The following is a 107,735-nucleotide window of genomic DNA, read 5'->3' as shown; positions in this document are numbered from 1 at the left end:
TTGTCGGATGGCTCCCAAGCCGACACATAGGCATCCGTCGTGACGATCCTGCGGTTTTCGATCACTTCCAAATAAACGCCCGCGTTGGGATATTCCTTTCCGTCGGGGTCGGCCATGACGATAAGGCTCGCGCCACCAGGGCGCACGTCCAGTTCAGCCCTCGGGGTCGACCATGGGATCGGTGCAAACCACCGGGGAAGAATCTCGGGGTCCGTCCAGGCGCGAAAAACATTATTGCGTGGAGCGTCCAATATGCGGGCGAGGACGAGTTCGCGGTCAGAACCGGGTTTCAAATCGATCGGAGTGGCCATGGCATTTCTCCACCCGCTTCGGCTGTTGCCGTTTGCAGGCCGTACATGCCCCACCGACCGAAGTGCCATACTATTCCCTGGCGCCCGGATGTAGATAATCATTTTTGCGTACAGGTCGAAATCGCCGGAGAGGCCGGCGCCGGCATTATCGCTTGCGGCGCCGGTTCTCATTTCTGTCGGTTAAAGGGCGGCCATGCGTGGCGTGGTGCATCATCGCATCGAATTCGATGACGAAGTCACGCAGGGCCGTCCAGACAGGCTCAAGCCTGATGGGTTTGGGCCTGATGGGTTTGGGCCTGCCGGATTTGAACCAGATAGATTTCAGAAGCTCTGTCATCCGTATCTCCTGCTCCGAATTTCAGAAGCGGGAAATGCCGCGATGCTCCTGTCCGTCCACGCGGGAGGCATAATGGTTGGCACCGAACTGACTCGGCCAGCCGATGTCCTTCAAGATTTCGGGGGGCAGGGTGCCGATCACACGCTGGGTGCGGCGGCGGCTCATGGCATTGCGATAGTTGCGGACATATTCATTGAAACGGCTCAACACAGTCATTTTGACCTCCTGTGCGTTATCTCAGCCTCGTTCGGTATTGAATGCCCTTGACTATGAGAAAGATCTGTTATTCAATCAAACTAAATAAAATCATCGTTCCGATCAGAAAAACTGAATTTACCAGATATGAACGCTCCGCTCAACCACCCCTTACCCCTGCTGGAACTCGATGTTTTGCGCACCTTTGTGGCCATTGCCGAAACTGGCAGTTTTACTGCCGCGGCGAATGCCGTCTTCCGCACGCCTTCTGCTGTTTCCATGCAGATCAAGAAGCTGGAGGAGCTCCTGGGCTGTTCGGTGTTCGAGCGCGATGCGCGCTCGGTTTCGTTGACGGCCGACGGAGAGTTATTGCTCGATTATGCGCGGCGGCTTCTGGCGCTTAACCGGGAGGCCGTTTCGAAGTTCGTGATGCCGGATATCAGCGGCGTTGTGCGATTAGGATCGCCTGACGATTTCGGAGAACGCATTCTTCCAGCAGTCTTACGACGCTTTGCCCAGACCCATCCTTCCATCGCGGTCGACGTGGTCATCGACCAGAGTTCCAATCTGCGCAAGCGCATGGCCAACCGGCAGCTCGATCTCACCCTTCTCACCTGCACCGACGGTATGGACGAGACCAATGTGCAGGTCATCTTTACAGAACCGATCGTGTGGGCGGGTGCAAAGGGCGGTGGCGCCCATCTGCGCGAGCCCTTGCCACTTTCCATCTGGGAAGAGGGATGCGCCTGGCGCGCCGGCGCGCTCAAGGCCATGGAGCGGGATGGGCGTGATTATCGTATAGCTTATATGAGCGCACATGCGACAGGACAGCGATCCGCCATCCTTTCCGATCTCGCCATCGCGCCGCTGCCGAAATCCTTTTTGCGCGACGATCTGGTGGAACTCGGTGTTGAAGATGGTCTGCCGGAAATGGGGAACTACCATATCGGTATGATTGTTGCGCCTGAGGCGTCGGCACCTGTGCAAGCGGCGGCAGAGCATATTCGTGCCGCGTTCGAGATGTTGTGCAAATCTGGTCGGCCTTAGGGAACCGTGTTCTTTTGGAGGCGCGCCCGACGCTCGATCATTCTGCTTGAACACCCTAGGGGCGAAGCTGGAGAAGGCTTTTGAGCAAGGACGAGCACATCGAGATCGCCGGTATTGCACTTTCCAGCCCGCAAAAGCCGATGTTTGCTGAGGCCGGGCTGACGAAGCTCGATGTAGCGCGGCATTTTCAACGTGTCTCAGACCGTATGTTGCCCTTCGTAAAAAAGCGTCTGATCAGTCTGTTGCGCTGTCCCGACGGTGTTGAAGGGCAGTGCTTTTTCCAGCGTCATGGCGCGAAGGGATTTCCCGGAGCGATCAAACGCATGGAAATCGAGGAGAAGGATGGCGGGCGGGAGGATTATCTTCATATCGAAGACCTGGCTGGCCTGATTGCCGCCGTGCAGATGGGGTCGCTCGAATTCCACATATGGGGATCACGGATAGACAAGCTTGAGAAGCCGGATCGGCTCGTCTTCGACCTGGATCCCGACGAAGAGCTCGATTTCGCCGATGTGCGCGCTGCCGCATTTGACGTGCGTGACAGGCTTGAAGCGGCTGGTTTGAAGTCCTTGCCGTTGCTGACCGGTGGAAAGGGGATGCATGTCGTCGTGACTATGGAGGCGCGCACGGAGTGGCCCGCCGTGAAAACCTTTGCCAAGGGGTTCGCAGACGCGTTGGCAAAGGCCGAGCCGAAGCGTTTCGTCGCGGAAGCCTCCAAGGCCAAGCGGACGGGGCGCATCTTCATCGACTGGCTGCGCAATGAGCGATCCGCCACGGCGATTGCGCCTTATTCGATACGTGCGCGGGCAGGCGGACCTGTCGCGACGCCTGTTTCGTGGGAGGAGTTGCCGCAAATCGAGGCTGCCAACGCTTTCCACATGGAGGATATGGAGCAGAGGCTGGCGGCGCGCGATCCCTGGATCGAGGCCGGGCGCTGGCGTCAATCGGTGCGGCCGAACATGCTGAGCGCGGTCAGTGGATGAGAAAACCCGCGAGGGCTCCGGCCGCGCCGACCACCGCAGCAATCACCAGAAGCGACAGGGTGCCGCAGAATATCCCGAAGCTCAGAAGGATGCCGTCACGCTCTGATAGTGCAAGGCCGATCAAGACACATGAGAATGCCGGAAACCAGTTGCCGAGCGGAATCGGCAAGGTGACAGCGATGGCCAGCACCAGTTCTATTACGCCGATGATACGGTCGGCCTGACTACGGCCGAAAGGCCAATAGCGGGGCTTGATGAACTGTTCCAGCCAGACAAGGCGCGGGATGACCTTCTGGCTCATGTGCCGGAACTTGTCCGCACCGATGGACTTGCTGAGAATGAAGCGGGGAAGCCAGACCGTCTTGTTGCCCAGCACCATCTGCATGGCGATGATGACGATCGGGGGGCCAAGGACGATTGTGCTGCCGGGAGGAAAGGGAAGCAGGTTCAGCGACGCGAAAAAGACGAGAAGTGCGGCAAAGCTCCGGTCGCCGAGCGCCTGTCTGATTTCGGCAACCGTGACCTTTTCACCGGCGCGGTCAGCAAGTTCCTGAAAGATGCAGGACAGACGGCGGGGAGGGTGTTCAGCAGGCGAGGCGCCTGACACCGTGTCCAATTCCATCCCCTCCACTTTCACTGCGCCACCCCCGCTGCCGGACGAATCTCAACCGATCCGGACGGGAGTTTTCCAAAAAAGCGATTAAGCCTTGATGACAGAAGCCGCAAGCGGGTTGTCTTGCACGAAACGTGTTGCCTGCCGATGGGAAGGGATAGGCCCTTGAGCGGTTTCATCGAAATTTCATTGTGGGATGATGGGTCGTGGTCCGAGCCGTTTTGGAACGTCGGTATCGTTTCCGGGTGCGCTTGCGTAAAAAACAGATATGCGTGAGAACTTTTTTTCCCGTCGCGCGTTCTGAATGTTGTTGCCCCGGTTTCTATCGGCTGTTTGGGGCTTTTGTGAGGGAGATTGAAATGAAGGTTTCCGTTCTTTCGCGCCTTGCCGCGGTGATTGTCGTCGGGGCTCTGATCGCCGGCTGTGCCAATACGATCCGTGGTGTCGGGCGGGACACGGCTAATGCCGTGGATGCCACGCAGAACGCCGGCCGCAACATTTCGCGCGCTGCCGAATAATTTAGTAATGCGATTGATCCTGTAGGGATCGCATCAGGCCCTGTTCTGTTTCTTGAGCAGGGCCATAAATGTTGTATTGCTGACTTTTGAATTCATTAACCATACGATTGGTATTTTACAACCTTAAGTTATATTTTTCTACTCAAGATACTGCTTTGTGGTAGTGTGATGTCACGGGGCGATCATCGCATCGAGTAGGAGTAGTCCATGCGTAAGCCCCTTATGATCGGCGCCATCCTGGCGTTGGTTCCTTCCTTTGCATATTCGGCAAGCGGCATCGTCCCCTTTCGCGGAGAAGTGATGTCGACCTGTGCGATCACCGTCGATAGGGCGGGAACGCTGGCCATCAGTCCCGATTACACCATCCTGAGCTCGACCCAATCTGGTGGAATGGCGGGGCAGGTTTCAATCCTGGCCTCCGGTGTTGGCTATTCCGTTTCCACGTCGGCCCCGGCTTCCTTCTCTTCTGCGCCTCCCACTGGAAACAGCCACGTGACGTTTGCCTCGATCTATAGCGCTAGCGGCGCGACGACGGCGCTCAATGTGCCTGGTACCACCATGACGCCGCTGGTGTCGGGGTTGACCGATCTCAGTGTCGACTTGACTGCAACCAAGTCGAGCGGCGTCTTTCAGTCCGGCACCTATGCGGCCGACGTGATTGTGACCTGCGAATAGGTGATCCCATGACGGCGAAACTCATTCCAGCGATCCTTTGCGCGGTCTTCGCATCTCCGGCCTTTGCCCAATCGATGACTCCGATGCGTGGAGAAATCACAAGCTTTTCGGAGGATTTCGCCGTCAGGGTCTATCCGCACAATCCTTACCGGCATCGGATCGAGGTGTCGGTGAGGGTCTATGACGAGAATTTCAAACCGGTTGCGGCACGAGTGACGCCGCAGACCATGGTGCTCGGGAGCAATGCTTCACGATCGGTGATCGTCTCCGTCGGTTTTGGCGACAGCAAGATGCGGCGCGTTCGCGTGTGTACGGAGAGCATCCCATTCCCGGATCAGAAAACGAGGATAATGGCACAGATATGCGGACGATTTATCGCGCGCCGTGCACGTTAAGCGCGGCCTTATTCATAACGGTGTTTGCGGTTTCGGCGACATTCGCCGGAGAAACTCAATACATCATCAATCAGAACCAATCCGGGATGACCTTACCCGGCGTGGTGATGCCCAACGGTTTCGATGAAGTGCGGGCAGCGGATGGTACGACGTGTCGTTCCTCCATGGCAGGATCGGGAGCCTATCTTGATTCCGGATTGATCGGAGGGGGATTGGATAGCGGCTCAAGCTCGGTTTCTGCCTATGGGCGCCTTGTTGTCCCCCTTGGTGAAAAGCCCGCCAGGCTCAATTGTGACCGATTGTATCAGCTTGAGTTGGAACGCCTCGAACTGGAGGTCCGGCTTTTGAAGCAAGGGCTTGATCCGCGCGCAACGAACAACCGCGGCGGTGCATGGGCTAATGACGCGAGCTGGAAGACTACGAGCCGGCGATAAGAAGTATTTTTACGTAATTACATTATTATAAAGCTGTCAATTTTACATTGGCGGCTTTTTTCATTTGTATTTTGCAGGATTCATGTGTACATGGATTTTTTTATATACATGAGGTTTTGTATGTTTTTTTCTAGATTTATTTTATTTGTTATTTTTATTTTTCCTAGTTTTGCTTTCTCTGAAGTGTTGGTTCCCTTCGATTCTGATGTGGAGTCCTCATGCACTATAAATATGCGCAGTCCCGGTCTTATGGTTTTGAATGGATTTTCTCTTTTGAGCTCCGGTGCCAATGGTGGGCGGTCTGCCGAAGTGGATATTTTCACGACAGGCACGGATTTTCGTGTCTTTTTGAATGCACCTGAGCGTTTTCGAGTGTCTCCGGCAGGGGTTGGATCTGTGATGTTTAACGCTTCATACAGTTCTTCGGGGGCAACGCATGCCAGTGGGGTGGCTGGCAATGATGCCCTGAAGTTGGGACTTGGTGTTAGCAATATCTCGATCGATCTCAATGCAGAGGCTTCTGGGTTCGTGTTTCCGAACGGCCATTACTCAGCCGATGTAACGGTTATCTGTGAATAAAAAAGTAATTTTATCAGGTTGTATTATGAATTTTAAGATTTTTTATTGTTTTTTAATATTCTTTTCGGCGTGTTTTTCAGCAAATTCATCGTCTAATATTCTACCGTTTGAGGCAAGTATTGGATATTATTGCTCTATTGTTATCAATTCCCCGGGTGTCATGGTTGCGGATGTTTCGGGAAAACGCCTCGATTCCAAGTTGAGCGGCGGCAGCCCGGGACGCGCGACGGTCTCGACCAATGCGGGTGAATTTTATCTGCTGGTCAAGGCTCCTAAAGCATTTGACAAGGCGCCGTCCGGGGTTGGACGCGCCGAGTTCGCAACCGAGTACAACGCTTCTGGCTCGACCAATCTTCGCGGCATTCCTGGAACAGCAAAATCCCGATTGAAGCCTGGCGAAAGCAATGTGACGGTCGACCTCAAGGCTGTCTTGCAAGATGGCGCCTTTCCGCACGGTGCTTACCGAGCCGAGACGATTATCGTCTGCGAGTAATTTTCAAAGCCATGAATATGTATCGCTTCTTATCGCGAAGGAGGCTTGTCATGAAGCCTGCGTTCCTTGTTTCCGGCCTGCTGGTGTGCCTGGCACCATGTGCGCATGCTCAATCCATGAGCCCTATGCGTGGGGAAGTCACCAGCTACTCCGACGAATTTGCTGTCCGGGTCTATCCGCGCAATCCATATACGCACCGCATCAAGGCGACGGTGCGTGTCTACGATCAGGATTTCAACCCCATTCCTGCGCGCATCACGCCGTCAGATTTCTGGCTTGGAGCGGGTAGCGCCAGGTCTGTGGTGGTGGTGATCAGTTTTGAGGGAAAGCGTGAACGGCGGGTTCGTATCTGCACAGAGAGCGTTCCTTTCGAAGACAAAGAGATGAATGTAAGGGCGAAGGTATGCGGTCGTTTTATCGCTCGTCGATTATCCTAACCCTTGCGTCTGCTTCCGCATTCCTGCCGCAACACAGTTTTGCGGGCAGTCGCGGGCAGGGGATCGGTCGTTACGACCAGAAGAGCTTTACGCTTCCGGGTGTCAGCATGCCGGGAGGTTTTGATGAGGTCCGCGCGGCGGACGGTACCACTTGCCGCGCGGCCATGGGGGGATCGGGAGCCTATCTCGATTCCGGCGTTATCGGTGGGGGGCTCAACGAAGATACGCGTTCTGTCTCGGCCTATGGGCGCATTGTCGTTCCTCTGGGGAGATCGCCGACGCGTCTCAACTGCGATCGCCTCTATCAACTCGAACTGCGTCGTCTCGAGCTGGAGGTGAAGATGCTCGAACGCGGGCTTGATCCGCGTGGTGGCGGGGGCTCGTCCTCCTCGGGCGGGTGGGCCGATGGTCCTGAATGGACCCACAAGGGCCAATGACGAGGCCGGAGCGCTCATTCTGGCTTCATTGTGGATGAGCGCTCCTTCTTCCTGTTTCTTACCCTGCACGGGGCAGTTTAGCCGGATGGACCAATGATCTCCGGCTGCTCATTCGATTTGCTGCACTTGCCAGTTTCGTTCCCGGGCATATGATGCTGGAAGCGGTCGTTCGACCGCGCTTTCAGCATCCGGAGAATCCCATGAAAATGCGCCGCCTTGGACGCAGCGACCTCGTCGTTTCGCAAATCTGCCTTGGAACCATGACGTTTGGCGAGCAGAACACGCAGGAAGAAGGGCATGCCCAGATGGACATGGCTTTCGAGCGGGGTGTCAATTTTCTCGATATGGCCGAGCTTTACCCCATACCGCCCAAGGCCGAGACGCAGGGGTGCACTGAAAAGATCGTGGGAAGCTGGGTCAAGGCGCGAGGTAATCGCGACAAGGTGATCATCGCTTCGAAGGTTGTGGGACGCTCGGCGAATGAATGGTTCCGGGGTGGGCGGCCCTCGAAACTGGTGCGTGCCGATATCATGGATGCCATCGACAAGTCGTTGGCAAGGCTCGGCATGGAGCATATCGATCTCTACCAAATCCACTGGCCGGACAGGAACGTGCCTTTCGGCTCCAATCCCACCCGGGTTCCGGAAAATGTCGAGCCTCTGCCTGATGAAACGCCGATTGCGGAAACGCTCGCCGTTTTCGACGAGTTGGTGAAAGCGGGCAAGATTCGCTATCTTGGCCTGTCCAATGAAAGCTCGTGGGGGGTGATGCGCTATATCGCGGAGTCCGACCGCGAAACCGGACCGCGACCGGTCTCGCTGCAGAACGCCTATAATCTGCTCAACCGCACGTTTGAAGTGAACCTCGCCGAGACCTGCCGGCGCGAGGATGTGGGGCTTCTGGCATATTCGCCGCTGGCGCAGGGGTATCTCAGCGGAAAATATGACGGCGGTGCGCTTCCCGAAGGCTCGCGCAAGGCGCTCTTCAACCGGCTTCAGCGTTATGAAAAGCCGGGTGCATCGGAGGCTATCGCTGCCTACAACGCCATGGCGCGCGATTTCGGCCTGACGCCTGCCTGTTTTGCAAATGCCTTCGTCAATTCTAGGCCTTTCGTGACGTCCAATATCGTGGGCGCCACCAGCACCGAGCAGCTTGGCGAAGCTCTGGATGCGCTCGATGTGGTCTGGTCCTCTGCCATGCAGGAGGCCGTGGATGGGCTGCATCAGAAAGTGGGCAATCCGGCTTTCTGACCCCAAAGAGATACCAGGGACGTAAAGAAAAAAGCTGCGCGGTCGCCCGCGCAGCTTTTTGCACCATCCGCTGTCCTATCTTTAGACGGCAGGGCGAGCATCATTTGGGCCGAGCACCACGACGCGCGAGCCGGTCGGCACCCGATTGTAAAGATCCATGATGTCCTGATTGAGCATGCGGATGCAGCCCGAGGAGACCGACTTGCCGATGGACCATTGTTCATTGGTGCCGTGCAGGCGGTAGAGCGTGTCTTCGCCGTTGCGGTAAAGATAGAGGGCGCGCGAACCAAGCGGGTTGGTGAGGCCGCCTTCCATGCCGTCGGCGAGCTTTCCGTAGCGGTCTGGCTCACGTGCAATCATTGCAGGGGTCGGCCGCCAATAGGGCCAGCGGGCCTTGCGGCCGATGGTGGCGTCACCCTCATATTCAAGACCGGCCTTCGCCACGCCAACACCGTAGCGCATCGCCTGTCCGCCTTCCATGACCAGATAGAGGAAGCGGTTGTAGGGGTCTACGATGATCGTGCCCACCCGTTCATTTGTCGGATAATCGACAACCTGACGCAGATATTTCCTGTCGAATTTGGCGACGTCCACGGCCGGGATGATGGTACCGTTGTCGTCAATCTCGCTGTAGAGGTCCGAATAATAGGCCAGTTGAGGCGACATGGGCTCGGGCTGCTCGGCCATCTGCATGGAGCCTGTGGTGGTGCAGGCGGCTGCGAATGCCGGTAGAAGGCCGACGACCAAGAGGCGCCGCAGGGGCAGGGGGCGGTCGGCGCCGGGCATATCTTTCGGGGAGGGGGCTGGGCGGTTCATTCCTACAAAACTCTCTTCACGACGCTTCCGTTCCGTGGGAAAACAGAGCGGAATAGGCAGTGTTGCCAATGGATTTGGCCAACTCGTGCGTGACGCTTCGGGGTTAAATGTGGCGCAGAGGTGGCTCTGCAAGCCAGTATGCGCCTGAAAAGATAAGACTGTATTTCAAAAGACACAGTGAATGGATCTGCGGCGGTGCGAAGGGGTTGCGGCGCTTTCTTCAGGCGGGATCGCCCTTGCTGGGCCAGTTTCTTGAAATGCTTGTCCTATTGCTTCGGCTGGCGAAAGGGCGTGGAAGCCCGGGCCGCGCAAACCGCTTTTGAGAGGAATTTTCATGGCTTTCCTGCCTGTTGTGGGCGTCATCGCCTGTACGCGTCCGGTGGAGGGCGAAGCCGCCCAGATCGTCAAGGAACGCTATCTGCGTGCGGTGCGGCAACATGCCGAGGCCTTGCCGGTGATTCTGCCGAGCAATCTGCAGCCCGGCGATGTGGGCGGCATTCTGCCGCGGATCGATGCCGTGCTTCTGACCGGCAGCAACTCGAATATTGAGCCGTCCCGTTATGGATCGCCGCTTGCCCGGCGGGGCCTGGCCGACGGTGCGCGCGACGACACGAGCGCAGGATTGATCGAAGCGGCGGTGAAGGGTGGCAAGCCGCTATTTGGAATTTGCCGCGGCCTTCAGGAAATCAACGTGGCGTTTGGCGGAACCATCGAGGATGAACGCGAGAACGGCCAGCCCGGGATTTCGCACCATGCTCCCGAAGATGCCGACCTTGAGGCAATGTTCGGTTACGGGCATGCTGCGCAGGTTGTCGATGGCGGGGCCTATGCGAAGGCAATCGGCACCAGCGGTCGGATTGACGTCAATAGCGTGCATTTCCAGCGTATCGGCAAGCTTGGCCAAGGCCTCTCGGCAACGGTAAAATCCCTGGATGGCGTTGTTGAAGGTGTGGCGGCCACCGGTTCGAAGGCTCCGGTCTTTGCCGTTCAATGGCATCCCGAATGGCGCCCGGAGGAACGTCCGCACGACCTCGCGTTCTGGCACTATCTCGGACGCGTTGCGCGCGGAGAAGCTGGCTAAAAAAAGCATGAGCGCGAACCAGTAAGGCATATAAAATAATTTTATCGGATCAATTCTGCATTGCGATTGGACAGAGGCCCAAGCTTGCCTTGAAATTGCCGCATCTTAAACAGGTGTAGGTCCATGACTGAGAAGAAACTGTATCTGAAATTTGTCGAGGCAGACGTTACGGGCATTATTTCTCTTTATTGGGAAACGGCTCCGGAGACCTGCAAGGCCATCTGGGGTGCGCTCGAAAAGCCAATCCAGATTCCCGCCAGCCATGCGATCTTCTCCGGCCCCGAGATCATGATGGGCCTGCCCGAGGAAGCGCGCAATTTCGATCCGCTGGCGCTGCCGCCGGAAAACCAGACCGTGCTGCCTCAGCCGGGCGAAATGCTCTGGTTCTATCAGCCGAAGAACTTCTTCAAGATCGACCCGGACGAGTTCTGGGAAGTTGGCATGTTCTACGGCGAGGGCGGCCGCACTTTCGGCCCAACGGGCTGGATTTCCTGCACCTATTTCGCACGGATGACGGAAGGCCTGGACGCCGTCGCCAACCAGTGCCGCCTGATCCGCAAGGAAGGCATCAAGACGGTCGAGCTTGGCCGTCTCGCCTGACGAATTTCGGCCCGTCCGGCATCCGGGCGGGCCGCTTGTTTGTGGCAACGATAAAGATAGCAAGGGAACGCACATGAAGACTTCAGCAAAATTTTACATTGCAGGCCTTTCGGCGCTGATGGTCAGCACCGCGCTTGCGCAGGCCGAGACCATCACCATCAACTCTTTCGGCGGCGCCTATGAAGAAGCGCATCGCGAATGCATCATCACCCCCTTCGAGAAGAAGACCGGGGCCAGCGTGCAGGTCGTGACCGCCTATTCGGCCGATGCCTTCGCGCAGCTTCGCGCCCAGAAGGAAGCGCCGCAGTTCGATGTCATCCATTTCTCCGGCGGTCAGGAGATCGTCGCCGCGCAGGAAGGGCTGTTGTCGCCCATCGACGCATCGAAGCTTTCCAATGCGGGCGATGTCTATGATTTTGCCAAGGCCAATCTGGCCAAGGGCGAAGGTCCGGCTTATTCGATCGCGGCCATCGGCCTTGTCTACAATTCGCAGACGGCCGATCCCAAGCCGACGAGCTGGAAGGACCTTCTGAGCGAAGCCTATTCCGATCATATCGTCCTGACGGACATTTCGAACGGTTATGGCATGCTCGGTTTCCTGATGCTCAACCAGGTGAGTGGCGGTGATCTGGACAATATCCAGCCCGGTCTCGATGCGATCAAGACACTGCTCGACAACGGGGCCATCGTGGTTTCGACCTCGCCGGAAATTCAGCAGGAATTTGCCCAGAACGATGCCTGGATCGCTGCCTACGCTTCCGATTATGCCTATACGCTGCGCAAGGCCGGCCTGCCGGTCGCTTTTGTGCAGGGGCAGGAAGGCACGCCGGCAAGCTTTATCACGACCAATCTGGTCGCCGGTCGTCCGAACCAGGATCTGGCGCTCCAGTTCATCGACATGTCGATCTCTCCGGAGGCGCAGGCCTGCTTTGCCGAGAAGCTGCGCTACTCGCCGACCAATTCCAAGGTCGAGCTTTCCGATGAAGTCGCAGCCGACGTTGCCTATGGCGAGGAAGGCGTGAAGGGGCTTATCCGCTTCGATCCGGTCAAGATCGAGGCCAATCGCGCGGCCTGGGTCGACGCCTGGAACCGGACTATCGCCCGCTAGGCCTTTTGAAACCTGGCGTGCGCCGCACAACTTAACCTCTCCCCGCTGAAGGGGAGAGGGAGGCTTGATGCAGGCGCTGGCATTGCGGCCGTCCTCCTTCTCCCCGTAAACGGGGAGAAGGTCCCGGCAGGGGGATGAGGGGCGGGCGTCGTCCCCGGACAGGAAATTGGACAATATGACGATGACAGACCGCGCGGAAAATACGCTGCTGATCCTGCCGGGCCTCGTGCTTCTGGTGCTGGCGTTCTTCGTGCCTATCGCGCAGATGCTGGTATTGTCGGTTGCCGGCGAGAACGGCCCGACATTGGCGCATTTCCAGCGCTTCCTGAGCGATCCCTATTATCTGAACGTTCTGTGGCGCACGGTGCGGCTTTCAGCGATCATCACGCTGATCTGCGCGCTGATCGGCTTCCCGCTTGCCTATATCATGGCGCATGTGAGCGCGCGGGCCAGACTCTGGCTCGTGATCATGGTGATCCTGCCTCTGATGACGAGCGTTGTGGTGCGCACATTCGGCTGGATGGTGCTTCTGAGCCGCAGCGGGCTCATCCCCGAGGTCCTGCGCGACATGGGGCTGGTGGGGCGGAATTTCAGCCTGATGCAAACCGAGACGGCCATCGTCGTCGGCATGGTGCAGGTGCTTTTGCCTTTCATGACCCTTTCAATCCTCGGCGTGGTGACGCGCATCGACCGGCGGCTCGAAGAAGCGGCGCGCACCATGGGCTGTGGCTTTCTCCAGACTTTGCGGACCGTGGTCCTGCCGCTTTCTGCGCCGGGCATTGTCGCGGGTTCTCTCCTCGTCTTCACGCTGTCGGCCAGTTCCTTCGTGACGCCGAACCTGCTTGGCGGTTCGCGCATCCAGGTGCTTGCCGCCTCGATCTACCGTTCTGTCACACAGACGCTCGACTGGCCCTTCGCAGCAGCGCAGGCCGTCATTCTCTTCGTGGGCATTCTGGTTCTCCTGATGCCCTATGCCAGATTGTCGGGGCGCACCAATGGTTAAAGCCGTTCCCACGCCGATCCGGGTTGCCGCGATCCTGTTTGTGATCCTGACCGGGGTTTTCCTCCTGGCGCCACTTGTGGTCATTGCCGGTGTGTCCGTTTCGGAGAGCCAGTTCATCGCCTTTCCGCCGACCGGGTTTTCGCTGCGCTGGTATGAGGCGGTGTTTTCATCGGATGCCTATCTTTCCGCCGCATGGATCAGCTTGCGCGTGGCGCTTCTCGTCACGGTCACATCCTGCCTGATCGGCGGGGCGGCGGCGATTGCGCTGCATCGGCGCAAGCTGCCGTTCTCGGGCGCATTGTCCACGCTGTTCCTGTCGCCGCTGGTGCTGCCCACCATCATTTATGCCATCGGCATGCTTATGCTATGGAGTGCGCTGTTCGGGCCTGTTTCGATCCTCACATTGTGGGTCAGCCACACCATCGTGACGACGCCTTATGTGATCCGCACGACACTGGCCGTGCTTTCGGAATCCAACCCGTTTCTGGAAGAGGCGGCCCAGACCATGGGTGCCAACCGCTTTCAGCGGCTGAGGCTCGTGGTATTGCCGCAGTGCCTGCCGGGCCTGGCAGCGGGCACGTTCTTCGCCTTCAACATTTCCTTCGACGAGGCGGTTCTGGCGCTCTTCCTGCGCAAGCCGGGGATGACGACGCTTCCTGTCCAGATCTATGGACAGCTCGAGTTCAGTCCCGACCCGACCGTCGCCGCTGTTTCCACCATCATGATCGGCCTTACCGTCCTCCTGATCTTCCTGATCGACCGGATGCTTGGCCTGCAACGTTTCGCGAGCACCTGATCCATGGCCGAAGTCCGCCTCAACGCCATCAAGAAAGCCTTTGGCCCCGTCGAAGTCCTGCACGGCATCTCACTTGATATCGCTTCAGGCGAATTCGTGAGCCTGCTGGGTGCCTCGGGCTGCGGCAAGACCACGCTCCTGCGCATTGTTGCAGGGCTGGAAAGCGTCACTTCGGGCTCCGTCGAGATCGGCGGTCGTGATGTGACGGCGCTGCCGCCCGAAAAGCGCGACATTGCCATGATGTTCCAGTCCTATGCCTTGCTGCCGCATCTGAGCGTTGCGGAGAATGTGCGGTTTCCCCTGCGTATGCGGCGCATCGGCACGCTTGAAGAGCAACGTGAGAAAGTGCGGGATGCTCTGGAGACGGTGCAGCTCGGCCATCTCGCTGAGCGCCGGCCGAACCAGCTTTCCGGCGGCCAGCAGCAGCGCGTGGCGCTGGCGCGCGCCATCGTTTCGCGACCCGAAATCCTGCTTCTCGACGAGCCCTTGTCCAATCTCGACGCACGGTTGCGCGAGGATATGCAGGTGGAGCTTATCGAGATCCACAAGCGGCTTGGCCTGACCACATTGTTCGTCACCCACGATCAGGAAGAGGCGCTCAGCCTTTCGGATCGTATCGTGCTTCTGAACAAGGGTGCAGTCGAGCAGGAGGGAGGACCACGCGAAATCTATACGCATCCGGCCACCGGTTACGCCTCTGGCTTCCTTGGGGCGGCCAATCTTGTCGCCGCCGAGATTTTCGATGGAGCGGAAGGGCCCGTCGCGCGCCTTGAAGACGGGCAGGAGCTCAACCTGCCCGTGGAGGAAAAGCTGCGCGGACCCGTAACGCTTGCTCTTCGCCAGGAAGATCTGGCGCTTTCGGGTGGCGAGGGTGCGGGCCTCAAGGGGAGCGTGCGCACGCGCGTCTATCTCGGCGCACGCAATCGCTATGTGATCCGGCTCGGCGGTGGCGAGGTACGTATTCTGGCTCCGCACGATCTTGAATTCGAGCGGGGCGATGCCGTTCGGGTCACTATCGATCCCGCCCGGATCCGCGTCCTTTCGCGCGATGAGCGGCCCTGATTCCTTTTCTTCAATACAATCGCCCTTGTGCGAACGGAGACACGCCATGAGCAGTCTTGAAACACGTCTTTTCATCAATGGTGCATTCGTGGCGGGTGAGGGCGCGGAAGAAGCAGCATTCGACCCGGCGCGCGGCGCGGAGCTTGCCCGTGTGGCTTCCGCCAGTGCAGCGCAGGTCGATGGCGCGATCAATGCCGCGCATACGGCATTCCAGCGCTGGCGGCGCACCACGCCCAAGGAGCGCAGCCGTATGCTCTGGGCCATTGCCGACAAGGTTGAGGAAAACGCGGCTGCGCTTGCCCAGGTGGAATCGGTCAATGCCGGCAAGCCGCGCCGCTTCGTCGAGGCGGGCGAGCTTGCCAATGTGGCCGATGTCTTCCGCTTCTTCGCCACCGCCGTGCGCAACATGCCGGGGATTGCGGCCGACGGATACCGCGCCCACAACATGACCAGCATGGTGCGCCGCGATCCCATCGGCGTGGTCGCTTCCATCGCTCCGTGGAACTATCCGCTTCTCATGGCGGCATGGAAGATCGCGCCGGCGCTGGCTGCCGGAAACACGGTCGTGATCAAGCCGTCCGAGAATACGCCTCTCAGCCTTCTGCGCCTTGCCCCGATCCTGAACGAGGTGCTGCCGGAGGGGGTGATCAACATCATTTGTGGAAACGGGCCGGATGTCGGCCAGGCGCTGATCTCGCACCCATTGGTACGCATGATCTCGCTGACGGGCGATGTGCGCACGGGGCGCGCCATCCTTAAGGCGGCAGCCGGCGAGCATATCAAGCGCACGCATCTGGAATTGGGCGGCAAGGCGCCGGTCATCGTGCTGAAGGATGCCGACCTTGACGCGGTCGTGAACACACTGCGCGAGGCCAGCTTTTACAATGCCGGGCAGGATTGCACGGCCGCATGCCGTGTCTTCGCCGATGCGGCAATCGCCGACGAACTCACTGACAAGCTTGGCGCCATGGTCGACAGTCTGGTTTATGGCGCGCCTGAGCGCGACGATGTGGAGTTCGGGCCGCTGATCAGCGCGCGCCAGCAGGAGCGTGTTGCGGGTTTCGTCGAGCGCGCACGAGCGGAGGGAGCTGACATCGTGAGCGGTGGCAAGACGCCGGAGGGTCCGGGCTTCTTTCATACGCCGACGCTGGTGCGGGCGCCGGTCCGGGCTGAGATCGTGCAGAAAGAGGTCTTCGGACCGGTGGTGACGGTGACGGATTTCGACAGGCCTGAAACCGCGCTTGCCTGGGCCAATGCCTCGGAATACGGGCTTGCTTCGTCCGTCTGGTCGCGCGATGCGGGTGCTGCGTTGCGGCTTGCCAACGATCTCGAATATGGCGTGACCTGGGTCAATACCCACGGGGTCTTCGCTACAGAAATGCCCCATGGCGGCATGAAGAATTCCGGATACGGATCCGACCTCTCCATGCAGTCGCTGCTCGACTACACCCAGGTGCGGCACGTGATGATGGCTTAGATCGGTTCACCGTTTCGCGGAAACCCTGAACCGATCAATCTCTTTGTTTTTCCGCATTTATGCAGACGTCAGGTGATTTCACCTGACTGCAAAATGCTCTCGTGAATTTTGCCGTGTGCGGCGTTCCCGCCGTCAGTCCATCCAGGCCATTTCCGGTTCGACGCTGGCGCAGAAGCGGGCAGCGCTGATGCGGGCCTGGTTGATGACCTTGCGGATGAAATCCTGATGCGTGGAGGCCTGGTAGGTCGCCACGATGTGCATTGGCGGAAAGCGCTTGGCCACGCGCACCTGATGCAACAGCCCCATCTTCAACTCCCGCCGGATCGTTACCGCAGGAATGGCGCCGACGCCGAAGCCGTCGATCAGAAGATTGATGATGGCATAAAGCGAGTTGCAACTCGTGAGCTTCGAGGCGAGCGCCTGCTCGTCATGGAAATAGGGCGCGATCATCTGATAGGGCGGTGAGTTGCGCGGGAAACTGATGATCGGCAGGTCGGCCAGCTCGGCCACACTGTAGGTCTTGTGCGGATCGATCAGTTTCGGGGAACCGGCCCAGACCATCTGCAGGATGCAGGAGGTGAAGGAGCGGAAACCGTCGTCAAGGACAGGATGCAGCGAGAAGATGACATCGAACTCGCCCTTGCCCATGCCCTGTACCAGATGCTTGGTCCCGTCCACCGTCAGCTCGATCTTCAGGTTTGGGAAGGTCTGGTGGAGGGAATCGATCAGGTGCGGCATCCAGGTCGAGGAAATCGAGTCGATGGCGCCGATGCGCAACGGCTCCAACGCCGGCGCGGCCTCTCCCTGAAGCGATCCCTTGAGCCTGTCTATATCGGCCAGAATGGCCTCGAAGCGGTGCAGCACTTCCTCGCCGTCGGCGGTGAGGGAGAAGCTGCCGTCGCCCCGGTTTATGAGCCGGCTTTTCAGCTCGGATTCAAGCGCGGCCAGGCGGCTGGAAATGGCCGGCTGTGTGGTGTTCAGCTCCTCGGCGGTGCGCCCGAAATGGCGGTTCCGCGCGAGCGCGACAAAGGTTTTCATGTCCAGGGTGCGCATGAAACCACCATATAAACGCGCTTTCGAGGATGTATAGGGGATTTGCCGGCCCCTGCGCCTTCCAGGGGGAAAAGGCCAGGAGCGACTCATCGCGCTGTCCAACTGGTTTACGGTTTGGTTAACACGATGATTCAAACTTTATTGTCGACTCTCGGATAGATGTTGCGGCTTGTCGTGTTTCGTTGGGGCGCTCACGGCGTCCTCGTCCTGTCCTTGTGTCGCCGAAGGTCGCCATGCGTTCTCTCGCGTTAACCCTTGTCGGTCTCGTCAGCCTTGGCATTGCCGGCTGCACGGGAACGTCCAACCTCGAAACGGCCCTCCAGATCTCCAAGCCCTCCATGGAGACGACGGCCTCCGTGGTGCGGCCGAATGTGGCGGTCCCCGATGTTCCGGTGGGAGAGAGCGCTTCGGAGTATGCGACGGATGCGGGCATGACGGCGATTGCCGAGCCGGATCGCCTGCCGGCGCCCGCCTTCGAAAAAGTCGCTATGGTGACGCCGCCAAAACCCACACTGCGGCCTTCCGCGCCGCGTCGAGGGCAGGTCTACCGCAGCCGCTTCAGCGATGCCAAGCCGGTGAGCTTCGGCAAGGTCACGCCCAAGCATCACGCCGTGCACGGCGTGGATGTTTCGCGCTGGCAGGGTGAAATCAACTGGTCGAAGCTGCGCGAGCACGGCGCGAACTTCGCCTATATCAAGGCTACCGACGGCATCGATCACATGGATCCGATGTTCCGCAAGAACTGGGACGGCGCCCATCGGGCGGGTATCCGGCGCGGGGCCTATCACTTCTTCTTCTGGTGCCGCCGGGCCTCGGACCAGGCGGAATGGTTCATCCGCAACGTGCCGAAGGTGAAGGGTGCCCTGCCGCCGGTTCTCGATGTGGAGTGGAACCATCAGTCGAGCTGTAAGTGGCGTCCCTCCCGCGCGGAGATCATCGAGAAGATGCAGGTCTTCCTCGACCGTTTGGAGCGCCATTACGGCCAGCGGCCAATCATCTATACCGCGCCCGATTTCTACGCCGACAATCTGAAGGGCGCATTCCCGAACCATCCCTTCTGGCTGCGCTCGGTGGCGGCCCACCCCTCCAAGGTCTATCCGGGCCGCAACTGGGTGTTCTGGCAATATTCGGGGTCGGGTCTTTCCAAGGGCGTGGACGGGCGCATCGATCTCAACGTATTCGCCGGCGACGAGCAGGAATGGTGGCATTGGCTCGGCAAGACGGGTGGGTGAGGGGCGAGACAAAACGCCTTCATCTACAGGAACCCAGGGCTTGTAGTGGATATCAATGCTGCGCCTTGGACCGGTGTGCCCTGGTTCCAGCGGGTTGGTAGGCGGAACCTGCTTAGAAATCGATTGGATGTTGAGTATGATGGGCGGACATCGCATGCGCACCCCGTTTTTTGCAGCGATGCTCACCATGTTCACTATGGGAGCGCCTGCGCAGGAGTGCTGTGATCCGGCAGGGCCATTTCGCAAGGGCGAAGCCTATGCGGACCAGCCGGCCACCTGCAAAACCATTGCTGACTGGATAGAGCGCGCGCCGGCCTATGATGGGCGCATAACCATGACGACCCAAGGACCGCTGTCAGCGGTCGAGACGGACGGTACGCTCGCCTATCTCGTGATGTGCGAGGCGCCCGGCGTGCAGGTGTTGTGCGTGACCTATTCCACCAACGGCATGCAGCCCGGCGATGTCGTCCTTTTTGCGGGTGGCTATTCGCGTGTGGATGAAACCAGAGTGATGCTCGATCCCTGCCTTGCTCGCGCGGAGTAGGAGAAGGCCCCAATTACTGCATCTTCTTACGCGGCCTCGCATGAATGCCGGGCGAGAAGGTTGTTACTCCTGGTGTTGATCAACTCTCCGGGCTTGGGATTTCTTCCGCCGGTTCGTAGGCGCGATCCACCAGGCTCAGAAGGCTGCCGTTTCCAAACCAGTGCTCAGCCCGCCAGCCGGCTTGAACCGCTGCCTCGACATTCGCTTTCGTATCGTCCACCAGCAGAATGTTTGCTGGCGCAAAGCCGCTCAGCCTGGAAGCGGCTTCGAAAAACGCCGGCTGGGGTTTGCGGGCACCGATCTTTGCCGAGTAGATGATGCCGTCGACATGCTTCTCAAGCGCAAGCCGTTCCATCAGGTGTTCGGCACGCATGTGTTCCTGATTGGTGGCGAGGAAGATGTGTGTGTCGCGCCGGCGAAGCTCGTCGCATTCCTGAAGCAGGGATTCGTCTATGCGGGAATCCCTTGAAAACCAATAATCAATGAGCTCTATGGCCGTCAGGCCTGGTGCGAGAAGCGGCAGGCAGGCTTCGACTGTGTCGAGAAGATTTTTCCTGCCCGACACGATGTCTTCCCAATGTGGGGCAAAGAAGACGGAGCTTAGTTTCTCAAGTGGTATGCCGAGATCACGCTCAATATCCGTCGCCCATGAACGGCCGTCTTCCGGTCGGCCATTGATCAGGACGCCATCGACATCCAGCATCAGGCAGCGCTTCATTTCGGGTTGCTCCAAACAGGATCAAAATCGACATGTTGCCCTGGGTGGGGCATCTCCAGACAGACAAAACGTGCCGGGAGGTCTTTTGCAAGAGCCGGAGCCGGCATCACCGGCGAGAGTTCAGGATGATGGTGGCTGTCTGAATTAGAGCATTTTGCAGTCAGGTGGAATCACCTGACGTCTGCGTAAATGCGGAAAAACAAAGAGATAGATCGGTTCAGGGTTTCCGTGAAACGGTGAACCCATCTAGAAAGCCCGGGCCTTTCGACCCGGGCTTTATCGTCTCTTATCCGTTCAAGGGATGAGCTTCGACAAAAGCCTCAGCTGCACCCGCTTGTGGCGCCGCAGGTGTCGCACTTTTCGCAGGTGCCGTTGCGCACCATCGTGAAGTTCTGGCACTCCGAGCACATGTTGCCGGTGTAGCCCTGCATGATCGCCTGCTGGCGGCGGTGGCTCTCGACCTTCTTGGCGTCGGCTGCCTCCTGGGCGGCCTCATCCGTGAAGAGCGCCTCGGTCACGTCTTCCTGCGCCACTTCCTCAGCAAGCTCGCGGGCGCGCTCCTCATAGTCGCGGCGGAAGGCCGTCGCTTCTTCCTGGAGGCCGGCCACAGCCGGCTTCAGCGCATGGACGGTCGCGCCGGAGGAAACCGCACGCACGGCAGGCGCGCTGCCTTCGCCCTTCGGCTCGCTGGTCTTGCCGGAGACCACCTTGAAGGGGGTGGCGCCGCGCGTCAGGCCCTTGGAGAAGGGAAGGGCCTTGCCTTCGTTGATGCCGCGACCGAGTGCGGTGTTGGTGAAGTCGGAGGTGTCCACATGGGCGAGGTCCGAACGGCCCAGATAGGAAACGGCGAGCTCGCGGAACACATAGTCGAGGATCGACGTGGCATTCTTGATGGCGTCATTGCCCTGGACCATGCCGGCCGGCTCGAACTTGGTGAAGGTGAAGGCCTCCACATATTCCTCGAGCGGCACGCCATATTGCAGGCCGAGCGAGATGGCGATGGCGAAATTGTTCATCATGGCGCGGAAGGCAGCGCCTTCCTTGTGCATGTCGATGAAAATCTCGCCGAGGCGACCATCGTCGAATTCGCCGGTGCGAAGATAGACCTTGTGCCCGCCTACGACCGCCTTCTGGGTGTAGCCCTTGCGGCGGTTGGGCAGTTTCTCGCGCTCGCGCACCACCTTTTCGATGACACGTTCGACAATCTTCTCGGTGACGATTGCCGCCTGCGCTGCCGTGGGAGCTGCGACCAGTTCCTCGACCAGATCGTCGGCTTCTTCCTCGTCGTCCGACAGGAGGGACGCGTTCAGCGGCTGCGAGAGCTTGGAGCCGTCGCGGTAGAGGGCGTTGGCCTTCAGCGCGAGCTTCCAGGACAGCATATAGGCTTCCTTGCAGTCCTCCACTGTCGCGTCATTGGGCATGTTGATCGTCTTGGAGATGGCGCCCGAGATGAAAGGCTGGGCCGCCGCCATCATACGGATATGGCTCTCCACCGACAGGTAGCGCTTGCCGATCTTGCCGCACGGATTGGCGCAATCAAAGACGGGCAGGTGCTCTTCCTTGAGATGCGGCGCCTCCTCGAGCGTCATCGCGCCGCAGATGTGGATGTTCGCGGCCTCGATCTCCTTCTTCGTGAAGCCGAGGGCCGGCAGCATCTCGAAGGAGAAATCGTCGAGCTGTTCCTGCGTGAAGCCGAGCGCGGTCTTGCAGAATTCCTCGCCGAGCGTCCACTTGTTGAAGGCGAACTTGATATCGAAAGCCGATTTCAGAGCGGTATTGAGGGCGGCAACCTTCTCGTCGTCGAAGCCCTTGGCCTTCAGCGTCGAGGGATTGATGCCGGGCGCCTGGTCGAGATTGCCATGGCCAACCGCATAGGCCTCGATCTCGGCGATCTGGGCCTCGGAATAGCCGAGCGTGCGCAGGGCTTCCGGCACGGCGCGGTTGATGATCTTGAAGTAGCCGCCGCCGGCCAGCTTCTTGAACTTCACCAGAGCGAAGTCGGGCTCGATGCCTGTGGTGTCGCAATCCATGACGAGGCCGATCGTGCCGGTGGGCGCGATGACGGTCGACTGGGCATTGCGATAGCCGTTCTTCTCGCCGAGTTCGAGCGCCCGGTCCCAGGCGCGCTTGGCGTGCTCGATGAGGGCGGGCTGCGGACAGTCTTCCGCCTTCAGCGGCACGGGATCGACGGAAAGGCCCTCATAGCCCTCGCTCAAGCCATGGGCGGCGCGGCGATGATTGCGGATGACGCGCAGCATGTGCCCGGCATTGCGCTCGTAATCCTGGAATGCGCCGAGCTCACCCGCCATCTCCGCGGAGGTGGCATAGGAAACGCCGGTCATGATGGCCGTCAGTGCGCCGCAGATGGCGCGGCCTTCGGCTGAATCGTAGGGAATGCCCGAGGTCATCAGCAGGCCGCCAATATTGGCATAGCCGAGGCCGAGCGTGCGGTATTCGTAGGAAAGACGCGCGATTTCCTTGGACGGGAACTGCGCCATCATCACTGAAATTTCCAGAACCACCGTCCACAGGCGCACCGTGTGCTCATAGGCGGCAATGTCGATGGAGCCGTCCTTGTTGCGGTACTGGAGAAGGTTCATGGAGGCCAGGTTGCAGGCCGTATCGTCCAGGAACATGTATTCCGAGCACGGATTGGAGGCGCGAATCGGACCGGCGGCCGGCGAAGTGTGCCAGTCGTTCATCGTGCTGTTGAAATGGAGGCCGGGATCGGCGGAGGCCCAGGCGGCATAGCCGATCTTCTCCCAAAGGTCGCGCGCCTTCAGCGTGCGGGCAACCTTGCCGTCGATGCGATTGATCAGGCTCCAGTCGCCATCGGTCTCCACAGCGCGCAGGAAGTCGTCCTTCAAGGAGACGGAATTGTTCGAGTTCTGGCCGGACACCGTCAGATAGGCTTCCGAATCCCAGTCCGTGTCATAGGTCTTGAACTCGATATCGGTGTAGCCCTGGCGCGCGAACTGGATCACACGCTTGACGTAGTTCTCGGGAACCGCATTGCGCTTGGCCGCGCGGACCTCGCGCTTGAGGGCAGGGTTCTTGGCCGGGTCGAAGCAGTCGCCATTGTCGCCTTCGCAATTGACGCAGGCCTTCATGATGGCTTCGAGGTGCTTCTTGACGATCTTGGAGCCGGTGACGAGAGCGGCAACCTTCTGCTCTTCCTTCACCTTCCAGTCGATATAGGCCTCGATATCGGGATGGTCGATGTCGACGACGACCATCTTGGCCGCGCGGCGCGTCGTGCCGCCGGACTTGATGGCGCCGGCTGCCCGGTCGCCGATCTTGAGGAACGACATCAGGCCGGAAGACTTGCCACCGCCGGAGAGTTTTTCACCTTCGCCGCGCAGATGCGAGAAGTTGGAGCCGGTGCCGGAGCCATATTTGAACAGACGCGCCTCGCGAACCCAAAGGTCCATGATGCCGCCTTCATTCACCAGATCGTCGCCGACGGACTGGATGAAGCAGGCATGGGGCTGCGGGTGCTCATAGGCCGATTTGGATTTGGTGAGCTTGCCGGTGAAGGGGTCGACATAATGATGGCCCTGGCCGGGACCGTCGATGCCATAGGCCCAGTGCAGGCCGGTGTTGAACCATTGCGGGGAGTTGGGCGCCACGCGCTGGGTGGCGAGCATATAGCACAATTCGTCCATGAAAGCCTGCGCATCGGCTTCCGAATTGAAATATCCACCCTTCCAGCCCCAGTAAGTCCAGGTGCCGGCAAGACGGTTGAAGACCTGCGCAGCGCTCGTCTCGGAGCCATAGCGCTCATCTTCGGGAAGTGCCTTCAGCGCATCCTCATCGGCCACAGACCGCCACAGGAAAGAGGGGACGTCGTTTTCTTCGACCTTCTTCAGGCGCGCAGGAACGCCGGCCTTGCGGAAATATTTCTGCGCCAGAATGTCGCTCGCTACCTGAGAGAACTGCGCAGGCACGTCGATGTTTTCCAGCCGGAAGACGATGGAGCCATCCGGGTTCTTGATTTCGCTGGTGGCCTTGCGGAAGGCAATCTCCGCATAAGGGCTCTTACCTTCCTTCGTGAAGCGACGTTCGATGCGCATTTCGTCCTCTTTGCCCCCGTCCTAAATATAGTACCCGCGCCGACAAATGCCTCATCACATTTTGCCGGGCGAAGCTCCTGGTCCGCCGACTGCCGCCAATACCCGAAGCGGCTCTCCGTTCTTGAAGGTTGGTGCCTTGCGCGCAACCGCGTTTTCGGACCGCCAAAGCCATTGTTCCGCATGGCGCAGAACCGCCCCCAACCTGACGCAACAAGCGATCATGCTGCGACATAACACCCGCACTATCTAGTATGAAAGCATACCTGGATACACTAAATGTAGTGTTAACAGCTTTCTTAACAAGAGCCAGCACGCAGCTCTCACCTGCTTGCCTCAAGGCGCAAAAATCCCCAGGTCTGACCCCGTGCAAACGTCGGGCAAACCTCAGGAAAACGCAACACAATCCGGAAAATCGGCCAACTCGGTAAGCAGCCAACCACGCCGTGAGACGCAGACTAGATTTTCATAAAAGGCGACTCGTGGCGGGCCGTCAAGCAGTCGTTTCCGGATATCGGCAAACCGCTAGATGTTGTGTGTGAGTATGTGAATACTGGGGAAGTCGGTTGTCGGTGCTTGCTTCTGCGGGAAGCCTTGATTTCCGGGGCTTGCGAGAAGGCGGCTAATTTTCTTTCGCATGGGCCTGCTGGTCTTCGCGCCCCGCGATAAAATTTCTACGCGATGCCGAGGGGGCACAGTCGCCAGCCTTTGTCAGGCAATGAAATCCAGGAACAGGAAAATGCCAGCCGACAGGACCGCCGCGGCAGGAACCGTTGTTACCCAGGCAGCAACGATGGTGCGGACATGGACGCGGCGCACGAGCTTGCGCCTTGCGATTTCCTCGCGGGAGGTGGTTTGCATTTCCAGCTCCTCTTCATCGGCCTCGCCATTGCCGTTCCTCTTGAACTCGATGCCCTTGCGCTCGAGATAGGCGCGACGGCGCTTGGAATGGGCGGTGTACCATTCGCGGAAGAAGCCGACGCCGAAAATCGCGCCGACGGCCGTATGGGTGGAACTGATCGGAAGGCCGAGGCCTGAAGCGATGATCACGGTGATGGCCGCCGACAGCGCAACGCAGAAAGCGCGCATCGGGTTGAGCTTGGTGATCTGCTCGCCAACCATGCGGATAAGCTTGGGGCCGAACAGAACGAGCCCCAGGGAAATGCCCGCGGCACCGATGATCATCACCCAAAGCGGAATTGCAACGGTCGCATCGACCGTGTGTTGCTGGGCGGTGAAAACAATTGCCGCGAGCGGTCCGACGGCATTGGCGACGTCATTTGCGCCATGGGCAAAGGAGAGCAGGGCGGCTGAAATGACCAGCGGCAAATGAAACAGCCGGCGCAGGGACTGGTTGCGGTTCTCCATCCCTTCGGACTGACGGCGCACAAGCACATGCGCTCCGATCCAGCTGACGGCGAAGACACCGAGCCCGATCAATAGCGCGTCGGACTGGCGGATCTTCATGAGATGGTTCAACCCCTTCGTCGCCAGATAAGAGGCGAAGGCGCCGGCCATGACGGCGATCAGAACGGGCACCCAGCGGCGCGCCGCAGTGATCTTGTCGTCCTGGTAGATGATCGCGGTCTTGATGAAGGCGAGGAAGATGGCCGCAACGATACCGCCGATTACCGGGGAAACAACCCAGCTTGCCGCGATCTGCGCCATGGTGTGCCAATCGACAGAAGAGATGCCGGCTGCCGCCACGCCCGCTCCCACGACGCCGCCCACCACCGAGTGGGTGGTGGAAACCGGAGCCCCGATCCAGGTGGCAAGATTGATCCAGAGCGCCGAGGAGATGAGGGCGGCCATCATGGCGCGCACGAAGGCTTCCGGCGTTCCCACCGCAGCCGGGTCGATGATGCCCTTTGAAATGGTGCTTACCACGTCGCCGCCGGCGATGAGCGCGCCGGCCGTTTCAAAGACGGCTGCGATAAGAAGAGCTCCGCCCAGTGTCATCGCCTTGGCGCCGACCGCAGGGCCGACATTGTTGGCCACGTCATTGGCGCCGATGTTGAGCGCCATGTAGGCGCCGATGGCCGCCGCAGCGACGATGATGATGGCACCCGGCTCGCCAAACGTGTATGTGCCGGCGAAAATGGCGGCGAGGGCGAGAAAGAGAAGCGCCAGACCGGGCGCCACGAGGCCACGCGCGACGGTGCTTGTGGCTTCCTCGACATGGACGAGTTTGTCCAGATCCTTGTCGAGCGTCTGCTTGCGCGGGGTCGTGGCGGTTTCGGTCATGCCAAATCCAGTGTTCGAGCCAAGCGATCCCCAAGGATTGCGCATGGCATCACGCCCGGTCCGGGCCGATTGGGAACGGGTTAGGAGACAACGGCCTCAACGGCAAGCCGGCACGGGCCATGGAACGCCTTCAGGCAGCAATTTCCCGTGGATTGTCGGCGAAGCGCAGCAGCATTTCCGCCAGATCGGGCTCATCGACCAGCCGCGCGGCATCGCGGGCCGAGAACCAGCGGCGGGTGCGCTTCTTCCGTTCCGGCCATTTGTTGAGCTCACGCGTCACCCGAAGAGGGATGATCGCGACCTCGCAGCGCCATTCGACACCGGAACCGCGAAGCTTCTTGTAATAAAAGCGACCGATTTCGGTGTCCGCCGCCACACCCTCTATACCGGCTTCCTCGACCGCTTCTCGCTGTGCGGTCTGCCCCAGGCGCTCAGGCCCCTCGGGCCAGCCCTTCGGCAGCACCCAGCGGCCCGTGTCGCGGCTCGTCACAAGCATGATTTCCAGGGAGCCGTCCTTTGCGGATGTACGCCATGGCAGGGCTGCGGCCTGAACGCGGCGTGGATTGCCGCCGAACAGACGCCGGACCCTTTCGGTCAACCGCATGCGTGTGCAGTGACTGATAATCACACTTCTCCTTCTTCCCGGCTTCATATCCGGGATTCACAACAGGCCCCTTGGTTCCGAATAGACTGCTTACGCGATTACCCGAAGCGGATTTGCATCGCAGCATGGGCGGCGATTCTACAAACGCTCAAACCCTGAGTGACAGAGATAATCGATCTTGGCGAATAATCAACCGCATTGCCGCATGCGGGCGCGCGGCCATGCATATCCGCGCGCTTATGCGCGGATACTTAAAAGGGGTCTCTTATCTTCCGGCGTCAGAAGGCCGTAGGAGCCCAGGGGAGCCCTTGGGAGGTCGTCTGCTCAGTCCGGCTGGCCGTCGGCGATGGGCTTCTGATAGGAAAAGCCCATATCCCAGGGAAAATAAATCCAGGTGTCCTGTGAGACTTCGGTGACGAAGGTGTCGACCAGCGGGCGCCCCTTGGGCTTTGCGTAGACCGTTGCGAAATGCGCGCGCGGCATCATGGCACGCACGATTGCCGCCGTCTTGCCCGTGTCGGTCAGGTCATCGACGATGAGGACATCCGCACCGTCATTTTCCATCAGCGAGGGGTGGACTTCCTTCAATATCCTGAGATCGCCCTGTTCGGTGTAATCGTGGTAGGAGGCGACGCAGACTGTCTCGATGAGGCGGATGTCGAGTTCGCGCGCAATGACCGCAGCTGGAACAAGCCCGCCACGCGTGATGCAGACGATGGCTTTCCATTGCCCGTTCACGCCGGAGAGGCGCCAGGCGAGCGCGCGCGCATCGCGGTGGAACTGATCCCAGGAGACGGGAAAGGCTTTTTCGGGAAGAGACATTGTCCATGCACTCCACTGAGCGCTTTTGAGGCGCGGAAAACAGAATGCGCGGGGGATTAGCCGGAAATTGCGGTTCCGTGCAAGCCCGATGCCGGTTTTCCGGCACTTTCCACGCATTTTCCCGCAGGAGCGCCCTTCCATCAATGAAATATGGCGCTCCCTATATCACCTCTGCCGGTTCGACGCCTGATCCTAATGCGACAGAAGGGTCGGGATCGTCATGGACTGAAGCAGGGTGCGGGTGGCACCGCCGAAAACGAATTCCTTGAGGCGCGAGCGCCCGAACGCTCCCATGACCAGCAGGTCAGCGCCTGTATCGGCAATGCGATTGTCGATCACCTCGCCATGCGCAACGCCGCCCGAATTCTCGATCTTTATCGTGACCTCAATGTCATGGCGGGCAAGTGCTGCGGCAATGGCCGTTCCTGCCATTTCTGCGTCGCGACGGGGTGTGTCCTGAGGATCGACACAAAGAACCTCCACGCTCTCGGCCTCCTTCATGAAGGGCAGGGCATCGAAGGCCGCGCGAGTGGCCTGCTTGCTGCCGTTCCAGGCAAGGATGATCTTCTTGAAGCTCGCCGCCCGTTCCTTGCGCACATAGGGTACCAGGAGGAGCGGGCGCCCGGTTTCGAAAAGCAGTGCCTCGATATTGGCGATCATGCCGGAACTTGCATCGGGATCCGTCTGCTGTGCGACAACGAGATCGGCGCTGCGCGCGCTTTCGATGCCGGAAACGGCGGAATCTCCCGAAACGCTGTCAAAACCGCGCCATTCATTGGCCACACCCTCAATTCGCGCGCGTTCCTCGAAAAGGGCGCGGATGACGGTGTGGCGGCGGCTGGTCTCCTCCTGCATGTCGACGCTGAAATCGACGACCGGCCCGCCCATCGGAGAGGCGATTACCATGGGCAATGCCTCGGCGTGGAGGCCGATGACGTGGCTGTCGTGGCGCGAGGCCAGGGGTAGTGCGAGATCGAGGACGCGGCCGGCGTCGGCTTCGCTCTGCAGAATGGCGAGGATGGTCTTGTAGGTCATTTCAGACTCCCTGATCTCGTCTCGCATCGGCTCCGGGGCGTTGCCCGCCCGGCCATGCGCCACTGGACAATATAGCACGATCCTGTCTGTCCCGGAGGACGCGCGGCGCCCGATCAGGGCGTTGCGGTCACTATAGGGCGGCGTGGATTGCGCGACTTGAGCCAGATCAATTGACGGACGGTTCCTGCGGTTGCATCGACGCGAGCATATTTTCGACTGCTTCGGTTGCGGCGGCCAAAGCTTCCTGAGAGCGAGACCGAATGATGATCTCCGTCCAGAAGCCGTTATCGCTGTATTGGGGATAGGAACCGATGATCGTATCGGGGTGGGCTTTCTGAACCTCGCCGAGCGGGCCACCGATAGTGCCTTCGGGAAGCGGAGAGGGGACGGAACGCGTGCTCAGTTTCGTGCCGGTTTGAAGTGTCGGTATCACATTGTCGAGCATGGCCTGAAAGATGGATGGAACGCCAGCCATCACATAGACGTTGGCAATATGGAAGCCGGGCGCGATCGAGATCGGATTGTCGATGTGAGTTGCGCCTTCTGGCATCCGCGCCATGCGTTTGCGGGCCTCGGTGAATTCGATGCCGCGTTTGGCGTAATGGGCTTCCAGAAGACGATAGGCCTTGTCGTCGTAACCGCAAGGGAGGCCGAGCGCAAAGGCTATGGAATCTGCGGTGATGTCGTCATGCGTGGGGCCGATACCGCCGGTCGTGAACACATAGGTGTTGCGCGAACGCAGCGCATTGACGGCGTCGGCAATTGCCTCACGGTCGTCGGACACGACGCGGACCTCCTTGAGATCAATGCCAACGGCCGTCAGCATGTCGGCAAGATGGCCGATATTCTTGTCCTTGGTGCGGCCTGAAAGGATTTCATCGCCGATAACGATCATGCCGGCGGTCACGATGTCTGTCATGTGTTTCATTCCTAGTTGCTGGCACACAGATAGATGGCCTGCCGCAGGCGCACAATAGAGCCTCAAGTATCCGAAACGGCGTTGAGCGAAGGGCGCTCAATCGCCTTGCTTTCCGCATTCGTTGCATGGCTTCAGACCTTCAGCCTGCGGGAATGCCTGTCTTCAAATGGTGAACAGTGTGTCGGGAACTTGGCTGTTTTTTGTGAACTCTGAGATGGCTACATTCCGGCACGGAAACTGCCGGGGCCGCCGGCTTATCGAAACGGTCTTGCCGCAGGGCGATCTTTAAAATTCAGGAACCTGGAGTGATACGAATGACCAAGATTCTCGTTCTCTACTATTCGAGCTGGGGCCATATGGAAGCGATGGCCAAGGCTGCGGCCGAAGGCGCGCGTGCCGCCGGTGCCGATGTTACGATCAAGCGGGTTCCCGAGCTGGTGCCCGAAGAGGTCGCCAAGAAGGCGCATTATAAGCTCGATCAGGAGGCGCCGATTGCCGAGCCGCTGGAGCTGGCAGATTATGACGGCTTCATTTTCGGTGTTTCAACGCGCTACGGCATGATGGCCTCGCAGATCAAGAATTTCCTCGACCAGACAGGGCCTCTCTGGGCTGAAGGAAAGCTGATCGACAAGCCGGCCACGGTGATGGTGTCGACCGCAACCCAGCATGGCGGCGCAGAAGTCGCGCTCATTTCCACGCAGACCGCGCTTCAGCATCACGGAATGTTGATCGTGCCCTTATCCTACGCTTACCAGGATCAGATGGGCAACGATACGGTGCGTGGCGGAGCTCCCTACGGTATGACCACAACCACCAATGGCGATGGTTCCCGCATGCCTTCCAATCAGGAACTTGAAGGCGCGCGCTTCCAGGGCAAGCGTCTTGCGGAAATCACGGCGAAACTTTCCCGCTGAAGTCATTTGCATATGCAATGAAATTGAAACGGGTGGTTGCAACCACCCGTTTTCCATTCTGAACATACGTATTTTTGCAGGAACATGCGTATCGCGCTTGATCGCGGGGATTTCTCTCGCTAGTCGTTGTGCCCGAGCGGACGTGGCGAAACTGGTAGACGCAAGGGACTTAAAATTCCTCGATCCTAGATCATGCGGGTTCGATTCCCGCCGTCCGCACCATTTTTGCCCTCGCCAATCCATCCTATGTTATTGATTTTATTTGGTAAATTGACTTGATCAATTTTTGCCATTGCGGAGTTTCTGAATTTCGCGATACAAACTGAGATACATTTTGGGTGACTTTCATGTATTTCAGGTGGTTGAATGGCGAAGCGCTCTGGGGGCGGATCAGCGGGTAAACCAGACCGTTTTCTGTATTTGAGAGACGGTACCTACTATTACATGCGGCGCGTCCCGGCGCGCTTGCAACTGGTTGACGAACGCTCGCCGTCAATACGGCAATCTCTGAAAACCGGTGACCTGGCGCTTGCCCGCGCGAAGCGCGATCTGCTCGAAGAGGCGGACAATGCCTTGTGGGCATCGCTGCTGCTCGATGCGCCGAGGGATACCGCCAGGGCGCGTTATCAGGCGGCGGTCAAGCGTGTCGAGGCCTTGGGCTTCACATTCAGGTCCGGGGCCGCCCTCGGGAAGTCTGCTTCTCTCGATGATATCATCGCGCGTCTTGAAACCATCGAAAACGGAAGTCTTTCACGAGAAGCAAGCAAGGCTGTTGTCGGTGCCGTTCCGCTCCCGACCGTGACTGTTTCCAAGGCCTTCGAGATATATGTCGATGAGATCGTCGCCGATGAGCTGGTCAACAAAAGCCAGAATCAGAGAGCGCAATGGAAGAAGGTGAAGCGGCGGGCGGTCAACAATTTCGTCGATCTGGTCGGCGACAAGGAAATGACCGAAATCACGCGAGAAGATGCGCAACGGTTCTATCGTTTCTGGTTGGAGAAAGTTGCCCCAAAGGGCAGAAAAGCTACGCATTCCGCGTCTTCTGGCAACCGTGATCTCGGCAATCTGCGGGTGCTCTACGAAGCCTATTTCACCCATATGGGCGAAACCGATCGCTTCAATCCATTCAGCAAGCTGAATTTTCACGAGAAGAAGAAACGCATTCGTCCGCCTTTCAGTGTCGAGTGGATCGTCGGGACCATCCTCAAGCCCGGCGCCATGCAGACGATGAATGACGAGGCGCGCGGCGTTGCGCTGGCCCTGATCGAAACAGGCGCGCGGCCCAGCGAAATCGCAAACTTGACGAAGCAGAGCATCCATATTGACGCCGATATTCCCCACCTCTCGATTGAGCCGCGTGTGGACCCGGAGGATCCGCGCGAGATCAAGACGGCGTCGTCTGAGCGAAAGTTGCCTCTTATCGGCGTTGCGCTGGAGGTGTTCAGCAGATTTCCGGAAGGTTTTCCGCGCTATCGGAATCGGGAAAACGACCTTTCGGCTACGCTCAATAAATATTTTCGGGAGAACGGGCTCTTTCCGAGCCGCTCGCACACCATTTATTCGTTCCGGCATTCATTTGAGGATCGAATGAAGATTGCCGGCCTGGACCCTGAATTGCGCATGATCCTGATGGGGCATACGATCGACAGGCCGCGCTATGGCGCAGGCGGGACAATGGAATGGCGGCAGAATGAGCTCAAGAAGATCGCGCTGCCGTTTGATCCCGCGATTGTTTGACCCGTTCCATGGCGGCAGCAAGGATGGCTTCCTCCTCCTTGAGCCGCTCCAACTCAGACTGCAGGCGCTTCCAGAGAGGGATGAGCAGGGGAGCATCCGGGCCGGCCGTTGCCATGACGCCGGCAAGCGTATCAATGGCGCGCTCGACGCGGGCAGCCGTAATCGGTTTTTTGCGTGTCCGGGCCATGGTCATTCGACCTCGACTGTTTCACCTGTAACCAAGCGAAACAGCCTTTCGCAATCGTCCTTCATACCAGCGCCCTCCGGTCAACATTGGGTGCTTTTTGGCAGTCTGGGCAGATGTGCAGATAGCCCTGCTTGTCAGGCTTCTTGCCAGCCACGCGCGGCGCCTGGCCGAACAGGTCGGATGTGTCGTCTCCGGTTCCTGCATCGACTTTCGCCTTGACGATGCGCCAGCCGGCCGTGCGGGCATCGGAGATCATCACGTCGAAATCCTCGGCCTCGTAGGTGTTCGGATAGCTGGCCGGGCAGTGGTCGCAGCAGACCTGCAGGCGGCTTTTGTGGCGGGTGATGCTCATTGGATTGGCTCCAGCGGCGGCAGCTCGAAGATGTCGCGCGCATTGTCGACGGCATCGGGGATGAGCGCCAAGAGCGCGGAGCGAACCTCGGCATGGGCCTCGGGTCTGATGTTCGACATCGCGATGCCGGCGACGCCGGTCAGGAGACCGATCAACAGTGCTTCGAACTGGCCATTAGGATCGGCAGCCATGCGTACATACTGGGGCGCGCTCATGACTTCGCTGCCGTAATAAGCAATTTGCACCCGCGCGAGATCCGCCAAGGCATCACACGGGTTCTGTGGATCAAAGGGGCGACGGTCAGCCATCGGAACGCTCCTCATATGATTTGCGAGCGCGTTGGCGAAATCGGTCCTTCACGTGCTCGGGGTGGTTTTCCCAGCGATCCAGGTCACGGCCAAGCTTGTCGCCGGTCGAGCGGTTTCCCTTCGTGTCGCACTCGGCGATCCACCGGAGGTTTTCCAGTTCATCCTGATAGAAAAGGATGATGGCTTGGGCTTCGATGATGGCGCTGTTCTGCTCGCTTGTAGGGCGTGCAGTAGTTGCGGTGGTGCTGGAAGAAGTCATATTTGTGTGCCGATCAGGAGCGGTTGGACGGTTCCATCGGGGAAGACGGCATCCAGTGGAATGTCAGCGGTAGGCTCGTCGCCGTTCCATCCTTGCGGCCATGTTCTGGCCGAGATCAGTTCGCGGATGCGCGCCTCCTCCTCAGCGCTGAGAAGGTCGATCGTCGGTCGATCGATATGCTTTGCAAATCGATTGATGGTCCACTGGATCGAAAGAACGGTATCGAGACCTTTTAGCCGCGCATCGAGTGTGATCGGTCCCATGCGTTGCGGATTTGCGGCGATAGAACCATCTTTCAACCGTTCGGCGCCGGGCTTGCGCAGCCGGTTTTCAGGAAGACGAAGGCGACGATAGAGCGGCTTAAGCCATTTCAGCGGTGCCAGGTATTCCCATTGCGGCATTGCCACGATGGTATCGAGCGCCAGATCCTTCGATGCAAGCGGACAGCCGGCGCAGCCAGTGCGCGCGTTCTTTTCCTCCGCCTCATCGCCTCCATAAGCATCGGCGATCACTGCAGTTGCCCAACCGCCATAGTCCTTCATCGGTGCGTAGATGCGAAGCCAGTCCCACACGTTGCAGACACGCCAATGAAGTAGTGGAGCTAGCGTCGCGATTCGTCCCCGTATGCCCTTTGCGTTCGGCAATATCTGCTGATACCAGCCTTGACCGCACTCAGCGCCATCCTTGCCGCAGGACATGACGATGCGGCTATCTCGAACGGCGCTCTCGCCCTGCCGCACTCCTGTGAGCATAAGAATATTGCCGGGAAGGTCGGCGAGCCGCGCTTCCAAAGCAGCAGCCATGGGGTCAATTTTGATCTGACGGGTGCACCAGCGAAGCGTGTTGTTGTTTGGGGGCGGAACGCCTCGGCCGAGAATGTAAACCAGGAATCGCTTGTCCAGCGGAGCCATGACTACTTCAACGCGGATCCCGCGTTCGCGAAGCTGCTCCATGATCTGTAAAGCGGCGATGGCCAGGGGTGGCAGTTCCTGCCTAGTATCGGCGTAAAATACGGTAAGCGACTTTGGCGGAACGATCCGGCCGACCTCGATCAGATGGACAATCAGTGTCAACAGCGCCGAACTATCCTTCCCGCCCGACCATGCGATCGCCCAATGATCATGCTGCGGCCCATACGCCTGAAGGGATTGCAAGGTCAGTTCGATCGCGTCGTCATAGGCGAGACGCTTCGAGCCTTCAAAGAGCGTTGGCTGCCACATCACATTCCCCAATCGTCTTCTTTGTTGAGAAAGTCGTCGCCGGGGTGCTCGCGGAGGGCGAGGGAGGCGACCCAGGCGGTGACGAGGATCAGGCCGAGCGATATGCCGGCAAAGGCGGCGAGGGCGGTCCACATGGGCGCCTCCAGCCGCTCACGCAGCTGCGCCAATGGCGGTGACAACAAAGCCGATGGCAAAGGCCGTCAGCATCATCGCCACGTCATTGACGCGGGGCCGGGAGAGGAAGGCCAGCATCGGTTCAGGCCGCCCGGCTCTGTTCGCGGGCGTTCGCCAGGTCGCGCGCCTCGATGCCGTAGCGGTCGATCTCGGCGGCGGAAAAGCCCATCAGGGATAAGGCGTCCTTGTCCACCGTGCGGCCACCGCCGGCGATGTGCAGCATGGCATCGGCCATGCGCGAAACCGGATCGGGTTCGACAAGGGCAGGCGTTGCGGGCTTTCCGCCCACGGTGCTTTGAAACGTGATCATGAATTTGCTCCGTTCGGTTGGCCCTCTCAGGTGGGCCGCACCGGGCGGAGACCTCTTGCCCGATGCGGCCCCTGCGGGAGGGGAACGGGCAATAATTATCACGTTGCGTGATTATCTCAACAGAAAAATTCACGTTGCGTGAATATCATGAAACTGATGGATTGCGCTTTATAGGAAATTGTACCTAGAATGTTCCTGTAATGTTCTAGGAGGGCTCGCCTTGGATAACTTGAGGATTCAGACGGATCCGCACTTAAAGCGCATAGCATGCCAGATTTACACTCAGCTCCCCGAGGATAAGAGGGAAGCTCTGCAGGTTCTGGGGTTTGTAAGGCAGCTCGTCTTTTGCTTGGGCGAAGAGTGGGAGACGGTTTCGAGGTCCGCGCCTATATTGCCTTTTTCCCATGATCAGAAAGGTCAGGTAGGGCCTCTAAGAGCCGTGCAGGGAGGCCTGAGCGATCCCCAAGGTAAATCCAATCAAGAGTAGCGCCGGTCTTCATCTGGATTCTGATGGCAACATCTATATCGGGCCGACGAATCCCTTTGAGATAGTTGTTCAGAGCGGGCTGCGACACGCCAATTCGCATTGCGAATTGGGATTGGTTTTCATCAAGCACGCTCATCAGAGCTGCCAGTCGCATTGCGATATCTTTGTTTGAACGTCCACCATCGGCCATGCTTCTTGATGCCATATTCACGGTGTGAAAAAAAATAACGCATGAGGGCTTGTTAAAAATTCACGTAGCGTGATATTTGGGCGTATGACGAACCCTGTGGACATGCTCGTGAACAAGCTCGGTGGCCTTACCAAGGCCGCTCGGACGCTTGGTGTCAGTAATCCAAGCGTCGTTGCAAACTGGCGGTCCAGAGGCCGGATACCCCCCGACAAGGTTCTCGAAGTTGAACGCCTTTCGGGAATTTCGCGACACGAACTGCGGCCTGACATCTTTGGCCCTTCGGTCTCAGACGCTGAGGCTGCCGAATGAGCGCGCTTCCTCAATCCAGTTCCTCCCAGGGCCGTTTCGCGCCACCCCGCGAAGCGGCAACTGCCGTGCCTGCCGGTTTCGGGTCTTGCGTTCCAGCGGGCACGGCTTCTTTTCAAAGGAGTTTCCCATGCAGCGATCATCGGTCACCACCCATCTGCGGCACCACTCGACAATCGTTTTCAACCGGGAGCGGACACTCGTGTCTCCAGGCGCCGCATGGCGCTTCCAGCAGCGCCGCAAGGATGCGGTGCGGCGGCGTGAACGCGAAGCGGAACGCCGCATGGCGTGGTCCAACAATCCTGATAATCCGACGCTTAGCGCGCGGCGGCGTGCCGAGCTGGCATTCGTCAATAGCCGCGTTGCCGATCAACCTGATCGATAGGATTGATAGGATATGGCTGGATCGTGCGCAGTCTCGAGCCTTCGATAAGATCATCAATCCACATCGATATCGCGTCTTCGAGGGGGGCGGCCAGATTATGAGCCGCTGCAGCGTAGTCGCGCCAATTGTCGTTTTGCGTTTCGCGGACCTTATGATCGAGATCGCAAAGGTGCCCTCTAATACCGGCCGCCACGTTGTGCATGGCGCGTTCGGGGAGGTTGATAATGATGCTGGCGACGATCTCGCGAAGCGCGGCAACCTCCCCAGCAAGTTGGACGATCGTCCTTTCGTAGTCGGGTTTTTCATCCGGCATGTTGGCGAATCCTTCTTCGTGTCTCGACAGCACGAATGGAGCATTGGGCCGGTTTCAGCGCAAGCGGAGCCGGCCCAATGAGTCCCGTCCATCTCCAAGCATCCGCCCTCAACGTTCTCCCGCCCGAGAACGCGGCAACTGCCGTGCCTGCCGGTTTCGGGTCTTGCGTTCCGGCGGGCGCGGCTTCTTTCGTTTCCATTCGTCTTTCGCCGGCCATGGCGATCCTGCTTCGCGCGCTTTCTGCCCATGACGGGCATTCGAGCATCGAGCGGTTGATTGCCGACATGGCCGAGGAGCGCGCCCAAGAATGCGGCGTGCGGCGGCCTTTTCGATCTGTCCTCGCGGCCGAGCGCGAGGCGAAGCCTCGCTGGCCTGCGGACGGCACGCCCGAAAAGTCGGGCGGTCTGCGGTCGCAGCCTTGCGGGGCGCAAACCCACAACCGTGAGAGCAGCGTGAAGGGGCCGGAGGGCGTGCCGAGGGGCGCTCTCCGGTCGCCGCCCTGACGGCATGATTTCGCGGGTGTCCGGTCTCTTTTCCATGCCCGCAGACTGACAGCACAAACCCTTTCCCGCCACGGGAAACGACGCCGGGTTTTCCCGGCGCGGGAATTCTTTTGCCCGGAGGAAACCATGGTTCCCAATGCCCAGGTCCGCCACTACCGCATGAAGGCCGCGCAGCGCGACATGATCGCCGCTGCCGGCGGCATCGAGCGCGCATCCGAAATCTGCGGCTATTCCAAATCCACGGTCGGACGCTGGAACCAGGCCGACGGCAAGGAGCTGATGCCGCTCGACGCGCTCTGGGCGCTGGAAGCCGAAACCGCCATGCCGGTAATGACGGGCGCTCTGGCCGAGCTTTCGGGCCGGAGGCTCTCCGATCCGCGCGAAGTGGCCGATGCCGAGGCGGATATCATGCGCGGCTATGCCGAGCTTTGCCGCAAGGCCGGCGACATGATGGCCACCATGGCCGCGGCTCTCGCTGACGGGAAGATCACGCCAGCGGAGGCGCAGGCCTATGACCGGCGTCTCGGAGAGCTTTCCGACATCATCGCCGCCTGCCGCAAGCACGCTGCCGGTGTGCGCCAGGCGGGCGGGTTTTCCGTGGTGGACGGGGGCGCGGCATGAAGCGCTCCATCGAAGAGATGATCGCCTGCCGCAAGGCGCCGCGCGCGCCGGATGGGAAGAGGCGGGGCGTTCGGATGGCCGACCTTGCCGAGCGGGCCTGCCGCTTTCCCATTCGGGAGGTGGCTGGCGGCATACATTTCTGCGCGGCGCCGGTGGAGCCGGAGCGCTGGGCAGCCGGCGGGCAGCATAGCCGATACTGCGCCTTTCACCGCGTCTTCCTCCTCCAGTGCGAAAGCGTGGCGGAGGAAGACGCATGAGCGCGGCCCGAGCCTTCCGGGCGGCGCTGATCGTCGTCTGCTTCTATGCGCTGCTGCTTCTGTGGCTCTCCGCCATCACGCCGGGGGCCGCCTGATGCGCAGCAATCAGCCCAGCCCGAACCTGCGCATGCCCGGATGGGGCCTTGCCGATCGCTTTCCCGATGAAGTGGCTGCGATGGATGTCGAACACAGCAACCCGTTTCACGACGCGGCGCTCAAGCGGGCGCGCGCGGAAAACCGGAAAGGAAACTGCCATGAAACTTGAGACGACAGCCGGCGCGCTCAAGGGCGCGTTATCCCTCATGTCGAAGGTGGTGCCGCGCCGCGCGACCGCGCCGCTGCTCGAAACCGTGCAGTTCGACGGTGCTACCCTCTCCGGCACCAATCTCGACGAGTATCTGTCGGTGCAACTGGCGTGCACGCGGGCGAAGGGCAGGGCGGCTATCCTGCTTCGCCCGCTCGCGGCGCTGGTGCGGCATGTCGGGCGGGATGCAAATATCTCGATCGAGGCCGGGGCGCAGGGGGCGACGCTGATCTTTCCCGGCGGACGCTATGACCTGCCGACCGTCGAATGGGAAGCGCTCGATCCCAGCGGCGAATTTTCGACCGAAATCGCCGTCGACGGGGAGGCGTTTCGCGATGGCCTGCGCTTCTGCAAGGCGTTCGTTTCCTATGAGGACACGCGCTACTACCTGAACGGGATCTGCCTCGACGAGGGCCACATGGTGGCGACGGACGGCCATCGCATGGGCGTTTTCCCCGTCGCGCTCTCGGCGGCAGAGATGGGCCGGCCGATCATCACCACCAACACCGTGGCGCTGCTCGCCGCGCTCGCGCCGGCAAAGGCGGTGCGGCTGGACACCAAGCGCCAGGCGATGCGCTTCACGCTGCCAGGCATGACGCTGACCGCCAAGCTGATCGACGGCAATTATCCGGACTGGCGGCGTGTGGTGCCGGACACTGCCGGTGCGATCGAGATCCGCGCAGACCGCCGCGTGCTCGCCGGGGCGATCAACCGAATGCATGACGTTCTCGCCTGTGCCGGCCTCCGTAGGCATGGCGTTGGCATTGCCTATGATGCCGACGGGCTGGTCGTGTGCGGCTACACGACGATCGACCTGCCAGTGCTGGCGCGGGAATACCTCACCGAAACGGCGACCATCGGCGTCAAGGATCCGGGATCGATCGAGTTCAATGCGCGCTATCTCGGCGCGGCGCTGGCCCAGTTCGACCATGACGACGTGGTGCGGCTGATGGTTTCCAGCCCGGGTAGCGCGGCGCTGCTGCGCGGGGCCGGCGCGCCCTATGCCGTGATGATGCCGATGCGCGGCGGGGCCTCCTCGGACCTTGCGCTTTCGACGCTGAAGGACTGGACGCATGCCCAGGCGGCTGCGTGATGGACGCCTACGATCCCTATGAGCCGCGCGGCCCCGCACGTGAGCGCCCGGGCAAGAAAATGGCGGCGGAGGCCGATGAGGCAGAAGGCCCGCAGACCATCGCGGCGGGACAGCTGCGCGCCTTCATCGAGCGGATAGAGCGGGTGCAGGAGGATATCGACGCGCTCTCCGATGACCGCAAGGAAATCTATGCCGAGTGCAAGGCCATGGGGTTCGACACCAAGGCCGTGCGCGCACTGGTGAAGCTGCGCAAGATGGATCAGGCGGCACGTCATGAGGCCGAGGCCGTGCTTGATCTCTACAAGGCCGCGCTGGGGATGGACTGATGAAATATCAGCTCCTGCCAGCCCTGACCGCCGAAGAATATGCCGCGCTGGAAGCGTCCATCGTGGAGCACGGCGTGCTTGTGCCTGTCGAGTATGACGAGAACGGCGAAATCCTGGACGGACACCATCGCGTCGCCATCTGCGAGAGCCTTGGCCTGGTGGATTGGCCGCGCTTCGTGCGCAAGGGTCTGACGGAAGCTGAAAAGCGCAAACTTGCGCGGGAGCTGAACGTTTCGCGCCGGCACCTTTCCAGCGCGCAGAAGAAGGCGGTGATCGAGGATCAATTGCGGGATACGCTGTCGATCTCCTCACGCGCCATCGCGGCCATGGTGGGCGTCGACCACAAGACGGTGAGCGCCGTTCGCAAGCGCCTGGTGAAGGGTGGGGAAATTCCCCACCATGATGAGGTCGAGGGCCGGGACGGCGTGAAGCAGCCGGCGCGCAAGACCATCAAAACCGCATTCATGCCCGAAACGGAGAACCGCCGCGAGCTGATGAAGGTCGCCAAGGATTTGCGGGCGGAAAACCAGAAGGCGCGGCACGCCGTGCGGCTGGCGCATATGGATATTGTGGCCGAGAAGGGGCGGGCGTCTGCGCCTGAAGCGGTCGAGCGGGCCTATCCCGTCTACTATGCGGATCCTCCGTGGCGGTATGGCGTGCGCTCTGAGGTGACCGGGCGCGAGAAGAGCGCCGAGAACCATTATCCCACCATGCCCACGGATGAGATTGTCGCCTTGATGACGCGGCTTATCGGCGGCGACTGGCCTGCCGTGCTCTTCCTTTGGGCGACAAACCCCATGTTGCCGGATGCCTTGCGCGTGATGGAAGGCTGTGGCTTCACCTATGTGCACCACTGGATTTGGGACAAGGAAGTCGCCGGAACCGGATATTGGGGCCGCGACCGGCACGAACTGCTTTTGATCGGTCGGCGCGGCGATGTTGCAGCACCGCTGCCCGGATCGCAGCCAGAGACGGTGCACCGCGAGCGCAAGGGGCGACACAGCGCCAAGCCGGAATTCTATGCCGAGACAATCGAGCGGCTTTATCCGGCCATGGCCAGGCTGGAGCTTTTCTGCCGTTCACCCCGGCCCGGATGGGACGCATGGGGATATGAGGCGGGGGAGGCGGCGGAATGATCCGGTGGAAGAAATCTTCCTATCGCCATGGTCGTCACACCGCCTTCTCCGGTTGCGTGGAAGTCGGTGCGGTCTTCCCGCCGATCGGTGCCGAGAAGTGGCGTTGGCGCATGTTTGTCGGAGACAATCTCTCCGGCCCGTCCGGCACGGCGAAAGACGAGCACGCGGCAAAGGCCGCACTCGACTTGGCCTGGACGAATTTCCTTCTTCGAGCGCGCTTGAAGGAGATGCCGGAATGACGCTTCCTCGCCCCGACTTCTCCCCCGTCATGCTGTCGCTGTTCCTGCGGGCGCGCGCCGAGTTCTGCGTTTCCGATAGCGGGGAACCGTGGCGGCGCACGGAAATCGTGCGGGCCTTCCGTGCCGACATGCGCAAGCGGGCAGGGGTGACGAATGTCGAATTTCATATGGCCTGGATGGGGCGGCTTGCCTCACCGGAGCCGCGCGCAGCGCTTTGGGCGGCGCTGGGGCATCCGCCCGCCGCCCATGGCGTGACGCTCGTCCATGGCGGGCAACACCGCTGGGGTGAGGGGGAGGGGCTGCCATGCTGACCTCCGACGCGGCACGGGCCTCTTTCGATTGGCGGCGCTTTGCGCGCGATTGCCGGTCTACCCTGCGCGCCGACGACAGGGGATATCGGACGCTCGCCCGTGAAATCGGGGTGACGATCTCCGATCTCTCCCGCGCGGCAGGTGGCTCGAATGTGTCTGTCGAGAAGGTGATCGCACTTTGCGATTTCCTCGGCAGGGATGTGCGCGACTATTACCTGCCGCCCCTTTCGCAAATGGAAAATCCCGAAAAATCAAACTGTTTCACCGGGTGCAACGTGAAACAGCGGCCACACCATGCCTCAAGCAATGGAGAGCAGCCATGACGGATTCCATGCTGCCGATCCTGCGGCAGATGCACGATGCGGACGGTGACCGCGCGCTCGCGCGGCTTCTGCTTGCCGTGCCCGACGCGATCCTTCTGACGCATCAGGAAGTCGTTACGGCCATCTGCCGCAGGCGGCGTTTCGATGCGGGGGAGCGCTTCGTGCTGTTCCGGATCACGGCAATGCGCGCCACGCGCGATGAGCGGGGGCGGATCGCGGACGGCCTTGCAGATGGGCTCGCGCGGTTTTGCGATGCCATGGCTGCGTTTGCGGAAGGGGCCGGGGCATGAGCGCACCAATCGACCAGATCGACGGCATCAAGCGCCGACTCTCCAGCGTGGTCGGCAAGGTTCTTCTCGAAGAGGTGGAAAAGCTTCGTGTGCCTGCTCCGCGTGTGCAGGTGGCAAAGCCCGATGCCGAGATCATGCGGGCCTGCCGCAAGGTGGCTGCTGCTTCCGACGCGCTGCAACAGGCCAAATTCGCGGGGTTGCAGGAAGTGCGCGCGCGGCGTGCGCTGGAGCTTGCCGCGAAGTCGCTTGAGACAGTGATGCGCAAGCACGGGAGGATGGGTTGACCAGGCGGGAACGCATACGCCGCAAAATCATGGCGCGTGTCGAGGTGGTCGATACAGGCTATCTGACAGCATGCCATCTATGGACCGGACCAACGAGCGGCGAAGGCCGAGGCGGCGGCTATCCCCGGATGTCCCTCGATGGGCAGACCGTGGCCGTCCACAAGGTCTCATGGACGAACGAGCACGGCTTCATTCCCGGTCGAAAGCAGATAGACCACAAGTGCCGGCAACGGCTTTGCGTGCGCATCGACCATCTGGAAATGGTCACGCATCTGCAGAACCAGAAGCGGCGTGACATGGCTCGATCCATGGTCTGCGAGGCAGTCGATGCCGGTGACGGGGTGCGCCCATGAACGCCGCTCCGAACCCGCGCCAGATCGAGGCCGAGCAGCTGCGCCGCATTCGCGCCAGGCTTGCCGCCGTCGCGCCGGGCAATTGGCGGCGTGCTGCCGACGATATGGGCGAGATGATCGTCGGCGAGGATGAGCATGGCGCGTTGATCACGCTCATGCGCTGCGACGCGGCGACCTTCGAGGAAGTCGAGTTCATGGCGGCTTCGCCTGCCATGGTGGGCTTTCTTCTCGCCCTTCTCGATCGCGCGATAGAGGCATTGCGCAAGACGCCGCCAAACGCGGAAACTGGCCAGGGCAGCCGGCGGGAAGGGGCCGCGCCAGACTATGCCGCCGAAGCCGCGATGAAATGCGCGGAGCCTGCCTTCAAGGCCTTTCTCGAACAGCGCCACGGGCTTGAACGCCCGCTCACGGATGAACGCGCGGCCCAGAAGCTGCGCTCCGTACTCGGCATCACTTCGCGAAGCGAACTCAACCAGAACACCGACGCCGCCGACAGATGGCGCGCGCTGCGACAGGATTTTCAGGCATGGAGGAAGGCGGGATGAGCGGCATGCGCGTGCTTGTGGCATGCGAATATTCGGGGATTGTGCGGCGGGCCTTTTCCAAACACGGGCACGATGCCTGGTCTTGCGACCTGTTGCCGGCCGAAGATGGCAGCAACAGGCATATCGTCGGTGATGTGCGGCCCGTGCTGACGGATGGCTGGGATCTGCTGATCGTGGCGCATCCGCCTTGCACGCGATTATGTCGCTCGGGAAGACGTTGGCTGTCAGGGCCGGGCAAGATGACGCCTCCCAAAAAGCTGCCGCGCGGTCGCAGCTGGAACGACCTGAAAACGGAGTTCGAAGAAGGTGTCGACCTCTTCACGGTGTGCTGGCGCGCGCCGATTGAGCGCGTGGCAATTGAAAATCCGGAAATGCATGATCTCGCCCGGGACCGGATGCCTGCGGACCTGCCGGCGCCGCACATGGTGCAGCCATTCTGGTTCGGTCATCCCGAATACAAGGCAACGGGCTGGTATCTGCGCGGCCTGTTGCCACTGACCGAGACTGACCGCCTGCCGGAACCAGAGAAGGGCAGCGACGAATGGCGTGCCTGGAACCGCGTCTGGCGCATGTCGCCCGGCAAGGATCGGGGAAAGGAGCGGTCACGCTTCTTTCCCGGAATGGCGGACGCCATGGCCGCCCAGTGGGGCGATCGTGCGCTTGAAGCCATGATGGTGGAGGCGGCAGAATGAGCGGACCTCGTCTTTCAATTATCCCGGCAAGAGCGGCAACCGATCGATCTCTAAAGCCGCGTGATTTGCAGGTGCTCTGTGTGTTGGGCCGTCATACCGATGATCTGGGCTGGTGCCGCCGCAGCCAGGTGAAGATGGCCGACGAGATGGGCTGCGCACGCTCGACCGTATTTGATGCGATCGAGCGGCTGGTCAAGGCCGGATATCTTGAGCGCTTCGTGCAGGCGAGTGACAGCGGGCGCGATAGTGCACATGTCTATCGCGTTGTTCTTGATCCCGTGCACCCTTCCGTCGCGACGGTTGAAGAGGCGGATACCCCCTGCCGACAGGTCGGCACCCCTGCCGGTATATCGGCACCCCCTGCCGGTTCTGAGCCGGCACCCCCTGCCGGTTCAGAACCGGCACCTATTAACGACCCCTCCTTAACGACCCCACAAAACGAAGAAGAAAAATCGCGCGGGCAATTGGAAGACAGAAAGCAGGTCGAGCGATGGCTCAAGCGTGTCCATCCGAAGTGGCCAACTTACGTGACCGATAGCGAACCCAAGGCTCTGTCGGCAGCTTTCGGCCTGACGCCTGAGGAGCGGCAGACTGCGGTCGAGAGGATCAGTGACTATCTTGCTCACGCCAATGTCGGCGGGCGCACCACGATCTGTACCTTCGGTGTCTACCTCGCGGAAAGACGTTGGGAGAAGCTTCCGGCGCCAGCCGCGCAGCCCTTCAACGAACATGCGACGCCTTTCAGCAAGCCATGGTGCGCCTGGATACTGGCTCACCTACTGACGGCAGAAGGTGAGGCCGAAAAGGGGTGGCCGCTGGTGTCCACGCTGTACCAGAAAGCGCGGTTGCGCCAGGGGCATCGGTTCGCCAAGCGATGGCATGACATCGGCTCGGCGTTCGAGCCGGTGCAGGTCGGATCGAGGGAGTTCGAGACTTGGCGCTTGGAATTTGAGCGTCGTGGATGGCTCTGGGTTCCCGATCCGGGAAAGCAACCGGTGGTGTTCTTCCCGGCAGGCGGGCCGGGAGGGTTGAGCGAGTTCGAGGCGGCAATCAGGGCAAACGAGGCAGAAGGCAATGATGATGGCGCGCGGCAAGCAGCTGAGTGAGGCGGATAATATCAATCTCGATAGGTGCTACGCTGAATCCGACAAGCAGATGAAGGTGAGCCGACGGCAGCAGGCATTGCTTGCCGCTGCTGGTATGGATGGCCCGCTAAAGCGATGGGCAATCATCAAAGTGGCGCCGAACCGTGAGAATGATGTGGATAAATCTCTGTCTGCAGCGCTCATCGAACATTGGCTTCCGCTTCGAAAGGCGGATCGAACGATGAGCGGGAGGCGCACCGGCAGCCCAGGAAAGCAGATTTGGGTGATTGCATGGCCCAACTACATTTTCGTGAAGGTGCCCAACATAGCCGAGGCATGGGCGGGCTTAGCGATGATCAAGCATACACTCTCAGTGCTGGGAGACGGTGAAAGCCCCTTCTTCATTGATGATGCCAGCATATTGAAAATAAAGGCAGAACTGGCAACGCTCCGCGACGTGCCACAGAATGCAGGAGCAGTATTTGCGAAGGGCGAAAAAGTGATGGTCGAGGGCGGCCCTTTCTCCGGCTACCCGGGTAAGATGATCAAAATCGGAGAAGGTCCACACGAGGGCCGCGCTCTGGTCGAGGTGATGATTTTCGGTCGCATCGTGCCCGTTGAGCTCGATCTTGCACATCTCAGCAAATCGTAATACGCAATCGAAACAGGAGACCTGACAGAGCCGCACTCCGGGTGAGCAGCGCCATCAGGCCCAGGCCAAGCGGATCGATCTGCGATCTCAGCTTGGCCGCGATGGGGTTCTATTCCCAAATTTCAGGACAATGTGAAAGCTACCGCAAATGCGCCGGCAACTGACATGGTCACAAGCGCGATAAACAGCATGGTGGCAAGATGACCACTTCGTCTTGGCTTGTCGGCGGACCACTCCACGGTCTGGCGATCATCACGCCAAGATAGTTTGTTCCACCTTATCCGGGGCAGAGTTCGAACCTTGTCCATGGTCATATTGATACTGGTGTTGTTTTAACACCTGGTTGTGGTGAACATGAAAACGTCGGTCACCTTCAACCAGAAAGAGTTCGAGCAGACGCTCGCGAGGGATCTGGGGCGCGATCTGCCGTTTGCAGCGGCGAGGGCGCTGACCTGGACGGCGCAGGACATCCGGAAGAATTCCCGTAAATGGATGATGCGGGTGTTCGACCGTCCGACACGGTGGACGCTGAATGCGCACTATGTGAAGTGGGCCACCAAAAAGACCATGCTCGCGGAGTTCGGCTTCAAAGAAACCGCAGAAAAGGGAACCCCAGCCGGAAAATACCTGCTTACCCAGATCAGGGGCGGGCGGAGACCGCACACGCGTTGGGAAAAGCGGTTGATTCAAGTGGGGATCATGCAGAGGCATGAATACGCAATGCCTGCCCAAGGGTTGAAGCTCAATGCTCATGGCAATGTCCCGCATGCTCTATATTCGAAGATCCTTTCCCAGCTGCGAATTGGTGACAGTGGGCACGGCAACGAAACGGAAAGAACCAAAAGGGCCAAAAAGCGTAGCGGTGCTGCGCGGTATTTCGTTTCCTACGGAAAGGACGCCCCCCGGATCGGGTCGGTGCGCCCGACCAATCTTCCCCGGGGTATCTGGCAGCGGGATAGGCGGGGAGCGATAACGCCGGTCTTTGTGTTCGTCAGCACCGCGCCGGACTACGCCGACATCTTCGATTGGAAACGTTGGGCAACCGAGACTGCTCGGGCGCGCCTTCCCATCAACTTCAAACGCTCTGCCGACCTGATCTTGCGCCGCCCGAACCGCTGATTGCCTCGACGGATAGTCGTCATGGTCACCCCGACACCCCCGTTCGGCCTTTTGGGTCCTTCCTGGCCAACCCCGCGCAGCGAGTAATTCGAGCCGCGGGGTTTCGGCAGTCTGAGCCGATTTTGAAAGCCTAAAGTCGAAGCCTAAAGATGAGCGAAACCGCTAAAGTCGAGACGATGGCGAAGGGCGACTTCGCGCGCCTTGTCGGCGTCACGCCCGGCCGCGTTTCGCAATACATCGCGGAAGGTAAAATCTTCGGCGAGGCCATCGAGGGCGAGGGCCGGCTTGCCCGTATCCGACCAGAGATTGCCCAGGCCCAGCTCTACAAATCGCTGGAGCCATCGCAACGGCTGGGCGGCAACGGCGCGGCGGTTCGCGCGCAGACGGAGCCGGCAACGTCGCTGCGTTCGTCCGTCGAGCCCGTGCATGACGAACTCGCCGCTGAGCGCCTGAAGCAACAGCGGATCAAGACCGCCCAGGCCGAGCGCGAGGAAGCGCTGGCGTGCGGTCGCTACATGCTGGCCGATGCAGCGCGCCGTGAGATGGGCCGGGCGGTTGGCGAGGCCTTCAAGGTCATGGAGCAAGGGTTGCGCGACATGGCAAACGCCCTGGCGGCGGAGTTCGCCATTCCCGAGCGGGATGCCCAGCAGGTTTTGCAGAAGGCGTTCCGCGAGGTCCGCGCCAGGGCTGCGGCTTCCTTCCGGACACAGGCCGAGGCGACACCGGCCATGGTGGCCGACCAGGACGAGACGGAATTGCGGTCTGCATCATGACGATGCTGTTCAACCCCGAGCGGCTCAAATACGAGGCGCTCTCCGATGCGGCGACACCGCCGCCGCCCGTCGACTACCTGGCATGGGCCAAGCAGAACATCGTCTTCTCGGATCGCATCTCCGCCTTTCCGGGACCGTATAACGAGGCGCTGTTTCCGTTCTTCTCGGAGATCCTGAAGGCCCTTTCGCCGGAAGACCCGTGCAGCGTGGTGACGCTCGGGAAGTCCGCCCAGGTGGGCGGCACGATCCTGGCGAACATCTTCACGCTCGGGACCATGGACATGGACCCGTGCGATTTCCTCTACGTCCATCCGACCGAGGAAAACGCCGCTCGCTGGTCGAAAACGAAGCTCATGCCGCTCGTGCGGGAAACGGACGCGATCCGCGCCCTGTTCTCCGAATCGAGCCGGGATGGCGGAAACTCGATCCTCTACAAGGAACGGATCGACGGGCGGGGCGCCATTCAGGCAGCGGGCGCGAATTCGCCGGCCGGCCTGTCGATGATCTCGCCGCGCAAGCAGGTTCAGGACGATCTCGCCAAATGGTCGGTGAACGAGGCGGGCGACCCGGAAACGCAGGCTGACAGCCGCTCGAAGGCGTTCTTCAACCGGAAGGTCTTCAAGATATCGACGCCGCTGGTATCGCCCGGCTGCCGGATCACGACGAACTATCATCTGGGCACCCAGGAGAGCTATCACGTCCCGTGCCCGCACTGCCGCGAATTGCAGGAACTGCGCTGGGAGAACATGCGGGATCATATCGATCCCGAGCACCCGGAGGATGCGCATTTCGTGTGCATCCATTGCGGATGCGAAATCAGGGAACACCATCGCGCCTGGATGGTCGCACCCGAGAACGGGGCGCATTGGGTTGCCAAATATCCGGAGCGGGCGCGCTATCACCGCTCGTTTCACATCTGGGTCGCCTATTCGCCGCTCGAAAGCTGGGAGGCCCTGGCGCGCGCCTGGCTCAAGGTGCAGTCGGGTGGGCCGGACGACAAGGAAAAGGGGGCAGGGGCCGAGCAGGTTTTCTTCAACGACTGGCTCGGCCTGCCTTTCGAAGCCGACAACAAGGCGGTTGCCTGGGAAGACCTGCGCGACCGGGGCGAGGAGACCGGCTTCAGGCGCGGTCTGATCCCCGCTGAAGCCCTGGCTCTTGCCCTCGGCATGGACGTGCAGGGCGACCGCGTCGAATGGCAGCTGATCGGTTACGGCAGAAACCGCTATCGATGCGTGATCGACCGTGGCGTGGTCGACTATCGGGCCGGGAGCCATCTTCCGGGCTATCGGGCGCATTCGGGTCATATCAGCGAGCCGGAGGTTCGCGCCGCGCTCGACCGGCTGTTGAAACGGACCTGGCCGGACGAATGGGGCAACCAGCGCTCAGCCGATATCGCGGCCATCGACGGCAACGCCTATACCGAGGATGTGTGGGGCTGGGTCCGCAAGCACCCGAAATCCCGCGTCATCATGGTGCGCGGCGACAACCGGGACAATGCGCGGCTTCTGTCGCAGGTGCGCGAGTTCGACCGGAAGGGCAAGCCGAAGAAGCAGAAATGGACATCGCGCTTCTTCAACTTCAACGCCTCGATCATGAAGATCGGGCTCTATCGCGACCTGAAAAAGGAAGACCCGGACCGCGCCGGCTATATCCGCTTTGCGGTGGGGCTGGGCGATGACTTCTACCAGCAGGTGACATCTGAGATCCGCGTCGAGGAACGCACGCGCTCCGGCCATCCCCGCTATGTCTGGAAGCTGCCTTCGGGCCAGCGCAACGAGGCGCTGGACATGATGAACCAGGCGCATGCCGGCGCGATTCGGCTGGGCGTTACCTACTGGACAGACGAAGAGTGGGACATGCTCGCCGAGCGCCTGTCGAAGCTGGAAAAGCCCGTCCAGGGCGATCTCGAAGACCTGATCAACCCGGTGGCGGGCGAACAGCAACCGGCCACTGCGGACAAGGAACATGCCTCGAAGGAGGCACTCATTGCCGCCGCGCGGCAGCGGGCAGAGCGCGCCAGGCGCCGCAACACATAGGACCATCATGGCTTTGACACCGGAAAGGCGGGCGGCGCTTGCGGCGCAGCTCGAGAAGGCGCGCGCCGCCGAGTTCAAGCTGGAAACGGGAAGCCTCACGGCAAGCGTGTCCTATGAGGGCGAGCAAGTGACGTTTTCGGCTGCGAACCGGGCATCGTTGCGCGCCTTCATCCGCCGCCTCGAGGCGCAGCTCGGGCAGCGCGCGAGCGGACGGGCCAGAAGCAGGGGGGTGACGTTCGGATGACACCGAGGGTATCTGGCGAGGCTCCTGACTTGATGGGGCCGAACGGTGCGCCGCTTCCGGCTGCCATGCGCAGGGCTGCCCGGGCACAGATGGCGCGCAACCGCCTGATGGCGTCCACGGCCTATCAGGGGGCAGGTTACGACAACCCGTCGCTCGCCAAATGGAGGCCGCGCACCTGGTCGGGTCATTCAGCTCTGCGCTGGGACCGGGAGAGCCTGGTCGACCGGCTGAACGATGTGGCGCGAAACGACGGCTGGGCTTCCGCCGGTGTGACGCGGCTCGTCGACAACATCATCGGCTCGGGCTGGATCCTGTCGGCAAAGCCGAACTATGCCTCGCTCAACCTCAGCTATGACGAGGCGGAGGAAGTCGCCGACCGGATCGAGGCCCTGTGGCGGGACTATACGCAGGATGTCGACATGTGGTGCGACGCCGAGCGCTCGAAGAACATGGCCGGCATCCTCGGGCTTGCCGCCCGTCACCGCTTCGGCGCCGATGGCGAGGCCATGGCCATCCTGATCTGGCGCGACGATGCGCCGGGTTTCCAGACCGCGGTGCAGGTTGTCGATCCGGGCCGGTGTTCAAACCCCATGGGCCGGATGGATGACAAGACGTTGCGCGACGGTGTCGAGATCGACGATTACGGCGCTGCCGTAGCCTATCACTTCCGCCGCGCGCATCCCGGCGACGTGTTCATGGGCATGCCCAACCAGTGGCAATGGGACCGTGTCGAGCGGGAAACCGAATGGGGCAGGCCGATTGTCGTGCATGCCTTCGAGGCGGCGCGCGCGGGCATGACGCGCGGTGCATCGAACTGGGCGCCGGTGATCCGCTCGATCAAGCAGGCGACGGACTATGAGGATTTCGAGAGCCAGGCGGCATTGCTCAATGCCGTGATGGCGGCGTTCATCGAAACGCCCTTCGATCCGGACGAGCTGATGGATTCGCTCGGCGCGGACGGCACGTCTGCTGTCGGCAGCATGTATGGCGCGATGGCCGAGGCGCAGCAGGCCTATTACGACGCGGCGCCGATCAACCTGCCGGGCGTGCGGGTGAACACGCTGCAGCCCGGCGAGACCGCGAAGTTCACGCGTCCGGAACATCCGAACGCGAATTTCGAGGCCTTCGTCAATGCCGCCTTGCGCAAGATCGCGAGCGCCGTGGGCCTTTCCTATGAGCAGCTCACCATGGACTGGTCGAAGGTCAATTATTCCTCGGCCCGTGCGGCGCTGCTTGAAGTCTGGAAGGGGCTGACCAGCCGCAAGAACAATTTCGCGGCGCAGTTCATGGGGCGCATTTATCGAGCCTTCCTCGAAGAGATTTTTGACAAGGGTCTGATCGTGCTTCCGGCCAATGCCGTGCCGTTCGATCAGAACCCGGCTGCATGGTGCCATGCGGAATGGATCGGGCCCGGTCGCGGCTGGATCGACCCGCAGAGGGAAGCCCAGGCGGCTGGTCTGCGCATCGCCTCGAATCTGTCCACGCTGCAGCAGGAATCCGCCGAACAGGGCCGCGACTGGAAGGTCAACGCTCTTCAGAAGAAGCGGGAACGCGACTTCTACATCAAGCTTGGCCTCGATCCCGATGCGGCGATGCCGGAAACGCGGACCCAGAGCGAGACCATCACCGAAACCAAGGATCCCGACGAGGAGATCGAGGAAGAGGTGAACGGGCCGGACAAAAAGCAGGCCTGGCGTCATCCGATGGGCATCCCCGCCATTCGCAGGAGGGCAGCATGAGCCACGCGGCACATTATCCCGAGATCGCGGCGCGTATGTTCAACACGCCGCTCATGCTGCATGAGGGAAAGGGCAATGTGATTGCCCGTGCCTTCGGTCCACGTGTGCTGGGAATGCCGGATGCCGAGGCTGTAATCCATGGCGGTGAACAGTTCGGTGTTGTCGGCGACACTCTGCGCGATGCGGTCGATGGATGGGGTCAGCCCGTTTACCGCGGTCCGAAGCGGCTTTCGGACAGGATTGCCCTGATCGAGGTCGAGGGCACGCTCATCAACAAGGGCAAGTGGATCGGAAAATCCTCCGGCCAGACCACCTATGAAGCCATTGGATTGCAGGCCGACGATTGCCGGACGGACGATTCCATCCATGGTGTCGTTGTCGAAGTGGACAGTTTCGGCGGCGAGGTAACCGGTGCCTTTGATTGCGCGGAGCGCCTGTTTGAGCTTTCGCAGGCAAAGCCCACCATAGCGATCCTGACCGATCATGCCTTGTCCGCCGGCTATCTGCTCGCCGCACCCGCGCGCCAGATCGTCATTCCGCGGAACGGCCAGGCAGGTTCCATCGGGGTGATCTCGATGCATGTCGATGTGAGCAAATGGCTCGCCAATCAGGGCCTCGATGTCACCATCATGAAGGCCGGCGCGCGAAAGGACGATTTCAACTCCTATGGCCCGATCCCCAAGCATGTGCTGGAAGAGGCGCTCGCCGAAATGGAGGAGATGCGCAGGGATTTCGCGGAAACGGTCTCACGCTTCCGCGCCGGTCGTTTGAGCTTCGACGCTGCCATGGCGACGGAAGCGAAGTGTTTTCGCGGTCAGGCAGCGGTCGACCTCGGCCTTGCTGACGCGGTTGCGCGGCCCAGCCAGGTGCTTGCCGCTTTTGAAGAAGAGCTCGGCCGTCTGGCCGGCTGAAACCAGCGACAAAGGAGAGACAGATGTCGACGCTGACTGCAAGCGTCCTCGCCGCCGTGCGTGGACGGAAGAAGGGCTCGCGCCTTGAGAACGAGCCGGAGGAGAACCTCGAGGAAGAAGAGGTGGAGACCGGCGCCGAGGAAGACGAAGACCAGCCCGCCGCTGAATCCGAGGAAGAAGACACCTCTGCCGAGGATGACGAACGACCCAAGAATGCCGAGGAAGAAGAGGATCAGCCGCAGGCCTCTTCCGCTCGCGTGCGCCGTGCCGAGCAGGGCCGCATTCGCGCCATCCTCACCCATCCCAAGGCTGATGCCAATCCGGGCCTTGCCGCCGAGCTTGCCTTCGGGGAGCGCTTCTATTCCGCCAGGGAGGCCGGCGCACTGCTCGAACACTCCAGTGCCGGAACCGGAAGCCTCGCCGGCCGCATGAAGGGGCGCAGCCCGAAGATCGGCTCGGGCAGTGCCGCAGGTGCGGGCAATGATCGGCAGGCTCTGGTCGCCAATGTGAAACGCACCATCCAGTCGATGCACGGGCGAAAGCCGGACAACGCATGAGCGATCCGGCTGCGGCCGGAGATTCCCCATAAACGGCCCGATGGGGCCATCAATCGAGGATGACAGTCATGAACACTGCAACCTTTGCGCCGAACGACCTTCTCGTCTCTGACATTCCGGTCATCACGCGCAACATCACCCTGACCGGCGGCGCCTATGAGCGCGGAACCGTGCTCGGCCGCATCACGGCGGATGACAAATACACGATCTCCCTCGCGGCCTCCGCAGACGGATCGGAAGTGCCTGCTCTTGTGCTCGCCTTCGATGCCGATGCCTCGGGCGGCGACATCGAGGTCGCCGCCTATGCCTCCGCCGGCCTTGACGCGAGCAAGCTCGTCTTCGGCGCCGGACACGATGCCGACAGCGTCGAGGCCGCATTCCGCGCAGCCGGCCTGCCGCTCTTCGTGCGCACGCTCGCCTGATCCTCAATCCATGTCCCTGTCCGCCGGCGCCAGCCGCGTGGATGCCGACCGAACCGAAAAGGTCATTCCCATGAGCAACATTCTTCTTAACACGGCGGAGCTGGTTGCCGTCCTGCCGCCGCGCGACCGGCCGGAGGCCTTTCTGCGCAGCACCATGTTCAGCACGGTGGTGCTTTCCGATCTGGAGGAAATTGTCTTCGACAAGATCCTGCCAGATCGTGAGCTCGCCCCCTTTGTTCATCCCGACGTGCCAGGCAAGGATTCCAGCAATCGCGGCTTCAAGGCGACCAGCTTTACGCCTGCCTATGTGAAGCCGCAGAACACGCTGCGTCCGCGTCAGAACATGATCCGCATTCCCGGCGAGCGGCTCACCGGCGACATGACGCCGGAGAAGCGCTACGCCTACAATCTCGCCATGCTGGTCGACGACCAGGACCTGCGCATCACCCGGCGCGAGGAAGCCATGTGCAGTCAGGTCCTGCGCACCGGGCAGGTCGTCGTTGAGGGCGAGGATTATCCGACGCAGACGGTGGACTTCGGGCGCGACCCGGCCCTGACGATTGCCCTTGCCGGTGTTTCGCGCTGGGGCGAGGCGGGCGTCGATCCCTATGACGATGTTGAGGCCTGGGTTCAGCTTCTGGCCGATACGGACGGCTTCACCGCCCGCACGGTCCTGCTCGGGCCCGGCGCTGCCGGGCTTCTCAAGAAGTCGCAGCGTTTCCTCGATGCGCTTGACAACCGTCGCCAGGACGGCGGCAAATTCCAGCTGGGGCCGGTGTCGACCGGTGCCGAAGGTGTCTACCACACGGTGCTCGGCACTATCGGCCAGCTCACCTTCGTGCAGTATTCGCAGCCCTATACGGTCGGCGGCGTGAAGAACAATTTCTGGCCGAGCTATGGTGTCGGCATCTTCGACCCGTTTGGCTTCAACGGGCACTTTGCCTATGGCGCCATCCTCGACAATGAGGCGCTGCTTTCCATGGAGCGCTTCCCCGACATGTGGCCCGAGAAGAACCCCAGCCGGACCATCGTGCAGACGCAATCCGCACCCCTGCCGATCATGCCCGAGCCCAACGCCTCGCTCTTCGCCCTGGTGCGCTGATCCGCGTGCCGCCTTCAACCCTTCGCCGGTCGTTCCGTTCGGCGAAGGGCTGCGGGAGGCACGCAACAAGCTTTTGAAGGAGACGATTCCATGTCGAAAACGCATCGCTTCAACACCACGATCACCCTCGGCTCACGCAGCTATCCGCCCGGTTCGGAAGTGCCGCTTGGCGGCAAGGGCGGTCTCTCGCCCGAAGAGGCCGCGAAATTCGAAAGGGAATTCGGGCCGTGGACCGGCAAGGGCAAGGAAAGCGGGACGGGCGGCGATCAGGCAGGTTCTGCCGACGCGCGCGCGGCCTTCGACAAGGAACTGCAGGCGGTCACCGCCGCCTTCGAGAATGAGGTCACCTCGCTGAAGGACCGTGTCGCGGAGCTGGAGGAGCAACTCAAGCTGACGGCTTCCGAACGCGACACGCTCGCAGGCGACAACCAGATCCTGTCCGAGCGCATCGAGGAACTGGAAGCAGCCAGCGAGAAATCCAATGGAGGGGCGGCGTGATGGCGAAGAATTCCGATCTCGTCACGGGCCGCTGGCCCGTCGCCGTGCGCGATCATGAGGGCAAGCGGGTGGAGCCCGGCAACCCTGCGAAGGTGAGCCGGGAGAAGGCCTCCGAGTTCGATGCGCGGTTCGGGCGGCAGGCTGATGAGCCTTCCGGCGTTTCGGCTACGCCGAAGCCCGCCGAACCTGCATCCTGACGGGAAACGCTTGCATGACGATCCCCGCACATCCTGTCTTTATCGACATGCCCGATGCGTTTCTTGATGCGTTGGGCGAGGAGGTCGAACTCACGATTGGCGGTGTCGCCCTTCCTGCACCCGTGCGCGCCGTCGTGCGAGGGCCGTTCGGCGAGGTCGTTGCCGGCGGCGGCTTCGGTGAGCCCGGCGTCAACGGCATGTCTCCCAAGGTCTCCTTTGCAGAGGCCGATGTGCCCGGGCTGAAGGACGGTGACCGCTTCACCTTCAAGGGTGTGGCCTGGATCGTCCGGGAACCCATGCCGGACGGGCGAGGCATGGTGCGCTGCGAGCTGGAGCGCGCCTGATGCCACATCCACGCACCCTGATCCGCAACCAGGCGCTCGCCTTGCTTCAACAGGCGGCCCCTGTCGGTTGGGCAGTGCGGAAGGCCGATGGTCGGCCGCTGCCCGATATCGCGGAATGCCCGTGCCTCGTGGTGGCGATACCCAGCGAGCCGGTCAGCCGTGGCGCCCAGCGCAAGCGGCGGGAACCGCGCCTCGGCATCAATGCCTATATCGCGGCCGCTGCCGGCGGTGACGATCTTTGCGACGAGGCGTCCCTGTGGATCGAGGGGGTGCTCGATGCAGACCCTTCGCTCGGCGGGGTCTGCCAGGACTGCACCCATGTCGAGACCGCCATCGCTGCCTTTCCCGGCGGCGAGCTGCCGGTCTGGGAACTCACGCTCACCTACAATCTGCGGGTCTCCTGACCCGGCCTTTCCATAGGAGAACATGCCATGTCGACGCAGCTCGGCCGCCTTCTCATCATCCAGCGTCCGTCGGGTCAGCCCGCACCGGACGATTGGGAAAACGTCTGCGGCATCAACACCACCAACTTCCGCCTTCTCAACGACATCATCGAATCCAAGCGCGCGAACTGCACTGACCGGGGACAGCCGCCGATCCGTGTGCGCAAATATGGCGGCAAGGACGTGAACTTCTCCGGTTCCGGCATTTTCGACGATGACGCCGCCGGCAAGCTTCTTGCGGATGCGGCGGTCAACCAGACGGTTCTTACCGGATATCGTGTCTTCGTTCCCGGCTATGGCGACTTCATCGGCGATTGGCTGGTGTCGAATTTCGAGTTCTCCGGCGATCTCGACAATGACATGAACTTCTCCGCCGAGGTCCAGGCCTCGGGTGAGATCGCCTACACGGCTGTCTGATCATGGCCGAAAACGCATGGCGCGGTGAGCGCTCTCTCACCTTGCCCGATGCTGAGCCTGTCATCGTGCAGGCTTCGCTCGATCACATCGCCCGGCTCATGGCCGAGACGAAGACCGACACGCTCGACGGTTTGCAGGAGGTGCTTTTTGCGCGCCGGCCCGAAACCCTGCGCGCGGCGCTCGCCATCCTGCTCGGTGCCGGCAATGCGGATGCGCTCTGGCCGAAGGTGAATGGCGCATCCGGACTGACGGCGGTTTATGTCGCGATTTCCGGCGCCGTGTCGGGTCTGACACCGGCGGAGGAAGACGACGCAAAAAAAGCGCAGGCCGAAAGCGAGAGGGAACTGCAGGCCATGGCGCTCGGCCTGCTGGCGCGCGCAATCGGCCAATCGAGCGTCTCCCCTTCGGGGAATGGATGAAGTTCGCCGGCGGCGTGCTGCACTGGACAGAAGCTGAGTTCTGGCAAACCGGCTTCGCCTATTTCCGGGCGGCATGGGAGGGCTGGGCCATCTCCACCGGAGCGAGGAAAGCGCAGACAAAGCCGCCGACACGCGATGCTTATGAGGCCGCGAAGTCCGCGCTTGCTGCGCGCGACAGGAAACGTTTGAACCAGGGGAACGGCATTGGCTAACGAGGATCTTCGATATCGGTTCGGCGCAGACACGTCCGGTATTGATTCAGCATGGGCCAAGATTCGACGCGATGCCCAGGCAACCGGTGCGGGCATAAATGGCGCAATGCGCAAGGCTCGCACTGGTGTCGAATCCATCACGGCTCCGTTGCGTGCTGTGCCGGCATTGTTTGCTGCCATCGGAGCGACGGCCGTAATCGCTAAAGTTAAGCAGGCAGCTGAATCGGTTGCCGAAGTCGGTCGCCAGGCCAAGCAGGCCGGCGTCGATGTCGAATCCTTCCAGGAACTGAAATTCGTTGCCGAGCAGAACCGCATCGGCGTCGATATCCTGACCGACGGTCTGAAGGAACTGAACCTGCGCGCCGATGAGTTCATTGCAACGGGGCGCGGTTCGGCAGCGGAGGCCTTTGGACGGCTCGGCTATTCCACCGAGGAGCTTGCCGTCAAGCTCAAGAACCCTTCCGCACTTCTCACTGAAATCATCGGCAAGCTGGAACAGTTTGACCAGGCGGCGCGGATCCGTATTTCCGATGAGCTGTTCGGCGGGTCTGCCGGCGAACGGTTCGTGGAACTGATTGATGAGGGCGAGCAGGGCATCCGCGATCAGATCGCAGCGGCGCGTGATCTTGGTCTGGTGATGGATGCGGAGATGATCCGCAAGGCCGAGGAGGTAGATAGGAAATTCAATGTTCTAACCGCGACCATCGGGACGCGGGTCAAGGAAGCGATAATCGATGCGACATCGGCGTGGTTTCGATTTCTGGACAGCTTCAATGAATTCGAGGCTCAGCAAACCGGAACGCTTCAATCAAAGCGCGCCTCCATGGACGCTGAGCTCCGTTCCCTCGATGACGAAATCGGACGCCGGCGCAGCGACCTTACGAATATCCAAGGCGCACTGGCGCAGGCTGAACGTCGCCTTGAAGAAGGGCATATCAAGGGTCTTGAGGAAAAGCGCCGTAAACTCGTTGATGAGATATCTGTCGTCCAGGATCAGCTGGATCGTCGAAACGGGTATTCCGAAGATTTCGTGTATCGACCCGGCCAGAACGGCTCAAAAAAGACCATCGACACCTCTGTCGAATACATCCGCAAGTTCAACGAACAGCTCGCTCTTTCGAACCGCGAACGCGCCATTGCCGCCGAAACGCAGCGCATCCTGAACGATGCATCCTCGCAGGGCGCATCGCTGACGGAAGCCCAGGCGCGCGAACTGGCCGAACTGGCCGTGGCGCGCAAGGAAGCTGATAGCACTGCCAAGGGTTCGGCCAAGGAAAGCCAGAAGGAAGCCGAGGCAATCGCGAAGGTCATCTCGGCGCTCGAATATGAGCTGGAGCAGATGGGCAAGACCGATCTGCAAAAGCGGATATCGAACGAGCTTCGCAATGCCGGCGCAGATGCCGCCTCGCGCGAGGGCGAACGAATTAACACGCTTGTCACCGCAATCGAGGCGCAGCGTGCGGCCGAAGCGGCGCTGAAGGCTGCGCAGGAAGAGCGAACCCGGGCTGTCGAGTTTTTGTTTCAGGCGGGTGAAGACGCTCTCGTTGCGATGATCGACAATTCCGGCCGGGCCGAGGATGCCATCAAGCGCCTGGCCATTCAGCTTGCCTTTGCGGCAGCGCAGGCGGCTCTTCTGGGAACCGGCCCGCTCGCCGGCATATTCGGCGGCTCCGGCGGATTGCAGATGTTTCCCGGCGGGCTCGGCTTCGCGTCATCCGGTGTCGGCCTCTATGACAGGGGTGGCTGGACCGGCAGCGGCAATCCGAAGGATGCTGCGGGCATCGTCCACAATCGCGAATTTGTCGTGAAGGCAGGACCGGCTGAGCAATACCGTCCCTTGCTCGAGGCGATGAATACGGGCCTCGGCATCGGGCTTTTCTCAATGCCGCAGCGCATGGCGGATTCGCGCGGCGAGGGGGGCGGGCTCGTCACCCTTCGTGTGGTCGGCGAAGAGGGCCCCATGTTCCGCCCCACCATCCGCGCCGAAAGCGAGAATGTCGCGGTGGAGGTGAGCCGGAACGCCATCGACCGTTTCGACCGCACGCTGCCCGACCGCGTGCAGGAAATCAGTGACGATCCGAGGGCGCGCGGCTGATGGCCTATTCCTTTCCTCTCTCGCTTGCCGAGTTTCAGGACATCATCAACGTCGCGGCGGCTCCCTTTCGCCTGCAGCGTTCGGAAGAATATTCCGGGCTGTCGAGCGGCCAGATTCTCGCCGATGAGATGGCCCCGCCTCTGTGGAGTGCGCCCGTGCGCCTGTTTCCGGCCTTTCATGATGATGGGCTTGAGACGCAGGCGCTGATCGACACGCTCGACGGCTCCATGCAGTCCTTCCTGTTCTACGATCCGCGTTCAGCCTTTCCGCGCCATGATCCGGATGGAACGCTGCTCGGCGCGGTGGCGCCGACGGTCCATTCGCTCGGCGCCGATAACAAATCCATCCGCATCGAGGGTCTGCCCGCCGGATACCGTCTGTCCCGCGGCGATATGTTTGCCCTGCGCTACGGTGCCGATCCCGAACGGCGAAGTCTGCACCGGCTTTCGGTGCCGGTTGAGGCTGGCGGCACGGGGCAGACGCCGCTGTTCGAGTTTCGCCCGCATCTGGAAACAGGTGCGGCAGCCGGCGCGGCTGTCGAGCTGATCAAGCCTGCCGCCTATATGCGGATCATGCCAGGAAGCCTCTCGGTGAGCGAGGCCGATGATTTCGGGACCGTCTCGATTGCCTTCACCGCCATCCAGCGGCTGGTTCCCTGAACCCACTACCCTATTCGGAGAAGTCCATGGTGCGCGCAGTCGATGCGGCGACCGCTGCCGAGTTGCAGGCTCGGGGCGGCCTTATTCGCCGCGACCTTGTCTGGATCACGGCGAAGAACCGCGCCACGGGTGCGCCGGAAAGCATCGGCCTTTGGAATGGGGCCGACCATGTCGATATCGCGGTTGTATCCGGAGAGACCGGCGCCACGGTCACGCGGCCCTATTACGGCATGGGCGGGCTTCAGAACGTGCCGGCCATTCCGCTCGTATCCGATCTGACGGTGCGCAAGATCACCATTTCCTTCAGCCAGCTCGATCCGGCCATTCTCAAGGCCGTGCGTGAATATGACCCGCGTCATGCGCCGGTCGAGGTGCACAGGCTTTATCTCAACCGCGAGACCCGGCTGCCCATCGCGCCGGCCGTGCCGCGCTTCCTCGGTTTCGTCAACACGACGCCCATCGAGCGGCCAAAGGCCAATTCGGAAGGTTCCATCCGCCTCGAGGTGGTTTCCCACACGCGTGTGCTCACCAGGAAGGTGCCGGCCAAGAAATCCGACGAATACCAGCGCCAGCGCGGCGGCGACCGCTTCTACAAATTCACGGATGTTTCCGGGCAGTGGGAAATCGCCTGGGGCGAGAAATCGGGGCCGATCGGATGAACCGCTATTCCTTCTGGCAGAGCGCACTGCTCGACTATGTGGAAGAGAACAAGGCCCGGCCCTTCGCCTGGGGCGCGTTCGATTGCGCGCTTTTTGCCGCCGGCGCGGTTGCCGCAATGACGGGCGAGGACATCGCCTCCGGCTATCGCGGCCGATACACGTCGCTCGCCGGCGGACTGCGCCTTCTCAAGCGCGACGGCTTTGCCAGCCACGCCGATCTCGCTGCCGCGCATCTGCCGGAAATCCATCCCTCTCAGGCGCAGGTGGGGGATATCGCCGCTGTGCCTGCGCATGACGCCGGCCTGTTCGCCCTCGGCATCGTCCAGGGCGAGCGCATCATCCTGTTGCGCGAGGAGGGCGGGCTGGGATCCGCCGATTTCTTCGAAGCCGCGCGCGCTTTCCGGGTCTGACCATGATCGGCATTTTCTTCTGGACCGCCTGGTTCCTGCTTGCCGGAACCGCCTATGCCCATGCCGGGCCTCTGGCCGGGCTTATCGGTCTTTTGACATCGACGACCATCGGGAAACTGGTTCTCGGCGTCGCTCTGAAACTGGGCATGTCACTGCTTCAGAGCGTCCTCATGAAGCAGGACGAACCGCAGCAATCCGGAATCCGCACCAAGATTTCGGTCGGTGGCGTCAAATCCATGTCCTTTCTCGTGGGCACTTATGCGACCGCCGGCCATCTCGTCTATGCGAATACCTGGGGTGCGGTTCGAAAGACCTCCAATGCGGGATTGGCCCAGGTCATCGGCCTTTCTGACTTGCCGGTCACGAGCATCTCGAACGAAGTGTCGATGCGCGGTCGGATGGTCACGCGCAACCCCGCTCTGGGGGAACAGGCCGGATCATTCTCCTGGTTCGGTCCGGAGAGCTATCCCTTCGAGGAATTCACAGACGGAGACCATCCCGGCATCTACTGGCTCTTTGCCAAATACCTTCCGAGTGGCGGTGTGGACGCCGACGCGAAGCTGCGCTCCGTCTTTGGTGGCGATGCTGATCGGCCCTGGCAGGCCGACATGATCGGACGGGGCGTTGCTCACGTCATTCTGACAGCTGAATTCAACCGCGACCTGTTTCGCGATCTGCCCGAAGCGATATGGCAGGTCGAGGGGCTCCCGCTATACGATCCGCGTTTCGATGACACGGTGGGCGGGAGTGGACCGCAGCGCTGGGGCGACTTCGCCACCTACGCGTTTACCGACAACCCGGCAGTCATCATCTACAATATTCTGCGCGGCATCTATTATCAGGGCTCCCTGGTGTTCGGGGGTGCGATACCGGCAAGCAGGCTGCCCCTGTCGAACTGGTTTGCGGCCATGAACGAATGCGACCGGCTGGTCGATAGCGAGCGGCAGTTCCGGTGCGGCTTTGAGATCAAGCCGTTCGATCATGCGCCGCTCTATGTCATCGAAGAGCTGCTCAAGGCCTGCAATGGCCGCATGGCGGAAATCGGCGGCGTCTACAAGATCCGTGTCGGTGCGCCGGCGCTGCCGTCCTATTTCTTCACCGATGAAGCCGTCGTCATCACGGAAAACCAGTCCTTCGATCCGCATCCGGGCCTCGAACAGACCTATAATGGTGTGAGCGCCACTTATCCCGAACCGGAAGCCGCCTGGGAGATGAAGGATGCGCCGCTGCGCATCGATCCGGATTTTGTCAGCGCTGACGACGGCCGGGAATTGATCGCTCCGGTGCAATTCCCCGCGGTCCCGTTTGCAATCCAGGTCCAGCGCCTGCAATCCGCCCTGATGCGCGACAATCGCCGCTTCCGGAAGCATCGCCATACATTGCCGCCGGAAGCGTGGCTGCTGGAGCCGCTGGACACGGTTTCGTGGACGAGCGCCCATAACGGCTATGTGGGCAAGCTCTTCGAAATCTCGTCCATGGACGATCTGGAGAACTCCAACCAGGCTGTTTCCCTGAAAGAGGCCGATCCCGGCGATTGGGGATGGAACCCGCCGACCGATGAGTTGCCCTGGGAGGTTGGTCCTACGGGCCCGATAACGCCGGAGCCGCAGCCCATCTACGACTGGACGGCGGAGCCGGATATCGTTCCCGACAATACGGGCGCGGCGCGGCGCCCGGCGATCCTGCTTGGCTGGTATGGCCAGGTCCAGGATGTTCAGGGCGTCGAGTTCGAGGTCCGGCTCGCCGTTACGGGCGAGGTTGTCTATCGCGGGCGTACCGACCAGGTGTCGGATGGCGAGCTCCTGATCTCGCAGGGGCTTCTGCCCGATACCGATTACCAGGTGCGTGCGCGCTATATTCCTTTCTCCAACCGTCGGACGCTCTGGTCTGGATGGTTGCTTGTGCGCACACGGGACGTTCGTTTCAACGTCTATTCGGATGTCGATCTCGATGGGCTGAGGGATGCAATCGATGGAGCCACCGAATGGATGGGTCCAGGCGTCAGGAAGCTGATCGATGATGCAAGGCAGCTCGTCGCGTCCATCGCCGATCAGGGATATTCGGATTACAGCGACAGGCAGAAGATCCGCCGCGAACTGACGGAAACCCGAAATGGGATTACGGCCGCCTTCACCGAAGCCATTGACGTGGCCGTGGGGCCAAACTCCGCGCTCGCGCAAAGGCTGGAGCAGCTGGAAGTGTCTCTGGGCGACTACGCGACCGTCACCGCTCTCGATGCGCTGACGGTTCGCGTGACGAACAATGAGGGCAATATCAGCGGACTTGCCCAGGCGATAACGGATCTGGGTGTCTCCGTGGATGAGGACATTGCATCCGCGGTTACCCTGCTTCAGGGGCAGATCAACACCGTCGACGGAAAGACAGTTGCGAATGCTGCCGCGATCACGGACCTGGGGGTTGCCGTTGGCGATATCGCGGCAAGCGTTACGATAACAGCCGAGGCGGGGGCCGACCCGGGCGGCGGCTGGTCGCGCTACATGGTGAAGTTGATCGCGGAGGGGGCGGACGCCTTCTTCTACATGGATGTCAACGGCACCGTGTCGCGAACGGTTTTCCATTCGGATGAATTCGTTCTGACCGACGGGGACGAGACCGTGAACCCAATCGTATTTGCCGGCGGCATTGCGAAGTTGAACATTGCACATATCGGCGAGGTCAGCTCCGGCCTGATTACCAGCCCGGACGGCAAGATCCGGTTCCAGCTGGATGAAGGCCGCATCGTGGTTTCCGACTGATGGCCAATCGCATTGTCCTTGGTGCGTTCGACGGCACCTTTGTCCTGCGCGCTTCGCGTCCCGGCTACGACGTCCTCGATCCGGCATTGTTGCCTGAGCATGTGTCGTTCGACAGCCGCTGGCAGGAAGCGGGGAATATCGTTCAGCGCGGCACGTTCAAGCTCAGCGGATCGAGCACGTTCAACATCACATATCCGGGAGCCGTGACGGCGCCGCCTCTCGTGATGGTCACCATGTCCGGAGAGAACAACAATCTCGATCAATGGTGGAACATCACCGTGAATGACGAGCAGAACTGGCGCGTGAGAATCTACTTCGCCAGTGCGGTCGCTATCGGGTCGGAGGGGATACAGATTTCGAAATCGAATGCGAATCCCGTCGGGAACGGCGAACGCACCTTCTTCTACAGCGTGATGCGGAATCTCTATGGTTGAGCGTGTTCTTCTTGGTGTGCGCGGGGCAACGCATGGTCTCTGGATATCCAAGCCTGGCTTCAACGCCGAAACGGCCAGCGATGCGCAGTTGCTGTTCACGACGGAACCCGGGTTTGAGAGCTTCCAGCTTGTCCAGACGGGGCGCGTCCAGCTTCTGAACAATGCGCCGGTGAACATCATCGTTCCCGATCTCGGCTATCGGCCGGCGGTCTACATCATCCCGGAGCTGACGTTCAGTCTGAACCCGTCGAACACCTCGTTGCGCTTCTGGACGGAGTATGATTCCAACACGTCACTCTGGCTGAACATCCTTCACAACAATCTGAACTATAACGGCTACTCGCTGTATGCCGTCATGAAGGTCCGGGCAGATGGTCTCTAGGATCGTTCTCGAAGCGGATGGGATGAAGGTATCCAGGCCGGGGGTCGATGTGCTGACCGCAGACGAAAAGGACCTGACCTTCAACAGCAAATGGTCGACCCTTGCCCTGCTGCAGTCGGGTTCATTCTATTCGCCACGGCCTGATGGCTATCTTCAGGAAACGAGCAGCGTGACGGTGAATTTCACCCGCACCTATGCCCGCCGCCCGATGGTGTTTCTGACCGTTCGTGACCGGACATTCTACACGGCGCTTTGGCGCCAGCATGTTGGGACATGCCTGCATTGGCTCGTTGATCCGACCCGCTACATGTACATGTGCAACGTCTACAACAACCGGTTTGAATTCATCAACTTCCGGTACGGCGACCCGATCAAGGATTACGACGTCAAATATTATGTCTGGGACTTCGACATATGATCGCAGAACACGATGCAAACGGGAAAATCCTTCACGTTGTCAACGATCCGGTGCCGCCGGGTCTATCCGAGTTGATGGCCGGAAGCGGGAAGCTTTTTGTCGAGTTTCCTCCGGTCGATCCGGGCGAGGGGCGCAATCATGTCTTCACGCCCTGCGATATTCTGACCGACTATGTGGTCGAGGGGTGCATCTGCAAAAGGCCGGTCCACGAACACAGCATCACAAGGTTGGAAGATACTCTCTTCCGCATCGATGGAATCGAGAAGGGTTCCATGGTGCGTGTATACCTTGGCGATGCCCTGGTCAGCAGTTGCATCGCCGATGGCGAGCCTCTCGATCTGGAGATCGATGAGCCGTGCAAGCTCCGCGTCTATATCGAGCCTGAATGGCCGTATCAGGAAAATTGGTATGAAATTGATTTTGAGTAGGGTCGAAACGGCAAGGCAACAGGCGCTCGCCAAAGTCGATCAGCTATTTGCCGATGACATCCAGGCCATGCTAGGCCCGATGCAGCATCTGCATGCTCTGAAGGCCGCTGCCGCTGCATCTGGCGACATGACGCTGTTCGATGACGAAGGAGACAGGCAGGCGTCGCTTTCGAACGCCGCCGCGAGCAATGCAAGGTTGGCGCTTGTCGATCAGCGCCGGCGCAGCTTCAAGCGCCGCATTCGAGACTGCACCAGTTCCGCCGAGATCGAGGCGGTGCTTGTCGAGGTAAGGCTCGACAATGGATCGCTCAACGGCTGAACGCGCCGCCTGAACCCACACCAGCACGAGATTGAAATCATGCCAGACCCGCAGAAATCGCAGGTCGACCCGATGGTGCTTGCCATCGTGTCGGCAGACGATGCCGAGCACTACCGCAAAAAATGGATCGCAGCCGTTGGCCAGATTCTCGCCCTGCAGAGGAAGCTCGCAGCCATGGAAGGGGCAGGCGAGACCGTTGAGGCGCACGAAATCGACGAGGAGGCGTGACGATGGCACTTCAGCCAGACCTTATTGGTGCTGTCACCCTGACGGCGGGTTCCAACGAATTCACATGGGCTGGGGCCTCGCTGGTCGGCGGGGCTATCCAGGAGGGGGATACGATCCATCTGCCTGGCTCCGGCCTGTCGATGGTTATCGCAACGGTGACCGGTGCGACGACGGGGACGTTGACGGACAATTGCCCTGCGGCCGCCGCCGGAGCCGGGCAGGTCGCCCGCATTCGCTATCAGGCGGACCTGTCGCGCGTGGCCGCGAAGACATGGCAGCTCATCGAATTGCTTGGCGGGGGCAACCTGTCGGCGCTTGCCGGGCTTGAAGGAGCAGCTGGCAAGATTCCGTTGTTCACTGGTCCCGGCGTCCTGGACCTTATGAATATCCTGCCGGTGCAGCTGGACAAGCATGACGTGCAGAACGCCCCGAACTCGTTCTATGCAAAGCTCCTTCGCGTCGATGGCGCGATCAATGCAAAGAATGCGTTCTATGGCGAGTATTACGGCGGTTCAGCGAACAAGAATATCGATACGCTGTTGCCGGGTGAAACAGGACTGTTTTCGATTTCCAATCCCGGAACGTTTCCCCCAGATGTCGGGACTTTCTGGTTCATCGAGACCCAGCGACAGCTGTACAATGATACAAAACACCAGACTGCGCACCGATATGGCGGCACGTCAGCATTGCCTTCGATTTGGTATCGTGTGGCGAGCACGACCAATGTATATTCGCGTTGGTTGCCGTTAATTCCAGTTCGCGGCGATAACGCAAACGGCTCCTATGTTCGCCTGGGTGATGGCACTCAGATTTGTTGGTCCACCATCGATCTGACCAACACGGATATGTCGACGCCTCGCGGCGCATTCTTTTCGCCGGCCAGCTACCTTACCTGGACATTTCCGGCGGCATTTAGCACGGCGCCCGCGATTTCAGCGTCGTTTCAGCGGGCATCGTATGTGCCAAGCGCAGTGGGAATCTATTCGCAAAGTCTGGCCGTTGCGAACCTCGCGCCATGGTCTTCGATTTCTCTGGCGTCTGGAATTTCCAAGAGCGTCTACGTTCAAGCTATCGGAAGGTGGTACTGATGCATATTGATCTTTCTCCGCAACACCGGGACGCTTCGCTCACAGTCGAGAAGCAGGGCGACATCCTCACCATCAACGGCGCACCCTATGACTTTTCCAGCATCCCGGAAGGGGCGACGGTGGAGAACGTGCCCTGCGATTTCATCGTCGGCCCGGTCTCTCGCATCAATGGCGAGATACACCTGACACTGATCTCTCCCCATGGGGGCTATCCTACAGAAACGGAAGCGTTTCCGCCTGCGCTGGAAGTCGCGCCGGATGGCGTGATCATTGATTTCAATCCTGCGGCAAAGGGGGGGGAAGACGTAGAGCCCTGATCTCGCTGACACTTCTACGGCGGAAATGAAGCGCACGACTAAGCAGATGCCTTCGCTGGCGCGAACAGCGCTGAGCGCAACCGTTGTGCTGCCGGTTGATTCCGTCGCCACGGAGCTTCCTTCAATTACGCTCGGACCATCGGGAATATTTGGGTAGCACTGTAACTGCGGTACTCGCCATCATTACGGGTGGTATCTTGCTTGATGATATTCTCTGATGCCGCAGAGACAACGGGAAATATTATGGACGACCCAACTGCCTTTCAATTTAGGCGGGCGAATAATGCGTACTGAAGGTGCAAATTAAAGGGATATCTTCCTGGATTTAAAGGAGGCTGAAATCTCATTGGTCATAGAGTCTCTGTGAATTCGCAAATCGTGTTCTCCTTTGTCGTCAATCCAGTTTGTCGAAATTATTGTGAAGCTTTTGCTTATTGAGGAGTGTTTAATATCCAAATTACCTGAAAGGCTGAAGATTGTCGCAAATGTGGTCCAAGGTCTATCTTTGACTTCCCAATAGAGAGAGGTGGCAGGCACGAGAGAAAGGTGGTCATCTGAAATCCACCCTTGGATATCAGGCTCCGTCTGTCCTTGTATTGGGCTGCCGGCGTTGCCGTCTGCCAACGCCATGCCGACAAGATCGAGGTGGCTAGCATCATGGTGTGCATGGATGGTGTTGGTTGCGGTGAGGGTGGCATGCCATCCTGGTGCTAGTTGAAACCACTGGCGGAAGTCATGATGTTTATCATTTCCGTCCTTTAACCAATCCGCAACGACTATAAAATGTCCGGGATTACAAACCAGAAGTCGAAAATGTCGAATCTGTGTGGGATGCCGAACTTCGGACAAGGTGATCCATAATCCTGCAACCGTATCCGCGAACTGCAAAGCAGAACCAAAAGGCTTGGCACCTTTCCTCTGATGATCCTTTCCGTCGATTTCGACGCAGTTGTGCGCACGAGTCTTCTCGACATAAATACGGCGTGGATCAGAGTAATAGAAGCCTTGATTTGACAGGTCGTCTCCAAGCTTCGTCTTGCCAACATATCCGTATCTTCCAGGGTCAGTAAAAATATTTACGCCGAGATCATGCCAAACGAAATTTAAATGATCTGCGTGTTTGTGAACCCTTGAATGAAATGCAGATATTTGAGATAGGTAAGAAAAATTGTTTGTACTGTTTTTATTTATTTCTCGTGCAAAGACGTATCCTGCTTCTTTGTATGATTTAAGTCCAGTGGGGATGTTTTCTGTTCTATTGCTTCCAGTTAGAAGGTTTTTTAGGTCGGCATTGCGAAAATGGCTCACTTGTTGAGGGAGGTACGCATTGATAGTAGGTGATGTGTCGCCAAAAGGTACTAGGGAGCCGTCTGGTTGGATCATCCATCCCAATGCCTCCTCGGCGCGAATTAACGTCTCTTCGAGGTTTCCGTGACTGATAAGTCCAGCTTCTCGCGCTCCGATTACGCTTCCGAGTACCATGCTATGGTAGGCGGGTGAATGCTCCTTGTGTGGGCCAGAGTCAAAGAAGCTCTTTTTGAGCATTTCCTCCAGGCGATAGTTTGCTTTCTCTATGTATGCAGAGAAGCCAGGCAACATGGCAAAGCGGCTAGCGCTCGCGAGTTGCCCAACGGCTTGGTAAAAGCCGTGATTGTTGTGAGATATAAAAAAATCGTCCCTCGATAATAATTCATGATGAAATACAAGTGTTTTTAATAATATATCCTTCTCTTCAAGAGTTGTATCTGTGGACCTAATAAGTATATCTGCCAAATATGAAAATCGTTGTATCCTCTGTCCTACGGCCATGTCATACCATGCCATAGTATCATTATTATTTAGAGCTTTTTCCACAGAAGTGTCGATATTTCGTCCCGACAATAACGGTTTTTGAAATTTTTCAATCCAGTCATCGCAAAATGCGATGCATACTTTTATGAATTTTTCATCTTTCTTATCTTCGTATGCTGTTAAAATTCGGGAAATTGGTTCCCAAGCATGGATGTGAAAGGAGAAGGACCGGTTGTGTTGGTCCCAAGGAAGCGGAGGGGAGAGTGGTACATTGTCGATACCATCACGGCTCCATCCTTCTTTGATAAGCCTTTCGACCTTCTTTGTAAGGGCGGGGCCCGGTACGCTTGGACGCTCGTCCAGTTGCTCGAAGGGGCGCAATGGATAGGTCGCGATCAATCGAGAAAAGAAGTTTATCGATTCTTCGTCGGAGAAAAAGACAGCTTCGGCATCTGGCGAAAACATATTTGGGTGCTGATCGACAGATTTCATTTTGAAAGCATATCCATTGGGGCTTTGATCACATCTGTGGCCATGTTGATCAGGTTCGTTCGAACTGTGCTCCGCCTCATAGGGCATCTGAGACGGATACATTTATCGTAGAATGTTGGCAGATTTCAGTTCGACCGGAGATTAGCGTTCGACGTCCACATTGTCGTTCTTCATTGCTAGAACTTGTAGCACCCCCAAGATGTTCCTCGCAGAGGCGGACCAAGTGCGGTTCTCTAGGATAAAAGCGCGCGCGGCGTTCCCCAGTTTCACCTGCTTTTCTGGGTTCTCAATCAGATTTGCCAAAGCGTCAGACAACGACAGGACGTTCCCCTTTTCATAGATCACACCAGTTTTTTCGTGCTGCACAGCTTCCGAAACTGCTGGCATGTCTGGAACTACCACGGCCTTACCCATTGCCATCGCTTCTACAGGTTTCAATGGTGAAACGAGTTCACACACACGAACTGGCTTTCTTGGGAGTGGCGCAATGTCAATCAACGAATAGTAGTTCGCCACCTCCTCATGAGGTATGCGTCCTGGCATGATTAGCCAGTCTACAATGCCTACGTCACATGCGATTGAGTGCAAGTCGCGGGTAAGAGTATGTTTCGAGTCGGCACCCCCTTTGTCTCCCCCCACCAACAGTAATCTGAACGTCAACCCGCGGGATTTTAGCAAACCGCAAGCCTGAATGAGGTGATCAAGCCCCTCATAGTCCACAAAACTCCCGATGTAGCCGATCACCGGCACATCATCCGGAATGCCCAAGCTCTGAGCTAGGGCGCCATCGCGGGGCATCAAGGGGAATTCTTCTGCTTCTACAGAGTTGGGAAATAGCGAAATTTTGTCCCTTTCCGCGCCGCGACTGATTAGTTCCTCCTTCATAGGAGCGTTGAGCGTTAACAGGTGGTCTGCTTCTGATGAAACGCGGGATTCCAACGCCACCTGAACTTTGTATCCCAGTGAATCTTCGTATTCAGGCTCGCGCGAAACTCTGGTTATTTCCCAGAAACCTCTAACTTCATAGATGAAAGGGACGCAGCAGCGGCGGGCAGCAATTAAAGCGGGAAGTGCAGTTCGATGATTCGACGCTGCAATTATTAATTCAGGTTGATGGGTCCGGATAATTTTTTCCCATGCATCAGAAGCAAGTAAGTAGTATTCATGAGTTCCCGGATCTTTTAGTGTCGGCGTCTTGATCCGATAGTATCGAATTCCGTCCACTTCATCCCATTCGCCTACTGTCGGATCCTGTACTGCATTCAAATCATACGGGTATCCGGCTCGTGTCACTGCTACAACGTCGAAACCGGTAGATCTTAATCCCTGAATCACGCCCTTACTGCGGATCGAGTAGCCGTTGGAGTAATGAGGTAGGCTGTTATTGATCGCGTATATAATGCGACCGTGTTTTTTAGTAGATGGCGTTCCGGAAGTGAATGGAATTTTTGATATTGAGTTTAGATATATGTCAGTCTTTTTTAGTGATTTGATTAGTTGATGTGAGGATCTTTTTCCTTCAATTAATAAATCATGTATAACTAATTCCATGAACTTCTCGCTCTCAGTAAGAAATCCATTTTCACTGAGTAATGAAATTATTTGAATTTTTGTTTTGTGATTTACATTGCGTTCCATTATCGCATTGGCAATGGATAGGATAGCTATGTCGCCCTTAGGTAGAAGATTGATTGCATCAATCAAGGGTTCGCTGGAGACTTCTTTTTTATCTTCGTCTTTTGGACGAGAATTTAGAGTATCAACATTTCGCCTCTCGTTCATTCTGCGCCAGGCCCAATGTTTGAGCCTGTGAGGCGTCATATTCTGAATGAATATCGGCAATTTATGCCATGTAGACCTGGCTTTATCAAAGTCTATGCGAATTATAAGCATGCCCACCCCCCGTGTTGATGCATATTTAAATTAACAAGTTCCTATACTTCGTCTTTATTTATTCGATTATTTTTCCTTTTTTGTTTATTTAATTTGATTAGATATTTTCTGCTACGATTCTCCCTCGTGTACAAAAGTAGATTGGTGAGCGCTATTGGATTTTGTGCATCATCAGATTTTTTGCGGGTCGATGGCTGGGTTCATGACCATTTCAATGAAAACAAGACAATTTCGTTGAGGTTGCCTTACGAGATCGAAGGTTTACAAACAGGTTTTTAATTTCACCAATTCGGCTCGCCCAGTTTGATAGACAACCCTTAAAAGCAGTATTCTGCCTCAAAGCACAACCACCTTGCTTTGTCGAGGTGCGTTGCTACGAGAGGTAGCTGCTCGCATTTCCGCTAATCTAGATTTCGCCGATGAGCGTCTGACTGACCGTGTCAGCTCGCTTCTGAATCTGCCCAGAAAAGTTTCCGACAGTCTCGTCTCAACCAAGGAATCGATCTTTGCGCCTTTCCAGCAACTGGAAAGCGGTGCTCCGCCATGCGTGGAGCATCCGCTTCATTGTGCTCGCCGCTCTGTTGTCCGGGGCAGAGGTGGCCTTGCCGCTTCTTAGAGAATTCCTGCCGCTGCCGCCGGGCCTCTTCGCCGGCCTGTCGTTCTTCACCGTGGCCGCGGCATTCGTATCCCGCATCATCGCACAGAAGGATTTGCCCAATGACTAGAATTCGCAGTCGCTTTCTCGCTGGTTCCGCTGGCGCAGCTTTGCTCGCCTCGGCGATAGCGTTCTACTCGTCTTGGGAGGGGCGTGAATATGTCGCCTATCTGGACAGCGGCGGTGTCTGGACCATTTGCGACGGTCACACCGGGCCGGAGGTGAAGAAGGGCATGCGGGCAACGGATGCCGAATGTGACGCCATGCTTCGCAAGGATATTCTTGCCCATGAGCGCCGCATGCTCGCCTGCGTGCCGGAACTCAGGAATGCGCCGGATGATACCTACATCGCCATCAACAGTTGGGCTTTCAATGCCGGCACCGGTGCGGCCTGTCGCTCGAAGCTGGTGCGCAAGATCAAGGCCGGAGACCTGCGCGGAGCCTGTGGCGAACTGAGCCGCTGGGTCTATGTGAAGCGCAAGGTGGTGCGCGGTCTGGTGAACCGCCGCGTGAAGGGTTCGCCCGGCCGCATCAGCGAGCAGGCGCTGTGCCTGCGTGGGCTCGGCTGATGCTGACGCTTGTCGGGGGCCTGCGCGGCCTGGCCTCCGCCCTTGGCGGGGCTGCGCTTGCGGCGGCCATCTCCATCCTCGTCTATGAGGGGCTGCCGCTCGGCCCGCTTCGCCTCGTTCCGCTGCTCGGCCCGGTGCTCGAGATCGTGGCCGACGGCAGGGTCGACCGTGTTCGGCGGGAAGGGGCGGTTGCCGAGCGTCGCGCCTGGGAGGAAACCCGCCGGCGTATGCTGGCTGAGATGGCCGAGGAGCGCCGAAAGGCGCAGGGCGCGATTGCCACGGCCGAGCGCGCCTATCTCGAAAAGCGGGACCGGGATGCGGAGACGATCCGGTCCCTTGAGGCAGCAATTTCAGAACAGGAGAAGGCCGATGCGGAAGCCGGCGGCGATGCTTGTGTTATGCGTTCCTTTATTGGCCGGGGGCTGCGCGACCGCCTCGACCAGGTCGGCCGTTGAGCGGCCGGAGCTGGCGCCAATCCCCGAGAGCCTGAAGGCGCCATGCGCGCCTGTGGTGACGCTGCCCGAGCGTGCTCTCGGTTCATCTGAGGCCTCGCGGCTTTGGGCGATCGACCGGCGCAATCTGGGAGATTGCGGGCGCGGCAAGGCAGCGCTTGTGGATGCGGTGAAAGCGATCGAGGGGCAGGGGCGGTGAGCGAAGCAAGCGTGGAGCGAACCCTTGGTCAAATTCTCGGTGAGCTTAAGGGAATCGACGATCGGCTGAAACGTGCCGATGACAGCCGCGCCGTCGTGCACCGCCGCCTCGACGAGGTGAGCGAGCGGCTTTCTCATGTTGAAGGTGAGGTCGAGGCGACCAAGAAGACGGTCAACGACATGAAGCCGGTTACCGATGATATGGCGCAGTTGCGCACTCAGGCGGCCGGCGCCGGAACACTCGGGCGATGGCTCATTCGGATCGGCATCGGGGTGGTAACGCTCGCGAGCTGGATCGTTGCCGGGTACACGTGGCTGACAGGAAGACCGCCACCTTGAGGTGCTTCACTGTTTCAAAGGCGCCATTGGATTGTGTGCGTTCAAACGATGTTATAATTAGCCGAATACGGGAATTGGGGATCGTGCGGTGGGGCAGACGTTTGAATATCTGCGGGAAAACGCTATCGTGATTGCGCTCGCAATCGCAGCAGCCGTGCTCGTTTTGGCAGTTCCGTTCCGTTATCGCTGGATCCCTGATGCGACGGTATCTGAAGACTTGATTTCAAGATTCCGTTCAGACTTCTCAATGCTGTCGCATGCTCAGCAGCAAACCTTGATATTGTTTTACATGAGGAAGCACGCTTGTGGGCGAGAGAAGGCAATGCTGTTTGCGCTCGAAGATAAGCGTAAGACCGATGAGGGCGAATGACGCCACATGTTGGCTCTTAGATGCGGGGTTTATGTCTGATCACGGGATCAGGTTGGGGGAGAATTCATGGTTTCAAAATTTTCCAGGACCGAACTGGAGGACAGCACGGATCGCGGTTGCGCCATTATCGGTGCAACGAATGTTGAAGTCTGGCTTGAGAAAGCCCTGCGCCGCCACCTGGTGAATTCGCGCCGTCACGCTAGCTGGTTTTTTCGTGACGGTGCTCCGCTTTCGTCGTTTGAAGCCAAGATTCGTATTGCGCATCTGACTGGCCTCGTCAGTGAAGAGATGATGCAGGAACTCCTGATCCTCAAGGATCTCCGTGAGATGTTTATATCCGAGTTGGCTACAAGTAGTTTCGATAGCCCGGTCGTGTCACATATGATCCAGAAGTTCTCATATATCCCTTCGCTGGACCGTGCGCGCCGACATTCCGCCCGGCCTAAGTCCAATCGGATAACGTATGAGATTGTGGTGTATACGGTGTGCGACTATTTGGGGAGCGATTTCGCTTTTGGAATGCCTCACCCTATCGCGTGATCGGCAAGAGTCCGGTTCCTATGGGGCGCTCGTTGCCTTGGAGACATTCGTCTTCATTTGCGTACGAGGTGATATCCAATCTGCGCAAGATCAAGCCTTAGAACAATAACCGTCTTTCCTTGGTTCCCCCAATAGTCCTTGTGGCAGCCGGGGCAATTTGCGTTTGCAGGCCTAGTTTAAGACCCTCTGCGATTAGTCTGGAAATTGAGAGGAGAATAACTGCGCCTGCAATGGATATCACCAGTCCAATCAAGAGAAGCAGCCCATCCATCTCTTTGCGTTTCCGGCGGGCGGCTTGAAACCCATCAAACCCTCCTGCCTATTCTTCTTCGTCTCCCAAATCCTGAATTTCGATCATTCCACGTGCGGAAGCCCAGTCGAGCAACGCCGCATTGACAGCTTCATCGATGGTGAGATTCTGTTGCTCTGCGTAGTCGCTCATCACCTCGGTCACCTCGGACAGCAATATGATGTTGTTGCGCGGCCTTTGGGCGTTGCTGATCCTGATCGCTGCACGTCTGAGATAAGCTTTAACTTCTTCCGGTGCAAAATGTTCGAAATCGGCTGCTGCTTCGAGAAGCTGCTTGGCAAGCTTGTCAGTCATTGTTCCTCTTCCATCGCCCCCGTGTCTGGCTCGCCGCTAGGCCGTGAATTTCAGAGTGTTTGCAGTTTTTGCGCTGCTTGTGTGCATGTTTCGATTTGCTACGAATTCTTCGATCAGTCTCAAGCTGGCTTGTAGCGCGATGCCTTCGCTGTCGCTGTCTGAAACTGTCTCAAAGCCTGTGTATTCTGCGTGCTCGCGGAATATGGAGACGATGTACCGCTGCGGCGGCAGAAGCGCTATTTGAGCCACTGGTCGGTTGCTGGAGTATCTGACGACGCGTCGTAGATATGCACCCTTCCGTCCGACACCGCGCAAGTTCGCGGTTACTGTGATGACGCTGCCCTCGACGCCCAGGGTGAAAAACAGGCTCTTGTTCGATTTTTCTTTCAGGAGGCGCGAAAGCGAACGGCAAACGTCTTCAACAATGCCGTTGAGTGGCTGTCCGACGTCGTGTTGTTGCTGCGTCGCTGCATTACTTGAATTTCCTGGCGTGCATTCTCGTCCCACATCCATCCTCCGATGTCGCACAGCCGTGCGATTGAATGTGCCGACCGTGGCGAGTGCAAAACGGTAAGCGCTCGCTGATCGAATGATGTGTCCCTTGAGCGTCATCATAATTATTCGGCTCACTGTGAAAAGATGGAAATGAGAAAGCGTGTCAGCGCTTTTCTTGTGCCTCAGAAGCCACGTTAGTGCTTTCGCTGCTCGGAGGCAGGCTCAGCATTCTGGTGTTCACGAATGTGTTCGACAGCCAGACGAAACAGTGCCTGCTCGATTTCGGTCTCGCTCCACCCGGCACCGTGCGCGCGTTGTGCAAGGGCGCGGAATTCGGCTTGCAGGGCCTGTTGGCATTCGCGCGTCCGTTCCGGATCGCCTTCTGCCCGTCTTGGGGGAACAATCATTCTGGGATATCCGGCTTATCTACGATGGTCAGCTGATCGTCGGGCAGGGGGCGTTGCAGGGTCTTTGCTTCGTTCCATGGTGCGCGCAACCAGGTGTCCAGTTCCTCGGCCGTGGTCAGGATCACCGGCATGGCCTTCTTGTGGATCGGCGCGACGATGCCATTCGGTTCCGTGGTGAGAAACGCATAAATCTCGTGGTCGGCGGGTTCCTCGCGCGCCATGCGCTTGCCGTGCCATTTCGTCCATAGGCCGGCGAAGGCAAAGAGCGGCCGGTTCTCGTTCAAGGCGAACCATGCGTCCGGCGTGCGACCGCCTTCCGGCTTGTTCGATGGGTCGGGCTCGGCAAAGCTGGTTGCCGGCACGAGGCATCGATATTCCGGGCCGAGCCAGCGGCGCCAGTGGGCGGAGCTGACATTGCGAATGTTGGTCACGCCGCTGTCGTGCGCTCCCTTGACGAACATCGGCGGCGTCGGCATGCCCCAGCGGGCGCGCACGAGCTCACGCTCGCCATCCTCTCCCACGCGCACGATCGGCGCATAGCGGTTGGGGTAGACCTGCAGGGATGGCTCGTTGAACTGGTATTCGCGGGTCGTTTGCACGAACTGGCGGATCGCCTCGCGCGTGGTGGTCATGTTGTAGAGATTGCACATGGGGCACGCTCACCTTGGCCACTGATTGATGACCAAGATTGTATTGCCGGCCTTGTTTTTGCAATGCCGGCAGCGCATGCGCTTTGAAAGACGATGCGCCGGCGCGTCCTTTCCGAAGCGGCGTTCCAGGGCATTCCGGTCAAGCTCTGCGATGTGCTTGCAACGGACACAAAAGCCGCCCAGCACATAATAGACCGGAATGTCCCTGAAGGTGATGTTGCCGTCAGGGGTGAAGGGAACGACTTCCGAAAGGTGTCGAGGTTTGAACTGTCGCATTTGCGGCTCCAGAAATCGAACGCCGCACCGTTTTCCTGATCATCAGCGCGCTTCCCCTGCGCGCACGAAACCCCAGCTCACCGAAGCTTCCAGGGCCTCTATGCGGCCGACCAGGTAATCGCGTTCGCCCAGAAGCGCGACTACCGCATTGTGCGGGTCGCCCCCGCAAGCCTCAATGATCTCGGATGCCGCAACGTCATAGGGATCGGGTTCCCGGACGCGCGTCGTATCGGGTTTCTGCACGGCTCTCTCCATGCTTTCCATGTCTGAACTGAGAAACAATTCCTACACCAAGCCGGCTTGACGAGTCTAGTGTTTGTTCCATTTTTGTTCTCATGGTGAAACACGTCAGCTACAACCTCAACATCCTCGCAAACATGATCGATGACGGTTACACCGTCAGCATCCACTGTCACCAACAGGTCAAGGGTGGGACATGCGGGCATCATGCCAGGCTGGACCTGGAAGCCCTCGCCAAGCGCTTCGGTCGCGACTTCGTTCTGCTCCATCACACCATCGTGCCTTATCTCCGCTGTTCAAAATGCGGAGCGAAGGGCGGGGGTGTGCGCGGGCCGATTTCGATACAGATGCATATTCCTAGCCCGACCCGATGAGGTGGTCCGGCCAGCTGAACGTCTTCAATTTTTCGATATAAACAATAACCATACCTGAAGTGCTTGCGGCGGACATGGCAGTAATTGATCCTAATTGCTTGCCTAACCAAAGGGGTTTGGCCTTTTCCTTTATCGTAACCGATTTGCAGGATCATCGAGATAAAGGGAGGGATACTGATGCATCCAGTATTATCTACAATATGGTTTGGCACCGCGCTCGTCGTAGCGGGTTTTGTGGGCTGGAAGATAGCACCAGATGCTTCCCATACAGTACAACCCTCCAATCCGCGCCCGAAGCCAGAGGCCGTGGAGCCCAAGCCCGTGGCGGCTGGCCGGGTTATTGCTATGCCAATCTGTGGCAGCGGTCAGCGCGTTAATTGCGTCGTTGATGGCGATACGATTTGGATAAACCGAGAGAAGTTCAGGCTTGAAGGCTTTAATGCCCCTGAGATGAATGGATCCTGCGATCGAGAACGACGTTTGGCGGTTCAGGCGCGAGACGAATTGCGACGCGCACTAAATGGACACCGGTTTACTATTGAGCGCAACGGACAGGATCGCTATGGGCGCACCTTGGCGACCATCCGAGTTGAGGGGCGGGACGTCGGCCAAGGTTTGATAAGAAAGGGCCTGGCGCATGAATGGCGCGGGTTTAAGGAAAATTGGTGTTGAATTGCATGCGTCATAGCCGAAATGAGTTCGTCTGCTCTCGTTCAGACTGGAGCGATGGCCGTTCTCGTCGCCCCACGTCCACGTGAAAAATTTGGAGCAATGAGGCGATGGGATAAGCAAACGATGAGGTTCGATATAATTCCGCATTTTGCGATACAATTTGTGGTACAAAAAGAGTGACTTTTCCCGGAATTCACCACAAAAAATCATTTAGTTACAATAAAAGGGGTTTGGTGCGGGTGCGCGCCGTCCGCACCATTTTGGAACGATAGGAACTTTCTGCACCGCAGTGACGACCGAAGGGCCATTGCGGTTCCAGTTCGACAGATAAGCCAGGTCGCTTTATATTTCTCTGCCGTAGGCTCCGTTTTTATACCTTCCGATCTGTGACGATGTTTCGCGCTCTCGACGGCCCGTTTTGGTTCGGAAGCCGCCATAAGCCCAATATTTTAATGCGTTTAGAGAATTTCGTATTGGGGATTACTTCCCGTGAGCAAAAATGTTTCAGCGTGAAATCAAACTTGTGCTTTCACCGGCGCCCAGATCTCCGTCGAAACGCAGCCGATAGTGCATCTGTTCTAATGGCCAAACTCCCAATTGCATGCTGAATGACATGCTCTGGAGCAGTCGTGTGTACGGCTCGACGCTCGATAGCGCTTTGACAGCATTTGGTATGTGATTTGGGAGATCATCATTGATTTCTAACAGGAAATTTTTCGAGCTGAAGAAATGGCTCCGGAATTCCACGGCTCTGGGATACGCCGGATTGAGCGTTCTGTTCTCGGGCGTTGCGCCGGTCGGATTCGGTGAAGCGCATGCGCAGGTCGTCTGCGATACCCGCCTCGGCAGCAATCCGGCCATCACCGATTGCACACTTGCTCAGGGGGCGGCCACCTGGGCGGAGCAACATGCCATCAATGGTGAATTGTATGTCGGCAGGGTAAACGGAGTGCCCGCCGAATTGTCGATCATTGGTTCGAAAGTCTATAGCGGAGCAGGATTTATCGGCTATGGCGGCTCTAGCAGTGCACCCAATACAGGTACGGTAAGGGTTTCCGGCGCTGGTGCTGAATGGCGTCTGACAGGAGATGCCCCCATAGCCTATGCGGGCGTTCTCGGCATCGGTGCGACCGGCACCGGCTATGGCAATGGTACCCTGATCATCGAAAACGGCGGTAAGGTCTTCGCCGATACGGTTCGCATCAGCAATGCGGTCGGGTCGGGCGGCGAAGCCCATATCGTCGTTTCGGGCCAGGGCTCCGTGCTGGAGGCTGATGAACTCCGAGGCTTGAGCAGCAGCACGGCGATCGTCGACCCCATTGCGATCCGGGATGGGGGGCTTATCTCCACGAACTATGTTTCGCTCGGCGGGCAGGGGAGCTCGATCCTGGTCAGCGGCTCTGGATCGAAGTGGCTCAATAGCGGCGCCATGATCAACCGAAATGGTTTTGCCATCGAGAATGGCGGCAAAGTGGAAACCCAGACCCTGAAGCTCGGCGAGAACACGACCATCGCCGGCGCAGGCTCGGTGCTGCATGCCGGCGAGCGGATCGATCTCGAAGGCGCGTTCAATACGGGATACATCACGGTTTCCGACGGCGGTTTATTGGAAACGCCAATCCTTGCGATTTCATCGCAAGGCGGCATGCGCGTGGAAAACGGCGGCATGGTGAGCGCCGACACAGCCGGTGTGGGGCTCCTTGCCTATCTAACGGTCGATGGCCGGAACAGCGTGTTCGATGTCTCCGGCAATCTCAATGCGAGCGGAGCCGTGGCTCTCAGCGGAAACGGGCGTCTGGAAGTCGGAGGCCAGTTCAATCTCCGCAAGTCGCTGATTATCGGCGGGGCGAAGGAAAGCGCCGACGGTTGGTTGGAACTGGGCGAGGCGAGCGCTGCCGGTTCTATCAATGCGGACGCAACGATAACTCTCGATGGCGCCGGTATTTATTTCAATCACACCGATACCGGCTACCTTTTCGCCAATCGGCTCTCAGGCGGAGGCTTCATCGCAAGCTACTCCGGGGAGACCACCATCGATGGCGATCTGTCCGAATTCTACACAACCAAACGGGATGATCTGGCTGTTGTCGTCGACGGTGCAGACGCGCGGCTCGTGCTGAAAAGCGATATGGACACGACAGATCTCGATGCGCGGGCTGATCGGGAAACCGAAACCACGTTTGAGGTCAGGGGCGGCACGTTGATCGTCGACGGCACCGTCGGCCGAATTTATGAGGTCGAGGGTGAGCCCGGAGAGAAGTTCGCCCGTTATTCGAACCGGATCGAGGTCTGGGGAGAGGAATCGAACAACGTATATGCCGACCGTGATCCGACATTGTTCGGAACGCTGGGTGGCTCTGGAACCGTTGGTTCCGTCGTGCTTGAAAGGAATGCGCGCATTGCGCCGGGCGACAACTCAGCCGGCACATTGACCGTCATGGGCTCACTCGCCTTTCATGACAACTCGGTCTTCGAGGTGGATGTTCTCGGCGACGGCACAAGCGACAAGATCGTCGTCAAGGATATTGGCTATGAATCGTCGCTGGATGTCTTCGATCGGGGCGGCAAGGTCACGATCGGCAATGGTGTCAATGTGGAGGTCACGGCGCTCGATGCCGCCACAAGTTATCAAAACGGCCAGACATATACGATCCTGACCGCGGAGAAGGGCATTTCCGGTGAGTTCGCAGAGGCGATCTCGAAGTCCGCCTTTCTCGATGTCGATCTCGTTCATGGAGCGAATGAGGTCGATTTAACGATCTCTGTTGCGGACGCCGGTGGCCCCGGCGATCCTGGTGGCCCCGGCGATCCTGGTGACCCTGGCGATCCGGGTGATCCCGGTGATCCCGGCGACCCTGGTGACCCCGGTGGGCCTGGAGCAGGCCTTTTTGACCGTGTTGCCCGGACGGACAACCAACGCAATGTTGCCGTCGCGCTCAACACACTGGAGCAGAGCGGCTCATCGCTATTGCTTTACAACAGGCTGCTTTTATTGAGCGCTGGCGAAGCTCAAGTTGCGTTTGAACAGCTTTCTGGTGAGGTTCACGCTTCTGCCCAGACTGCGCTCCTTCTTGGTAGCCAGTATGTGCGGGACGTCACCAACAACCGTATCCGCTCTGCTTTCGGCGATGTTGGGGCAGCAAGCCTGCCGGTTCTTGCTTACGGGGAGGATGGCCCTAAATTTGATACAGCAAGCGCGCTAGGCCTTGCGGCATGGGGGCAGGCTTTCGGCTCCTGGAGCGATATGGAAGGCGGTGCCAATGTAGGCGATCTGGACGTCTCGACCGGTGGTTTCATAACGGGTATCGACGCGCCGCTCGGAGACTGGAGAGCTGGTCTCTTCGCGGGGTACAGCCGTTCGACATTCGATGCGGATGCGCGTGCATCCTCCGGCGACAGCGATAACTATCATCTTGGTCTTTACGGTGGTTCGCAGTGGGGCGCGCTGTCGTTCCGTTCGGGGCTTTCTTATACGTGGCACAAATTGTCGACCAGCCGTTCGGTCGCGTTTCCGGGCTTCAATGAGCAGCTGACCGCTGATTATGACGCCGGGAGCTTCCAGGCGTATGGAGAACTCGGTTACCGTTTCGACAGGGGTACAGCGTCTTTTGAGCCGTTTGCGAACCTTGCCTATGTCAACCTGCGTACCGATGGCTTCACGGAAGAAGGTGGGGCAGCGGCCCTCACCAGTGCAAGCCAAACGCTCAACACCGCGTTCACCACGCTGGGATTGCGGGCCTCGTCCGATCTCATGCTTGGTGGAATCCAGGCGACGGCCAGTGGAACCTTGGGCTGGCGTCATGCTTTCGGCGACGTCGATCCGGTCTCGCAATTCGCCTTCTCCGGGAGCGAAGCCTATATGATCACCGGCGTTCCCATTGCCAGAGACACTGTCGTCCTGCAGCTCGGCCTCGACATGAAGGTGACCGAAACTGCGACGCTCGGCTTAAGCTATAATGGCGAGTTCGGGTCGGGTTCGAGCACGAACGGCCTCGATGCGCGACTGGGCATTCGCTTCTGATGCTTTTTCGCAAACTCTCCATGTCGATGGCGGTGGTCTTTACCGTCGCCATCGTCGGTGCTTCAAGAGCTGAGCCTCCATCCTCCTTATCGGAAACCTACGAGAACTGGACCGTTGCCTGCCTTGGACAGGGCGACAAGCGCCGATGCGCATTTTCCCAGCGGCAGGTCCAGAAGAGCGGTCAGCGCGTCCTTGCAATCGAACTTGTGCCTTCCGCCGATGGCGGTTTGCGAGGTTCTCTTGTTTTGCCTTTCGGGCTTGATCTCAAGCGCGGAGCCATGTTCAGCATCGATGACCTGCCGCCGGGCAAACCGTCGCACTTCAAAACCTGCCTTCCTGTGGGGTGTATCCTTGCCCTGGTCTTTACGAAGGAAACGACGAAAGCGTTGCGGGGAAGCGAGACATTGAAGATCGGTACCTATGCAAGCGACGAGCAGCAGGAGGTGGTGTTCCCAATTTCGCTGAAAGGATTTGACGCCGCGCTTGAGCGCACGATCGGTTTGACGCGGAAGTAGGTGCCGGTCGGGCGCGTCCGCGCCGGAACCGGCGTTTCACACTTTAGCCTACCAGCCTGATAGCCTCGCTTCGGACCCGGTTCCTGCCGCTCGTCTTGGCTTCATAAAGCGCGCGATCCGCCCGTTCGAGGAGAGCATAGAAGTCCTCCTTGCAGCCTGCAGTATAGGCGACGCCAACGCTGACGGTCACGGAGATTTCCTCGCTATCCGAGACGATGGTTTTCGCCTCGGTCTTCATCCGGATGCGTTCGGCGAATTTGACGGCTGTCTGCTGGTCGACATCGTGAAGAATGACGCAGAATTCTTCGCCACCCACTCGGGCGGCGACGTCCGAAACGCGGATTCTGTTCGAGAGAATTTCTGCAAAATGGCACAAAACAAGATCTCCGGCGGCATGGCCGTAGCTGTCGTTGATCGATTTGAAATGGTCCAGATCGAAAATGATGGCTGCGGTGCGGGGCGTGGCCGGTGCGGTGTAGCGCTCGATCAGAGCTCGTCGGTTGAGCAGCTTCGTCAGGGGGTCCGTTATGGCCTCCATCCGGTGAAAGCGAGAGATCCTGGCCTGATTGCCGGCGAGCGAAAGGGCGCCAATGCCGGTCAATCCGATGATGACGACGATGGAATTGATGCCTTCTGCCCAATTGGCAGGGTATTCGGAAAGGACCCATTTGCGCTCGAGCACGAGGGCGAGGCTGCATAGGGCGAAAGAAAGCGCGGTGATTGCATAAAGGGTTGCGTTCGCCGCCATGACGATTGGGGATTCTTCCCGGCCGATCCAATGCTGCCAGCCGGTCAGAACGAGGAGCAGGGCAAGGGCGAGATTGGCGATGACCGTCCCTGTTCCGGAATATCCTGTTGCAAAGGCGGCAACGGTTGCGAGAACGCCCAGTCCGGTAACCGAGCAAACCGCCGCCCAGTTTGTTCTGCCGAGCCGGAACTGCATGGAGCCCGCATAGATCAGTCCGAACCCGATCAGCAGAGCGGAAAACGATGCTGTCTGAAGAAGCGGGTCGTAGTACCGGCCGAGCGCGCTTATGGGAATGATGCCGAGAACAATGAAGCCCAGGCCGGACGACCATTCGAGCAGGAAGGTGTCGCGACGCGCACCGATCCATGCCCCAAAGAGCGTGAAACACAGTGCCGCGCTGGATACGCCGATTGCGATTAGAAGAGTAACCTGATCGAAAAGCACGAACTTGCAGAACCTCCGCTCAAGAGGCCTTTCTAAGCTCAATGGTGCTTAATGGTCAGCAAAACGCTTTCGATGTTGCGCAGGAAACGCGCTGTTTCAAGTGATATGGTGATCAAATTATTATCCGGCTTCGCAGTTCTGGCACCTGGCGATCCCGGATGGGGCGCCAGGTGATGCCGATGATTGCGAAATGTCCTAGCTGTTTGAGAGTTTCATCATCACAATGCCAGCGACGATGAACAGAGCCGCAACGATACGCATGGGCGTTGCAGCTTCTCCGAGGGCGAATATGCCGACAATGAAGGCGCCCACGGCACCGATGCCTGTCCAGATTGTGTAGGCTGTGCCAAGCGGAAGTGTTTTCATGGAAACCGACAACAATGCGAAGCTGGCGACCATCGTCACAAGCGTGATCGATGTCGGGGCCAGAAGGCTGAACCCCTCGGACTTCTTCATGAAATAAGACCACACAACTTCCAGAATTCCGGCGGCAACAAGCAGTATCCACGCCATGACCCATAGCTCCTTTACGAGCCGGGCCGTCCCGGAATGATTTTGGAAAAAGAGGCCGTCCTCTTCTTCCCTGAAATGGGACGTCCGAGAGAATGTTTCAAGCTCCGGGTTGTACGAGTTTGTCCCTTGCGACCCGAACGACAGCCCGTGTGAGCTCATGAAGATGTTTGGCGGCCAAACGGTTGATCTGCCAGAAAAGCGGAACATCCAGGGGTTTGCCGGGCACCAGTTCGACAAGTCGGCCAGAGGCCAGATGATCGCGTGCGAGTTCGGCGGGATTGAGAGCCCATCCCATGCCGGCGAGGCTTGCCTCCAGAAAACTCTGGGTGGAGGGGAGCCAATGGGTGGGAAAGCTGATTTCCCTGCCAAAGATGCGCCTGGTCCAGATGTGCTGGAGCCGGTCCTTCTGGTTGAAGGTAAGGGCGGGGGCCGTTTCGCAGGCTTCGGCCGTTACGCCGGTGGGGAAATGACGCCGCAGAAATTGCGGGCTGGCCGTTGCGTGATAGCGCAACGCGCCCAGGGGCGTGACACGGCACTCCTGCACGGGATCGGCATTCGATGTGACTGCTGCCAGAACCTTGCCGCGTCGCAGCCAGTCCGCGGTGTGATCCTGGTCGTCAATCGCGATGTTCATCAGATAGTCCGTTTTCCCGGTAAAGGAGGCGATGGCCTCAAGAAACCAGGTGCCGAGACTGTCAGCATTTGTGGCGACATTCAGCGTCACATGTCGGGACGGGGAGGAGAGGTCCGCCAGACCGGGCAGATGCTCCATCAGCTCCTTTTCCAATATGCCGAGGCGCTCCATATGCCGGCAGAGCAGCGCTCCCTTTTCCGTGGCGGTGCACGGCGTGCCCCGTTCGATCAGAACTGCACCGAGCCGTTCTTCCAGCTGCTTCACCCGTTGGGAAACCGCTGACGGGGTCACGTGGAGGGAGAGAGCAGCCTTTTCAAAGCTTCCCGTGCGGACAATCGCAGCGACGGCGCGGGCGGCGGCATAATCGATCATGATTAGAGTTTCTAATCCCAATTTATCTTCTTTAATTATCCTAATTACATGCGACCGCCTACACCGGACGCAGAAAACCAGTCATTCGGCGGGGCAATGGAGCCATCAGTCTTTCTTACCGGGATGATGATCGGGCTCAGCCTGATCGTCGCCATCGGTGCACAAAACGCCTTTGTCCTCCGTCAGGGCCTGATCGGCAGGCATGTTCTGGCTGTGTGCCTGACGTGTGCGATTTCGGATGCCATACTGATAACGGTGGGTGTGACCAGTTTCGGCAAGATTGCGCAATGGCTTCCCTTCATCGAGCCTGCCATGCGCTATGGCGGTGCCGCCTTTCTGTTCTGGTACGGAACAAACAGCTTGATATCGGCCATCCGGTCCAGCGATGCGCTGGCCACGGATATGCCCGCAGCCGGGCATGGGCTGGCGCAAACACTGGCGACCTGTCTTGCCATCACCTGGCTGAACCCTCACGTCTACCTTGACACGGTGGTTCTTCTGGGCACGATCTCGACCCAGTTTGCCAATGGACAGAATGCCTTCGCTGCCGGTGCGATAACGGGATCCTTCGGTTTCTTTCTGACGCTTGGGTATGGGGCGAGCTGGTTGCGACCGTTCTTTGCACGGCCACAGGCCTGGCGGATACTCGAGGGGGGCATTGCGCTCATCATGTGGGCGATTGCGGTGAAGCTGGTTGTCGGCAGTTGAAATGCCAGCTTGCCTGCGCGAAATGTGCGGAGAGGTTGAGGGGGAAGGTAATGGACGGTCTTCATCATCTGCCGGTGGTTTTTGCAGCCTATGCGATTGCCGCGGGAAGCCCTGGGCCGAGCACGCTGCGCATCATGGGCGTGGCGATGCACCATGGCCGGCGTGCGGGGCTGGCACTCGCTGCGGGAGTGGTTTCCGGTTCGCTCTTCTGGGGCGTTTGTGCTGCAACCGGCGTGTCCGCCTTTCTTGCGCGTTATGCGGAAACGCTCCTGGTCCTGAAGATACTGGGCGGCCTTTATCTGCTCTATCTTGCCGTCAAGGCGGCGCGCAGCGCGTTCTCATCTGCAAACCCGGCACTCAACGCAGGTATGCAAAACAGCACCGCTCCTTCTTCATTCGCGCTCTACAGGCATGGTTTGATCATGCATGTGGCCAATCCGAAGGCCGTTCTTGCATGGATTGCCCTTGTAAGTCTCGGGCTCGGCCCTGATGCCTCATTGCGGGATGCTGCCATCATCCTTGCCGGGTGCGCGGTCTTGAGTGTGTCGATCTTCTGCGGCTATGCGATCGTATTTTCCACGGGGCCGATGGTTCGTTTCTATTGCCGTATGCGCCGTGGTATCGAGGCCCTGCTTGCTGCGGTCTTCGGGCTGGCTGGATTGCGTCTGCTCATGTCCCAGAGTTGAGCCGGACCTGCTCCGTCGGCTTCGTGAGCTGAAGATCGGAATTTCAGCGCGGCGGGGCCACCTCCATATTCAGCTCCTTTGCGATGCCGCTTCGAAGACGGCCAATTGGGCTTTGAAGGCCTGTCGATAGGCGGGGCGGGCCTCTGCGCGGTCGATATAGGCGAGCAATTGCGCATATCCGTTCAGCAGGCCTGTTGCCTTCACTCTTTGCAGGACCGTCACCATCAGGAGGTCGCCGGCAGTGAAGTCGCCGTCGAGCCAATCGGCGTTGCCAAGGTGCGCTGTCAACTCTTTCAGACGTTTATGAATACGCTCTTCAAGGATTGCGTTGCGCGCTTCATACCATGTCTCGCCGTGTTCCAGTATTCGGGCCAGGGAGTATTCGAAGATCGGCGGTTCAAGGGTGTTCAGTGCCGCAAACATCCAGGCAATGGCACGGGATCTGGCATTTCCGTCGGCAGGCAGGAGGGTTTTGTGGCGCTCGGCGATATGAAGCACGATAGCGCCGGATTCAAACAGCACAAGATCGCCTTCCTCATAGGTCGGAATCTGGCCGAAGGGGTTGAGTAAGCGATGAGCGGGGTCCTTCATCGCCTTGAAGGAAAGAAGACGGGTTTCATAATCCTGTCCCGCTTCTTCAAGCGCCCAGCGGACGCGCATGTCGCGTGCCAGACCCTTGCCGCGGTCCGGCGATTTCTCGAAGGCCGTGATGGTGGGGATCATTGCAGAACTCCTTTCGCTTGCCGCTTCGGTTCAGACAAAAGGGCCTCTGCCCGTCACGGTCAAAACCCGAGCTTTGTATCCTGAGGACGAACGGAGGGGCGCTTATCCGACAGCGACCTGCTATTTCTCATGGATATTGCCGCCGGTTACGACAGAACCTGGAAATACTGAACGATCCATACGATCTGAACGATCAGCGCGATGACGACGAACCATAAATGAAACCGGCGGTTCTTAATGAACATCGCGGCGAGGGAGAGCGCGATCATTGCGGTTTGCCTGATCGGATATTCCAGGCCCATCTCCCGGAAATGGTCCATTCCCTTGATAAGCGTGTCCATGACATCGGTGGCATAGAGGGCTGCCAAAAGGCCGTAGAACCATTTCTGGCGGGAATGGAAATAGTCGGCATAGCCGGAATAGTCGTTCATCTGGTCGGGAAAGAGCAGGGCGCAGACGAAGAAGAAAAGCGCGGCATAGAGGATGACGAATATGTAGAGTTCGAATGTCCAGTGGATGATGCGCAGGAGACCGAACTCGAACCACCAGAAATGCACGACCGCCAGAAAAAGAAACAGCACCCATCCGATATGAACGGGATAGATGTGGCTCTTGTTCGGGTGCTGGACAAAGCGGGCAAGTCCATTGAGGAGGCGCGCCAGGCTCAAACCCATCACGACGCCCAGGATCACCCGGATGTGAACCACTTGATCGGTGTGCTGAACAGGATTTTCCATGCTTCCCCGCCATGGCTCGTTTCGCCCGAATCGATGCCGGGCGGTTGTTTCTCAGCATACTGCACTGGACGGCTCGAATTGCCGAAACGATGATCGGAATATGAGGGGCGGCTTCTGAGCGATGAGGGGATGAAACAGATTACGCGGGGGGCTTGGCGGCGATGCCCGCCTCAGGGAGGCTAACGCTTGCGCGGTCGCTGATTGTTCGCCGGGAGTGCAAAATAGGATTTTGGCGACGGAGTGGTTTTCTCCGAAGGAGCAGGATTGCCGATGAAACGCGAGACTGCCTCGACGAGGCCGAAGGACAAGGCGAAATAGACCGTTGCCAACAATGCCGTCTCGAAAATGTATATCCAATCAAACATGCTGACCTTCTTGCGCCACAAACAAGACATCAACGTGAAGCGGGCGCGCGGGCTCCATCACAAATTTTAGCCGGCTGCAATCTTCTTCCTGTGCATGACTGACGGAGATTGATAAGTCGGCTCTGATCTTAACCCGGGGGCAACACTCCTCTGGTAGCGCGCTGCCCATGAAACGGGTTTTGCTTCACGCCGCTATTGCAACCGTGTTTTCCATGATCGCTTCCGCGGCGATCTGCTGGGTCGTCCTGACCCTGATGGGAAGCTCAGTGAACTGGTTTCCGATTGCCATGAGCGTGCTTTGTCCTCTGCTCATAGCCTTTCCCGTGAGCGCGGTGACGTTCCACCAGAAATTGCGCATTGCCAGCGCCCATGAGGCATTGGAAGCCGCTCACCGGCAGCTTGCCCAGGTGCACAGGCAACTTGCAGCCGCTGCGCGTCTCGATGACATGACGGACCTTTTGAATCGGGGTGCCTTCATCCGGCAGGTTAATGAGGCCGGTGCTCGCGGCAATGGCGGTGCTCTGTTGGCTATTGACGCCGATTATTTCAAGGATATCAACGATACGTACGGCCATCTTGCCGGTGACCGCGCCCTATGCGCGATTGCGCAGGCCATTAGAAATTGTCTCGAGCGCCCGGCTGCGGCGGGGCGTATCGGCGGCGAGGAATTCGGTGTTTTTCTGGAGGCCATGGACCTGCCGGAGGGCAAGGCGACCGCCGAAAAAATACGCCATGCAGTCGAACGGATTTCGCTGCGCTCCGAACAGGGCGAGCAGTTTGGCTTGAGCGTGAGTATTGGCGTTGCTTGCGTGGCGAGGGATGCCGATTTCTCGCGCCTGATGGCGACCGCAGATCGGGAGCTTTATCGGGCCAAGCGCAGCGGGCGCAACCGCATTGCCGCTGCAGAGACCGACAGGCCAATGGTCGTTAACGGCTGATCACTGCTCGATTGGCCTCGCCGGAAGGCCGGCAACGGGCGGAATACTGCGAAACCGGAAAACGCCGGCCGGAATGAAACCGGCCAGCGTCGAAAAATACCCGGAACACCATGCGCCGTTTTGGACGCGCATCTTTGTGTTTTCCCGCATTTCAGCGGATGCCAGGTGAGATCGCCTGATTTGCAAGACGACTAGCGGCGGCAGCGGGCCCGATAGATGCGGCCATTGCGGTCGCGATATTCGCAATAACCGTTGCGCAGGTTGCGCACCAGAAGGCCGCCAAGCGCACCGGCGCCCGCACCGATAAGCGCGCCACGTCCGCCACCGGCAAGACCGCCGACCACGGCACCGGCTGCCGTACCCACGCCCACGTCCCGCTCGGTTGTCGTGCAACCGGCAAGGGCAAGCAATGCAACTGCTGAAATGAGTACGCTCCGCATCTTTGAAACTCCGCGCATATGCCTTGTCTGGGGCGCATCGGCTTGCCGCGCGCCATTGTTGGGGCCAAAACTGGGATCAGGTTCGACAGAGTTGCAAGAATCTCCCCCATCAAGCCATGTTCAGTCTGATTGAGAGACGGCTAAAGAGCAAGAGTGCCGCGCGCCCGAAACTGCTGGCTGAACGATGACAGGACATGATCCCTTGATTGAAAGCATACTCGTTTTGCTTTTTCTTGCGGGTTTCACCGCAGCGATCTGTGGTGTGGCGATCCTGCTGATCCAGTGGATGCCGTTCAACGGTGTCATACAATGGGGGCTGAAGGCGAGCGTCGTACTGATCTGGGTGACGACCGTGCTGTTATGGCTCGTTTCAGGAAATGCCGGGTTCTAATCCTTCTTTTCCCTGACGATGACAACCGGCGGCCTCGACGTATAAAGCCATGAATCGTTCAGGGAGGCGGTATTGGCCCGACGTTCGGCGCGCCTGTCCAAATCCAGGCGTTGCAGGCACTCGGCAAAGGCGTCGTTCTTGCGTGTGAAGCCATAGGAGCGGCAGGTCTCTTCATCCGCCGCGCGCTGTTCCTGGGGTGTCATCGTGGTGCAGCCGGCTGCTGTTGCCAGCGCAAGAAGAAGAGATGGAAGAATTGACCGCATCGTTTACTCCGGACAACCGAAATCCCCATTGCCCGCGCGCAGCAGATCACAAAAGCCCCATGCGAACAAGCGTCTCCCGGCATGCGACGGCAGCCTGGAAATCACGGCTTGCCGCTTGAGGCCCCACGCTGGAAGAGGGGCAGTTGCCCGAAATAATTTGCCCTTTCGCGATAAAGGGCGGGAATGGCAAGTGAGGCGATGGCGCCCAGAGCTATGGCCGATTTGCCCCATTCGCTGAAGGGGCCATAGTGATATTCGAAGCCCTTCAAGAGATAGATGACGATCACGTGCCAAGCATAGACTTGCAGGGAATGGCGGCCGATCAAACGCAGGAACGACAGGTTGAAGACAAACCGCATGCCAGTGCCCAGGGCGCGCACGAGCGCATTCTGCGCCGCAGGCCCGGCCATGACCACCCACGCCACGAGGAAGCCCGTGGCCATGAAATTCACGAGATAGACGAAGCTGAACTCGACGCGATTGTCTAGGCTGGAGAAGCGTTCCATCATCGGTTCGGGAAGCACCTTGAACGTGAAGCCGAGGCGGAACGTCAGGAACGCGAGAAACAATGCAAAGGCGGCCCACACAGGCGCTGTGTTGCTGGGCGAAATCAATGTGTTCCAGTCGATCTGCCTGGTCGAGGTCAGTGCGCCGAGGATGAGGCCGGACATGAAAACGGCCTGCCAGGCAAGCACGTTGAATGCCGTGCGGAACATCCGCTCGTCATGGAGCATGCCCAGAAGCGAGCCGATACCTTTTGCGATGGGGAAGTGAAGCCCGAGCTGAACGGCAATCCAGAGGACAGCCGATAGTGCCGCAACCCACTTCCAGCGCCCCGTCACGCAGAGCCAGATGAGCGGCGGAGACACCAGCATGTAGACGATGTACTGGGGCAGGATGTCCATATAGGTTGGCTGGTAAAGCAAAAGCAGCGAGGCTATCGCGTAGAACGGGTCATGGTCTGCAAGCGACCAGAGCCATGGTTCCCAATAGGTGGAAGAGGCGCTTAGAACCAGACCGAGCGCCATCACCGCCAGAAGGCAGCCTGCGGCATAGCGGTATATTTCGAAGGCCCGCTTGCGGACCTTGCGAGCGCCTGAAGCATAACCTTCCTTGAGCATGCGCCGCGCATATACCATGCCGACGAGAAGACCGGACAGGAAGACAAATCCCTGCGCGTCCTGAACGTATCCCAGTTCGCCATGGTTGAATTTGACGAGCAGATACCCGCCCTCGAAGGTGAGGTGATTCAACACCATGAAAACGAGGAAATAGCCTCGCATTCCGTCCAGTATTTGCAGGCGTCGCATGATCTCTTTCACCGGTCATGGAGCCACCCCGAAGTAAAAGGGCCATTAGCATGCGATGGTTCCGGCGCCTCAATCACGATCTGTTCTGCGGCGTGCGGCAGCGTGATGCCCAAGGATGCAAGTGCCTGAAAACAAAGGCGGGCCCCGATTGTCCGGGACCCGCCTCATCTTTTGTTTCGCCTTGTTTCAGCGCTTGCCTCAGAAGGTGACCGAAGCTGCGAAGGTGAAGGTGCGTCCGGGAGCATAAACAGGATCGATGCCGCCGCGGTTGGAGCTCGCCGCATAGCTCGATCGTTCGAAATACTGCTCGTTGAACAGGTTGTCGACGCCGACGCGCAGCGAGAGATTCTCGTAGGCCGGCGGGGTCCAGGTCGCGTAGGCATTGACCACCGTATAGGAAGGCTGGTCGTAAAAGCCGCTGGCGGTCGCTACGGCATCGGTCACCCTGCCGGCCCATTCGACGGTCGCGCCGACCGTCAGATTGTAATCGGTCAGGGTGTGATCGATGTAGAAGGTCGCCATATCGCCGATTGGCATGAAGGTGCCGCTATTGGGCAGTGCCGAGATGCCGCCGACGGTCACATCGGCCTTGGTGTATGTCGCGCCGATCCGTGTGTTGCCCCAGTCGTAGCTGGCGTTCAACGTCACGCCGCGGCTGCGATATTCGTCCGGGTCGTTGTTGAGGGACGGTGTGTCGTAATCCGGCAGGCCGCTGATCCGTGTATCGAAATAGGTGATGCCGCCCTTCCAGTTGTCGCCGCCGACATTCAGGCCGACCTTGAAGTTCTTGGCCTCGCCGGTCGAGAAGCCCGGGTCGGTGTAAAAGCTGTTGTCGCGGGCATGCACATAGCCGTAGTCGCCGATGACATAACCGAGCCAGGTGCGCGATGCACCAACGAACACTTCGATATTGTCGTTGAAGCGATAGGCGAGCGTGCCGTTCACGCTTGCCCCGCTGTCGGAGAAGGTGTTGCCGTCCCAGTCCTTGAAGCGGTGCCCATCGAAGCGGGCGCCGGCCGACAGGTTGAAGCCGTTGTCGAAGTCGAAGCGTCCCTGAACGAAAGCGCCGAGCTGCTCGGTCGAGAAATCTCGGTAGCGGCGGTTGTTATTGCCGTAATTGTCGGTGTGATAGTCGTGCTTGCCGAAATCGATACCAGCCGTCACATTGCCCGGACCGACCACGAAGGTGTTCTGCACCTTGCCGCCCATGAGGTCCTCTTCAAGGACCATGTTGCCGTTGGTTCGGGCCTGATAATTGTCGCGCCAATAGTCGTTCTGGCTGAAATAGACCATCACTTCCGGATCCCACAAATCGGACGGATTGGTGGAGGTGTAGGTCAGCTTGACGCTTTCGCGGTCGATCTTCAGCGGGTGCAGTTCATCGCCGGCGAGGCCGAGATTCATCTTGATGAGACGGTCGGCCTTGTCACGGCTGCGCTCATATCCCAGTTCGATACGGTTGTCGCCAAACTCATAGCCAAGCTTGGTGAGGATGTTGCGCGCCGCCGGCTCGGTTCCCAGAACCTCGTTTCCATCGCCATCCTCATAGTCGTCGCCCTTCGTGCCGTGCATCATCACGAACCAGTCGAAACCATCGATGAGGCCGTAGGCGGCGAGGCTGCTTGAAACGCCACGACCGTTGGTGCCATAGGAAACGGAAGCCTTGCCGCCGAGCGTCTTGCCGTCTTTCAGGAGATCCTTGGCGCCAACCGTTTCGTAGCGGATTGCGCCGGCGGCTGCGGCGAAGCCGGAATCGGCGGCTGCCGCGCCTGCTTCCACCTCGACGCGCTTCAGGAAGGCGGGATCCACGACATTTGAGCCGGTGTGATGCCAGCTGGTTGCGGTCTGCGGTACTCCGTCGACCGTGACGGCGAGATTGGATTGTTCCATGCCCAGAACGTGAATGCGCTTGGAAGGACCGCCGCCACCAGACACGGTCACGGAGGATTCGCGCGAGAAGAGTTCAGAAACGTCTGCCGGCTGCAGTTCCTCGATGTCTTCCTGCGTCAGTACGGTGCCACCGGTGGCCTCAATGTTCTCCTGGCCGTCCTTCACCACATAGATTGTGTTGAGGATATAAGTGCCGGATGCATCGACCGTGCTGCTCTGATCGGCACTGATCGCGGTTTCCTGATCGTCTTGCGGGCTGGTGGTTTCCTGGGCGAGAGCGGGCAGGAGCGCCGCAACGCTTACAGCCGAAGCGAGGCCGGCCGCGCGTAAGTGGATCAGAGACATCATAAATTCCATTCGGTTGCGCTGAGAACGGGACTACACCCGGAGACGGAGCCGAACTTATTAAGATGAATTCTAGAGTCAAGTTATTGGGAGCAGTCCTCTACAGGAATGTGATGGTCTGTAACAATTTGGGCACAGAAGCGAATGTGCCGATCTGCCGATCTTGAGAAAAAGCGCATAAATTCAGTCGTATAGATGAGAGTTCGGCCCCGCTTCATACACATGATTTTCCCGTCTGTGCGCATTTGCATTGGCCTCAGATGGCTCGTCCTGAGCGCAAGATGCTCTAACCATGGTTGGCGATCACCTCGAGGAAGGGAGCGCCATAGCGGTCAAGCTTGGCTTCGCCTACGCCTGAAATGCCTGCAAGTTCTGCCCGACTGGCGGGGCGGCTGGAGGCCATTTCCACGAGTGTCCTGTCGTGGAAAATGACATAGGGCGGCAGGTTCTGCTCGCGGGCAATCTCCATGCGCTTTTCGCGGAGAGCCTTGAACAGCGCCCCGTCGGTGGCGTCGAGCACGCTGGCGGCGGGGGATCGTACTGCCTTGCGGCCTCGGCTTCCTGCGGGGCGGGGCACACGCAGCATCAGCACGGGTTTTTCCTTCAGGAAGCGGCGGCCTCCCTCGGAAATCGACAATCCGCCATGACCGGCCAGATCGACATCGAAAAGCCCGCGCGCGATCATCTGGCGCAGGATTGAGCGCCAGGTGCGCTGGTCGTGCTCCTTGCCGATGCCATAGGTCGAGATCCGGTCGTGGCCGAAGCGGGTGATACGCTCGTCTTCATCGCCCAGAAGGACCGAAACGATATAAGCTTGTCCGAAACGCTCGCCTGTGCGGTAGACGCAGGACAGGGCCTTCTGTGCGGCAATGGTGCCGTCGAAGCGCTCCGGCGGATTGGCGCAGGTGTCGCAGTTTCCGCAAGGTGCGCATTCATCGCCGAAATAGGACAGCAATATCTGCCGGCGGCATTCGGCGGTTTCGGTTAGGCCCAGAAGGGCGTCGAGCTTCTGCTGCTCCATGCGCTTGCGCTGGTCCGGCGCGTCGGATTCGGTGATGAAGCGGCGACGCAAAGCCACGTCCTCGAAACCGTAAAGCATCAGCGCTTCAGCGGGGAGGCCGTCGCGGCCGGCGCGCCCGGTCTCCTGATAATAGGCCTCGATGCTGCCGGGCAGATCGATATGGGCGACGAAGCGGACATCCGGCTTGTCGATGCCCATGCCGAAGGCGATGGTTGCCACCATGACCACGGCCTCTTCGCGCTGAAAGCGGGTCTGGTTGACCTCGCGAAGCGCCTTGTCCATGCCCCCGTGATAGGGCAGGGCATGGAAGCCCTGTTCCTGAAGCCAGGCTGCGGTTTCCTCGGTCCGCCGCTTGGAGAGGCAGTAGACGATGCCGCTTTCTCCCTTATGCGTTTCGAGAAAACGCATCAGCTGGCGACGAGGATTATCTTTCTCCTCGATGGCATAGCGGATGTTCGGGCGGTCGAAACCGGCAATGAAGGCATCGCGTTCGTCTATACCGAGATGCGAGATGATCTCGGCGCGGGTGGGCGCGTCTGCCGTTGCCGTCAACGCCATGCGGGGCGTGTCGGGAAACATCTCCACAAGGGCGTCGAGCTGGCGGTAATGCGGGCGGAAATCATGCCCCCACTGCGACAGGCAATGGGCCTCGTCGATGGCGATCACGGAGAGCTTCGTCTCCCGCAACCGGTCGATCACGCCTGGGCGCAACAGTGTCTCTGGAGCGACGTAGAGAAGATCGAGGGTGCCGTCGAAGATCGAGTGCCAAAGCGCCCGGCGTTCTTCTGATGGCAAGTCGGAGTTGAGAGCGGCCGCGCGCACGCCTGCCTGGCGCAGGGCCGCCACCTGATCCGCCATCAATGCGATCAAGGGCGATACGACGAGGCCGAGGCCAGGCCGGCAGAGCGCCGGAATCTGATAGCAAAGGGACTTTCCGCCGCCCGTCGGCATCAGGACGAACGCATTGTTGCCGGCAATCACATGGGAGACGATTTCGGCCTGGCGCCCACGAAAGGCTTCGTAGCCGTAGACGGTTTTGAGGATTTCTATCGGGGCGACAGTCACGGGATACCTGTGGGCAACGGCAAGGAACCGGTCCGGGAGACCGGGCGGGGGAATCGACACGTGCGGTCTGTTTAACAGTTTTGAGGCGGGGTGGCAGGTTTCCCGCCTTCCTCCAGTCTGCCGAAGGTCTCTATCGCAAAGTCCAGAAAGGCGCGAAGCTTCGCCTGAACATGTCGGTTCGACGGGTAGACGGCGTAAAGCGTCGTCTCGACCGGCGACCAGTCGTCCAACACGCTGACGAGACGTCCGGTCGCCAGGTCCTCTTCCACATAAAGACGCGGGATGAGGCTGATGCCGAAACCGGCGCGCAATGCATCCCGCACCGCCAGGCTGGAGCCAACCTTGTATCGCCCGTTTACCGGTACGTTCACGGTCTCGCCATTGTTGTGGAAACTCCACTCATCGGCGTGATCGGAAAGGGTAAACTGAACGCAATTGTGTGACCGCAGGTCCTGCGGATGGATTGGACGGCCGGATTGCTCAAGATAAACGGGCGCGCAGCAGACGGCATGGCGCAATGTCAGGAGCTTCCGCGCAATCAGGCTCGAATTTTCCAGGCGGTCGCTACCGCGCAGGGCGATATCGAATCCTTCCTCCACGACATCCACGCGGCGGTCGTCCATGCGAAGATCCAGGGTGATCTCAGGATAGCGTTCGAGAAATTCCGGTATGGCCCTGGAGAGTGCAAAGAGCGTGGTGGTCATGGGGGCGCTGACGCGCAAGAGCCCGCTCGGGCGCTGTTGCAGCGGCCCGAGAGCGCTGTCGGCTTCTTCCAGATCATCGAGAATGCGAACGACCCGCTCATGGTAAAGCCGTCCTGCCTCGGTAAGGCTCATCCGGCGGGTTGTCCGGTTGAAGAGGCGAACCGCAAGATGGGCCTCGAGCTCACCGATATTCTTGCTGACGGCGGCGGGCGAAAGGCGGAGATGGCGCGCGGCTTTTGCGAAACTGCCAAGCTCGACCACCTGTCGAAAGACGGCAAGGGCCCTGAGACGATCCATTATTCGCTACTCTCAGTAAACAGTGATTGCCCGATCTTCCGTATTATAATTGTTTTTGCAATGAATTAGCTGAGGGACACTGTCAATTGCGCATCATGTGGGAATGCGCGGCCACGTTCAGGTGTGAAATGCACAAAACCAGTACCAGCTTAACCGGCGCCCATCTCGGCATGCTTCTGTGGGCGCTGATCGTGGGAGCATCCTTTCCCGCAGTCGGCCTCCTCAGCGAAGGACTGCCGCCGCTTCTCCTGACCGCCATGCGCTTTGCGATCGCGGCCCTTGCCATGCTGCCTTTCGCCCGGCACGCGGGAGAGTTTGTGCCGCACAAGGCGGGGCTTCTGCTCTATGCGGCGCTCGGGCTTTGTCAGGCGGGCTTTTTCGGCATCATGTTCTGGGCTGCGCATCGTGTCAGCGCTCTTTCCATGTCTGCTCTCTTCGTCAGCATGCCGTTGCTTGCCTATGGCATAGGCCGGCTGATCGGCGTCGAAGCGAAGGCTGGCGGGCTTCTTGCAATCCTTGCCCTTGGTGCGATGGGGGCGCTTGCACTGGCGCTCGCGCAGACAGGAGGAGACATGGCGCAGCTTCAGTTCGGCTGGGCCGAGGGCTTCTTCTTCATCGGTTGTGTTGCTTCCGCGCTCTATCCGGTTCTTTCCAAATGGGGGCTTTCCCGTGGCATGCTTTCGGCGAACCCGGTCATTCGTACCTTCTGGAGCCTTGCCACCGGCGGCATCATCATCGCGCTTGCCGGCTTTGCGAGCGAACCGGTCGCACAGATGGGCCGCATGCAGCTTTCCGATATCCTGCTTGTCGCCTATCTCGGCATCTTCTCCAGCGGTGTGACATTCCTTTTGATGCAGCGCGGGACCGGCGTTCTCACTCCAGGCGCGGTGACGGCCTACAGCTATCTCGTTCCGTTCGTTTCAATGCTCGTTCTCTTCGTCGTGCGGCCGGACCTGATCGGCTGGCACTGGCTGCCGGGCAGCGTTCTGGTGCTACTTGCAATCGCGCTGCTTTTGCGGCGCGGGGAGGGCAAAAAGTTTCAAACGATTGAAGTCGCTATGGCCGGGGGCAAAGCCAAGGGGTGACTTGTGAAATCATTGCAAGGCAATTACCTACAAGACGGTACAAAAGGTAATGGCCATGGCGGAAAGAGGCAGACCGAGAGCTTTCGACAGGGATGAAGCCCTGCATCGCGCGATGCATGTCTTCTGGTCTTGTGGTTATGAGGGAGCCTCCGTCAATGATCTGGCGCAGGCAATGGGCATTAACAAGCCCAGCCTCTATGCGGCTTTTGGCTGCAAGGAAGAACTCTTTCGCGCCGCGATCGAGCTCTACGAGCAGGAAGAGGGGGCGCCGGTTGGCGAGGCGCTAGAGTGTTCGCGCACCGCGCGCGGCGCCATCGAAACAGCGCTCAGAGTCATTGCGCGCGGCTATACGAACCCGGACAATCCACGTGGCTGCATGCTGGTTGTCTCTGCTTTGGCGGGGGCGCCCGAAAGCAGCCGGGTGTGCAATTTCCTTGCCGCAAATCGCCGCGAGGGCGAGGAGAATTTCAAGCGCCGGGTCGCGCGCGGGGTCGTTGAAGGCGACGTTCCGGCCTCAGCCGATCCCGATCGGGTGGCCGGGTTTTATGCGACAGTCATGCACGGGCTTTCGATCCGCGCCCGCGACGGAGCAAACGCCAGCGAACTGGAGCATATCATCGACAGTGCGATGGCTGCGTGGGACGCTATCGCGCGGTAGAGACTGCGCTGGCGTAACGCCGACAGGGAATGTCCCGGACCACAGTACCCAGCACCATGTTTCCCGCAGTTTTGGCTCAGCGCACGTTTCCGGTTGCAAGTTCGATGACCTGCAGAGGCGTTGTGATCACGATGTCGGCGGCGGTGCCGAAGGTCTGGCCGACCCCCTTCACGAGGCTTTCCATCTGGCCTGCAACGATGGGTTCCTCGCGTTCATTGAGATTGCCCTGGTTCGACAGTCGCTCGCCAAGAAGTTTCACGAGAACCGGGTTCTCGGCGAACTTCGTGTGATTGAGCCAACTGTCTGACGAGACCTTGGTGACATCGACGACAACGACACCCAGATCCGTGAGGTCCTTGGCATCCGCGTAATCGCCAAGACGCGGCTGGTTGCCCGCTATGATGCCGGACAATGTCAGTGCGCGGTCGTTGCGTGACGTCAGGATGACGAAGGGGTGTTTGGGCACGCCGTAGCGGCGCATCTGTCCCTTGAAGACATCCAGGTCGAGATCGGGAGAGGCCAGAACGACATCGGCGACCCGTCCGCCCAGGTCGCGGTCGCCCGTGATGGCAAGCTGGCGGAGCGCCTCCATCGTAACCCAGCTCCCCATGGAGTGTGCAACGATATCGATACGCTTGGCGCCGGCGCGCGCGACCATCCGCATCGTTTCTTCCAGTGCGTCACGGGCGGTTGTGGCGCTGTTGTTGTCGTAGACATAATCGATGGTGCGGCCAGCCGAAGGCCAGGAAAACAGGATCGGTGCGCCGCTATACTGGGCATCGTGAAATATTTGGGCCGCGCGGTAGACGGCGGCGTCGAAACCGGTGTTGTAGCCATGGATGAAGATCAGGGCCCGTCCGCCGCGTTCGGCGATGCTTTTGGCCAGCGCCTGCTCGAATGGCTTCTCCTCCGGGTAGAGCCTGGCGCGGCGCGCTGCGAAATAGCGGGCGGGATCAGCCACCTTCGGGTTGGGGGCGAGCTCCATCTTACCGGTTTCATGGGCTGCGGGGATAGAGATGTCGACGCGGGCGAAAGCGGCTGCGGAAGCACGATTGCCGTTGAATATCTCACCGGGCTTCTCGGTCGAGGCGCGGTTCGTGACAATGAAGATGTCATGGACGGCGGCGACCTGCGCCTCCGTTGCCGGGGCGATTGTCTGGGCGATGAGGCGCGAGGGATTGGGATTTGCGCAGCCGGCCAACACCACTGCCAGGAGCATGCATGCGATGCTTCGCAGCTTTCTGAACGACATTCGTTGCACTCCGTGCGCCTGAACATGAATTTCTGAAGAGCTTCCCGCCGCCCCTTCGGTGCGGGTGACGAGCGCTATCTCTCCCAGAAAACGGGCGTGAAGATGACAAGAACAGCCAGAATTTCAAGCCTTCCCATCAGCATCGCCAGCGCCATGATCCACTTTGCCAGATCGGGAAGGGGAGCGAAAGTTCCAGCCGGGCCCACGATGGGACCGAGGCCGGGGCCAACATTGGTGAGCCCCGTCAATGCGGCCGACACGGCGGTGACGAAATCGAGCCCGGTGGCTGCGAGCGCAAGAAACAGGAACGCCCATATGACGAGGAAGGCCGACATATAGAGGACGACGGCGCGCTGCATGTCGTCTTCGACGGGTCTGTCGCCATAGCGTACCGTCACCACAGTGTTGGGATAGACGAAACGGCGAAGGCCATTGCTCAGAAGCTTGAAGAGGATGAGAAAACGATAGGCTTTGATGCCGCCGGTGGTGGACCCTGAGCAGCCGCCGAGAAACATGGCCACGAAAGCCGCCGCCGTGGCGAAGGCTCCCCATTGAGCATAATCGTCGCTTGCATAGCCGGCAGTGCTGATGATGGAGACCATGTTGAATGCTGAGTGGGTGAGGGCGTCGAGAAAAGGTCTTTCGTGGGCGATGCGTAAGTAGATCGCAACCGCCAGGACGAAGGCTACGACATAGCCGGCGAATACGCGGATCTGAGGGTCGCGCAGGGCGTCGAGCCGGCCACGTAACGTAAAGAGGATCAGGATTGAAAACGGCAGCGCGCTGATGAACATGAAGACCGTTCCGATCCAAAGGATCGCAGCGTTGTCGCGGTAATATCCCATCGAGGAATCATGGGTGGAAAATCCGGCCGTTGCGATGGTGGTCAGCGCGTGGTTCAGCGCATCGAAGATGCGCATGCCGGCAAATGTGTAGGCGACGGTGCAGGCCAGCGTCAGCGCCGCATAGATGCCGACCAGGCTGATGGCGAATGTGGAGAAGCGGTCGAAGGGGCGATCCTCGATATCGGAGGATTCGATGCGGAAGTAGGAAACGCCGCCGACATTGAGGAATGGCAGGACGAAAAGGCCCAGGGCGATCACTCCGAGCCCCCCGATCCATTGCAGGATGGAGCGCCAAAGAAGAATGCCGGGGGGCATGTTGTCGAGACCGATAATCACCGTCGCGCCCGTCGCCGTTATGCCCGATACCGATTCGAAGAAGGCATCGGCGAGGCTGAGTTCGACGGACGCTGCAAGAAAAGGCACCGAGCCGACGGCGCAACCGGTCAGCCATAAGAGATTGACCACCAAAAAGCCGAAGCGCGATGTAATGGCGGGGGCTCGTCCTTGTGTCGCAAGCGACAAGCCTATGGCGAGACCGCCGGAAAACAATGCTGAGAAGGCAAAGACCCGCCAGTCGTCATTGCCGAAATAAAGGTCGACCGCAGCGGGGATCAGCATTGCCGCCGACAGATAGACGCCGAAAACCGAAGCAATATGCAATGCTGCGCGAATGGCCAAATAATGCAATTCACTACCTCGGGCTGCGGGTGATGCGTCTCTTTTCGGGGCGCCTTGCCCGGCAGCCCGCGGCCGAGAGTGGCGTCGGGCGGCGGGATATGCAATAGCCGCTTGCGGGCATTGCGTCAAAGCCGGCGGACCTGGCCGCGTGCGACAATGCCCTTGATTTTCCGCCGCTTGCCGGAATGGCGGGTCATCCTCGACCCATGCCGGGCATGTGCGGCGCACAGGCGTACAGGAAAGGCGATGATCGTGCAGGACGAAACAAACGAATTTGTCGGTGCCGTCGGCGATGCGGCGAAGGCGGTGCGGGAGCTTTTTGCCGAAACGCCACTGCAGGAAAATGTCTATCTTTCCAAGAAAACGGGCGCTCGGGTCTTTCTGAAGCGCGAGGACCTGACACCGGTGCGTTCCTATAAGCTAAGGGGCGCGTTCAATTTTTTCCGCAAGGCAATCGACGGTGGGCTGCGCGCCAAGCACTTCGTCTGCGCCTCGGCGGGCAATCACGCGCAGGGCTTCGCCTATGTGTGCCGCCATTTCGAACGGCGCGGCGTGGTGTTCATGCCGGTGACGACCCCGCAGCAGAAGATCGACAAGACGCGCATCTTCGGCGGCGAATTCGTCGAGATCAGGCTTGTCGGCGATTTTTTTGACGATTGTTATCGCGCCGCTCAGCAGTTTGCGGTCGAGGGCAGCGGTGTCATGGTGCCGCCTTTCGACAATCCCGACATCATCGAGGGGCAAGCGACCGTTGGCCTGGAGATTGCCGAACAGCTGAGGCGCGAGACCGATGCGCTTGTCGATGATGCGCTCATCATTTTGCCGGTGGGTGGCGGGGGGCTTGCCTCCGGCGTTACGCGGTATTTGCGCGAGAGCGGCCATCAGACGGAATTCGCCTTTGCCGAACCGGCCGGCGCGGGCAGTTTGCGGCAGGCGCTGGCGCAAGACCGGCCGGTGAAACTCGCCAAGGTGGATAATTTCGTCGACGGTGCGGCGGTGGCGGAAATCGGTGCGGAGCCCTTTTCGCTCCTGCGCGATTTCGATGCCCGCACCGTGCATCTGGTTCCTGAAAACCGGCTCTGCGCCACGATGGTCGAAATGCTCAACATTGAGGGCATAGTGCTTGAACCGGCCGGTGCGCTGGCGATCGATACGCTCAAGGATTACTCCCGTGCTGCGATTGCCGGACGCACGGTTGTGGCGGTGGTTTCGGGAGGCAATTTCGATTTCGAGCGTCTTCCCGACGTCAAGGAACGGGCGCTGCGTTTTGAGGGGCTGAAGAAGTATTTCATCTTCCGTTTCCCGCAGCGGCCGGGTGCATTGCGCGACTTCCTCGACCTGCTCGGGCCTGAGGACGACATCACACGCTTCGAATACCTGAAGAAATCGGCTCGCAATTTCGGCTCGGTGCTGATCGGTCTCGAAACGCGCAAGCGCGAGAATTTCGATATTCTGAGCGAGCGCTTCAAGGCAGCCGGCTGGGCCTATCAGGACATCACCGACAACGATACCATTGCCGGTCTCATCATCTGAGAGGGATTGCATGGCCAAGACACGTTACATCGTCCTTTTTCGCGGTGTCGGCGGAGCGACCCAGTTACCGGTCAAGCAGTTGCGGCAGGTGCTGGGGGACGCGGGGTTCGAGGATGTCGCTACCTATATCAATAGCGGCAATGCGGTTCTGACCTCCGGCGACGCCGAGGCGAAGGTGACCGAAAAGGTCGCCCAGGCCGTCAGGACCCATATGGGTTTCGAGAAGGCGGTGATGGTGCGCTCGCTCGATCACTGGCAAGCCATGATCGACGGCAATCCCTATTTCGATGACGCGGAAGCGGCTCCGACCACGGTGCATGTTTTTACCATGGAGCATGCGGTGAACGCCGAGGCGCAGCAGGTGCTTGCGGCAAAGGCTACCGGAACGGAGCGCTTTTGGGTCGAGGGGCGCACACTCTATCTCCACACGCCCGATGGCATGGGACGCTCGCTCTTTGCTCCCAAGATCGAGCCCACGCTGAAAACCGCAATGACGGCACGCAACTGGCGCAGCATGCTGGCTCTTGCAAAGCTTGCGCGCGGAGATTGATTTCGCAGTGCACAACAATTCGTTTGCACTTTTTGCGCCGATGGCCCATATGCACCTCATAGACGCATGGGCCGGTTGCGACCGGCTTTCTTATTACGGACTGGTTGCGTCTTTGCGATTTCCGCCCCGAGCAGGGATCGCGCCGGCATAAGCTGGCCACGACAGCGCAACCGCGCGGGCAGAGCCCGCCCGTGTCGTTTACCCAACACACTTTTCGGCAGGTTGCGCCCTGCCGCTGACAATTGTTGCGGCGCAGCCCAAATGGCGTGCCCGCAGGAAAGACGAAAGACATTGACTGACAACAACGCAGCAAAGCCACAGGGCTTTGCCGAACTCGGAATCACGGGCGGCCTTTTGAAAGCCGCGCTCGATGTGGGTTTTGAAACCCCCAAACCCATTCAGGAAAAGGCCATTCCGGCAATGCTCCAGGGCCGCGACGTTCTGGGTATCGCCCAGACCGGCTCGGGCAAGACCGCGGCCTTCTCGCTGCCGATCCTGTCGCAGATCATTGGCCTTGGCACCAAGCGGTTGCCGCGCACGGCGCGGGCACTCATCCTGTGCCCGACGCGCGAACTCGCGGTGCAGATCGATGAGGTGGTGCGCAGCCTTGCAAAGCATGCCCATCTGGCCACGGCGCTCGTGCTGGGCGGCGTTTCGCGCGGCTCGCAAGTGCGCAGGCTTGCGCAAGGGGTGGATGTCCTGATTGCAACGCCCGGCCGGTTGACCGACATCGTGCGTTCCGGCGAGCTTTCGCTAGCCGAAACGCGCTGGCTGGTGCTCGATGAGGCCGATCGCATGCTCGATATGGGCTTCATCAACGATGTGCGCCGCATTGCGCGCGCCACCCATACGGACCGCCAGACGGCACTTTTCTCGGCGACGATGCCGAAGGAGATCGATCAGCTGGCGGGCAGCCTTCTGAAGGAGCCGCTGCGCGTGGAGATCGCGCGCGAATCGACCACTGCCGGCGAGATCAAGCAGGGCCTCATCATGGCGCGTACGCGCCAGAAGCGGAAAATCCTTTCCGACATGCTGGCCGACGAAAAGTTGCGCTCGGTGATCGTCTTTGCCCGCACCAAGCATGGCGCCGACCGCGTGACGCGCGATCTGACGCGTGACGGCTTCGAGGCAGCGGTCATCCACGGCAACAAGTCGCAGAATGCCCGTCAGAGGGCGTTGAACGGCTTTCGCGACGGCAGCATGCGTATTCTCGTGGCGACTGATATCGCCGCGCGCGGCATCGATGTTCCCGGTGTGACGCATGTCATCAATTTCGATCTGCCGGACCAGCCCGAAAGCTATGTGCATCGTATCGGCCGTACGGGCCGTAATGGCGCCAGCGGCGAGGCAATCACCCTTTGCGATCCGACTGAGGCAGACAAGTTGAAGGCGGTGGAAAAGACCATCCGTTCCCGGCTGCCGCTGCTCGCCGATTTCACCCCCGAGCCCGATCCCGTGCGCCCGAATCCGCAAGCACACAGGCCCGCGGGTGCTGCGCAGGCGCAACCTCATCATCGTGCGAGCGGTCCCAAGAAAACGGGCAAGCCGGGCAATGCTGACGAAGGTGGGCGCGAGCCCCGCAAACGTCAGGCGAACCGTCCGGAGCGTGGCGCGGTTGTTGCCAAGAGCGGCGAGGGACGCCCTGAAAGCGCCAAGCCGGGCCGGCGCCGCAAGCGCAATCGTGGCCGCAGGCCGAACGCCCAGGCAGCCTGAACGAGCTCTGCCGGCTGGGCCGTGTTCGGTCGATAGGGGCATCTGGCCCAATTGAGGACCGGGTGAGGCTGGGTTACGCCAGCCCATCCGGTTAAAGCATTTTGCAGTCAGATGGAATCATCTGACGTCTGCATTAATGTGGCAAACAAGGGGATAGAGCGGGACGGCGTTTCTACGAAACGATAACCGCTCCAGTTGGCCAATGCAGGAGGAGGCAAGGGCGGCATGGCGGGAATCGTTGCCCTTACGGTCGGGTATTTCCTTTCGCAATTCTATCGTTCGTTCCTGGCGGTTCTGACGCCGGCGCTGACCCAGGATCTGGGAGCGACAAAAGCTGATCTTTCCATCGCCTCTGGTGCGTGGTTCGTCGTCTTCGCTCTCATGCAGTTCGTGGTCGGCGTAAGCCTTGACCGCTATGGACCGCGCAAAACGGCATCGTTCCTGCTGGTATTCGGCGGGGCGGGCGGTGCCGTGCTCTTCGCGGCTGCAAGCAATGCCTGGATGGTGGTGCTGGCCATGGCTCTTAACGGGATCGGCTGCTCAGCCGTTCTGATGGCGGCGGTCTTCATTTTCGCGAAGTCGTTCTCCCCGGCGCGGCTGGCGATCCTCATTTCATGGCTGATCGCGTTCGGCACGATGGGCAATGTGATCAGCTCCGCACCGATGGCGGCCGCGGCTGAGGCTTTTGGTTGGCGCGCCGTGATGGCGGGGCTTGCCGTATTCACGCTTCTCGTCGGCGCTGCGATCTATACGCTTGTGCGTGATCCCGAATCCGATCCGGAAGAGAGCGGCGCCAACAGCGGCTTCAGCGGTTATATCGAGCTTCTGAAACTGCGGGTTCTCTGGCCGATCCTGCCGCTGGTGATCTTCAACTATGCGCCTTCGGCCAGTATCCGGGGGCTTTGGGCCGGCCCGTTTCTCGCCGATGTCTACGATGCCGATGCGCTGCTTATCGGCGAGGTGACCCTTTTCATGGCAATCGCTATGTCCGTGGGGAGTTTCCTCTACGGCCCGCTCGACATGTTCTTCAAGACGCGGAAATGGGTTGCCTTTTGCGGCAACATGATCGCGCTTGCCGCACTCGGTTTGCTTGCGCTGTTTCCCCTTGCAGGCATTCCGGCAGTCACCGCGCTTCTCGTCGTGGTGGGGCTTTGCGGGGCAAGTTACGGCCTGATGATGTCGCATGGCCGGGCATTTGTGCCGTCTCATTTGACCGGGCGCGGCGTGACCCTTCTCAATTTCTTTTCCACTGGGGGCGTCGGTGTAATGCAGTTCGCGACAGGAGGCGTGGTCGCGGCAACGGCTGTGCCGGGCGATCCGCTTGCCAGCTACCGGCCGCTGTTTCTCTTCTATTTCGTGCTGCTCGGACTTGCCCTTGCGATCTATCTCTTCTGCCGCGATGCACCGCCTGAGGTTCAGGCAAGACATCGGGATTGAACTGGCCGCGATATCGCCCTCAGAGCCATCCGGTGGCGGGTTTCAGCTCCGGCGCGGCCGGCGATTTCTGCGCGGTCCCGCCTGCTTCTTCTTCCAACCCGTCAACTGGTTCATCGCAAAGAAGACGATGGGGCTCGGAAAGAGGCGCAATGCCTTCAGGGGCCAGA

General features: G+C 59.5%; 133 protein-coding genes and 1 tRNA gene (2 of these 134 cut by a window edge). 91 read left to right on the top strand and 43 right to left on the bottom strand.

Features of this window, described 5'->3' with window-relative positions:
* From NA8A_RS04590 to NA8A_RS04580, 3 genes are all read right to left on the bottom strand, one after another.
* Nucleotides 1–311, bottom strand: the 5' portion of a protein-coding gene (locus tag NA8A_RS04590) for an SRPBCC family protein (RefSeq protein WP_009756185.1). The gene continues 175 nt to the left of window position 1, outside the view; 311 of the gene's 486 nt are visible here — the first part of the coding sequence; its start codon is at nt 309–311; its stop codon lies off the left edge, out of view.
* Between the two features lie 145 nt (nt 312–456).
* Nucleotides 457–648, bottom strand: coding sequence for a hypothetical protein (locus NA8A_RS04585; RefSeq protein ID WP_009756184.1), 192 nt, complete (start codon nt 646–648; stop codon nt 457–459).
* 21 nt (nt 649–669) lie between these two features.
* Entirely contained in the window at nt 670–864 is a 195-nt protein-coding gene (locus NA8A_RS04580) for a hypothetical protein (RefSeq protein ID WP_009756183.1), read from the bottom strand.
* A gap of 126 nt (nt 865–990) precedes the next feature.
* Here NA8A_RS04580 and NA8A_RS04575 point away from each other — a divergent pair, with 126 nt between their 5' ends.
* Together NA8A_RS04575 and ligD are read left to right on the top strand one after the other, a co-directional pair.
* Entirely contained in the window at nt 991–1,890 is a 900-nt protein-coding gene (locus NA8A_RS04575; RefSeq protein WP_009756182.1) for a LysR substrate-binding domain-containing protein, read from the top strand.
* An 80-nt stretch (nt 1,891–1,970) separates the two neighbouring features.
* Nucleotides 1,971–2,873: a non-homologous end-joining DNA ligase gene (ligD, locus tag NA8A_RS04570; RefSeq protein ID WP_009756181.1), complete on the top strand. Its 903-nt coding sequence runs from the start codon at nt 1,971–1,973 to the stop codon at nt 2,871–2,873.
* Here ligD and NA8A_RS04565 read toward each other — a convergent pair.
* Nucleotides 2,863–3,495 carry an exopolysaccharide biosynthesis protein gene (locus tag NA8A_RS04565; RefSeq protein ID WP_009756180.1) on the bottom strand — a complete coding sequence of 211 codons (633 nt, stop codon included), beginning with the start codon at nt 3,493–3,495 and terminating at the stop codon, nt 2,863–2,865. The two genes, ligD and NA8A_RS04565, sit on opposite strands and share 11 nt — an antisense overlap.
* Nucleotides 3,496–3,845: 350 nt before the next feature.
* On the opposite strand from NA8A_RS04565, the gene NA8A_RS04560 reads away from it, so the two are divergent.
* From NA8A_RS04560 to NA8A_RS04530, 9 genes are all read left to right on the top strand, one after another.
* A complete protein-coding gene (locus NA8A_RS04560; protein WP_009756179.1) occupies nt 3,846–4,004 on the top strand; it encodes an entericidin domain-containing protein in 159 nt (52 codons plus the stop codon).
* A gap of 207 nt (nt 4,005–4,211) precedes the next feature.
* A complete protein-coding gene (locus NA8A_RS04555) occupies nt 4,212–4,679 on the top strand; it encodes a hypothetical protein (RefSeq protein ID WP_074896511.1) in 468 nt (155 codons plus the stop codon).
* Between the two features lie 8 nt (nt 4,680–4,687).
* Nucleotides 4,688–5,074, top strand: coding sequence for a hypothetical protein (locus NA8A_RS04550; protein WP_009756177.1), 387 nt, complete (start codon nt 4,688–4,690; stop codon nt 5,072–5,074).
* A complete protein-coding gene (locus NA8A_RS24605) occupies nt 5,041–5,508 on the top strand; it encodes a hypothetical protein (RefSeq protein WP_074896516.1) in 468 nt (155 codons plus the stop codon). Before NA8A_RS04550 ends, NA8A_RS24605 begins: the two co-directional genes overlap by 34 nt.
* A gap of 90 nt (nt 5,509–5,598) precedes the next feature.
* Nucleotides 5,599–6,087, top strand: a complete 489-nt coding sequence (locus NA8A_RS25035) for a hypothetical protein (RefSeq protein WP_143087886.1) — start codon at nt 5,599–5,601, stop codon at nt 6,085–6,087.
* A gap of 25 nt (nt 6,088–6,112) precedes the next feature.
* Entirely contained in the window at nt 6,113–6,580 is a 468-nt protein-coding gene (locus NA8A_RS04545) for a hypothetical protein (protein ID WP_143087887.1), read from the top strand.
* A 50-nt stretch (nt 6,581–6,630) separates the two neighbouring features.
* Nucleotides 6,631–7,017: a hypothetical protein gene (locus NA8A_RS04540; protein ID WP_009756175.1), complete on the top strand. Its 387-nt coding sequence runs from the start codon at nt 6,631–6,633 to the stop codon at nt 7,015–7,017.
* Nucleotides 6,984–7,454, top strand: coding sequence for a hypothetical protein (locus tag NA8A_RS04535; protein ID WP_040671720.1), 471 nt, complete (start codon nt 6,984–6,986; stop codon nt 7,452–7,454). Before NA8A_RS04540 ends, NA8A_RS04535 begins: the two co-directional genes overlap by 34 nt.
* Nucleotides 7,455–7,654: 200 nt before the next feature.
* Complete coding sequence (locus NA8A_RS04530) at nt 7,655–8,704, top strand: aldo/keto reductase (RefSeq protein WP_009756173.1); 1,050 nt, start codon at nt 7,655–7,657, stop codon at nt 8,702–8,704.
* An 81-nt stretch (nt 8,705–8,785) separates the two neighbouring features.
* Here the strand turns inward: NA8A_RS04530 and NA8A_RS04525 are convergent, their stop codons facing one another.
* Complete coding sequence (locus NA8A_RS04525) at nt 8,786–9,520, bottom strand: L,D-transpeptidase (RefSeq protein WP_240532732.1); 735 nt, start codon at nt 9,518–9,520, stop codon at nt 8,786–8,788.
* Nucleotides 9,521–9,854: 334 nt separating this feature from the next.
* Here NA8A_RS04525 and NA8A_RS04520 point away from each other — a divergent pair, with 334 nt between their 5' ends.
* The 7 genes from NA8A_RS04520 to NA8A_RS04490 all read left to right on the top strand — a co-directional run bounded on the left by NA8A_RS04520 (nt 9,855) and on the right by NA8A_RS04490 (nt 16,647).
* On the top strand, nt 9,855–10,601 hold the full coding sequence (locus NA8A_RS04520; protein ID WP_009756171.1) for a gamma-glutamyl-gamma-aminobutyrate hydrolase family protein: 747 nt from the start codon (nt 9,855–9,857) through the stop codon (nt 10,599–10,601).
* A gap of 123 nt (nt 10,602–10,724) precedes the next feature.
* Nucleotides 10,725–11,201: a DUF3830 family protein gene (locus NA8A_RS04515; RefSeq protein ID WP_009756170.1), complete on the top strand. Its 477-nt coding sequence runs from the start codon at nt 10,725–10,727 to the stop codon at nt 11,199–11,201.
* 73 nt (nt 11,202–11,274) lie between these two features.
* Nucleotides 11,275–12,309: an ABC transporter substrate-binding protein gene (locus NA8A_RS04510; protein WP_009756169.1), complete on the top strand. Its 1,035-nt coding sequence runs from the start codon at nt 11,275–11,277 to the stop codon at nt 12,307–12,309.
* 175 nt (nt 12,310–12,484) lie between these two features.
* Nucleotides 12,485–13,312 carry an ABC transporter permease gene (locus NA8A_RS04505; RefSeq protein WP_009756168.1) on the top strand — a complete coding sequence of 276 codons (828 nt, stop codon included), beginning with the start codon at nt 12,485–12,487 and terminating at the stop codon, nt 13,310–13,312.
* On the top strand, nt 13,305–14,108 hold the full coding sequence (locus NA8A_RS04500) for an ABC transporter permease (RefSeq protein WP_009756167.1): 804 nt from the start codon (nt 13,305–13,307) through the stop codon (nt 14,106–14,108). Before NA8A_RS04505 ends, NA8A_RS04500 begins: the two co-directional genes overlap by 8 nt.
* A gap of 3 nt (nt 14,109–14,111) precedes the next feature.
* On the top strand, nt 14,112–15,170 hold the full coding sequence (locus NA8A_RS04495; protein WP_009756166.1) for an ABC transporter ATP-binding protein: 1,059 nt from the start codon (nt 14,112–14,114) through the stop codon (nt 15,168–15,170).
* A gap of 46 nt (nt 15,171–15,216) precedes the next feature.
* Nucleotides 15,217–16,647 (top strand): gamma-aminobutyraldehyde dehydrogenase, encoded by a 1,431-nt coding sequence (locus tag NA8A_RS04490; RefSeq protein WP_009756165.1) that lies wholly within the window; start codon nt 15,217–15,219, stop codon nt 16,645–16,647.
* 132 nt (nt 16,648–16,779) lie between these two features.
* On the opposite strand, the gene NA8A_RS04485 is transcribed toward NA8A_RS04490, so the two are convergent.
* The gene (locus NA8A_RS04485; protein WP_009756164.1) at nt 16,780–17,700 is read right to left on the bottom strand and encodes a LysR family transcriptional regulator; all 921 of its coding nucleotides are present in this window, start codon (nt 17,698–17,700) and stop codon (nt 16,780–16,782) included.
* A gap of 233 nt (nt 17,701–17,933) precedes the next feature.
* Here NA8A_RS04485 and NA8A_RS04480 point away from each other — a divergent pair, with 233 nt between their 5' ends.
* Both NA8A_RS04480 and NA8A_RS04475 read left to right on the top strand, forming a co-directional pair.
* Nucleotides 17,934–18,932 carry a glycoside hydrolase family 25 protein gene (locus NA8A_RS04480; protein ID WP_009756163.1) on the top strand — a complete coding sequence of 333 codons (999 nt, stop codon included), beginning with the start codon at nt 17,934–17,936 and terminating at the stop codon, nt 18,930–18,932.
* A 136-nt stretch (nt 18,933–19,068) separates the two neighbouring features.
* Nucleotides 19,069–19,476: a hypothetical protein gene (locus NA8A_RS04475; protein WP_009756162.1), complete on the top strand. Its 408-nt coding sequence runs from the start codon at nt 19,069–19,071 to the stop codon at nt 19,474–19,476.
* A 79-nt stretch (nt 19,477–19,555) separates the two neighbouring features.
* Here the strand turns inward: NA8A_RS04475 and NA8A_RS04470 are convergent, their stop codons facing one another.
* The 7 genes from NA8A_RS04470 to NA8A_RS04440 all read right to left on the bottom strand — a co-directional run bounded on the left by NA8A_RS04470 (nt 19,556) and on the right by NA8A_RS04440 (nt 29,888).
* On the bottom strand, nt 19,556–20,194 hold the full coding sequence (locus NA8A_RS04470) for an HAD-IA family hydrolase (protein WP_009756161.1): 639 nt from the start codon (nt 20,192–20,194) through the stop codon (nt 19,556–19,558).
* Nucleotides 20,195–20,514: 320 nt separating this feature from the next.
* A complete protein-coding gene (locus NA8A_RS04465) occupies nt 20,515–24,267 on the bottom strand; it encodes a vitamin B12-dependent ribonucleotide reductase (RefSeq protein WP_009756160.1) in 3,753 nt (1,250 codons plus the stop codon).
* Between the two features lie 708 nt (nt 24,268–24,975).
* On the bottom strand, nt 24,976–26,508 hold the full coding sequence (locus tag NA8A_RS04460) for an inorganic phosphate transporter (protein ID WP_009756159.1): 1,533 nt from the start codon (nt 26,506–26,508) through the stop codon (nt 24,976–24,978).
* Between the two features lie 130 nt (nt 26,509–26,638).
* A complete protein-coding gene (locus NA8A_RS04455) occupies nt 26,639–27,136 on the bottom strand; it encodes an NUDIX hydrolase (protein ID WP_009756158.1) in 498 nt (165 codons plus the stop codon).
* A gap of 300 nt (nt 27,137–27,436) precedes the next feature.
* Nucleotides 27,437–27,934, bottom strand: coding sequence for a xanthine phosphoribosyltransferase (gene gpt / locus NA8A_RS04450; protein WP_009756157.1), 498 nt, complete (start codon nt 27,932–27,934; stop codon nt 27,437–27,439).
* 192 nt (nt 27,935–28,126) lie between these two features.
* On the bottom strand, nt 28,127–28,969 hold the full coding sequence (locus tag NA8A_RS04445; protein WP_009756156.1) for a universal stress protein: 843 nt from the start codon (nt 28,967–28,969) through the stop codon (nt 28,127–28,129).
* Between the two features lie 166 nt (nt 28,970–29,135).
* Nucleotides 29,136–29,888, bottom strand: a complete 753-nt coding sequence (locus tag NA8A_RS04440) for a competence/damage-inducible protein A (RefSeq protein ID WP_009756155.1) — start codon at nt 29,886–29,888, stop codon at nt 29,136–29,138.
* A 314-nt stretch (nt 29,889–30,202) separates the two neighbouring features.
* Between NA8A_RS04440 and wrbA the strand changes: the two genes are divergently transcribed.
* The 3 genes from wrbA (at nt 30,203) to NA8A_RS04425 (ending at nt 32,539) form a co-directional block, all read left to right on the top strand.
* Entirely contained in the window at nt 30,203–30,802 is a 600-nt protein-coding gene (wrbA, locus tag NA8A_RS04435) for an NAD(P)H:quinone oxidoreductase (protein WP_009756154.1), read from the top strand.
* A gap of 136 nt (nt 30,803–30,938) precedes the next feature.
* Nucleotides 30,939–31,024: transfer RNA gene (locus tag NA8A_RS04430), tRNA-Leu, on the top strand.
* 144 nt (nt 31,025–31,168) lie between these two features.
* Complete coding sequence (locus tag NA8A_RS04425; RefSeq protein ID WP_040671715.1) at nt 31,169–32,539, top strand: DUF6538 domain-containing protein; 1,371 nt, start codon at nt 31,169–31,171, stop codon at nt 32,537–32,539.
* On the opposite strand, the gene NA8A_RS04420 is transcribed toward NA8A_RS04425, so the two are convergent.
* From NA8A_RS04420 to NA8A_RS24600, 8 genes are all read right to left on the bottom strand, one after another.
* Entirely contained in the window at nt 32,499–32,732 is a 234-nt protein-coding gene (locus NA8A_RS04420; RefSeq protein ID WP_040671714.1) for a hypothetical protein, read from the bottom strand. The two genes, NA8A_RS04425 and NA8A_RS04420, sit on opposite strands and share 41 nt — an antisense overlap.
* A 55-nt stretch (nt 32,733–32,787) precedes the next feature.
* Nucleotides 32,788–33,078: a hypothetical protein gene (locus NA8A_RS04415; RefSeq protein WP_009756151.1), complete on the bottom strand. Its 291-nt coding sequence runs from the start codon at nt 33,076–33,078 to the stop codon at nt 32,788–32,790.
* Nucleotides 33,075–33,386 (bottom strand): hypothetical protein, encoded by a 312-nt coding sequence (locus tag NA8A_RS04410; RefSeq protein ID WP_009756150.1) that lies wholly within the window; start codon nt 33,384–33,386, stop codon nt 33,075–33,077. The genes NA8A_RS04415 and NA8A_RS04410 overlap by 4 nt, the downstream gene beginning before the upstream one ends.
* On the bottom strand, nt 33,379–33,645 hold the full coding sequence (locus tag NA8A_RS04405; RefSeq protein WP_009756149.1) for a hypothetical protein: 267 nt from the start codon (nt 33,643–33,645) through the stop codon (nt 33,379–33,381). Before NA8A_RS04405 ends, NA8A_RS04410 begins: the two co-directional genes overlap by 8 nt.
* Entirely contained in the window at nt 33,642–34,865 is a 1,224-nt protein-coding gene (locus tag NA8A_RS04400; protein ID WP_009756148.1) for a phosphoadenosine phosphosulfate reductase domain-containing protein, read from the bottom strand. Before NA8A_RS04400 ends, NA8A_RS04405 begins: the two co-directional genes overlap by 4 nt.
* Nucleotides 34,865–34,999 carry a hypothetical protein gene (locus NA8A_RS25640; protein ID WP_276274345.1) on the bottom strand — a complete coding sequence of 45 codons (135 nt, stop codon included), beginning with the start codon at nt 34,997–34,999 and terminating at the stop codon, nt 34,865–34,867. Before NA8A_RS25640 ends, NA8A_RS04400 begins: the two co-directional genes overlap by 1 nt.
* Before the next feature lie 122 nt (nt 35,000–35,121).
* Nucleotides 35,122–35,349, bottom strand: a complete 228-nt coding sequence (locus tag NA8A_RS04395; RefSeq protein ID WP_009756147.1) for a hypothetical protein — start codon at nt 35,347–35,349, stop codon at nt 35,122–35,124.
* Between the two features lie 386 nt (nt 35,350–35,735).
* Complete coding sequence (locus NA8A_RS24600) at nt 35,736–36,026, bottom strand: helix-turn-helix domain-containing protein (RefSeq protein ID WP_074896519.1); 291 nt, start codon at nt 36,024–36,026, stop codon at nt 35,736–35,738.
* 84 nt (nt 36,027–36,110) lie between these two features.
* Here NA8A_RS24600 and NA8A_RS24595 point away from each other — a divergent pair, with 84 nt between their 5' ends.
* The gene (locus tag NA8A_RS24595; protein ID WP_074896522.1) at nt 36,111–36,335 is read left to right on the top strand and encodes a carph-isopro domain-containing protein; all 225 of its coding nucleotides are present in this window, start codon (nt 36,111–36,113) and stop codon (nt 36,333–36,335) included.
* A 127-nt stretch (nt 36,336–36,462) separates the two neighbouring features.
* Nucleotides 36,463–36,717: a hypothetical protein gene (locus NA8A_RS25030; protein ID WP_143087888.1), complete on the top strand. Its 255-nt coding sequence runs from the start codon at nt 36,463–36,465 to the stop codon at nt 36,715–36,717.
* Here the strand turns inward: NA8A_RS25030 and NA8A_RS04385 are convergent.
* The gene (locus NA8A_RS04385; protein WP_009756143.1) at nt 36,683–37,030 is read right to left on the bottom strand and encodes a hypothetical protein; all 348 of its coding nucleotides are present in this window, start codon (nt 37,028–37,030) and stop codon (nt 36,683–36,685) included. The genes NA8A_RS25030 and NA8A_RS04385 overlap by 35 nt on opposite strands.
* 77 nt (nt 37,031–37,107) lie before the next feature.
* Here NA8A_RS04385 and NA8A_RS04380 point away from each other — a divergent pair, with 77 nt between their 5' ends.
* The 46 genes from NA8A_RS04380 to NA8A_RS04155 all read left to right on the top strand — a co-directional run bounded on the left by NA8A_RS04380 (nt 37,108) and on the right by NA8A_RS04155 (nt 67,670).
* Nucleotides 37,108–37,533: a hypothetical protein gene (locus NA8A_RS04380; RefSeq protein ID WP_009756142.1), complete on the top strand. Its 426-nt coding sequence runs from the start codon at nt 37,108–37,110 to the stop codon at nt 37,531–37,533.
* Between the two features lie 126 nt (nt 37,534–37,659).
* On the top strand, nt 37,660–38,154 hold the full coding sequence (locus NA8A_RS04375) for a hypothetical protein (protein WP_009756141.1): 495 nt from the start codon (nt 37,660–37,662) through the stop codon (nt 38,152–38,154).
* Nucleotides 38,151–38,411 carry a hypothetical protein gene (locus NA8A_RS04370; protein ID WP_009756140.1) on the top strand — a complete coding sequence of 87 codons (261 nt, stop codon included), beginning with the start codon at nt 38,151–38,153 and terminating at the stop codon, nt 38,409–38,411. The genes NA8A_RS04375 and NA8A_RS04370 overlap by 4 nt, the downstream gene beginning before the upstream one ends.
* A gap of 94 nt (nt 38,412–38,505) precedes the next feature.
* On the top strand, nt 38,506–38,676 hold the full coding sequence (locus tag NA8A_RS25025) for a hypothetical protein (protein WP_157174133.1): 171 nt from the start codon (nt 38,506–38,508) through the stop codon (nt 38,674–38,676).
* Nucleotides 38,666–39,808, top strand: coding sequence for a DNA polymerase III subunit beta (locus NA8A_RS04365; RefSeq protein WP_009756139.1), 1,143 nt, complete (start codon nt 38,666–38,668; stop codon nt 39,806–39,808). The genes NA8A_RS25025 and NA8A_RS04365 overlap by 11 nt, the downstream gene beginning before the upstream one ends.
* Before the next feature lie 59 nt (nt 39,809–39,867).
* A complete protein-coding gene (locus tag NA8A_RS04360) occupies nt 39,868–40,134 on the top strand; it encodes a DUF2312 domain-containing protein (RefSeq protein ID WP_040671807.1) in 267 nt (88 codons plus the stop codon).
* Nucleotides 40,134–41,270 carry an MT-A70 family methyltransferase gene (locus NA8A_RS04355; RefSeq protein WP_009756137.1) on the top strand — a complete coding sequence of 379 codons (1,137 nt, stop codon included), beginning with the start codon at nt 40,134–40,136 and terminating at the stop codon, nt 41,268–41,270. Before NA8A_RS04360 ends, NA8A_RS04355 begins: the two co-directional genes overlap by 1 nt.
* Complete coding sequence (locus NA8A_RS04350; RefSeq protein WP_009756136.1) at nt 41,267–41,509, top strand: hypothetical protein; 243 nt, start codon at nt 41,267–41,269, stop codon at nt 41,507–41,509. The genes NA8A_RS04355 and NA8A_RS04350 overlap by 4 nt, the downstream gene beginning before the upstream one ends.
* A complete protein-coding gene (locus tag NA8A_RS04345; protein ID WP_009756135.1) occupies nt 41,506–41,820 on the top strand; it encodes a hypothetical protein in 315 nt (104 codons plus the stop codon). The genes NA8A_RS04350 and NA8A_RS04345 overlap by 4 nt, the downstream gene beginning before the upstream one ends.
* A complete protein-coding gene (locus tag NA8A_RS04340) occupies nt 41,814–42,143 on the top strand; it encodes a helix-turn-helix domain-containing protein (protein ID WP_009756134.1) in 330 nt (109 codons plus the stop codon). The genes NA8A_RS04345 and NA8A_RS04340 overlap by 7 nt, the downstream gene beginning before the upstream one ends.
* Nucleotides 42,140–42,433 carry a hypothetical protein gene (locus NA8A_RS04335; protein ID WP_009756133.1) on the top strand — a complete coding sequence of 98 codons (294 nt, stop codon included), beginning with the start codon at nt 42,140–42,142 and terminating at the stop codon, nt 42,431–42,433. Before NA8A_RS04340 ends, NA8A_RS04335 begins: the two co-directional genes overlap by 4 nt.
* Nucleotides 42,430–42,717: a hypothetical protein gene (locus NA8A_RS04330; RefSeq protein ID WP_009756132.1), complete on the top strand. Its 288-nt coding sequence runs from the start codon at nt 42,430–42,432 to the stop codon at nt 42,715–42,717. The genes NA8A_RS04335 and NA8A_RS04330 overlap by 4 nt, the downstream gene beginning before the upstream one ends.
* A 29-nt stretch (nt 42,718–42,746) precedes the next feature.
* Nucleotides 42,747–43,070 (top strand): HNH endonuclease signature motif containing protein, encoded by a 324-nt coding sequence (locus NA8A_RS04325; RefSeq protein WP_051017953.1) that lies wholly within the window; start codon nt 42,747–42,749, stop codon nt 43,068–43,070.
* Complete coding sequence (locus NA8A_RS04320; protein ID WP_009756130.1) at nt 43,067–43,615, top strand: hypothetical protein; 549 nt, start codon at nt 43,067–43,069, stop codon at nt 43,613–43,615. Before NA8A_RS04325 ends, NA8A_RS04320 begins: the two co-directional genes overlap by 4 nt.
* Nucleotides 43,612–44,307, top strand: coding sequence for a hypothetical protein (locus tag NA8A_RS04315; RefSeq protein ID WP_009756129.1), 696 nt, complete (start codon nt 43,612–43,614; stop codon nt 44,305–44,307). The genes NA8A_RS04320 and NA8A_RS04315 overlap by 4 nt, the downstream gene beginning before the upstream one ends.
* Nucleotides 44,304–45,413: a helix-turn-helix domain-containing protein gene (locus NA8A_RS04310; RefSeq protein WP_074896525.1), complete on the top strand. Its 1,110-nt coding sequence runs from the start codon at nt 44,304–44,306 to the stop codon at nt 45,411–45,413. The genes NA8A_RS04315 and NA8A_RS04310 overlap by 4 nt, the downstream gene beginning before the upstream one ends.
* Nucleotides 45,382–46,044 (top strand): transcription termination/antitermination protein NusG, encoded by a 663-nt coding sequence (gene nusG / locus NA8A_RS04305; protein ID WP_040671709.1) that lies wholly within the window; start codon nt 45,382–45,384, stop codon nt 46,042–46,044. Before NA8A_RS04310 ends, nusG begins: the two co-directional genes overlap by 32 nt.
* A 354-nt stretch (nt 46,045–46,398) precedes the next feature.
* The gene (locus NA8A_RS04300; RefSeq protein WP_009756126.1) at nt 46,399–47,163 is read left to right on the top strand and encodes a hypothetical protein; all 765 of its coding nucleotides are present in this window, start codon (nt 46,399–46,401) and stop codon (nt 47,161–47,163) included.
* Between the two features lie 149 nt (nt 47,164–47,312).
* Nucleotides 47,313–47,936, top strand: coding sequence for a hypothetical protein (locus NA8A_RS04295; RefSeq protein WP_009756125.1), 624 nt, complete (start codon nt 47,313–47,315; stop codon nt 47,934–47,936).
* Nucleotides 47,933–49,972, top strand: a complete 2,040-nt coding sequence (locus tag NA8A_RS04290) for a phage terminase large subunit family protein (protein ID WP_009756124.1) — start codon at nt 47,933–47,935, stop codon at nt 49,970–49,972. Before NA8A_RS04295 ends, NA8A_RS04290 begins: the two co-directional genes overlap by 4 nt.
* 7 nt (nt 49,973–49,979) lie before the next feature.
* A complete protein-coding gene (gene gpW, locus NA8A_RS04285) occupies nt 49,980–50,216 on the top strand; it encodes a gpW family head-tail joining protein (protein WP_009756123.1) in 237 nt (78 codons plus the stop codon).
* Nucleotides 50,213–51,955, top strand: coding sequence for a phage portal protein (locus NA8A_RS04280; protein WP_051017947.1), 1,743 nt, complete (start codon nt 50,213–50,215; stop codon nt 51,953–51,955). The genes gpW and NA8A_RS04280 overlap by 4 nt, the downstream gene beginning before the upstream one ends.
* On the top strand, nt 51,952–52,866 hold the full coding sequence (locus NA8A_RS04275) for a S49 family peptidase (protein WP_009756121.1): 915 nt from the start codon (nt 51,952–51,954) through the stop codon (nt 52,864–52,866). Before NA8A_RS04280 ends, NA8A_RS04275 begins: the two co-directional genes overlap by 4 nt.
* A gap of 23 nt (nt 52,867–52,889) precedes the next feature.
* A complete protein-coding gene (locus NA8A_RS04270) occupies nt 52,890–53,423 on the top strand; it encodes a hypothetical protein (protein ID WP_009756120.1) in 534 nt (177 codons plus the stop codon).
* A gap of 68 nt (nt 53,424–53,491) precedes the next feature.
* A complete protein-coding gene (locus NA8A_RS04265; RefSeq protein ID WP_009756119.1) occupies nt 53,492–53,845 on the top strand; it encodes a head decoration protein in 354 nt (117 codons plus the stop codon).
* A gap of 70 nt (nt 53,846–53,915) precedes the next feature.
* Nucleotides 53,916–54,947: a major capsid protein gene (locus tag NA8A_RS04260; protein ID WP_040671805.1), complete on the top strand. Its 1,032-nt coding sequence runs from the start codon at nt 53,916–53,918 to the stop codon at nt 54,945–54,947.
* Nucleotides 54,948–55,037: 90 nt separating this feature from the next.
* Nucleotides 55,038–55,445, top strand: a complete 408-nt coding sequence (locus NA8A_RS04255) for a hypothetical protein (RefSeq protein WP_009756117.1) — start codon at nt 55,038–55,040, stop codon at nt 55,443–55,445.
* A complete protein-coding gene (locus tag NA8A_RS04250; protein WP_009756116.1) occupies nt 55,445–55,642 on the top strand; it encodes a hypothetical protein in 198 nt (65 codons plus the stop codon). The genes NA8A_RS04255 and NA8A_RS04250 overlap by 1 nt, the downstream gene beginning before the upstream one ends.
* 14 nt (nt 55,643–55,656) lie before the next feature.
* Nucleotides 55,657–55,986 carry a head-tail joining protein gene (locus NA8A_RS04245; protein ID WP_009756115.1) on the top strand — a complete coding sequence of 110 codons (330 nt, stop codon included), beginning with the start codon at nt 55,657–55,659 and terminating at the stop codon, nt 55,984–55,986.
* The gene (locus tag NA8A_RS04240; protein WP_009756114.1) at nt 55,986–56,390 is read left to right on the top strand and encodes a hypothetical protein; all 405 of its coding nucleotides are present in this window, start codon (nt 55,986–55,988) and stop codon (nt 56,388–56,390) included. Before NA8A_RS04245 ends, NA8A_RS04240 begins: the two co-directional genes overlap by 1 nt.
* A gap of 27 nt (nt 56,391–56,417) precedes the next feature.
* Nucleotides 56,418–56,846: a phage tail tube protein gene (locus NA8A_RS04235; protein WP_009756113.1), complete on the top strand. Its 429-nt coding sequence runs from the start codon at nt 56,418–56,420 to the stop codon at nt 56,844–56,846.
* A gap of 2 nt (nt 56,847–56,848) precedes the next feature.
* Complete coding sequence (locus NA8A_RS04230; RefSeq protein ID WP_009756112.1) at nt 56,849–57,265, top strand: hypothetical protein; 417 nt, start codon at nt 56,849–56,851, stop codon at nt 57,263–57,265.
* The gene (locus NA8A_RS04225; RefSeq protein WP_009756111.1) at nt 57,262–57,477 is read left to right on the top strand and encodes a hypothetical protein; all 216 of its coding nucleotides are present in this window, start codon (nt 57,262–57,264) and stop codon (nt 57,475–57,477) included. The genes NA8A_RS04230 and NA8A_RS04225 overlap by 4 nt, the downstream gene beginning before the upstream one ends.
* A 106-nt stretch (nt 57,478–57,583) precedes the next feature.
* Nucleotides 57,584–59,572, top strand: a complete 1,989-nt coding sequence (locus NA8A_RS04220; protein ID WP_240532731.1) for a tail tape measure protein — start codon at nt 57,584–57,586, stop codon at nt 59,570–59,572.
* Entirely contained in the window at nt 59,572–60,231 is a 660-nt protein-coding gene (locus tag NA8A_RS04215) for a hypothetical protein (RefSeq protein ID WP_009756109.1), read from the top strand. The genes NA8A_RS04220 and NA8A_RS04215 overlap by 1 nt, the downstream gene beginning before the upstream one ends.
* A gap of 26 nt (nt 60,232–60,257) precedes the next feature.
* A complete protein-coding gene (locus NA8A_RS04210; protein WP_009756108.1) occupies nt 60,258–60,890 on the top strand; it encodes a hypothetical protein in 633 nt (210 codons plus the stop codon).
* On the top strand, nt 60,887–61,300 hold the full coding sequence (locus NA8A_RS04205) for a DUF6950 family protein (RefSeq protein WP_009756107.1): 414 nt from the start codon (nt 60,887–60,889) through the stop codon (nt 61,298–61,300). Before NA8A_RS04210 ends, NA8A_RS04205 begins: the two co-directional genes overlap by 4 nt.
* 2 nt (nt 61,301–61,302) lie before the next feature.
* Nucleotides 61,303–64,056: a phage tail protein gene (locus NA8A_RS04200; protein ID WP_009756106.1), complete on the top strand. Its 2,754-nt coding sequence runs from the start codon at nt 61,303–61,305 to the stop codon at nt 64,054–64,056.
* A complete protein-coding gene (locus NA8A_RS04195) occupies nt 64,056–64,490 on the top strand; it encodes a phage tail family protein (RefSeq protein ID WP_009756105.1) in 435 nt (144 codons plus the stop codon). Before NA8A_RS04200 ends, NA8A_RS04195 begins: the two co-directional genes overlap by 1 nt.
* The gene (locus NA8A_RS04190) at nt 64,483–64,872 is read left to right on the top strand and encodes a hypothetical protein (RefSeq protein WP_009756104.1); all 390 of its coding nucleotides are present in this window, start codon (nt 64,483–64,485) and stop codon (nt 64,870–64,872) included. The genes NA8A_RS04195 and NA8A_RS04190 overlap by 8 nt, the downstream gene beginning before the upstream one ends.
* A 22-nt stretch (nt 64,873–64,894) precedes the next feature.
* Nucleotides 64,895–65,290 (top strand): hypothetical protein, encoded by a 396-nt coding sequence (locus tag NA8A_RS04185; RefSeq protein ID WP_143087890.1) that lies wholly within the window; start codon nt 64,895–64,897, stop codon nt 65,288–65,290.
* A complete protein-coding gene (locus NA8A_RS04180) occupies nt 65,287–65,718 on the top strand; it encodes a hypothetical protein (RefSeq protein WP_009756102.1) in 432 nt (143 codons plus the stop codon). Before NA8A_RS04185 ends, NA8A_RS04180 begins: the two co-directional genes overlap by 4 nt.
* Nucleotides 65,699–66,037 (top strand): hypothetical protein, encoded by a 339-nt coding sequence (locus NA8A_RS04175; protein ID WP_009756101.1) that lies wholly within the window; start codon nt 65,699–65,701, stop codon nt 66,035–66,037. The genes NA8A_RS04180 and NA8A_RS04175 overlap by 20 nt, the downstream gene beginning before the upstream one ends.
* Nucleotides 66,038–66,076: 39 nt before the next feature.
* Entirely contained in the window at nt 66,077–66,265 is a 189-nt protein-coding gene (locus NA8A_RS04170) for a hypothetical protein (RefSeq protein WP_009756100.1), read from the top strand.
* A gap of 2 nt (nt 66,266–66,267) precedes the next feature.
* Nucleotides 66,268–67,353 carry a hypothetical protein gene (locus NA8A_RS24275; RefSeq protein WP_009756099.1) on the top strand — a complete coding sequence of 362 codons (1,086 nt, stop codon included), beginning with the start codon at nt 66,268–66,270 and terminating at the stop codon, nt 67,351–67,353.
* The gene (locus NA8A_RS04155; RefSeq protein WP_009756098.1) at nt 67,353–67,670 is read left to right on the top strand and encodes a hypothetical protein; all 318 of its coding nucleotides are present in this window, start codon (nt 67,353–67,355) and stop codon (nt 67,668–67,670) included. Before NA8A_RS24275 ends, NA8A_RS04155 begins: the two co-directional genes overlap by 1 nt.
* Nucleotides 67,671–67,973: 303 nt before the next feature.
* Here the strand turns inward: NA8A_RS04155 and NA8A_RS04150 are convergent, their stop codons facing one another.
* Both NA8A_RS04150 and NA8A_RS24590 read right to left on the bottom strand, forming a co-directional pair.
* A complete protein-coding gene (locus NA8A_RS04150) occupies nt 67,974–69,953 on the bottom strand; it encodes a heparinase II/III family protein (RefSeq protein WP_177203369.1) in 1,980 nt (659 codons plus the stop codon).
* Nucleotides 69,954–70,094: 141 nt separating this feature from the next.
* Nucleotides 70,095–71,846, bottom strand: a complete 1,752-nt coding sequence (locus NA8A_RS24590; protein WP_074896533.1) for a glycosyltransferase family 4 protein — start codon at nt 71,844–71,846, stop codon at nt 70,095–70,097.
* Between the two features lie 506 nt (nt 71,847–72,352).
* On the opposite strand from NA8A_RS24590, the gene NA8A_RS04135 reads away from it, so the two are divergent.
* The 7 genes from NA8A_RS04135 (at nt 72,353) to NA8A_RS04105 (ending at nt 74,969) form a co-directional block, all read left to right on the top strand.
* Nucleotides 72,353–72,571 carry a DUF7940 domain-containing protein gene (locus NA8A_RS04135; protein WP_009756095.1) on the top strand — a complete coding sequence of 73 codons (219 nt, stop codon included), beginning with the start codon at nt 72,353–72,355 and terminating at the stop codon, nt 72,569–72,571.
* Complete coding sequence (locus NA8A_RS04125) at nt 72,564–73,070, top strand: lysozyme (protein WP_009756094.1); 507 nt, start codon at nt 72,564–72,566, stop codon at nt 73,068–73,070. Before NA8A_RS04135 ends, NA8A_RS04125 begins: the two co-directional genes overlap by 8 nt.
* Entirely contained in the window at nt 73,070–73,525 is a 456-nt protein-coding gene (locus tag NA8A_RS04120; protein ID WP_009756093.1) for a hypothetical protein, read from the top strand. The genes NA8A_RS04125 and NA8A_RS04120 overlap by 1 nt, the downstream gene beginning before the upstream one ends.
* Nucleotides 73,526–73,577: 52 nt before the next feature.
* Nucleotides 73,578–73,721, top strand: coding sequence for a hypothetical protein (locus NA8A_RS25020; RefSeq protein WP_157174132.1), 144 nt, complete (start codon nt 73,578–73,580; stop codon nt 73,719–73,721).
* Nucleotides 73,718–74,059, top strand: coding sequence for a DUF1515 family protein (locus tag NA8A_RS24270; RefSeq protein WP_009756092.1), 342 nt, complete (start codon nt 73,718–73,720; stop codon nt 74,057–74,059). The genes NA8A_RS25020 and NA8A_RS24270 overlap by 4 nt, the downstream gene beginning before the upstream one ends.
* Before the next feature lie 88 nt (nt 74,060–74,147).
* Nucleotides 74,148–74,429: a hypothetical protein gene (locus NA8A_RS04110; RefSeq protein ID WP_009756091.1), complete on the top strand. Its 282-nt coding sequence runs from the start codon at nt 74,148–74,150 to the stop codon at nt 74,427–74,429.
* 66 nt (nt 74,430–74,495) lie between these two features.
* Nucleotides 74,496–74,969 (top strand): hypothetical protein, encoded by a 474-nt coding sequence (locus tag NA8A_RS04105; protein ID WP_009756090.1) that lies wholly within the window; start codon nt 74,496–74,498, stop codon nt 74,967–74,969.
* 319 nt (nt 74,970–75,288) lie between these two features.
* Here the strand turns inward: NA8A_RS04105 and NA8A_RS04100 are convergent, their stop codons facing one another.
* The 4 genes from NA8A_RS04100 to NA8A_RS04075 form a co-directional block, all read right to left on the bottom strand.
* A complete protein-coding gene (locus tag NA8A_RS04100) occupies nt 75,289–75,573 on the bottom strand; it encodes a hypothetical protein (protein ID WP_009756089.1) in 285 nt (94 codons plus the stop codon).
* A gap of 36 nt (nt 75,574–75,609) precedes the next feature.
* Nucleotides 75,610–76,188 carry a hypothetical protein gene (locus NA8A_RS04095; RefSeq protein WP_009756088.1) on the bottom strand — a complete coding sequence of 193 codons (579 nt, stop codon included), beginning with the start codon at nt 76,186–76,188 and terminating at the stop codon, nt 75,610–75,612.
* A 283-nt stretch (nt 76,189–76,471) separates the two neighbouring features.
* Nucleotides 76,472–77,125: an SOS response-associated peptidase gene (locus tag NA8A_RS04085; protein WP_009756086.1), complete on the bottom strand. Its 654-nt coding sequence runs from the start codon at nt 77,123–77,125 to the stop codon at nt 76,472–76,474.
* A gap of 318 nt (nt 77,126–77,443) precedes the next feature.
* Nucleotides 77,444–77,644, bottom strand: a complete 201-nt coding sequence (locus tag NA8A_RS04075) for a hypothetical protein (RefSeq protein WP_240532730.1) — start codon at nt 77,642–77,644, stop codon at nt 77,444–77,446.
* Nucleotides 77,645–78,192: 548 nt separating this feature from the next.
* Here NA8A_RS04075 and NA8A_RS24585 point away from each other — a divergent pair.
* From NA8A_RS24585 to NA8A_RS04060, 3 genes are all read left to right on the top strand, one after another.
* Nucleotides 78,193–78,687, top strand: coding sequence for a thermonuclease family protein (locus NA8A_RS24585; RefSeq protein WP_310986631.1), 495 nt, complete (start codon nt 78,193–78,195; stop codon nt 78,685–78,687).
* Between the two features lie 766 nt (nt 78,688–79,453).
* Nucleotides 79,454–82,708 (top strand): autotransporter domain-containing protein, encoded by a 3,255-nt coding sequence (locus NA8A_RS25015; protein ID WP_157174131.1) that lies wholly within the window; start codon nt 79,454–79,456, stop codon nt 82,706–82,708.
* Nucleotides 82,708–83,223: an invasion associated locus B family protein gene (locus tag NA8A_RS04060; protein ID WP_009756082.1), complete on the top strand. Its 516-nt coding sequence runs from the start codon at nt 82,708–82,710 to the stop codon at nt 83,221–83,223. The genes NA8A_RS25015 and NA8A_RS04060 overlap by 1 nt, the downstream gene beginning before the upstream one ends.
* A 43-nt stretch (nt 83,224–83,266) precedes the next feature.
* Here NA8A_RS04060 and NA8A_RS04055 read toward each other — a convergent pair whose 3' ends face one another.
* The 3 genes from NA8A_RS04055 to NA8A_RS04045 form a co-directional block, all read right to left on the bottom strand.
* Complete coding sequence (locus NA8A_RS04055; protein WP_009756081.1) at nt 83,267–84,415, bottom strand: GGDEF domain-containing protein; 1,149 nt, start codon at nt 84,413–84,415, stop codon at nt 83,267–83,269.
* A 195-nt stretch (nt 84,416–84,610) separates the two neighbouring features.
* On the bottom strand, nt 84,611–84,928 hold the full coding sequence (locus NA8A_RS04050; RefSeq protein WP_009756080.1) for a DMT family transporter: 318 nt from the start codon (nt 84,926–84,928) through the stop codon (nt 84,611–84,613).
* 97 nt (nt 84,929–85,025) lie between these two features.
* On the bottom strand, nt 85,026–85,934 hold the full coding sequence (locus tag NA8A_RS04045; protein ID WP_009756079.1) for a LysR family transcriptional regulator ArgP: 909 nt from the start codon (nt 85,932–85,934) through the stop codon (nt 85,026–85,028).
* A gap of 96 nt (nt 85,935–86,030) precedes the next feature.
* Here NA8A_RS04045 and NA8A_RS04040 point away from each other — a divergent pair, with 96 nt between their 5' ends.
* Nucleotides 86,031–86,642 (top strand): LysE/ArgO family amino acid transporter, encoded by a 612-nt coding sequence (locus NA8A_RS04040; RefSeq protein WP_009756078.1) that lies wholly within the window; start codon nt 86,031–86,033, stop codon nt 86,640–86,642.
* A 50-nt stretch (nt 86,643–86,692) separates the two neighbouring features.
* Nucleotides 86,693–87,328: a LysE family translocator gene (locus tag NA8A_RS04035; protein ID WP_009756077.1), complete on the top strand. Its 636-nt coding sequence runs from the start codon at nt 86,693–86,695 to the stop codon at nt 87,326–87,328.
* Nucleotides 87,329–87,397: 69 nt separating this feature from the next.
* Here the strand turns inward: NA8A_RS04035 and NA8A_RS04030 are convergent, their stop codons facing one another.
* From NA8A_RS04030 to NA8A_RS04020, 3 genes are all read right to left on the bottom strand, one after another.
* On the bottom strand, nt 87,398–88,051 hold the full coding sequence (locus tag NA8A_RS04030; protein ID WP_009756076.1) for a glutathione S-transferase family protein: 654 nt from the start codon (nt 88,049–88,051) through the stop codon (nt 87,398–87,400).
* A 146-nt stretch (nt 88,052–88,197) separates the two neighbouring features.
* On the bottom strand, nt 88,198–88,788 hold the full coding sequence (locus NA8A_RS04025) for a hypothetical protein (protein WP_009756075.1): 591 nt from the start codon (nt 88,786–88,788) through the stop codon (nt 88,198–88,200).
* 179 nt (nt 88,789–88,967) lie between these two features.
* Entirely contained in the window at nt 88,968–89,153 is a 186-nt protein-coding gene (locus tag NA8A_RS04020) for a hypothetical protein (protein ID WP_009756074.1), read from the bottom strand.
* A gap of 167 nt (nt 89,154–89,320) precedes the next feature.
* Between NA8A_RS04020 and NA8A_RS04015 the strand changes: the two genes are divergently transcribed.
* Entirely contained in the window at nt 89,321–90,091 is a 771-nt protein-coding gene (locus tag NA8A_RS04015; RefSeq protein ID WP_009756073.1) for a GGDEF domain-containing protein, read from the top strand.
* A gap of 191 nt (nt 90,092–90,282) precedes the next feature.
* Here the strand turns inward: NA8A_RS04015 and NA8A_RS04010 are convergent, their stop codons facing one another.
* The gene (locus NA8A_RS04010) at nt 90,283–90,531 is read right to left on the bottom strand and encodes a YMGG-like glycine zipper-containing protein (RefSeq protein ID WP_009756072.1); all 249 of its coding nucleotides are present in this window, start codon (nt 90,529–90,531) and stop codon (nt 90,283–90,285) included.
* A 202-nt stretch (nt 90,532–90,733) separates the two neighbouring features.
* Here NA8A_RS04010 and NA8A_RS04005 point away from each other — a divergent pair, with 202 nt between their 5' ends.
* Nucleotides 90,734–90,922, top strand: coding sequence for a hypothetical protein (locus NA8A_RS04005; RefSeq protein WP_143087893.1), 189 nt, complete (start codon nt 90,734–90,736; stop codon nt 90,920–90,922).
* Here the strand turns inward: NA8A_RS04005 and NA8A_RS04000 are convergent.
* From NA8A_RS04000 to NA8A_RS03980, 5 genes are all read right to left on the bottom strand, one after another.
* Nucleotides 90,919–91,185, bottom strand: a complete 267-nt coding sequence (locus tag NA8A_RS04000) for a hypothetical protein (protein ID WP_009756070.1) — start codon at nt 91,183–91,185, stop codon at nt 90,919–90,921. The two genes, NA8A_RS04005 and NA8A_RS04000, sit on opposite strands and share 4 nt — an antisense overlap.
* 101 nt (nt 91,186–91,286) lie before the next feature.
* Nucleotides 91,287–92,495: an OpgC family protein gene (locus NA8A_RS03995; RefSeq protein WP_009756069.1), complete on the bottom strand. Its 1,209-nt coding sequence runs from the start codon at nt 92,493–92,495 to the stop codon at nt 91,287–91,289.
* A 198-nt stretch (nt 92,496–92,693) separates the two neighbouring features.
* Nucleotides 92,694–94,733 (bottom strand): TonB-dependent receptor domain-containing protein, encoded by a 2,040-nt coding sequence (locus NA8A_RS03990; RefSeq protein WP_009756068.1) that lies wholly within the window; start codon nt 94,731–94,733, stop codon nt 92,694–92,696.
* A gap of 283 nt (nt 94,734–95,016) precedes the next feature.
* On the bottom strand, nt 95,017–96,816 hold the full coding sequence (gene recQ / locus NA8A_RS03985; protein WP_040671786.1) for a DNA helicase RecQ: 1,800 nt from the start codon (nt 96,814–96,816) through the stop codon (nt 95,017–95,019).
* Between the two features lie 71 nt (nt 96,817–96,887).
* Nucleotides 96,888–97,817, bottom strand: a complete 930-nt coding sequence (locus tag NA8A_RS03980) for a LysR family transcriptional regulator (protein WP_009756066.1) — start codon at nt 97,815–97,817, stop codon at nt 96,888–96,890.
* 128 nt (nt 97,818–97,945) lie between these two features.
* On the opposite strand from NA8A_RS03980, the gene NA8A_RS03975 reads away from it, so the two are divergent.
* Nucleotides 97,946–98,902, top strand: a complete 957-nt coding sequence (locus NA8A_RS03975) for a DMT family transporter (RefSeq protein WP_009756065.1) — start codon at nt 97,946–97,948, stop codon at nt 98,900–98,902.
* 55 nt (nt 98,903–98,957) lie between these two features.
* Complete coding sequence (locus NA8A_RS03970; RefSeq protein WP_202802927.1) at nt 98,958–99,560, top strand: TetR/AcrR family transcriptional regulator; 603 nt, start codon at nt 98,958–98,960, stop codon at nt 99,558–99,560.
* Between the two features lie 76 nt (nt 99,561–99,636).
* On the opposite strand, the gene NA8A_RS03965 is transcribed toward NA8A_RS03970, so the two are convergent.
* Both NA8A_RS03965 and NA8A_RS03960 read right to left on the bottom strand, forming a co-directional pair.
* Nucleotides 99,637–100,812: an alpha/beta hydrolase gene (locus tag NA8A_RS03965; RefSeq protein WP_009756063.1), complete on the bottom strand. Its 1,176-nt coding sequence runs from the start codon at nt 100,810–100,812 to the stop codon at nt 99,637–99,639.
* A gap of 74 nt (nt 100,813–100,886) precedes the next feature.
* Nucleotides 100,887–102,344 carry a TrkH family potassium uptake protein gene (locus NA8A_RS03960; protein ID WP_009756062.1) on the bottom strand — a complete coding sequence of 486 codons (1,458 nt, stop codon included), beginning with the start codon at nt 102,342–102,344 and terminating at the stop codon, nt 100,887–100,889.
* Nucleotides 102,345–102,581: 237 nt separating this feature from the next.
* Between NA8A_RS03960 and ilvA the strand changes: the two genes are divergently transcribed.
* From ilvA to NA8A_RS03940, 4 genes are all read left to right on the top strand, one after another.
* Nucleotides 102,582–103,868, top strand: coding sequence for a threonine ammonia-lyase IlvA (gene ilvA, locus NA8A_RS03955; protein ID WP_009756061.1), 1,287 nt, complete (start codon nt 102,582–102,584; stop codon nt 103,866–103,868).
* A 10-nt stretch (nt 103,869–103,878) separates the two neighbouring features.
* The gene (locus NA8A_RS03950) at nt 103,879–104,418 is read left to right on the top strand and encodes a DUF1697 domain-containing protein (protein WP_009756060.1); all 540 of its coding nucleotides are present in this window, start codon (nt 103,879–103,881) and stop codon (nt 104,416–104,418) included.
* A 291-nt stretch (nt 104,419–104,709) separates the two neighbouring features.
* Nucleotides 104,710–106,131, top strand: coding sequence for a DEAD/DEAH box helicase (locus NA8A_RS03945; protein WP_009756059.1), 1,422 nt, complete (start codon nt 104,710–104,712; stop codon nt 106,129–106,131).
* Nucleotides 106,132–106,356: 225 nt separating this feature from the next.
* Nucleotides 106,357–107,568, top strand: coding sequence for an MFS transporter (locus NA8A_RS03940; RefSeq protein WP_009756058.1), 1,212 nt, complete (start codon nt 106,357–106,359; stop codon nt 107,566–107,568).
* Nucleotides 107,569–107,610: 42 nt separating this feature from the next.
* Here the strand turns inward: NA8A_RS03940 and NA8A_RS03935 are convergent, their stop codons facing one another.
* Nucleotides 107,611–107,735 carry the 3' end of an SDR family NAD(P)-dependent oxidoreductase gene (locus tag NA8A_RS03935; protein WP_040671783.1) on the bottom strand. It continues 703 nt past the right edge of the window, so the window shows 125 of its 828 coding nt (coding positions 704–828); its start codon lies beyond the right edge, outside the window — the gene reads right to left on this strand; it ends in the stop codon at nt 107,611–107,613.

The organism is Nitratireductor indicus C115 (genome assembly GCF_000300515.1).
Classification (GTDB): Bacteria; Pseudomonadota; Alphaproteobacteria; order Rhizobiales; family Rhizobiaceae; genus Nitratireductor; species Nitratireductor indicus.
This window is presented reverse-complemented; position numbering and strand designations above follow the sequence as displayed.

Excerpts from the sequence above, each read along its gene's own strand:
- NA8A_RS04585 (WP_009756184.1), bottom strand. The coding sequence starts at position 648 with ATGACAGAGCTTCTGAAATCTATCTGGTTCAAATCCGGCAGGCCCAAA.
- NA8A_RS04580 (WP_009756183.1), bottom strand. The coding sequence starts at position 864 with ATGACTGTGTTGAGCCGTTTCAATGAATATGTCCGCAACTATCGCAAT.
- NA8A_RS04575 (WP_009756182.1), top strand. The coding sequence starts at position 991 with ATGAACGCTCCGCTCAACCACCCCTTACCCCTGCTGGAACTCGATGTT.
- NA8A_RS04565 (WP_009756180.1), bottom strand. The coding sequence starts at position 3,495 with ATGGAATTGGACACGGTGTCAGGCGCCTCGCCTGCTGAACACCCTCCC.
- NA8A_RS04560 (WP_009756179.1), top strand. The coding sequence starts at position 3,846 with ATGAAGGTTTCCGTTCTTTCGCGCCTTGCCGCGGTGATTGTCGTCGGG.
- NA8A_RS04555 (WP_074896511.1), top strand. The coding sequence starts at position 4,212 with ATGCGTAAGCCCCTTATGATCGGCGCCATCCTGGCGTTGGTTCCTTCC.
- NA8A_RS04550 (WP_009756177.1), top strand. The coding sequence starts at position 4,688 with ATGACGGCGAAACTCATTCCAGCGATCCTTTGCGCGGTCTTCGCATCT.
- NA8A_RS24605 (WP_074896516.1), top strand. The coding sequence starts at position 5,041 with ATGCGGACGATTTATCGCGCGCCGTGCACGTTAAGCGCGGCCTTATTC.
- NA8A_RS25035 (WP_143087886.1), top strand. The coding sequence starts at position 5,599 with ATGGATTTTTTTATATACATGAGGTTTTGTATGTTTTTTTCTAGATTT.
- NA8A_RS04545 (WP_143087887.1), top strand. The coding sequence starts at position 6,113 with ATGAATTTTAAGATTTTTTATTGTTTTTTAATATTCTTTTCGGCGTGT.
- NA8A_RS04540 (WP_009756175.1), top strand. The coding sequence starts at position 6,631 with ATGAAGCCTGCGTTCCTTGTTTCCGGCCTGCTGGTGTGCCTGGCACCA.
- NA8A_RS04535 (WP_040671720.1), top strand. The coding sequence starts at position 6,984 with ATGCGGTCGTTTTATCGCTCGTCGATTATCCTAACCCTTGCGTCTGCT.
- NA8A_RS04530 (WP_009756173.1), top strand. The coding sequence starts at position 7,655 with ATGAAAATGCGCCGCCTTGGACGCAGCGACCTCGTCGTTTCGCAAATC.
- NA8A_RS04525 (WP_240532732.1), bottom strand. The coding sequence starts at position 9,520 with ATGAACCGCCCAGCCCCCTCCCCGAAAGATATGCCCGGCGCCGACCGC.
- NA8A_RS04520 (WP_009756171.1), top strand. The coding sequence starts at position 9,855 with ATGGCTTTCCTGCCTGTTGTGGGCGTCATCGCCTGTACGCGTCCGGTG.
- NA8A_RS04515 (WP_009756170.1), top strand. The coding sequence starts at position 10,725 with ATGACTGAGAAGAAACTGTATCTGAAATTTGTCGAGGCAGACGTTACG.
- NA8A_RS04510 (WP_009756169.1), top strand. The coding sequence starts at position 11,275 with ATGAAGACTTCAGCAAAATTTTACATTGCAGGCCTTTCGGCGCTGATG.
- NA8A_RS04505 (WP_009756168.1), top strand. The coding sequence starts at position 12,485 with ATGACGATGACAGACCGCGCGGAAAATACGCTGCTGATCCTGCCGGGC.
- NA8A_RS04500 (WP_009756167.1), top strand. The coding sequence starts at position 13,305 with ATGGTTAAAGCCGTTCCCACGCCGATCCGGGTTGCCGCGATCCTGTTT.
- NA8A_RS04495 (WP_009756166.1), top strand. The coding sequence starts at position 14,112 with ATGGCCGAAGTCCGCCTCAACGCCATCAAGAAAGCCTTTGGCCCCGTC.
- NA8A_RS04490 (WP_009756165.1), top strand. The coding sequence starts at position 15,217 with ATGAGCAGTCTTGAAACACGTCTTTTCATCAATGGTGCATTCGTGGCG.
- NA8A_RS04485 (WP_009756164.1), bottom strand. The coding sequence starts at position 17,700 with ATGCGCACCCTGGACATGAAAACCTTTGTCGCGCTCGCGCGGAACCGC.
- NA8A_RS04480 (WP_009756163.1), top strand. The coding sequence starts at position 17,934 with ATGCGTTCTCTCGCGTTAACCCTTGTCGGTCTCGTCAGCCTTGGCATT.
- NA8A_RS04475 (WP_009756162.1), top strand. The coding sequence starts at position 19,069 with ATGATGGGCGGACATCGCATGCGCACCCCGTTTTTTGCAGCGATGCTC.
- NA8A_RS04470 (WP_009756161.1), bottom strand. The coding sequence starts at position 20,194 with ATGAAGCGCTGCCTGATGCTGGATGTCGATGGCGTCCTGATCAATGGC.
- NA8A_RS04465 (WP_009756160.1), bottom strand. The coding sequence starts at position 24,267 with ATGCGCATCGAACGTCGCTTCACGAAGGAAGGTAAGAGCCCTTATGCG.
- NA8A_RS04460 (WP_009756159.1), bottom strand. The coding sequence starts at position 26,508 with ATGACCGAAACCGCCACGACCCCGCGCAAGCAGACGCTCGACAAGGAT.
- gpt (WP_009756157.1), bottom strand. The coding sequence starts at position 27,934 with ATGTCTCTTCCCGAAAAAGCCTTTCCCGTCTCCTGGGATCAGTTCCAC.
- NA8A_RS04445 (WP_009756156.1), bottom strand. The coding sequence starts at position 28,969 with ATGACCTACAAGACCATCCTCGCCATTCTGCAGAGCGAAGCCGACGCC.
- NA8A_RS04440 (WP_009756155.1), bottom strand. The coding sequence starts at position 29,888 with ATGACAGACATCGTGACCGCCGGCATGATCGTTATCGGCGATGAAATC.
- wrbA (WP_009756154.1), top strand. The coding sequence starts at position 30,203 with ATGACCAAGATTCTCGTTCTCTACTATTCGAGCTGGGGCCATATGGAA.
- NA8A_RS04425 (WP_040671715.1), top strand. The coding sequence starts at position 31,169 with ATGGCGAAGCGCTCTGGGGGCGGATCAGCGGGTAAACCAGACCGTTTT.
- NA8A_RS04420 (WP_040671714.1), bottom strand. The coding sequence starts at position 32,732 with ATGACCATGGCCCGGACACGCAAAAAACCGATTACGGCTGCCCGCGTC.
- NA8A_RS04415 (WP_009756151.1), bottom strand. The coding sequence starts at position 33,078 with ATGAGCATCACCCGCCACAAAAGCCGCCTGCAGGTCTGCTGCGACCAC.
- NA8A_RS04410 (WP_009756150.1), bottom strand. The coding sequence starts at position 33,386 with ATGGCTGACCGTCGCCCCTTTGATCCACAGAACCCGTGTGATGCCTTG.
- NA8A_RS04405 (WP_009756149.1), bottom strand. The coding sequence starts at position 33,645 with ATGACTTCTTCCAGCACCACCGCAACTACTGCACGCCCTACAAGCGAG.
- NA8A_RS04400 (WP_009756148.1), bottom strand. The coding sequence starts at position 34,865 with ATGTGGCAGCCAACGCTCTTTGAAGGCTCGAAGCGTCTCGCCTATGAC.
- NA8A_RS25640 (WP_276274345.1), bottom strand. The coding sequence starts at position 34,999 with ATGTGGACCGCCCTCGCCGCCTTTGCCGGCATATCGCTCGGCCTGATC.
- NA8A_RS04395 (WP_009756147.1), bottom strand. The coding sequence starts at position 35,349 with ATGATCACGTTTCAAAGCACCGTGGGCGGAAAGCCCGCAACGCCTGCC.
- NA8A_RS24600 (WP_074896519.1), bottom strand. The coding sequence starts at position 36,026 with ATGGCCGATGGTGGACGTTCAAACAAAGATATCGCAATGCGACTGGCA.
- NA8A_RS24595 (WP_074896522.1), top strand. The coding sequence starts at position 36,111 with ATGACGAACCCTGTGGACATGCTCGTGAACAAGCTCGGTGGCCTTACC.
- NA8A_RS25030 (WP_143087888.1), top strand. The coding sequence starts at position 36,463 with ATGCAGCGATCATCGGTCACCACCCATCTGCGGCACCACTCGACAATC.
- NA8A_RS04385 (WP_009756143.1), bottom strand. The coding sequence starts at position 37,030 with ATGCCGGATGAAAAACCCGACTACGAAAGGACGATCGTCCAACTTGCT.
- NA8A_RS04380 (WP_009756142.1), top strand. The coding sequence starts at position 37,108 with ATGAGTCCCGTCCATCTCCAAGCATCCGCCCTCAACGTTCTCCCGCCC.
- NA8A_RS04375 (WP_009756141.1), top strand. The coding sequence starts at position 37,660 with ATGGTTCCCAATGCCCAGGTCCGCCACTACCGCATGAAGGCCGCGCAG.
- NA8A_RS04370 (WP_009756140.1), top strand. The coding sequence starts at position 38,151 with ATGAAGCGCTCCATCGAAGAGATGATCGCCTGCCGCAAGGCGCCGCGC.
- NA8A_RS25025 (WP_157174133.1), top strand. The coding sequence starts at position 38,506 with ATGCGCAGCAATCAGCCCAGCCCGAACCTGCGCATGCCCGGATGGGGC.
- NA8A_RS04365 (WP_009756139.1), top strand. The coding sequence starts at position 38,666 with ATGAAACTTGAGACGACAGCCGGCGCGCTCAAGGGCGCGTTATCCCTC.
- NA8A_RS04360 (WP_040671807.1), top strand. The coding sequence starts at position 39,868 with ATGGCGGCGGAGGCCGATGAGGCAGAAGGCCCGCAGACCATCGCGGCG.
- NA8A_RS04355 (WP_009756137.1), top strand. The coding sequence starts at position 40,134 with ATGAAATATCAGCTCCTGCCAGCCCTGACCGCCGAAGAATATGCCGCG.
- NA8A_RS04350 (WP_009756136.1), top strand. The coding sequence starts at position 41,267 with ATGATCCGGTGGAAGAAATCTTCCTATCGCCATGGTCGTCACACCGCC.
- NA8A_RS04345 (WP_009756135.1), top strand. The coding sequence starts at position 41,506 with ATGACGCTTCCTCGCCCCGACTTCTCCCCCGTCATGCTGTCGCTGTTC.
- NA8A_RS04340 (WP_009756134.1), top strand. The coding sequence starts at position 41,814 with ATGCTGACCTCCGACGCGGCACGGGCCTCTTTCGATTGGCGGCGCTTT.
- NA8A_RS04335 (WP_009756133.1), top strand. The coding sequence starts at position 42,140 with ATGACGGATTCCATGCTGCCGATCCTGCGGCAGATGCACGATGCGGAC.
- NA8A_RS04330 (WP_009756132.1), top strand. The coding sequence starts at position 42,430 with ATGAGCGCACCAATCGACCAGATCGACGGCATCAAGCGCCGACTCTCC.
- NA8A_RS04325 (WP_051017953.1), top strand. The coding sequence starts at position 42,747 with ATGGCGCGTGTCGAGGTGGTCGATACAGGCTATCTGACAGCATGCCAT.
- NA8A_RS04320 (WP_009756130.1), top strand. The coding sequence starts at position 43,067 with ATGAACGCCGCTCCGAACCCGCGCCAGATCGAGGCCGAGCAGCTGCGC.
- NA8A_RS04315 (WP_009756129.1), top strand. The coding sequence starts at position 43,612 with ATGAGCGGCATGCGCGTGCTTGTGGCATGCGAATATTCGGGGATTGTG.
- NA8A_RS04310 (WP_074896525.1), top strand. The coding sequence starts at position 44,304 with ATGAGCGGACCTCGTCTTTCAATTATCCCGGCAAGAGCGGCAACCGAT.
- nusG (WP_040671709.1), top strand. The coding sequence starts at position 45,382 with ATGATGATGGCGCGCGGCAAGCAGCTGAGTGAGGCGGATAATATCAAT.
- NA8A_RS04300 (WP_009756126.1), top strand. The coding sequence starts at position 46,399 with ATGAAAACGTCGGTCACCTTCAACCAGAAAGAGTTCGAGCAGACGCTC.
- NA8A_RS04295 (WP_009756125.1), top strand. The coding sequence starts at position 47,313 with ATGAGCGAAACCGCTAAAGTCGAGACGATGGCGAAGGGCGACTTCGCG.
- NA8A_RS04290 (WP_009756124.1), top strand. The coding sequence starts at position 47,933 with ATGACGATGCTGTTCAACCCCGAGCGGCTCAAATACGAGGCGCTCTCC.
- gpW (WP_009756123.1), top strand. The coding sequence starts at position 49,980 with ATGGCTTTGACACCGGAAAGGCGGGCGGCGCTTGCGGCGCAGCTCGAG.
- NA8A_RS04280 (WP_051017947.1), top strand. The coding sequence starts at position 50,213 with ATGACACCGAGGGTATCTGGCGAGGCTCCTGACTTGATGGGGCCGAAC.
- NA8A_RS04275 (WP_009756121.1), top strand. The coding sequence starts at position 51,952 with ATGAGCCACGCGGCACATTATCCCGAGATCGCGGCGCGTATGTTCAAC.
- NA8A_RS04270 (WP_009756120.1), top strand. The coding sequence starts at position 52,890 with ATGTCGACGCTGACTGCAAGCGTCCTCGCCGCCGTGCGTGGACGGAAG.
- NA8A_RS04265 (WP_009756119.1), top strand. The coding sequence starts at position 53,492 with ATGAACACTGCAACCTTTGCGCCGAACGACCTTCTCGTCTCTGACATT.
- NA8A_RS04260 (WP_040671805.1), top strand. The coding sequence starts at position 53,916 with ATGAGCAACATTCTTCTTAACACGGCGGAGCTGGTTGCCGTCCTGCCG.
- NA8A_RS04255 (WP_009756117.1), top strand. The coding sequence starts at position 55,038 with ATGTCGAAAACGCATCGCTTCAACACCACGATCACCCTCGGCTCACGC.
- NA8A_RS04250 (WP_009756116.1), top strand. The coding sequence starts at position 55,445 with ATGGCGAAGAATTCCGATCTCGTCACGGGCCGCTGGCCCGTCGCCGTG.
- NA8A_RS04245 (WP_009756115.1), top strand. The coding sequence starts at position 55,657 with ATGACGATCCCCGCACATCCTGTCTTTATCGACATGCCCGATGCGTTT.
- NA8A_RS04240 (WP_009756114.1), top strand. The coding sequence starts at position 55,986 with ATGCCACATCCACGCACCCTGATCCGCAACCAGGCGCTCGCCTTGCTT.
- NA8A_RS04235 (WP_009756113.1), top strand. The coding sequence starts at position 56,418 with ATGTCGACGCAGCTCGGCCGCCTTCTCATCATCCAGCGTCCGTCGGGT.
- NA8A_RS04230 (WP_009756112.1), top strand. The coding sequence starts at position 56,849 with ATGGCCGAAAACGCATGGCGCGGTGAGCGCTCTCTCACCTTGCCCGAT.
- NA8A_RS04225 (WP_009756111.1), top strand. The coding sequence starts at position 57,262 with ATGAAGTTCGCCGGCGGCGTGCTGCACTGGACAGAAGCTGAGTTCTGG.
- NA8A_RS04220 (WP_240532731.1), top strand. The coding sequence starts at position 57,584 with ATGCGCAAGGCTCGCACTGGTGTCGAATCCATCACGGCTCCGTTGCGT.
- NA8A_RS04215 (WP_009756109.1), top strand. The coding sequence starts at position 59,572 with ATGGCCTATTCCTTTCCTCTCTCGCTTGCCGAGTTTCAGGACATCATC.
- NA8A_RS04210 (WP_009756108.1), top strand. The coding sequence starts at position 60,258 with ATGGTGCGCGCAGTCGATGCGGCGACCGCTGCCGAGTTGCAGGCTCGG.
- NA8A_RS04205 (WP_009756107.1), top strand. The coding sequence starts at position 60,887 with ATGAACCGCTATTCCTTCTGGCAGAGCGCACTGCTCGACTATGTGGAA.
- NA8A_RS04200 (WP_009756106.1), top strand. The coding sequence starts at position 61,303 with ATGATCGGCATTTTCTTCTGGACCGCCTGGTTCCTGCTTGCCGGAACC.
- NA8A_RS04195 (WP_009756105.1), top strand. The coding sequence starts at position 64,056 with ATGGCCAATCGCATTGTCCTTGGTGCGTTCGACGGCACCTTTGTCCTG.
- NA8A_RS04190 (WP_009756104.1), top strand. The coding sequence starts at position 64,483 with ATGGTTGAGCGTGTTCTTCTTGGTGTGCGCGGGGCAACGCATGGTCTC.
- NA8A_RS04185 (WP_143087890.1), top strand. The coding sequence starts at position 64,895 with ATGAAGGTATCCAGGCCGGGGGTCGATGTGCTGACCGCAGACGAAAAG.
- NA8A_RS04180 (WP_009756102.1), top strand. The coding sequence starts at position 65,287 with ATGATCGCAGAACACGATGCAAACGGGAAAATCCTTCACGTTGTCAAC.
- NA8A_RS04175 (WP_009756101.1), top strand. The coding sequence starts at position 65,699 with ATGAAATTGATTTTGAGTAGGGTCGAAACGGCAAGGCAACAGGCGCTC.
- NA8A_RS04170 (WP_009756100.1), top strand. The coding sequence starts at position 66,077 with ATGCCAGACCCGCAGAAATCGCAGGTCGACCCGATGGTGCTTGCCATC.
- NA8A_RS24275 (WP_009756099.1), top strand. The coding sequence starts at position 66,268 with ATGGCACTTCAGCCAGACCTTATTGGTGCTGTCACCCTGACGGCGGGT.
- NA8A_RS04155 (WP_009756098.1), top strand. The coding sequence starts at position 67,353 with ATGCATATTGATCTTTCTCCGCAACACCGGGACGCTTCGCTCACAGTC.
- NA8A_RS04150 (WP_177203369.1), bottom strand. The coding sequence starts at position 69,953 with ATGAAATCTGTCGATCAGCACCCAAATATGTTTTCGCCAGATGCCGAA.
- NA8A_RS24590 (WP_074896533.1), bottom strand. The coding sequence starts at position 71,846 with ATGCTTATAATTCGCATAGACTTTGATAAAGCCAGGTCTACATGGCAT.
- NA8A_RS04125 (WP_009756094.1), top strand. The coding sequence starts at position 72,564 with ATGACTAGAATTCGCAGTCGCTTTCTCGCTGGTTCCGCTGGCGCAGCT.
- NA8A_RS04120 (WP_009756093.1), top strand. The coding sequence starts at position 73,070 with ATGCTGACGCTTGTCGGGGGCCTGCGCGGCCTGGCCTCCGCCCTTGGC.
- NA8A_RS04105 (WP_009756090.1), top strand. The coding sequence starts at position 74,496 with ATGGTTTCAAAATTTTCCAGGACCGAACTGGAGGACAGCACGGATCGC.
- NA8A_RS04100 (WP_009756089.1), bottom strand. The coding sequence starts at position 75,573 with ATGACTGACAAGCTTGCCAAGCAGCTTCTCGAAGCAGCAGCCGATTTC.
- NA8A_RS04095 (WP_009756088.1), bottom strand. The coding sequence starts at position 76,188 with ATGATGACGCTCAAGGGACACATCATTCGATCAGCGAGCGCTTACCGT.
- NA8A_RS04085 (WP_009756086.1), bottom strand. The coding sequence starts at position 77,125 with ATGTGCAATCTCTACAACATGACCACCACGCGCGAGGCGATCCGCCAG.
- NA8A_RS24585 (WP_310986631.1), top strand. The coding sequence starts at position 78,193 with ATGCATCCAGTATTATCTACAATATGGTTTGGCACCGCGCTCGTCGTA.
- NA8A_RS04060 (WP_009756082.1), top strand. The coding sequence starts at position 82,708 with ATGCTTTTTCGCAAACTCTCCATGTCGATGGCGGTGGTCTTTACCGTC.
- NA8A_RS04050 (WP_009756080.1), bottom strand. The coding sequence starts at position 84,928 with ATGGCGTGGATACTGCTTGTTGCCGCCGGAATTCTGGAAGTTGTGTGG.
- NA8A_RS04045 (WP_009756079.1), bottom strand. The coding sequence starts at position 85,934 with ATGATCGATTATGCCGCCGCCCGCGCCGTCGCTGCGATTGTCCGCACG.
- NA8A_RS04040 (WP_009756078.1), top strand. The coding sequence starts at position 86,031 with ATGGAGCCATCAGTCTTTCTTACCGGGATGATGATCGGGCTCAGCCTG.
- NA8A_RS04035 (WP_009756077.1), top strand. The coding sequence starts at position 86,693 with ATGGACGGTCTTCATCATCTGCCGGTGGTTTTTGCAGCCTATGCGATT.
- NA8A_RS04030 (WP_009756076.1), bottom strand. The coding sequence starts at position 88,051 with ATGATCCCCACCATCACGGCCTTCGAGAAATCGCCGGACCGCGGCAAG.
- NA8A_RS04025 (WP_009756075.1), bottom strand. The coding sequence starts at position 88,788 with ATGGAAAATCCTGTTCAGCACACCGATCAAGTGGTTCACATCCGGGTG.
- NA8A_RS04020 (WP_009756074.1), bottom strand. The coding sequence starts at position 89,153 with ATGTTTGATTGGATATACATTTTCGAGACGGCATTGTTGGCAACGGTC.
- NA8A_RS04015 (WP_009756073.1), top strand. The coding sequence starts at position 89,321 with ATGAAACGGGTTTTGCTTCACGCCGCTATTGCAACCGTGTTTTCCATG.
- NA8A_RS04010 (WP_009756072.1), bottom strand. The coding sequence starts at position 90,531 with ATGCGGAGCGTACTCATTTCAGCAGTTGCATTGCTTGCCCTTGCCGGT.
- NA8A_RS04000 (WP_009756070.1), bottom strand. The coding sequence starts at position 91,185 with ATGCGGTCAATTCTTCCATCTCTTCTTCTTGCGCTGGCAACAGCAGCC.
- NA8A_RS03995 (WP_009756069.1), bottom strand. The coding sequence starts at position 92,495 with ATGCGACGCCTGCAAATACTGGACGGAATGCGAGGCTATTTCCTCGTT.
- NA8A_RS03990 (WP_009756068.1), bottom strand. The coding sequence starts at position 94,733 with ATGATGTCTCTGATCCACTTACGCGCGGCCGGCCTCGCTTCGGCTGTA.
- NA8A_RS03980 (WP_009756066.1), bottom strand. The coding sequence starts at position 97,817 with ATGGATCGTCTCAGGGCCCTTGCCGTCTTTCGACAGGTGGTCGAGCTT.
- NA8A_RS03975 (WP_009756065.1), top strand. The coding sequence starts at position 97,946 with ATGCACAAAACCAGTACCAGCTTAACCGGCGCCCATCTCGGCATGCTT.
- NA8A_RS03970 (WP_202802927.1), top strand. The coding sequence starts at position 98,958 with ATGGCGGAAAGAGGCAGACCGAGAGCTTTCGACAGGGATGAAGCCCTG.
- NA8A_RS03965 (WP_009756063.1), bottom strand. The coding sequence starts at position 100,812 with ATGTCGTTCAGAAAGCTGCGAAGCATCGCATGCATGCTCCTGGCAGTG.
- ilvA (WP_009756061.1), top strand. The coding sequence starts at position 102,582 with ATGATCGTGCAGGACGAAACAAACGAATTTGTCGGTGCCGTCGGCGAT.
- NA8A_RS03950 (WP_009756060.1), top strand. The coding sequence starts at position 103,879 with ATGGCCAAGACACGTTACATCGTCCTTTTTCGCGGTGTCGGCGGAGCG.
- NA8A_RS03940 (WP_009756058.1), top strand. The coding sequence starts at position 106,357 with ATGGCGGGAATCGTTGCCCTTACGGTCGGGTATTTCCTTTCGCAATTC.